General features: G+C 47.8%; 105 protein-coding genes, 1 rRNA gene, 2 riboswitches and 1 other annotated feature (1 of these 109 running past the window's edge). Of the genes, 77 read left to right on the top strand and 29 right to left on the bottom strand.

From position 1 onward, the window contains the following. From BMW94_RS14105 to BMW94_RS14060, 10 genes are all read left to right on the top strand, one after another. A protein-coding gene (locus tag BMW94_RS14105; RefSeq protein WP_090999266.1) for a class I SAM-dependent methyltransferase crosses the window boundary here: on the top strand, positions 1–524 show its 3' portion. 211 nt of this gene lie to the left of the window's left edge; only the last 524 of its 735 coding nucleotides appear in the window; its start codon lies beyond the left edge, outside the window; it ends in the stop codon at positions 522–524. 174 nt (positions 525–698) lie between these two features. Continuing rightward, on the top strand, positions 699–1,277 hold the full coding sequence (locus tag BMW94_RS14100; protein ID WP_090999264.1) for an RNA polymerase sigma factor: 579 nt from the start codon (positions 699–701) through the stop codon (positions 1,275–1,277). Next, a complete protein-coding gene (locus tag BMW94_RS14095; RefSeq protein WP_090999262.1) occupies positions 1,274–2,530 on the top strand; it encodes a hypothetical protein in 1,257 nt (418 codons plus the stop codon). Before BMW94_RS14100 ends, BMW94_RS14095 begins: the two co-directional genes overlap by 4 nt. Positions 2,531–2,590: 60 nt before the next feature. After that, entirely contained in the window at positions 2,591–3,049 is a 459-nt protein-coding gene (locus BMW94_RS14090; RefSeq protein ID WP_090999260.1) for a 2-thiouracil desulfurase family protein, read from the top strand. 263 nt (positions 3,050–3,312) lie between these two features. Further along, on the top strand, positions 3,313–3,990 hold the full coding sequence (locus BMW94_RS14085; protein WP_090999258.1) for an NAD(P)H-dependent oxidoreductase: 678 nt from the start codon (positions 3,313–3,315) through the stop codon (positions 3,988–3,990). Between the two features lie 102 nt (positions 3,991–4,092). Then, complete coding sequence (locus BMW94_RS14080; protein ID WP_368086913.1) at positions 4,093–4,536, top strand: MarR family winged helix-turn-helix transcriptional regulator; 444 nt, start codon at positions 4,093–4,095, stop codon at positions 4,534–4,536. Positions 4,537–4,715: 179 nt separating this feature from the next. Continuing rightward, a complete protein-coding gene (locus tag BMW94_RS14075) occupies positions 4,716–5,297 on the top strand; it encodes an NAD(P)H-dependent oxidoreductase (protein WP_090999256.1) in 582 nt (193 codons plus the stop codon). Between the two features lie 93 nt (positions 5,298–5,390). After that, complete coding sequence (locus tag BMW94_RS14070) at positions 5,391–5,702, top strand: ArsR/SmtB family transcription factor (protein WP_063567799.1); 312 nt, start codon at positions 5,391–5,393, stop codon at positions 5,700–5,702. 163 nt (positions 5,703–5,865) lie between these two features. Next, positions 5,866–6,900: an LLM class flavin-dependent oxidoreductase gene (locus BMW94_RS14065; protein ID WP_090999255.1), complete on the top strand. Its 1,035-nt coding sequence runs from the start codon at positions 5,866–5,868 to the stop codon at positions 6,898–6,900. 316 nt (positions 6,901–7,216) lie between these two features. Continuing rightward, on the top strand, positions 7,217–8,377 hold the full coding sequence (locus BMW94_RS14060; protein WP_090999254.1) for an AI-2E family transporter: 1,161 nt from the start codon (positions 7,217–7,219) through the stop codon (positions 8,375–8,377). A 140-nt stretch (positions 8,378–8,517) separates the two neighbouring features. On the opposite strand, the gene BMW94_RS14055 is transcribed toward BMW94_RS14060, so the two are convergent. Beyond that, entirely contained in the window at positions 8,518–8,889 is a 372-nt protein-coding gene (locus tag BMW94_RS14055) for an ArsR/SmtB family transcription factor (protein ID WP_090999252.1), read from the bottom strand. A 264-nt stretch (positions 8,890–9,153) separates the two neighbouring features. Here BMW94_RS14055 and BMW94_RS14050 point away from each other — a divergent pair, with 264 nt between their 5' ends. The 7 genes from BMW94_RS14050 to BMW94_RS14020 all read left to right on the top strand — a co-directional run bounded on the left by BMW94_RS14050 (position 9,154) and on the right by BMW94_RS14020 (position 17,175). Beyond that, entirely contained in the window at positions 9,154–11,523 is a 2,370-nt protein-coding gene (locus BMW94_RS14050; RefSeq protein WP_090999250.1) for a heavy metal translocating P-type ATPase, read from the top strand. A 100-nt stretch (positions 11,524–11,623) separates the two neighbouring features. Then, on the top strand, positions 11,624–11,983 hold the full coding sequence (locus BMW94_RS14045) for an SdpI family protein (protein WP_161490650.1): 360 nt from the start codon (positions 11,624–11,626) through the stop codon (positions 11,981–11,983). Positions 11,984–12,235: 252 nt separating this feature from the next. Continuing rightward, entirely contained in the window at positions 12,236–12,676 is a 441-nt protein-coding gene (locus BMW94_RS14040; protein WP_090999248.1) for a helix-turn-helix domain-containing protein, read from the top strand. Between the two features lie 142 nt (positions 12,677–12,818). After that, complete coding sequence (locus tag BMW94_RS14035; RefSeq protein WP_072734865.1) at positions 12,819–14,036, top strand: MFS transporter; 1,218 nt, start codon at positions 12,819–12,821, stop codon at positions 14,034–14,036. Positions 14,037–14,055: 19 nt separating this feature from the next. Beyond that, positions 14,056–14,478, top strand: a complete 423-nt coding sequence (locus BMW94_RS14030) for a universal stress protein (protein ID WP_090953955.1) — start codon at positions 14,056–14,058, stop codon at positions 14,476–14,478. Positions 14,479–14,568: 90 nt separating this feature from the next. Continuing rightward, positions 14,569–15,993 (top strand): aldehyde dehydrogenase family protein, encoded by a 1,425-nt coding sequence (locus BMW94_RS14025; protein ID WP_090999246.1) that lies wholly within the window; start codon positions 14,569–14,571, stop codon positions 15,991–15,993. A gap of 366 nt (positions 15,994–16,359) precedes the next feature. Beyond that, complete coding sequence (locus BMW94_RS14020) at positions 16,360–17,175, top strand: MerR family transcriptional regulator (RefSeq protein ID WP_175480691.1); 816 nt, start codon at positions 16,360–16,362, stop codon at positions 17,173–17,175. 155 nt (positions 17,176–17,330) lie between these two features. Here the strand turns inward: BMW94_RS14020 and BMW94_RS14015 are convergent, their stop codons facing one another. Continuing rightward, entirely contained in the window at positions 17,331–17,819 is a 489-nt protein-coding gene (locus BMW94_RS14015; RefSeq protein ID WP_090999242.1) for a GAF domain-containing protein, read from the bottom strand. A 186-nt stretch (positions 17,820–18,005) separates the two neighbouring features. Between BMW94_RS14015 and BMW94_RS14010 the strand changes: the two genes are divergently transcribed. The 5 genes from BMW94_RS14010 (at position 18,006) to BMW94_RS13990 (ending at position 21,537) form a co-directional block, all read left to right on the top strand. Next, positions 18,006–18,302 carry a hypothetical protein gene (locus BMW94_RS14010; protein ID WP_090999241.1) on the top strand — a complete coding sequence of 99 codons (297 nt, stop codon included), beginning with the start codon at positions 18,006–18,008 and terminating at the stop codon, positions 18,300–18,302. A 201-nt stretch (positions 18,303–18,503) separates the two neighbouring features. Continuing rightward, positions 18,504–19,076, top strand: a complete 573-nt coding sequence (locus tag BMW94_RS14005) for a GNAT family N-acetyltransferase (RefSeq protein WP_090999239.1) — start codon at positions 18,504–18,506, stop codon at positions 19,074–19,076. Positions 19,077–19,195: 119 nt separating this feature from the next. Beyond that, positions 19,196–20,704, top strand: a complete 1,509-nt coding sequence (locus BMW94_RS14000; protein ID WP_254790244.1) for an MDR family MFS transporter — start codon at positions 19,196–19,198, stop codon at positions 20,702–20,704. A gap of 127 nt (positions 20,705–20,831) precedes the next feature. Beyond that, the gene (locus BMW94_RS13995) at positions 20,832–21,320 is read left to right on the top strand and encodes a hypothetical protein (RefSeq protein ID WP_090999235.1); all 489 of its coding nucleotides are present in this window, start codon (positions 20,832–20,834) and stop codon (positions 21,318–21,320) included. 31 nt (positions 21,321–21,351) lie between these two features. After that, a complete protein-coding gene (locus tag BMW94_RS13990) occupies positions 21,352–21,537 on the top strand; it encodes a hypothetical protein (RefSeq protein ID WP_175480690.1) in 186 nt (61 codons plus the stop codon). Positions 21,538–21,617: 80 nt separating this feature from the next. On the opposite strand, the gene BMW94_RS13985 is transcribed toward BMW94_RS13990, so the two are convergent. After that, a complete protein-coding gene (locus BMW94_RS13985; protein ID WP_090999231.1) occupies positions 21,618–22,079 on the bottom strand; it encodes a MarR family winged helix-turn-helix transcriptional regulator in 462 nt (153 codons plus the stop codon). Positions 22,080–22,370: 291 nt separating this feature from the next. Between BMW94_RS13985 and BMW94_RS13980 the strand changes: the two genes are divergently transcribed. Continuing rightward, a complete protein-coding gene (locus BMW94_RS13980; protein WP_254790236.1) occupies positions 22,371–23,705 on the top strand; it encodes an MFS transporter in 1,335 nt (444 codons plus the stop codon). An 89-nt stretch (positions 23,706–23,794) separates the two neighbouring features. On the opposite strand, the gene BMW94_RS13975 is transcribed toward BMW94_RS13980, so the two are convergent. Then, positions 23,795–24,187: a type II toxin-antitoxin system death-on-curing family toxin gene (locus BMW94_RS13975; RefSeq protein ID WP_090999227.1), complete on the bottom strand. Its 393-nt coding sequence runs from the start codon at positions 24,185–24,187 to the stop codon at positions 23,795–23,797. Positions 24,188–24,189: 2 nt separating this feature from the next. Beyond that, positions 24,190–24,483: an AbrB/MazE/SpoVT family DNA-binding domain-containing protein gene (locus tag BMW94_RS13970; protein WP_090999225.1), complete on the bottom strand. Its 294-nt coding sequence runs from the start codon at positions 24,481–24,483 to the stop codon at positions 24,190–24,192. A gap of 206 nt (positions 24,484–24,689) precedes the next feature. Between BMW94_RS13970 and BMW94_RS13965 the strand changes: the two genes are divergently transcribed. The 3 genes from BMW94_RS13965 (at position 24,690) to BMW94_RS13955 (ending at position 27,189) form a co-directional block, all read left to right on the top strand. Further along, positions 24,690–25,421, top strand: coding sequence for an ABC transporter ATP-binding protein (locus BMW94_RS13965; protein ID WP_090999223.1), 732 nt, complete (start codon positions 24,690–24,692; stop codon positions 25,419–25,421). 18 nt (positions 25,422–25,439) lie between these two features. After that, positions 25,440–26,690 carry an ABC transporter permease gene (locus BMW94_RS13960; protein ID WP_090999221.1) on the top strand — a complete coding sequence of 417 codons (1,251 nt, stop codon included), beginning with the start codon at positions 25,440–25,442 and terminating at the stop codon, positions 26,688–26,690. 115 nt (positions 26,691–26,805) lie between these two features. Next, the gene (locus tag BMW94_RS13955) at positions 26,806–27,189 is read left to right on the top strand and encodes a hypothetical protein (protein WP_090999219.1); all 384 of its coding nucleotides are present in this window, start codon (positions 26,806–26,808) and stop codon (positions 27,187–27,189) included. 178 nt (positions 27,190–27,367) lie between these two features. Here the strand turns inward: BMW94_RS13955 and BMW94_RS13950 are convergent, their stop codons facing one another. Then, positions 27,368–28,633 carry a BaiN/RdsA family NAD(P)/FAD-dependent oxidoreductase gene (locus BMW94_RS13950; RefSeq protein ID WP_090999217.1) on the bottom strand — a complete coding sequence of 422 codons (1,266 nt, stop codon included), beginning with the start codon at positions 28,631–28,633 and terminating at the stop codon, positions 27,368–27,370. A gap of 169 nt (positions 28,634–28,802) precedes the next feature. On the opposite strand from BMW94_RS13950, the gene BMW94_RS13945 reads away from it, so the two are divergent. From BMW94_RS13945 to nadE, 3 genes are all read left to right on the top strand, one after another. Further along, positions 28,803–30,524, top strand: a complete 1,722-nt coding sequence (locus BMW94_RS13945; protein WP_090999214.1) for a two-component system sensor histidine kinase NtrB — start codon at positions 28,803–28,805, stop codon at positions 30,522–30,524. Between the two features lie 168 nt (positions 30,525–30,692). After that, positions 30,693–31,127 (top strand): BrxA/BrxB family bacilliredoxin, encoded by a 435-nt coding sequence (locus tag BMW94_RS13940; RefSeq protein ID WP_090904280.1) that lies wholly within the window; start codon positions 30,693–30,695, stop codon positions 31,125–31,127. Positions 31,128–31,254: 127 nt separating this feature from the next. Next, a complete protein-coding gene (gene nadE, locus BMW94_RS13935) occupies positions 31,255–32,064 on the top strand; it encodes an ammonia-dependent NAD(+) synthetase (RefSeq protein ID WP_063567821.1) in 810 nt (269 codons plus the stop codon). A gap of 94 nt (positions 32,065–32,158) precedes the next feature. On the opposite strand, the gene BMW94_RS13930 is transcribed toward nadE, so the two are convergent. Then, a complete protein-coding gene (locus BMW94_RS13930) occupies positions 32,159–32,974 on the bottom strand; it encodes an alpha/beta hydrolase family protein (RefSeq protein WP_090999211.1) in 816 nt (271 codons plus the stop codon). A 185-nt stretch (positions 32,975–33,159) separates the two neighbouring features. On the opposite strand from BMW94_RS13930, the gene acpS reads away from it, so the two are divergent. Beyond that, the gene (acpS, locus tag BMW94_RS13925) at positions 33,160–33,579 is read left to right on the top strand and encodes a holo-ACP synthase (RefSeq protein ID WP_090999209.1); all 420 of its coding nucleotides are present in this window, start codon (positions 33,160–33,162) and stop codon (positions 33,577–33,579) included. A 55-nt stretch (positions 33,580–33,634) separates the two neighbouring features. Continuing rightward, positions 33,635–34,999 carry an A/G-specific adenine glycosylase gene (gene mutY / locus BMW94_RS13920; protein WP_090999207.1) on the top strand — a complete coding sequence of 455 codons (1,365 nt, stop codon included), beginning with the start codon at positions 33,635–33,637 and terminating at the stop codon, positions 34,997–34,999. Between the two features lie 310 nt (positions 35,000–35,309). On the opposite strand, the gene BMW94_RS13915 is transcribed toward mutY, so the two are convergent. Continuing rightward, positions 35,310–35,921, bottom strand: a complete 612-nt coding sequence (locus tag BMW94_RS13915) for a superoxide dismutase (protein WP_024632995.1) — start codon at positions 35,919–35,921, stop codon at positions 35,310–35,312. Positions 35,922–36,456: 535 nt separating this feature from the next. Between BMW94_RS13915 and BMW94_RS13910 the strand changes: the two genes are divergently transcribed. The 9 genes from BMW94_RS13910 to BMW94_RS13870 all read left to right on the top strand — a co-directional run bounded on the left by BMW94_RS13910 (position 36,457) and on the right by BMW94_RS13870 (position 47,450). Further along, positions 36,457–36,882, top strand: a complete 426-nt coding sequence (locus BMW94_RS13910) for a GNAT family N-acetyltransferase (protein WP_024632996.1) — start codon at positions 36,457–36,459, stop codon at positions 36,880–36,882. Between the two features lie 480 nt (positions 36,883–37,362). Further along, entirely contained in the window at positions 37,363–37,908 is a 546-nt protein-coding gene (gene lepB, locus BMW94_RS13905) for a signal peptidase I (RefSeq protein WP_254790243.1), read from the top strand. Between the two features lie 178 nt (positions 37,909–38,086). Next, positions 38,087–39,928: a tRNA epoxyqueuosine(34) reductase QueG gene (queG, locus tag BMW94_RS13900; RefSeq protein ID WP_090999204.1), complete on the top strand. Its 1,842-nt coding sequence runs from the start codon at positions 38,087–38,089 to the stop codon at positions 39,926–39,928. 15 nt (positions 39,929–39,943) lie between these two features. Next, positions 39,944–40,975, top strand: a complete 1,032-nt coding sequence (locus BMW94_RS13895; RefSeq protein ID WP_090999203.1) for an HD-GYP domain-containing protein — start codon at positions 39,944–39,946, stop codon at positions 40,973–40,975. 224 nt (positions 40,976–41,199) lie between these two features. After that, a complete protein-coding gene (locus BMW94_RS13890; RefSeq protein ID WP_076290490.1) occupies positions 41,200–41,463 on the top strand; it encodes a YneF family protein in 264 nt (87 codons plus the stop codon). Between the two features lie 79 nt (positions 41,464–41,542). Beyond that, on the top strand, positions 41,543–42,136 hold the full coding sequence (gene folE / locus BMW94_RS13885; RefSeq protein WP_063568443.1) for a GTP cyclohydrolase I FolE: 594 nt from the start codon (positions 41,543–41,545) through the stop codon (positions 42,134–42,136). 253 nt (positions 42,137–42,389) lie between these two features. Further along, positions 42,390–43,244, top strand: coding sequence for a lipoate--protein ligase family protein (locus tag BMW94_RS13880; protein ID WP_090999201.1), 855 nt, complete (start codon positions 42,390–42,392; stop codon positions 43,242–43,244). 70 nt (positions 43,245–43,314) lie between these two features. Beyond that, positions 43,315–43,539, top strand: a complete 225-nt coding sequence (locus BMW94_RS13875; RefSeq protein WP_053779639.1) for a hypothetical protein — start codon at positions 43,315–43,317, stop codon at positions 43,537–43,539. A gap of 269 nt (positions 43,540–43,808) precedes the next feature. Beyond that, a complete protein-coding gene (locus tag BMW94_RS13870; protein ID WP_090999199.1) occupies positions 43,809–47,450 on the top strand; it encodes an S-layer homology domain-containing protein in 3,642 nt (1,213 codons plus the stop codon). Between the two features lie 136 nt (positions 47,451–47,586). Here BMW94_RS13870 and BMW94_RS13865 read toward each other — a convergent pair whose 3' ends face one another. Then, positions 47,587–48,909 (bottom strand): Fe-Mn family superoxide dismutase, encoded by a 1,323-nt coding sequence (locus BMW94_RS13865; RefSeq protein WP_090999197.1) that lies wholly within the window; start codon positions 48,907–48,909, stop codon positions 47,587–47,589. A 201-nt stretch (positions 48,910–49,110) separates the two neighbouring features. Next, positions 49,111–50,139: an alpha/beta hydrolase gene (locus BMW94_RS13860; protein ID WP_090999196.1), complete on the bottom strand. Its 1,029-nt coding sequence runs from the start codon at positions 50,137–50,139 to the stop codon at positions 49,111–49,113. Between the two features lie 358 nt (positions 50,140–50,497). Between BMW94_RS13860 and BMW94_RS13855 the strand changes: the two genes are divergently transcribed. Beyond that, entirely contained in the window at positions 50,498–51,241 is a 744-nt protein-coding gene (locus BMW94_RS13855; RefSeq protein ID WP_090999194.1) for an IclR family transcriptional regulator, read from the top strand. A 117-nt stretch (positions 51,242–51,358) separates the two neighbouring features. Then, positions 51,359–51,472: riboswitch (TPP riboswitch) on the top strand. A gap of 361 nt (positions 51,473–51,833) precedes the next feature. Further along, positions 51,834–53,621 carry a phosphomethylpyrimidine synthase ThiC gene (gene thiC / locus BMW94_RS13850; RefSeq protein WP_090999602.1) on the top strand — a complete coding sequence of 596 codons (1,788 nt, stop codon included), beginning with the start codon at positions 51,834–51,836 and terminating at the stop codon, positions 53,619–53,621. Between the two features lie 517 nt (positions 53,622–54,138). Here thiC and BMW94_RS13845 read toward each other — a convergent pair. The 4 genes from BMW94_RS13845 to BMW94_RS13835 all read right to left on the bottom strand — a co-directional run bounded on the left by BMW94_RS13845 (position 54,139) and on the right by BMW94_RS13835 (position 57,590). Beyond that, on the bottom strand, positions 54,139–54,831 hold the full coding sequence (locus BMW94_RS13845) for a hypothetical protein (RefSeq protein WP_175480688.1): 693 nt from the start codon (positions 54,829–54,831) through the stop codon (positions 54,139–54,141). Between the two features lie 204 nt (positions 54,832–55,035). Beyond that, positions 55,036–55,203, bottom strand: coding sequence for a hypothetical protein (locus BMW94_RS30500; RefSeq protein ID WP_161490662.1), 168 nt, complete (start codon positions 55,201–55,203; stop codon positions 55,036–55,038). A gap of 545 nt (positions 55,204–55,748) precedes the next feature. Beyond that, positions 55,749–56,570, bottom strand: coding sequence for a zinc ribbon domain-containing protein (locus BMW94_RS13840; protein WP_254790235.1), 822 nt, complete (start codon positions 56,568–56,570; stop codon positions 55,749–55,751). A gap of 69 nt (positions 56,571–56,639) precedes the next feature. Continuing rightward, entirely contained in the window at positions 56,640–57,590 is a 951-nt protein-coding gene (locus BMW94_RS13835; RefSeq protein ID WP_090999188.1) for a helix-turn-helix transcriptional regulator, read from the bottom strand. A gap of 83 nt (positions 57,591–57,673) precedes the next feature. Between BMW94_RS13835 and BMW94_RS13830 the strand changes: the two genes are divergently transcribed. The 4 genes from BMW94_RS13830 (at position 57,674) to BMW94_RS13815 (ending at position 60,992) form a co-directional block, all read left to right on the top strand. After that, positions 57,674–58,369 carry a response regulator transcription factor gene (locus BMW94_RS13830; protein ID WP_090999186.1) on the top strand — a complete coding sequence of 232 codons (696 nt, stop codon included), beginning with the start codon at positions 57,674–57,676 and terminating at the stop codon, positions 58,367–58,369. Beyond that, a complete protein-coding gene (locus BMW94_RS13825; RefSeq protein ID WP_090999184.1) occupies positions 58,362–59,450 on the top strand; it encodes a HAMP domain-containing sensor histidine kinase in 1,089 nt (362 codons plus the stop codon). Before BMW94_RS13830 ends, BMW94_RS13825 begins: the two co-directional genes overlap by 8 nt. Before the next feature lie 98 nt (positions 59,451–59,548). Further along, entirely contained in the window at positions 59,549–60,412 is an 864-nt protein-coding gene (locus BMW94_RS13820) for a M15 family metallopeptidase (RefSeq protein ID WP_090999181.1), read from the top strand. Between the two features lie 28 nt (positions 60,413–60,440). Further along, entirely contained in the window at positions 60,441–60,992 is a 552-nt protein-coding gene (locus tag BMW94_RS13815; RefSeq protein WP_090999179.1) for a VanZ family protein, read from the top strand. Between the two features lie 187 nt (positions 60,993–61,179). Here the strand turns inward: BMW94_RS13815 and acnA are convergent, their stop codons facing one another. Then, entirely contained in the window at positions 61,180–63,891 is a 2,712-nt protein-coding gene (gene acnA / locus BMW94_RS13810) for an aconitate hydratase AcnA (protein ID WP_090999177.1), read from the bottom strand. Between the two features lie 331 nt (positions 63,892–64,222). Between acnA and BMW94_RS13805 the strand changes: the two genes are divergently transcribed. From BMW94_RS13805 to BMW94_RS13775, 7 genes are all read left to right on the top strand, one after another. After that, positions 64,223–65,269, top strand: coding sequence for an amidase domain-containing protein (locus BMW94_RS13805; RefSeq protein ID WP_090999176.1), 1,047 nt, complete (start codon positions 64,223–64,225; stop codon positions 65,267–65,269). Between the two features lie 133 nt (positions 65,270–65,402). Next, positions 65,403–66,503, top strand: coding sequence for a D-alanine--D-alanine ligase (locus BMW94_RS13800; protein ID WP_090904304.1), 1,101 nt, complete (start codon positions 65,403–65,405; stop codon positions 66,501–66,503). 31 nt (positions 66,504–66,534) lie between these two features. Beyond that, positions 66,535–66,858, top strand: a complete 324-nt coding sequence (locus BMW94_RS13795) for a hypothetical protein (protein ID WP_053779624.1) — start codon at positions 66,535–66,537, stop codon at positions 66,856–66,858. Positions 66,859–67,012: 154 nt separating this feature from the next. Then, positions 67,013–68,014 carry a UV DNA damage repair endonuclease UvsE gene (uvsE, locus tag BMW94_RS13790; RefSeq protein WP_090999173.1) on the top strand — a complete coding sequence of 334 codons (1,002 nt, stop codon included), beginning with the start codon at positions 67,013–67,015 and terminating at the stop codon, positions 68,012–68,014. A 98-nt stretch (positions 68,015–68,112) separates the two neighbouring features. Continuing rightward, positions 68,113–68,985, top strand: a complete 873-nt coding sequence (locus BMW94_RS13785; RefSeq protein WP_090999172.1) for an inositol monophosphatase family protein — start codon at positions 68,113–68,115, stop codon at positions 68,983–68,985. A gap of 235 nt (positions 68,986–69,220) precedes the next feature. Further along, positions 69,221–69,511 carry a hypothetical protein gene (locus BMW94_RS13780; protein ID WP_090999171.1) on the top strand — a complete coding sequence of 97 codons (291 nt, stop codon included), beginning with the start codon at positions 69,221–69,223 and terminating at the stop codon, positions 69,509–69,511. Positions 69,512–69,717: 206 nt separating this feature from the next. Then, positions 69,718–71,034, top strand: a complete 1,317-nt coding sequence (locus tag BMW94_RS13775; RefSeq protein ID WP_090999169.1) for an SGNH/GDSL hydrolase family protein — start codon at positions 69,718–69,720, stop codon at positions 71,032–71,034. A gap of 120 nt (positions 71,035–71,154) precedes the next feature. Here the strand turns inward: BMW94_RS13775 and BMW94_RS13770 are convergent, their stop codons facing one another. Beyond that, on the bottom strand, positions 71,155–71,709 hold the full coding sequence (locus tag BMW94_RS13770) for a hypothetical protein (protein WP_090999167.1): 555 nt from the start codon (positions 71,707–71,709) through the stop codon (positions 71,155–71,157). Between the two features lie 204 nt (positions 71,710–71,913). On the opposite strand from BMW94_RS13770, the gene BMW94_RS13765 reads away from it, so the two are divergent. The 7 genes from BMW94_RS13765 (at position 71,914) to BMW94_RS13735 (ending at position 81,019) form a co-directional block, all read left to right on the top strand. Then, positions 71,914–73,701 carry a cache domain-containing sensor histidine kinase gene (locus BMW94_RS13765; RefSeq protein WP_090999165.1) on the top strand — a complete coding sequence of 596 codons (1,788 nt, stop codon included), beginning with the start codon at positions 71,914–71,916 and terminating at the stop codon, positions 73,699–73,701. Next, entirely contained in the window at positions 73,676–75,229 is a 1,554-nt protein-coding gene (locus BMW94_RS13760) for a response regulator (RefSeq protein WP_090999163.1), read from the top strand. The genes BMW94_RS13765 and BMW94_RS13760 overlap by 26 nt, the downstream gene beginning before the upstream one ends. A gap of 221 nt (positions 75,230–75,450) precedes the next feature. Further along, positions 75,451–76,734, top strand: coding sequence for an ABC transporter substrate-binding protein (locus BMW94_RS13755; RefSeq protein ID WP_090999161.1), 1,284 nt, complete (start codon positions 75,451–75,453; stop codon positions 76,732–76,734). Positions 76,735–76,875: 141 nt separating this feature from the next. After that, the gene (locus BMW94_RS13750) at positions 76,876–77,778 is read left to right on the top strand and encodes a carbohydrate ABC transporter permease (protein WP_024633027.1); all 903 of its coding nucleotides are present in this window, start codon (positions 76,876–76,878) and stop codon (positions 77,776–77,778) included. Between the two features lie 2 nt (positions 77,779–77,780). Continuing rightward, positions 77,781–78,620 (top strand): carbohydrate ABC transporter permease, encoded by an 840-nt coding sequence (locus BMW94_RS13745; protein ID WP_024633028.1) that lies wholly within the window; start codon positions 77,781–77,783, stop codon positions 78,618–78,620. Between the two features lie 57 nt (positions 78,621–78,677). Beyond that, a complete protein-coding gene (locus BMW94_RS13740; RefSeq protein ID WP_254790234.1) occupies positions 78,678–79,919 on the top strand; it encodes a rhamnogalacturonan acetylesterase in 1,242 nt (413 codons plus the stop codon). Positions 79,920–80,608: 689 nt separating this feature from the next. Beyond that, on the top strand, positions 80,609–81,019 hold the full coding sequence (locus tag BMW94_RS13735; protein ID WP_090999160.1) for a sensory rhodopsin transducer: 411 nt from the start codon (positions 80,609–80,611) through the stop codon (positions 81,017–81,019). A 73-nt stretch (positions 81,020–81,092) separates the two neighbouring features. Here the strand turns inward: BMW94_RS13735 and BMW94_RS13730 are convergent, their stop codons facing one another. From BMW94_RS13730 to BMW94_RS13710, 5 genes are all read right to left on the bottom strand, one after another. Then, positions 81,093–82,250 (bottom strand): Ger(x)C family spore germination protein, encoded by a 1,158-nt coding sequence (locus tag BMW94_RS13730; protein ID WP_090999158.1) that lies wholly within the window; start codon positions 82,248–82,250, stop codon positions 81,093–81,095. Then, on the bottom strand, positions 82,247–83,716 hold the full coding sequence (locus tag BMW94_RS13725) for a spore germination protein (protein WP_090999156.1): 1,470 nt from the start codon (positions 83,714–83,716) through the stop codon (positions 82,247–82,249). The genes BMW94_RS13730 and BMW94_RS13725 overlap by 4 nt, the downstream gene beginning before the upstream one ends. Beyond that, entirely contained in the window at positions 83,697–84,803 is a 1,107-nt protein-coding gene (locus tag BMW94_RS13720; RefSeq protein WP_090999154.1) for a GerAB/ArcD/ProY family transporter, read from the bottom strand. Before BMW94_RS13720 ends, BMW94_RS13725 begins: the two co-directional genes overlap by 20 nt. Positions 84,804–84,872: 69 nt before the next feature. After that, positions 84,873–85,865, bottom strand: a complete 993-nt coding sequence (gene trpS, locus BMW94_RS13715; protein WP_090999152.1) for a tryptophan--tRNA ligase — start codon at positions 85,863–85,865, stop codon at positions 84,873–84,875. Positions 85,866–86,247: 382 nt separating this feature from the next. Next, positions 86,248–86,551: a binding site (T-box leader), on the bottom strand. Positions 86,552–86,578: 27 nt separating this feature from the next. Continuing rightward, complete coding sequence (locus BMW94_RS13710; protein WP_090999150.1) at positions 86,579–87,514, bottom strand: DMT family transporter; 936 nt, start codon at positions 87,512–87,514, stop codon at positions 86,579–86,581. Positions 87,515–87,647: 133 nt separating this feature from the next. Between BMW94_RS13710 and BMW94_RS13705 the strand changes: the two genes are divergently transcribed. Beyond that, the gene (locus BMW94_RS13705; RefSeq protein WP_090999148.1) at positions 87,648–89,042 is read left to right on the top strand and encodes an aminotransferase-like domain-containing protein; all 1,395 of its coding nucleotides are present in this window, start codon (positions 87,648–87,650) and stop codon (positions 89,040–89,042) included. An 83-nt stretch (positions 89,043–89,125) separates the two neighbouring features. Here the strand turns inward: BMW94_RS13705 and BMW94_RS13700 are convergent, their stop codons facing one another. Continuing rightward, entirely contained in the window at positions 89,126–90,445 is a 1,320-nt protein-coding gene (locus BMW94_RS13700; RefSeq protein WP_090999146.1) for a glutamate-1-semialdehyde 2,1-aminomutase, read from the bottom strand. 128 nt (positions 90,446–90,573) lie between these two features. Then, complete coding sequence (locus BMW94_RS13695; RefSeq protein WP_090999144.1) at positions 90,574–91,617, bottom strand: LCP family protein; 1,044 nt, start codon at positions 91,615–91,617, stop codon at positions 90,574–90,576. 204 nt (positions 91,618–91,821) lie between these two features. Between BMW94_RS13695 and BMW94_RS13690 the strand changes: the two genes are divergently transcribed. Genes BMW94_RS13690 through bcp form a run of 4 tightly spaced genes read left to right on the top strand, consistent with a single transcriptional unit; the run spans position 91,822 to position 94,963 of the window. Beyond that, on the top strand, positions 91,822–92,868 hold the full coding sequence (locus BMW94_RS13690; RefSeq protein ID WP_090999142.1) for an ABC transporter ATP-binding protein: 1,047 nt from the start codon (positions 91,822–91,824) through the stop codon (positions 92,866–92,868). 1 nt (position 92,869) lies between these two features. Next, the gene (locus BMW94_RS13685) at positions 92,870–93,664 is read left to right on the top strand and encodes an ABC transporter permease (RefSeq protein ID WP_053779604.1); all 795 of its coding nucleotides are present in this window, start codon (positions 92,870–92,872) and stop codon (positions 93,662–93,664) included. Positions 93,665–93,677: 13 nt separating this feature from the next. After that, on the top strand, positions 93,678–94,454 hold the full coding sequence (locus tag BMW94_RS13680) for an ABC transporter permease (RefSeq protein WP_175480706.1): 777 nt from the start codon (positions 93,678–93,680) through the stop codon (positions 94,452–94,454). A 44-nt stretch (positions 94,455–94,498) separates the two neighbouring features. After that, positions 94,499–94,963 (top strand): thioredoxin-dependent thiol peroxidase, encoded by a 465-nt coding sequence (gene bcp, locus BMW94_RS13675; RefSeq protein ID WP_090999138.1) that lies wholly within the window; start codon positions 94,499–94,501, stop codon positions 94,961–94,963. A gap of 94 nt (positions 94,964–95,057) precedes the next feature. Here bcp and BMW94_RS13670 read toward each other — a convergent pair whose 3' ends face one another. Genes BMW94_RS13670 through BMW94_RS13650 form a run of 5 tightly spaced genes read right to left on the bottom strand, consistent with a single transcriptional unit; the run spans position 95,058 to position 100,331 of the window. Beyond that, positions 95,058–96,185 (bottom strand): GerAB/ArcD/ProY family transporter, encoded by a 1,128-nt coding sequence (locus BMW94_RS13670; RefSeq protein WP_090999136.1) that lies wholly within the window; start codon positions 96,183–96,185, stop codon positions 95,058–95,060. A gap of 43 nt (positions 96,186–96,228) precedes the next feature. Beyond that, positions 96,229–97,335, bottom strand: a complete 1,107-nt coding sequence (locus BMW94_RS13665) for a GerAB/ArcD/ProY family transporter (protein ID WP_090999134.1) — start codon at positions 97,333–97,335, stop codon at positions 96,229–96,231. 21 nt (positions 97,336–97,356) lie between these two features. After that, complete coding sequence (locus BMW94_RS13660) at positions 97,357–97,593, bottom strand: hypothetical protein (protein WP_090999132.1); 237 nt, start codon at positions 97,591–97,593, stop codon at positions 97,357–97,359. A gap of 5 nt (positions 97,594–97,598) precedes the next feature. Beyond that, positions 97,599–98,801, bottom strand: a complete 1,203-nt coding sequence (locus BMW94_RS13655; RefSeq protein ID WP_090999129.1) for a Ger(x)C family spore germination protein — start codon at positions 98,799–98,801, stop codon at positions 97,599–97,601. Positions 98,802–98,819: 18 nt separating this feature from the next. After that, positions 98,820–100,331, bottom strand: coding sequence for a spore germination protein (locus BMW94_RS13650; RefSeq protein ID WP_090999127.1), 1,512 nt, complete (start codon positions 100,329–100,331; stop codon positions 98,820–98,822). 176 nt (positions 100,332–100,507) lie between these two features. On the opposite strand from BMW94_RS13650, the gene BMW94_RS13645 reads away from it, so the two are divergent. Then, the gene (locus BMW94_RS13645) at positions 100,508–101,818 is read left to right on the top strand and encodes an MFS transporter (RefSeq protein ID WP_090999125.1); all 1,311 of its coding nucleotides are present in this window, start codon (positions 100,508–100,510) and stop codon (positions 101,816–101,818) included. 54 nt (positions 101,819–101,872) lie between these two features. Here BMW94_RS13645 and BMW94_RS13640 read toward each other — a convergent pair whose 3' ends face one another. Continuing rightward, positions 101,873–102,517: a DedA family protein gene (locus BMW94_RS13640; RefSeq protein WP_090999123.1), complete on the bottom strand. Its 645-nt coding sequence runs from the start codon at positions 102,515–102,517 to the stop codon at positions 101,873–101,875. Between the two features lie 245 nt (positions 102,518–102,762). On the opposite strand from BMW94_RS13640, the gene BMW94_RS13635 reads away from it, so the two are divergent. The 11 genes from BMW94_RS13635 to BMW94_RS13590 form a co-directional block, all read left to right on the top strand. Next, positions 102,763–104,031, top strand: a complete 1,269-nt coding sequence (locus BMW94_RS13635; protein WP_090999121.1) for a polysaccharide deacetylase family protein — start codon at positions 102,763–102,765, stop codon at positions 104,029–104,031. A gap of 103 nt (positions 104,032–104,134) precedes the next feature. Beyond that, a complete protein-coding gene (locus tag BMW94_RS13630; RefSeq protein WP_090999119.1) occupies positions 104,135–105,124 on the top strand; it encodes an AAA family ATPase in 990 nt (329 codons plus the stop codon). After that, positions 105,121–106,488: a DUF58 domain-containing protein gene (locus BMW94_RS13625; protein WP_175480687.1), complete on the top strand. Its 1,368-nt coding sequence runs from the start codon at positions 105,121–105,123 to the stop codon at positions 106,486–106,488. Before BMW94_RS13630 ends, BMW94_RS13625 begins: the two co-directional genes overlap by 4 nt. Next, positions 106,475–108,838 (top strand): transglutaminase TgpA family protein, encoded by a 2,364-nt coding sequence (locus BMW94_RS13620; protein ID WP_090999115.1) that lies wholly within the window; start codon positions 106,475–106,477, stop codon positions 108,836–108,838. The genes BMW94_RS13625 and BMW94_RS13620 overlap by 14 nt, the downstream gene beginning before the upstream one ends. Before the next feature lie 315 nt (positions 108,839–109,153). Then, positions 109,154–110,692, top strand: a complete 1,539-nt coding sequence (guaA, locus tag BMW94_RS13615) for a glutamine-hydrolyzing GMP synthase (protein WP_090999113.1) — start codon at positions 109,154–109,156, stop codon at positions 110,690–110,692. A 177-nt stretch (positions 110,693–110,869) separates the two neighbouring features. Beyond that, positions 110,870–111,412, top strand: coding sequence for a leucine-rich repeat domain-containing protein (locus BMW94_RS13610; protein WP_090999111.1), 543 nt, complete (start codon positions 110,870–110,872; stop codon positions 111,410–111,412). A gap of 20 nt (positions 111,413–111,432) precedes the next feature. Then, on the top strand, positions 111,433–111,609 hold the full coding sequence (locus BMW94_RS30495) for a hypothetical protein (protein ID WP_175480686.1): 177 nt from the start codon (positions 111,433–111,435) through the stop codon (positions 111,607–111,609). A 96-nt stretch (positions 111,610–111,705) separates the two neighbouring features. Further along, positions 111,706–111,957 carry a hypothetical protein gene (locus tag BMW94_RS13605; RefSeq protein ID WP_090999109.1) on the top strand — a complete coding sequence of 84 codons (252 nt, stop codon included), beginning with the start codon at positions 111,706–111,708 and terminating at the stop codon, positions 111,955–111,957. Positions 111,958–112,355: 398 nt separating this feature from the next. Next, positions 112,356–112,456: riboswitch (purine riboswitch) on the top strand. Between the two features lie 179 nt (positions 112,457–112,635). Further along, a complete protein-coding gene (locus BMW94_RS13600; RefSeq protein WP_064642315.1) occupies positions 112,636–114,012 on the top strand; it encodes an NCS2 family permease in 1,377 nt (458 codons plus the stop codon). Between the two features lie 233 nt (positions 114,013–114,245). Further along, positions 114,246–114,476: a hypothetical protein gene (locus tag BMW94_RS13595; protein WP_217648185.1), complete on the top strand. Its 231-nt coding sequence runs from the start codon at positions 114,246–114,248 to the stop codon at positions 114,474–114,476. Positions 114,477–115,044: 568 nt separating this feature from the next. After that, positions 115,045–115,343, top strand: a 16S ribosomal RNA gene (locus tag BMW94_RS13590); the annotation flags it as partial.

Here is a 115,343-nt window from a genome sequence, read left to right as displayed (position 1 = left end):
TGGATTTGTCTGAAAATATGTTGCAACGGGCACGCAAGATGACGGATGATCCTCAGATCGAGTACCAGCGTATGGCGATTGAGGATATTGATTTTGCACCCGGACAATTTGATGTGGTGATTAGCTCTCTGGCTTTGCATTATATCGAGCGTTTGGATCAGGTATACGCCAAAATCAATGCATGTCTTGTCCAAGGAGGCACATTTGTCTTGTCTGCGGAACATCCCATCTTCACGGCGCGGGCGGAGCAGGACTGGCATTATGGACCTCAGGGTGAAATACTGCATTGGCCTGTGGATCATTATCAAGAGGAGGGGCAGCGGGTAGCAAACTTTCTGAATCAGGACGTGGTGAAATATCATCGTACGATGGCGACTCATCTGAATGAATTGATTCAGGCTGGTTTTGTCATTCAACAGGTAGCCGAGTCCAAGCCATCTCCTGAGATGATGGAGCAGGTTCCCGGTATGCGAGACGAGAATCGTCGACCGATGTTTCTGATGATTACCGCGGTTAAGGCTTGAGCAGCAGCTTCGGCACCAGAATGAAGTTTATGGGCTTTATCATTGATAGACCAGCGAGTTCAGTACATCTGGACCTTGCTGGTTTATTTTATTTTGCAGGAGAGGGAGAAGAAATAAACCGTTTGGGAACCAAATCCGAATGGACGTAGTCTTATTAAGTGAGGTGAACATTAGTTGGACTATCAATATCTGGCACACGCTCAGACGATCGACAATTACACACTTAGCAGCATGATGGATGAGTACGGGAACGACGTATGGAACTACGCGTACTTTCTGACCAAAAGTACCGAGCAGGCGGATGAATTGTCACAGGAAGTGTTTATCCGGGCATATTCCGGGATCGCCCATTTTCGAGGAGAATGTTCATTGAAGACATGGCTGCTGACCATTACTAGGAACACGACATTTACATACCGAAAATCCAGATTTTTTCGCAGCAGTTTATGGGGAGAAACACTGCCAATCCCCACGGAACAGGTGAATACGAGCATGGGTGAGATGAAGCCTGAAAAATGGGTTCACCCCTCTGCCGAAGCCGAGGCGATCAGCAGGGAGCACGTTCATGAAATCTGGGACATCATCATGGCTATGCCGGACAAATTCCGGGAATTGCTTTTGCTGCATCTGAAGTATGAGCTTACGACGGGTGAAATTGCGGAAATGCTGGGCATCAGCGCGGGAACAGTCAAATCGCGACTGTCCAGAGCGAAGGCCAAAGTACGGAAACAGTGGGAGGAGCGAAGTGAATGAAACATATGGATGACGAATGGGAAAAAGTAGTCAGAAAGGAGCCGTTTGCGGCGTCTCCTTTTACCGAGGAGCATAAACAGAACGTACTTCGTCAGGTAGCCTGGCTCAAATCGGGATCTGCACATATAATGAGTGGTGCTGGGGATAAGTCCGCCGAGCAAAAAAAACTGCCTAATCCACACAGACGCCGTTTTCGCTCCCGCAGAGCTGTTATTGTGTGCACGACGATTGCAGCCGTGGCAGCGGCGGCCATTCTCTGGAACGGGCAGATTGTGGAGCCTGTAATTGAAAAAGTATATCCCACAGCAGCGCTGCAATTTACGGATGATGCCAGCATGAGCCTGCTCACTGACAAGATGAAAAGGAATGTAGCCGTCACGATGCGAGACTATCTTGGCAAACAATTACGTATAACCAAAGTGCAGGACCTGCCTGTCTCTGGAAGAGTCTCTGTCGAGGCTGGAAAAGAAGGCGATGCAGAATATGCGTTGATCTGGCTTGATAAGGCAACAGGCAATCTACGTGAGGTACAGATGAGACGGGAGATGTCGGCTAAGGAGCTGGAGCATCGTTATTTGCGCCAAGTACCGTCCTTGCTTCAAGGTATCGGTGGTGACCCCGCGCTTAAACCAGTCTCAGCCAAGCGATATGTGGGTATGAAGCAGGGCGAATTGGAACCGAAATCGTATACTACTTTAATGTTAGAGAATGAAAAAAGCTATGGAGAGATTATTTGGTTGCAGGATGAAGCGATCTCCGTTTCAGGTGATCTCGATCCTAAACAAGTTTCTCAAACAGCTTTGGCGTATGCAGAGGATTCCATTGAGGCGTTTACTGGCAACGCTGATCTTGATCTGATTAGCATACACCGGACAAAAGATGATGAGAATGGTAGAGATTTGATTACTTTTAGCTTTGAAAATCACTATTTTGTTCAGACGACCGAAGGTACTTTGGGTATAAATTATGCCGTTATTGATGCGAATTCTTATCAAAAAGACTATACTACCTGGGAAGAAGTGGAGGCATATCATGAGAAGCTTCTTCAAGTAAAGGAATCGACCCTCAGGAAGAAGGTAGAGCCTTTAATTAAAAAAATATTTAAAGTTGATCTTCAAGCATATAAACTCCATCGAAATACCGAAGCACCGGGAATCGTTACATTTGAACTGGAATCGACAAGGGATGTTTTTCAAGTTCGATATAATGAAGATGCTCGTATTACGATGATTACCAGGGATGCCAACCTCTAAAATTTGGATTCATATGGTACAATCAATTGAATAGAAGATTGGAGCATAAGGAGCATAACGATGAAATATTTGGTGAGTTCATGTCTTGCTGGCGTAGCCTGCCGTTACAACGGAACAGCGAGTCTGGATGCAAAGATTCAGGAGCTTGTGGAGCAGGAACAGGCAAAGATGGTCTGCCCGGAGCTGCTTGGAGGATTTTCCACCCCGCGGGAGCCAGCTGAAATTATCGGCGGTACGGGTAAGGATGTGCTGGCAGGTAAAGCCAAGGTAATGGAGAAGAGTGGCAAGGACGTCACGGATCTGTACATTAAAGGAGCCTATAAGACACTTGATTGGGCGCAAAAACTGGATGTCACCTGTGTGGTGCTCAAAGAATTCAGTCCTTCCTGCGGTACACAGATGATTTACGATGGCAACTTTGCCAACCACAAAGTCGTGGGCGAAGGGGTTACTTCTGCTTTGCTGCGGCAAGAGGGATTTACGGTTATGTCGGAAAATGAGTTCATGGAACAGTTGTAATTGTCGTAATCACAATAATCTCTGATACGAATTACAGGTAAGTCGCCTTGGGGAGCAGCAGGTCCATGGCGACTTGTTTTTGTTACAACAGGGTGCGCCCTTGACCGATGAAAAACCTTGTTAGAGAACAATAGTTACTTTTATATACTAAGAAACACCATTGTGCGTACTTTTATATTTTGATTATAAACTCTAAAATAATACTCAGGTATTCGGTTTACACCATAAACATGAACATAAACAAGAAAAGGATGTGCAGACATATGGAACCCTCAGCAAAAGCCATTACGAAAGAAAACATCTTGAACGCTTACTATTTTCGGCATGCAACCAAACAGTTTGATGCTTCACGTATCATTTCGGAAGAAGATTTTGAGTTTATTCTGGAAACGGGACGGTTGTCGCCAAGCTCAATTGGTTTGGAACCATGGAAATTTCTAATTGTGCAGAACCCGGACTTGCGCAAGCGTCTGTCTGAAGTTTCTTCCGGGGCTCAGAAACAATTGGCGAAGGCAAGCCATTTTATTGTCATTCTGGCGCGGTCTGATGCGAGTTATAACTCGCCTTACGCGGAATATATGCTGAAAGAAATCAAAGGCATGCCGGATGATGTATTTGAGTTGACTCGTGAAGCTTATGGCAAGTTCCAAAAGAACCAACGAATGCTTGAGAACCCGCGTACTTTATTTGACTGGGCGTCCAAACAGACCTATATTGCTCTCGGTAATATGATGACTGCGGCAGCGCTGATTGGTATCGATTCCTGTCCCATTGAAGGGTTTATCCATGAAGACGTACATCGTATTCTGGAAGAGGAAGGTCTGCTAGAGGATGGACTATGGGATGTTTCCGTCATGGCAGCCTTTGGTTATCGGGCGGAAGATCCGCCACGTGAGAAATCCCGTCAGCCTTTGGATAAAATTACGCAGTGGATTGATTAAAGCTTCCCGTAATCTGATGTTTATATATAAATATCACAATCCCTGTCTCTTCCTTTTTGGAGGGTCCAGGGATTGTGATATAAAAAGCTTGAAAATACATAGATGTCTATGTATAATGAACTCATGCCAAAATACAACGCAATTGCACTGATCGCAAGAATCAGAGATCACATTAACAAACAGATTGTTCAGGAGCTGGAGAAGCATAATGTTACAGGAATCGTCCCTTCCCACGGTGACATCCTGATGTTCCTCTACCGTGAAGATGTACTGTCCATCAAGATGCTGGCGGAGCGAGTCCATCGGACCCAACCAACCGTCACCGTACTGGTGAACAAGCTGGAAAAGCTGGGATATGTAGAACGCAGTAAGAGTGCCGAAGACAGCCGAGTGACGATGATTCGTTTAACAGAGCAGGGGCGGCAATTGGAACCTGTATTTCATGAAGTATCACAACAGATTAATGGGATGATGTATGGTCATTTGACGGACGATCAGGCGGATCAGCTGGAGAGTTTGTTGACCGGTATCGTTCGCAAGTTATAACCATAATTAACTAAAGCATTTTGCATAATCAACAAACCGAGGTGATCGGACGATCAAAAAAATGCAAAATGCTTCAACCCCTTTTTTTGTTTGTATATATAGATGTCTATGTATATTTCGGAGTATTATTCACGATTTTGGCAGTGAAAATGAATTTAAACCTGGAGGGATTATTTCTTATGAAACATCTTATCGTATATGCACACCCGCGTACAGACAGTTTGAACCATGCCATTTTAAACACGGCAGTGGAAACACTTAAGGCTCAAGGCCACGAAGTCGTTGTACGCGATCTGTACGCACTTGGATTCCAGCCCGTATTGAGCGCGGCGGACACAGCATCCATGCGTGCAGGACAGATTCCGCAGGATATCGCAACCGAGCAGCAATTTGTTGCTGAAGCAGAGGCCATTACCTTTATTTATCCCATCTGGTGGGCAGGCCTTCCTGCAATCATGAAAGGGTATGTCGATCGTGTATTTGCATATGGTTTCGCTTATGCTTCTGGTGAAGCTGGCATTGAGAAATTGCTGACAGGCAAAAAAGGTCTGATCATTAATACACACGGCACACCAAGTGAAATTTACGATCAAATCGGCATGGCTGCCAGCATAAAAATGACTTCCGATATCGGTATCTTCGAGTTTGTAGGTATTGAAGTGATAGATCACTTGCTCTTCGGCAGTATCGGATATTTGGAAACTACGGCTTATCAGTCCATGCTGGAACAAGTAAAAGAGACGGTAAGCACCAAGTTCTAAACGTATACACATGCATATATTGGCAGGCCGGTTCATTCGTCGAATCGGTCTGTTTGATTTGCAAAATGAAAGAAAGGCGGTATAATCATACCCATGGAACCTATACTCATATTCAAAGCGTTATCCAACGAGACACGTCGACAGATTCTGTTGTGGCTCAAAAACCCGGAGCAACACTTTCCACCGCTGGAGTTATCCCAGCATCCGGATGCAGGAAAGAGCGGCATATGTGTTGGAACGATTCAGGTGAAGGCCGGACTGGCTCAATCCGTCATATCCAGCTATCTGCTGACCATGCTCAAAGCCGGGTTGCTGATCTCCGAGCGTAGGGGACAGTGGACGTATTATCGCCGCAACGAAGAAACCATTCGTCAATTTGCCGAGTACGTACAGCATGAGCTATAAGCCGGACGCCGAGACGGAAGCAAGAATGCAGGTGCAGGCGGGTATTCCGTCCGGATGTAAACGGCTTGAGAAGCAGCTCTGCCACATCATTTTTTGCACTTTTACATCTATATATCTGGATATACAAAAATAAAAATATGCTCACAGAGGAGAACTTTCTATTATGTCTACCGAAAACGCAGCTTCATCCCATAAAAAACATATTAACGACGTTAAATTATCCATTCTGGATTTGGCTCCTGTCGTAGTAGGTGCCACACCTGCGGATGCGCTTCGCAACAGTCTGGATCTTGCTCAGCACGCGGAGCGTTGGGGATATCACCGTTACTGGGTAGCGGAACACCACAACATGCCGGGCATCGCTTCTTCCGCCACTTCGGTTGTCATTGGTTACCTTGCGGGTGGAACGAAGACCATTCGTCTCGGTTCAGGCGGAATCATGCTGCCTAACCATGCCCCACTTGTCATTGCCGAGCAGTTTGGCACATTGGAGTCTCTGTATCCAGGTCGTATTGATCTGGGACTGGGTCGCGCACCAGGAAGTGACCGTCGTACGTCGCTTGCTTTGCGCAAAGACCTGAACAGCGGTGAAGATTTCCCGGAATTGCTGGCTGAGCTTAGAGCATATTTCGATGCTTCTGCTACATCGTATCATGCACCTGTTCGCGCTGTACCCGGAGAAGGATTGAATATCCCGATTTACCTGCTCGGCTCCAGTGATTTCAGTGCTCGTCTCGCTGGACAGCTGGGATTGCCGTTTGCTTTTGCCAGCCACTTCTCGCCGGATTACACTCGGATTGCACTTGAAACGTATCGGAGCAGCTTCCAGCCATCCGATCACTTGAAGGAACCCCATGTTATTGTGGGTGTAAATGCTGTCGTGGCGGATACCGACGAAGAAGCCGCATGGCTTGGCACAACGATGCAGCAGCAGTTCCTGAACATTATTCGTGGCACAACCGGATTGGTGCAGCCACCAGCCGATATGGAAGGCAAATGGACAGATCGTGAGAAAGCTGGTGTAGAGCAGACGCTAAAAGCAGCTGTGAACGGTTCTCCAGAGACCGTGCGTGGTCAACTGGAATCATTTATTGCTCAAACCCAGGCGGATGAGCTGATTATCACGTCGATGATCTATGATCATCAGGCACGCCTGCACTCGTATGAGCTGATCGCTCAACTGGCGGGAAAAGCATAAACAAAAGCAGAAACGCAACAGCGAACATGAACATAAGGCTTGGATGCCGCTGACATATTAACGGTTTGTCTCTTCGGAGGCGAGCCGTTTTTTTGGTAGGGATATTTTTCAAAGGAATCGTATGGGGCAGAAGGTTCTTTTTAGGGTAAAATGAACTTACCGGTCTAATTTGAAACGGTTAAATAGCGCCATACGTATAAACTCAGTGTGTTATACATATGTTGGCTTGTACAAGCAACTTTATGCGCAGTCAAGAAACATGGAGTTTTACAGCTTATGCTTTGATAAAGGATACATAAGAGAGGAAGACACGCCTATGGAGCAGCCTGAGCAACCCCGCATGTGGCCGGATCGGTTTAAACGATTTTTTCTGAATAATAAGTTCGTGCTTTTTCTGTTAATTTTGCTGCTGGTAGGACTGAACGTGATGGTTCTTACCAAAGTATCTTTTGTTTTGCACCCGCTCGCGGTGCTGATCAAGACGATTGTGCTGCCGATTATTCTGTCGGGTATTCTCTATTACCTGCTGAATCCGATTGTGGATGTCATGGAGAAATGGAAAATCAAGCGTGGCTGGTCCATTCTGATCTTATATCTGGCTATCGGGGGTATCCTGACAGTCGTGGTGCTGGCGGTCATTCCGGTCGTACGTAACCAGATTACGAGTCTGATTGAAAATTTTCCAACGTACAGTGAGACGGTCAAACAGCAGTTTGAGCAGCTTACGGGCAGCAAGCTGTTCGGTCAGTTCCAGGAGACAGTGAATCTGAATTCTCAGGACTGGTGGGGCACGATTTCCCAGAAAGCCACGGACATTCTGAACTCGACCTGGAACAAATTGGGCGGATTCCTCGGAGCGTTCACCGAGACGGTGCTGTCCATTGTAACGGTTCCGTTTATCCTGTTCTATCTGTTGAAAGACGGAAAGAAGCTTCCGTCCAAAATTTTGTCTTTCCTGCCAATCAAGAGCCGTACAGGTGCAATGCATGTGCTGGAAGATATCAATCACCAGATCAGTTCGTTCATTCGTGGGCAGATTATCGTCAGCTTCTGTATCGGTATTCTGCTTTATATCGGTTATATGATTATTGGTCTGGACTATGCGCTGATTCTTGCGATTATCGCATCGTTCACGAGTGTTGTACCTTACCTGGGACCTGCAATCGCGATTACGCCTGCGTTGATCGTGGCTCTGGTCACTTCCCCGGTGATGCTGCTGAAGATGGTAGCGGTGTGGACGATCGTGCAATTAATTGAGGGTAAATTCATCTCACCTCAGATTATGGGCAAAACGCTCAAAATTCACCCCATCACGATTATCTTTGTCATTCTGACTTCAGGTAATCTGTTCGGTGTAGTGGGCATTCTGCTGGCCGTTCCGGGATACGCGGTGCTGAAAGTGTGTGTGTCGCATATCTTCAACTGGTTCAAGGAACGATCCGGCCTGTATGATCCGAAGAATAACAACCTACTGTAACCGGATGGGAATATTCGTGGCTAGATCCATGATAAACTCTTTTTTCTGGCAAAACGGTGCCCTTATTCAAACAGAACCCCCGTCCATCGGCTAACAGCCGAGAGGCGGGGGTTCTGTTGTGTGAACAGGCTGGCTGATGCCTAGCCATGTTTAATATGCTGAAGCGTCTGCAGGAAAATCTGCTCAATGTGTGCATCATCCAGAGAATAATACACGGTCTTGCCTTCTTTGCGCCGCTTGACAATCCGCATGTTGCGGAGTGATCGCAGCTGGTGCGAAATGGCCGACTGTCCCATATCGAGCAGCACCGTCAGATCGTGCACACATAATTCCTTCTGCAACAGCGCATCAATAATACGAAGCCGTGTCGGGTCGCTGAAAGCCTTGAACCAATCAGCCATCTCGGAAGAGGTATCGCGATCCATGAGAGAAGCACGAATGGTCTGCACGTCAGCCTCTGTTCCAGAGCAGGCCGCGTCGCATTCGGCTGGAGCTTTAACCGGTTGTTCCATTTCCTATCACCACCTATATTAACTCAACCTTTGATTTGATCAAATGTTCTTCGATAAGCCTATTATATCCAAAAAACGTCTAAAGCGAAATGATTACTATTAGCATATTCTGTATGAAAAATCAACCGGAATTGTTGACACTCATGTTTAAGCGTGCATATAATAGGGTTAACAAAACATATGAATGATTGCTCATATATTGATTTTAACGTAAAAATTACGAATAATAATATTGATTTACGTACTGCAAAGGGGAGAGTTCACATGGGAACCGGACAGGAACAGGTGAAAAGGGAACTGCTGCTGGATGGATTGGATTGCGCGAACTGCGCATTGAAGATTGAGAATGGCGTCAAAAAAATTAAAGGCATTTCCGATTGCTCGGTCAATTTTGTGACCAAAACCTTATCCATGCACACCACATCCGATATGGATGAGCAGGTGGTGGAAGAAGCGAAGCGCAAAGTACTTCGGCTGGAGCCGCATATTCGTATTTCGGAAAAAGGTAAATCATCACAAGGCAGTCGTGGTTCTGCTGATTCAATAAACCAAGCTAACGGCAATGTGCACGCACATGCAGGTAGCGGAGCTCACACGCATGAGCATACTCCGAGTAGGCACGATCATGCTGGTCACTCCCATGAACATGACCACGGTCATCATCACGGAGCCCAAGATCACACGCATGATCATGGAAGTCATGCCGGACATGATCACGGTCATGCAGAAGGTCATGATCATGACGCGCATGCAGGACACTCGCATGAACATGGCGCTGGGCAGACGAAGGTGCTGCTGGCACGACTGGCGGCAGGCTCCATTTTGGTAGCAGCCGCAATCTGGTCTCCGCTGGAAGGCTGGGCACAGCTTGCACTCTATGTTGTTGCTTATCTGATCGCAGGGGGAGATATCGTTCTTCAGGCGTTCAAAAATATTATTCGCGGTCAGGTATTCGATGAATACTTCCTGATGTCCGTGGCCACCATCGGTGCTTTTGCCATTGGTCAATACCCCGAAGGTGTTGCGGTTATGCTCTTCTATCAGCTTGGTGAGCTGTTTCAGGGGCTGGCGGTTAATCGGTCAAGGAAGTCGATTCAGTCGCTTATGGATATTCGCCCGGACTATGCCAATATGCTGATGGGAGCGGGAGAAGAGACCAAGCGAGTGTCGCCGGAAGAAGTACGCATTGGAGATCGCATCGTGGTTAAAGCGGGTGAGCGAGTACCTCTGGATGGCATCGTTAAGGCAGGTCGCTCCATGGTGGACACTTCCGCTCTGACAGGTGAGTCAGTTCCGCGTGAACTGGAACCCGGTAGTGATGTACTGAGTGGTTTCGTGAACAAAAACGGAATGTTAACTATCGAAGTAACAAAAACTTTTGGTGAATCCACGGTATCCAAAATTTTGGACCTAGTGCAGAATGCGAGTAGCCGCAAAGCCAAAACGGAACATTTTATTAGCAAATTCGCCCGTTATTACACGCCGGTTGTTGTCATTCTCGCCGCGTTGATTGCGCTCGTTCCACCACTGGTGCTCAGTGGTGCGACATTCGCCGATTGGATCTATCGTGCACTGGTCTTCCTCGTGATCTCTTGTCCGTGTGCGCTGGTCGTTTCCATTCCGCTTGGTTTTTTCGGTGGCATCGGAGCTGCCTCGCGTAACGGTATTCTCATCAAAGGAAGTAACTACCTTGAAGCCTTGAACGATGTCAAAGTCGTTGTTTTTGATAAAACGGGTACACTAACCAAAGGTGTTTTCAAAGTAACAGCTATTCGGCCTGATGGCGGGCGTACGGAAGATGAATTGATGGAGCTGGCTGCAATTGCCGAGGCTCATTCCAATCATCCGATTGCTGAATCCATTCGCACAGCTTGGGCAAAGGATATCCGGACCCAAGGTGTGGACGATTACGATGAGATAGCTGGCCATGGCATCAAGGTCAGTGTGGATGGACGTGAAGTGCTTGCGGGTAACGCCAAATTGATGGAGCAGTCAGGTATCTCCTACACGACTCCACAAACTGTGGGTACGGTGGTGCACGTTGCCGAATCGGGTTCTTACGTCGGTCATCTGATCATTGCCGATGAGGTGAAGGATGATGCAGCGGCAGCCATTCAGGCACTCAAGAAGCTCGGTATCCGCAAAACTGTCATGCTGACAGGGGATGCCAAGGCTGTTGGTGAAGCTGTAGGGCGTGAGTTGGGCGTCGATGAAGTATACGCTGAGCTGTTGCCACAGCATAAAGTCGAACAACTGGAGCGTCTCGAAGCTGCCAAATCGCCAAAAGAGAAAATGGTATTTGTCGGTGATGGCATTAACGATACACCTGTGCTCGCGCGTGCCGATGTAGGTGTAGCGATGGGTGGACTCGGTTCGGATGCCGCGATTGAAGCAGCAGATGTTGTCATCATGACGGATGAACCATCCAGACTGGCAAGCGCGATCCGGATTGCAAAACGGACACGAACCATTGTCTGGCAAAATATCGGTTTTGCATTGGGTGTCAAAGCGATCTTCCTGCTGCTGGGTGTATTCGGAATTGCCACCATGTGGGAAGCGGTATTCTCTGATGTAGGAGTGACCGTGCTGGCTGTCCTGAACGCTATGCGTGTACTGCGGGTGAAGGACATTTAAGTTTTACGAAACGATCTGGACGGCTCTTCGTATATACGTAGAGCCGTTTTTTTGTTTTAATATCTGTGGTGTATTTTTAATGGAGTTAGGGGAGAACATTGTGGCAGGAGCAGTAGTTGGGATTATATGTGGAGTGTGCTATTTCATTCTGGGATTAATGGTGTACAAAAAGCCGCCGAAAAGGATTAATGGCGTATATGGTTATCGTACTCCGCGAGCAATGAGTCATCCCGAGTTATGGGAAGAAGCGCAACGTTATAGCGCGAATCTGATGATGCAGTTTGGTGTGATTATTACGGTATTTGGCATAATCGGTTTTTGGCTTACCGATGTACGAGCTTTGGTTCTAAGTCTTGTGGCTATAGGATTCTATACATTCAGGCTATTTACCAGAGTCGAAGGCCGTTTGAAGCAAATGCAGCGTGTACAGCAGCAGGAACAGAAGGAGCAAGGTGCATAAAGGCATGCTGCGTCTTCGACACTCGTGAAAAGATCCGCGAAAGCGGATCTTTTTTGCATCTTATAGAGGCGAAGGATAACAGAGAACTGCTTTTAACAACATATTGTAAAAATTACCGCTACAATAATTTATCCTTGTTTGAGACATACTACCTATTCAAGTCCAAAATCTAACGTTGACGTTAACGTTAACAATATATATATAATTATGTACATAACATTATATACATATAATGAAAGTGAGGTGAAGGAAATGAGTTTATATAAAATCGATGATGTAGCCAAGGAATGTGGTTTGACCAAACGTACCATTCGGTATTACGAAGAGATCGGTGTTATGCCTTCACCTCAGCGGACGGACGGTGGCACACGATTATACACCCGGGAAGATATCGATTATCTCAAAAAGGTGGTTCGGGCGAAGGAAGTGCTTGGTTTCTCGCTTCAGGAGCTGCATACCTATGTGGCAACGGCGGATGCGCTGAATGAACAGCGTTTTGACTACCAGCAGACCACTGAGGTGAGGGAGCGGATCGAAAAACTCACCAAGATGGAAACGACGTTGGATGACCAGCTGCAACTGATCGAGCAGAAACTTCAGAGTATTCACGCCGTTCAGGAGGAACTTGAGGAATTACGTGAACGGGTTCAGAACGGCATTCGACGATTAGAAGGGCACGAGAATGACACATAATTAGTATTTCACGATAAGCACCGGGAGATCCGGTGTCATTTGTGCCGTTTTCTTTCCTATATTTCTGAAAATAAAAATGAGCATTTCATTGTTTTTCACAATTTATTTCACAACATAAATCATGAACCAGGAGGAATTACGTATGAAAAGAGAACCCTCATTACCTGACGAATTGCCGTCATCCCGTGGAGGTCTGTTATCCCAGCCCAGAGCAGTATGGGCAGTAGCCTTCGCCTGTATTATCTCCTTTATGGGTCTGGGATTGGTTGACCCGATTCTGCCTGCGATTGCCGATCAGCTGCATGCATCCAAAAGCCAGGTATCTTTATTGTTTACAAGTTATAACGCGGTTACCGGGGTAGCCATGCTGATTACAGGTGTTGTATCCAGCCGGATTGGTGTGAAGTGGACACTGCTCAGCGGGATTTTGCTGATCATTGTTTTCTCTTTCCTCGGCGGGACCTCTGACACTGTAGGTGCGCTCGTCGGATACCGTGGTGGTTGGGGACTGGGGAATGCGCTGTTCATCGCAACTGCATTATCCGCTATTGTAGGACTGTCCACTTCGGGGACAGCCAAAGCGATTATTTTATACGAAGCAGCGCTTGGTCTGGGGATTGCCGTTGGTCCATTGCTCGGTGGTGAACTGGGTTCCATCTCATGGCGCGGCCCGTTCTATGGTGTTGCTGTTCTGATGGCGATTGCTTTTATCAGTATTACGTTTATGCTGCCTAAGATGGCTAAACCCAAAACGCGCAGTTCCTTGTCCGATCCGTTCAAGGCTCTGGGTTATCCTTCACTGAAAACATTGGCGATCACGGCCTTCCTGTATAACTTTGGTTTCTTTACCTTGATGGCTTATTCACCTTATGTCATGAATCTGGATGAACACGGACTTGGTTATGTATTCTTCGGTTGGGGTCTGATGCTGGCGATCACGTCTGTCTTTGTAGCACCAAGACTGCAACGTCGATTCGGATCCGTTCCCTCCATGAGCGTTATGCTGACCCTGTTCGCCATAGATCTGCTGGTAATGGCGGTGGGTACGGTAATGGGATCATCCACAACCGTTATTGTAGCCGTTATCGTTGCCGGGATTTTCCTCGGGATCAACAACACATTAATTACGACGGCAGTTATGGAAGCTGCACCTGTGGAACGTTCGGTGGCATCGGCTGCATACAGCTTTGTCCGGTTCCTTGGGGGTGCGCTGGCACCTTGGCTTGCTGGTAAATTGTCCGAGTGGTTCCTGCCGGAGACACCGTTTTATTTTGGCGCATTGATGGTTCTGATCGGGGTCGTTGTGCTTCTGGTACGCCGCAGACATCTGCGCGATATCGATGCTGCCATTACGCATTAATGAACAGGAGGTATGGAACATGCTGAAACGAATATTGGTTGCTGTCGATGGGTCGGATCATGCACACAAGGCTTTGGAGCAAGCCGTTGTTCTGGCAGAAAGTATGAAACAACCGGCTTCCTTGATGATCGTGCACGTTAATCCTTCGATCTCGCTGAATGAGCCCGCACTGGGTGTGGATCTGGAAGCACGGATCGCAGAAGAAGGACAGCATATTATACAACCTGTTAATGAATTGTTAGCTGCGCGTTCTGTTCATTATGAAACGTTGCTGATAGCTGGTGATCCCGTGAATGAGATCTGCCGTGTAGCGAAGGATAGAGACTGTGATCTCATTGTGATGGGGACAGCGGGGAAAAGCATGCTCGCTGAAATCGTCGTGGGCAGTGTCAGCCACGGTGTCTTGAAACATGCAGGATGTCCCGTGATGACTGTGAAATAGTGGTATGACTTTCTTGTGTTGCTGATGCTAAAGTGGTGTATAGATAGGTATGGGATAACGCTGCGTTAAACATGAATGGAGGATACAACCATGAAAAAACAACATCTGTTCATCGGGGGCAAGCCCACCGAATCAGTAGACTATATAGCACTTCAGGCACCATACTCGAAAGAAACACTGGCAGACGTATCCTCGGCGTCAGCTGAGGAAGTGGAAGCCGCGATTGCCGCCGCAGTTCAGGCGGGCAAAGAGATGCGCAGAATGCCTGCCCATCAGCGTGCAGACATCCTTTACAAGCTGTCCACCCTGCTGGAAGAACGGAAAGAAGAAGCAGCACGGATCATTGCGCTGGAGGCAGCAAAGCCGATTACTGCGGCACTCGCCGAGGTTGACCGTACGGTGGAAACGTATCGTTTCGCCGCAGAAGAAGCCAAGCGGCTCACCGGAGAGACGGTTCCCATGGACGCAGCCAAAGGCGGTGAAGGACGCGTAGGCTACACGATGCGGCAGCCTTTGGGTGTTATTGGAGCCATTACGCCGTTTAATTTTCCGATGAACCTGGTGGCTCACAAAGTAGGACCGGCACTGGCAGCAGGCAATACGATTGTGTTGAAACCTGCGGAGCAGACACCGCTGTCCTCGTATTATATTGCCAATTTGCTTCAGGAAGCGGGATTACCGGATGGAGCATTGAATGTAGTGAGCGGTGACGGCAAAACGATTGGTGATGTACTTGTAGAGCATCCTGACGTGGCCCATATTACGTTTACAGGCAGCCCGGCTGTAGGCACCAGCATTCGCAGCAAAGCCGGACTGAAACGTGTCACATTGGAGCTAGGGTCAAATGCAGCTGTCATTATTGACGCGGATGCCAATTTGGACAAGGTGGTACCGAGATGTGTGACCGGAGCTTTTACTTACCAAGGTCAGGTATGTATCTCGCTGCAGCGGATCTATGTGCACAGCGCTATCGCGGATGAGTTCATTCGTCGTTTTGCTGAAGCGGCCCAAAAAGTCGTGGTTGGAGACCCGTTGAATCCAGATACCGTTGTGTCTGCGCTCATCACATCCAAAGATGTACAGCGTACGCTGGATTGGATCGATGAAGCGAAGCAGGCAGGCGCTGAGGTGGCAACAGGCGGCGAAGCCGAGGGCGGCGTATTACGTCCAACCGTGCTTGTTAACGTTCCGCGGGATGCCAAGGTGTCTTGTCAGGAGGTCTTTGCCCCGATCGTTGTCATTAATACGGTGGATTCGGTTGAAGAAGGCATCGAGCAAGTGAATGATTCCATCTACGGGCTTCAGGCGGGTGTGTTCACCAATGATATTCATACTGCATTGCATGCAGCGGACCACATTGAAGCTGGGGGCGTGATGATTAACGATATTCCTACTTTCCGTGTGGATCATATGCCTTATGGTGGTGTGAAGCAGAGCGGGATGGGACGTGAAGGTGTTAAATATGCCGTAGAGGAAATGACGGAATTGAAGTTTGTCATGTTTAACAAGAATTAAATATCCACTCCTAGGACGAGCGGATATTCGAGAAAAATAGAACAAGATGATCCTGTGTCCGAGTTAGGGGTGCGGGATTTTTTTCTTTTCTACATTCAGCCCTTACCGTAAAAAATACATAGCCTTTCTTTATTAACCCCGGGTTCACATCTGATGAGAAGGGTATAAATACTTATCATACCGCAAATCTACCAATGACATGCCGTTCATATCACCGAAGCGTTGTGTATCCATCCAGAGAATTGAACGGATTACTGGGGTACAGAATTGTTGGAAGTCTTATAATATCTCACTTAAATTCAAATAAAATGCAGTATGAACAATCCTGAACCTAGGAGTTACAGGACAGACAGGAGGTGTATTCAAATGGCTTATTCCATGGTTGATGTATCCGGGATGTCCGGTGTAAGTCTGAGTGAATTGGGACAGTACGCGGAGACAGGTCTGCTGAATCCAGCCTTCGTAGGTCAAGATGAGGATATCTACTATGAGAAGCCCGAGCTGCTGAGACTACAGCAGATTCTGTTCTGTAAAGAAGTAGGCATGGAGGAGGAAGAGATTGGCCCCATGCTCAGGGATACTCCCCGGGATATGATCCGTATTATGCAGCAGCATCGGATCGAGATGCTGGAGAAGGCACTTCATCTGCACGGAATGATTCAGACACTGGACAAAACCATCTCCTACTTGCGTGGAGAGCAGGAACTGGATGAGTACGAACTGTACGCTGGGTTTTCCAATAAGGGGCGTCACCCGCTTCTGAATGAACCGACCTCTGAGCATGCGACAAAGAATGACTATGCTGAACGAATGCAGACAGAGGGCAGCCAGAAACACGACGCCAATTCACCAGAGCAAAACACAATGCCTGATGGCCAGGAGATGAAGACGAAGGAAGATTTTCTCGATTCACAGGCGAAGATTGACCGCATTCACTTGGACTTGCAGGGCGCTATTGAGGATGGGTTAGAACCCGGCAGCTCGGAAGTACAGCAGATTATTGACAGACACCTGGATTGGATCAAGGATTATTACACCCCAACAGCAGAGATTTACCGGGATTTGGCCAATCTGTACGTCGAGCACAAAAATTTTCGTCAGATGTATGATGGCTACCACCCCAAGCTGGCCGAGTTTTTGCGAGATGGGATGATGATTAAAGCGGAACAGGATTTATCCTAGATGCATAAAGTATCTTGGGCGAGCAGAGCATGGGTGTGATGAAAAATAATCATAACAAAGAGCGCAGATCCTCTAGGAGGAGTGCGCTCTTTGTTATTGCAGTTCATCGTAAGGCCGATGAACTCTCCATCGGCTTAAGACGGTACTTCAGGCAGTTAGGATAATTCCAGCTGCTCTGTAATCAGGCTTACCGCCTTTTCCAGGAAGACACGGTCTTCATCGTCAAAACGGTTTTTGAGCGGGCTGTCAATGTCGAGCACCCCGTACAATTCGCCGTTTTTGATAATGGGTACAACGATTTCGCTGTTCGATGCGGCATCACAGGCGATATGGCCCGGAAAGGCATGAACATCTTCAACGACCATCGTACGTCGTTCCGCAGCAGAAGTGCCGCATACACCGCGTCCAAGTGGAATACGGATGCAGGCAGGCAATCCCTGGAATGGACCGAGTACAAGTTCTTTTCCATCATACAGATAGAATCCGACCCAATTGGTGTCGGTCATAAATACATTGAGCAACGCCGCAGCGTTTGCCAGATTGGCAATATCGCTAGGTTCATCGCGGATCAGAGCACTTAACTGTCCCAGGACGGCGGTTTGCTGCTCGCTTCGTGTTCCTTCATAAGAAACAGCTTGAAACATGATGAATCACCCTCCCGAGCAAAAATGGTACTTATTTTCAAGATAGTGCAGAGCCTGCGGTTAGTCAAGCGGAGGATTTCGGAAAGGGCAGGTCAGGCATGAATATTCCTCCTGTTTCTCATCTTCCTGGGTGGGGTAAATACTTAGCAACCACGGCGGGCTACAACCCGGGAAGGAGCTTGGCTTATGCATGCAGAGGTACAGAATCTTTTTGTACGAATTCATCTTCTATATTTAGCTCAAAATCAGGATTTAACTGTTAGCGACGCATTGCCTCTATTGGAAGAACGGGGGTATCGCGTTGGAGAACGGGAGATCAAGCAGGAGCTTGAGCATCTGACACAGGAAAACTTCCTGACCGCCCATGGAGATGGGTGGAGCCTTACCGGGACTGGCATTGAGGAATTTAAGGAAATCATAGCCGTGTTCGGCCGGGTTAGTGAGGAATTGCTGGGGACGGGCAAGAAGACGTCTACAGCCTGAACTTAAATTTGGATAAGGTATGTATCCCGAAATAGGATGCAAACTTGAGTTGATCCATATGTACAACAAGACCGGGAGCGGAAGTGGCCCGGTTTTTTGACGTGATCATGATGACTGAACAGTTGCCATTCGGTGCAGGTTATGGTTAGATGGCTATTGAATATGAGGTCTTTGGAATAGATCGGATCGGAGAGTCTTTACATGTATAAATGCAAAGGGAGAATTCCCGAACTAGAGACAGGGCGGTTGCGTCTGCGCAAAATGCGCCGCCGGGATGCGGCTCAGATGTTCGCTTGCTGGTCAGACCGGGAAGTGACCCGTTATATGAATTTGGCGCCCATGATCGGGACAAGTGAGGCTGCGGATATGATTGGGCTGTTGAACCATATGGCAGGAGAAGAGGAGGCGATTCGCTGGGGGATTGAGCTCAAGGAAACGGGCCAGCTCATCGGAAGTTGCGGATATAACACTTGGCAACTTGAAGGCGCATTCCGTGGGGAGATCGGTTATGAACTGGGACGCGACTACTGGCGACACGGTTATATGACGGAGGCTTTCTCGGCATTGCTGCCCTTCGGTTATGAAACCATGGGGCTCAATCGGATTGAAGCGCTGGTTGATCCGCGTAATCTCGCTTCGGGAGAGTTTCTGACGAACCGCGGCTTCACGCGGGAAGGCCTGCTGCGTCAGGTGCAGCATACGTCTACAGGATATAAGGATATGGTGATGTATTCCCTGTTGTACGATGAGTTTTTGCGTAAGAGAGATAAATAAAAATCTGGGGATAACAGCGATCGAAAGGTTGTTCTGGTTCGTAGTGGGCTGTGTAAATCAATGTTCCAATTATATAGAGAATTGAAGAGAGAAGGGTTTGTGTGAATACAACCGGAGGTTTGAACCGCAGTTTCATCCTGACGGGATTGCTGCTGGCGACTTTTTTGTCTGCAATCGAAGGTACCGTCATTGGTCCCGCAGGGCCGACCATTGTCAGTGAGCTGGGAAGTGTACAGCTGTTGAGCTGGATTTTTACTGCTTATCTGTTAACGATGGCTGTGAGCACGCCGATTTTTGGCAAAATCAGTGATCTATACGGACGAAAGCCAGTATTTCTGATTGGCTGTGCCTTATTCTTACTGGGTTCGCTTCTTTGCTGCCTTTCGCAGAACATGGAGCAACTGATTATTTTTCGAGCGATTCAAGGGATTGGTGCAGGTGCGGTTGTGCCTGTTACGTTTACAATTATTGGTGACATCTACCGCATTGAAGAACGAGGCGAAATACAGGGCTGGATCAGCTCTGTGTGGGGCATTTCATCTCTGGCCGGACCGCTGCTTGGCGGGTATTTCGTAGACAATCTGGGCTGGCAGTGGATCTTTGGGTTCAATTTGCCGTTCGGACTGCTGGCGATGTGGTTTGTATTCCGTTATTTGAAGGAAGAAATGTCTCCGCGTACCGCGAAAATTGACTATATGGGTGCGTTGACCTTTACCGTCGGTATCACAGCATTGCTCTTTGTATTGTCCGCGGGTGGACAGTATTATGCCTGGAGTTCTCCTATTATTGTGGGACTGAGTATCGTAGCTGTTTTGTTTATGATTTTATTTTTTGTGGTGGAAAAAAGAGCCCAGGCCCCGATGGTCCCTCTCCATCTATTCCGTATTCGGGACATCCGGGTGGCGAACATCGCCGGACTACTGACCAGTACCCTGATGATTGGCTTAACCAGTTATTTGCCACTATGGGTGCAGGGGGTTCGGGGCGGTAACGCGACTGAATCGGGATTGCTGCTTGCACCGATGTCTGTTGGCTGGCTGATCGGTAGTGTACTTGCTGGCCGTCTACTAATGAAAATTGGATCACGCTTAACAGCGGTGATTGGATTAACCGGGATTGCCATTGGATCGGGAGGACTCTTTCTGGTCGGTGGAACATCACCCCAAGCCGTACTGTTTATTTTGACCTTTATTTACGGACTCGGCTTCGGATTCGCTTTTACAATATTCACGATCATTTCACAGTCGTCGGTTGGGTATAAAGAGCGTGGATCTTCCACGGCGCTACATACCTTTATGCGTACGCTTGGACAAACCATTGGTGCAGCAGCCTTCGGCACATGGTTAAATTACCGAATTTCAACGTTGTCGAGCGAACAGCATCTGGCAGAGGCGGGCATCTCGGATGGGGACCTGAATCAACTGCTTGCTCCGCATACGGATGCCGCTCTGTCAGATGACAAATGGGCGCTACTGCGTAACGTGTTGGAAGGAAGTCTGCATTCCTTGTTTGTCATCATGTTTGTCATTGCCATTATCTCATGGGTGACGACACTGGCCTTGCGCAAACGGCTAATCGTTCCCGAAGATGCAGATGCTCCGCCGCAAGCACAAGCTTCAGGGAATTAAACGAATTAAACGAAGTGAAAAGAACAATCATTGGATTAAGGCAGCTGTTTCTCAGCTGCTTTTTTGTTATTATTTTCTAGAACGGATTATCTATAATTTACAATAGTGGAATGGGAGGCGAGTTAAGATGAGTAAGCAATCCCTGCAATCGTACTGGTATGTGCCCTTTCCAATCAAGCTGCTGGCAGTCCTTATGACTTGCACTTCACTTTCCATCGTTGTCGGACTCATGCAATATGTTCCTTTGGCAGAACGAGCAGAAGATACATATTACTATCCCTTCTGGTATACATTGATCATAAGCACTCTTATCAATTTGGCTGTTCTTCTGTTTCTGATCCTGCCTTTATCGCTATTTGTGGACGGTGTGCTTGCCTCTCTGAAAATGAACAGGCCTGTATCCAAGGTAATATGTACGATCGTAGCTTATTTTCTTCTTGGTGCAGGAATTGCGTTGTTGTTCTCCATCTTTGTGTACAGAATGCATGCCTTTCAGACTGCTGGCCCTTATCAATACGTAATCATAACAACGTTTGTTTTTTTACTGTGGCAATCAGGTCTGGGATGGATCTTGAATAGATCACGTAAGCAGAAGCAGCAGACCAGCACAGGATAATATAGATATCTCATTTGGAGTAGGGGTGAGGATGATGTTTCCCAATAATCTCAATTCGTCCAAGGAAGATGAAGCCAAGAGCAAGTACGAAGAGACTCAGAGGGAGATTGAGGGTCACAGCCGCTCAGGTCTGTCCAGTTACATTGTGGATTTGCTCATTGCAGGTGGATTGGTTGTCGCTGCCCTCACGGTGTTGATGTGGATTCTGTACCTTTGATTAACAATATGAATAACCGGTACCGCCTATTCAGGCGAACCGGTTATTTTTAGTTCGGATTAGGTGATATGGGGCTGGCCTTAGCCGTTTGCGGACAAACGATCCGCACCGAGTGCAAGCCTTTCCAACAGATCAGAGAGCAATGTCTTATCATCCTCGCTCAGACCGCTGACAGCACGATCTATTTTGTGTGCGTAGCCTGGATAGATGTCATCCATCGTACGCTGGCCTTCCTCGGTCAATTCCACGAAAATGATGCGTCTGTCCTGCGGACAGTGTTTTCGATGCAAAAGTCCCTTTTGCTCCAGCTTGTCAATGACATAAGTGACATTTCCGCTCTGCAGCAGAAGCTGTGCACCGACTTGTTGAATGGGCTGTGCTCCTTTCATGTATAACACTTCGAGCACCCCGTAAGCGGTTGGGTTGAAGCCATGCATTTTACTTCCGGATACAGCGTGTTCATTCACGCTCTTAAATGTCTGGGCCAAGGTGCGGTACAGATGAAGAGAACGTTCGGTTCCGATTTCCTGTAATTCCAGCATACTGATCCCGCCTTTTCAGATTTATTGGAGTTGATGAATTTACATTTGACGATTCAAAGGTTCGCCATATTTCTATTGTAAGCATCTGTTTGCACGAAAAACATGCGATATGTCACAAGATTTGCATTTTTAGCAATTAAAATTTAATCATTTTTCGTATTGTCAGCATTCAGTACTGGAAAAATCATCCTGAAGGCGCCGCGGCTTCTCCGTCTCTGGCAGGAGGTGAAGGCACAGCCTGCTCTCTATAATAAATTCATATCATGAATGGGTTGAGGGCGGAGGAGAAAAATGATGACAAGTGGATTAGCGATGAAGGAACGAAGACCCCTGAAGCACAATCGATCTTTTATCACTTTGATGGCTGCGCAGGCCATCTCCAATTTGGGAGACTGGCTGCACCTGCTGGCGATCCTTACGCTGGTGGGCATTCGCTGGAATGCTACACCGTGGGAGATTACGTTTACCACGCTCTGTGCAGCGTTGCCTGTCTTGCTTACAGGTCCGTTTGCGGGGGCGCTGGCGGACCGGGTCAATCGCAAGTGGCTGATGATTGGCGCAGACGGTGCGCGAATTGTGATCGTTGGAGGGCTTGTTTTTGCGGATCAAATCTGGCATGTGTATGTATTGCTTGTTCTCAAGTCTTTGTTCGATGTGGTATTCTCACCAGCCAAGAACGGCAAGCTTAAGGAAATTGTGCCGCAGGAGCAATTAAGGCAGGCGGTGTCCATCAGCTCGGTGATTGAACAGATGTCCAAAATCATCGGTCCGGCTCTTGGCGGGTTGTTGGTTGCCGCTTTTGGGATCACCTGGTGCTTCGTGTTGGATTCCGCGTCTTTTCTGATCTCAGGCATTATTTTGCTATGGATTCCTGGAGCGCGGGTGATTCAATCTGTGAATCAGAACGTAGAACAAGTAAGGGAAGAGACAGCAGGCGTTGCTCAAGCGGGTAAAAAAGCTACGTTTTTGAAAGATACAATGGAAGGCATCCGCATGCTCGCATCTCTTCCTCATGTAGGTACTTCTCTAGTCCTGCTTGCCTCAGCCCTTCTGTTTCTGCAATTTGCCGATTCCCAGACGGTAGTCCTGTTCAGACAGCTTCCTGGTATTTCAAGTGATCTGCTCGGATGGTGCGTTGCGGCTAGCGGTGTTGGAACGTTGATTGCAGCAATGAGTGTTCAGAAGTGGAAAAAGGCGGGGCATGTAATCAAGATGGGTCTTGGAACATCATTGATGGGTCTTGTCATTGGTGGAGTAGGAATGATCGTAGGAGTATGGCCGCATGCAGGGCTTGGCGCCAATTTGCTGCTGATATCGTTATTTGCCCTGGCAGGTGTGGGGGTTGGGTTTGCCATTGTTCCGTTCCAAATTCTACTTCAGGAGCAAACGCCTGAATCCATGACGGGGCGTGTGTTTGGAACGGTTGGCAGCATCATGACGGCCAGTAACATCATGGGTCCGGTGGTAGGTGGGTTTCTGGTGACCTCATTCGGAGTTATTCCGGCTTTTATCAGTTCAGGCATTTTGCTGACGCTGCTTGGCGTGATTTATGTAGTGATTCGCAGGCAAAAAAAGAACGTTATGGACGGGAGTCTTACAGCAAACTCCATGGTTACAGGTGATTGAAACAAGTATACAAATATGAGATTTTCACTGTAATATAAAGGAGCAGGGGTTCCGGAACCCCTGCTTTTTTTGTTTATTATAAGATTATGTTACCGCACGACTGAATGGTCCTTTAATATAGTTGCGATGCTTTCAAATGAGTGCGTGCCCTCTGCAATATTGACCATGAACTCTACTGCAAATTGACGTTCCATTTGGAGATGGTAACCATTCAACATCAAAAACGATTTGGTCACGAGATAAGCTGTCCGTTTATTCCCATCATGAAAGCAGTAAATTTTAACTAAGGACTCTAATAAAGCACTAGCCTTATCAAATATAGTAGGATAGGCATCTTCTCCAAACAAAGTTTGTTGGGGTCTATTTACAGCAGAGTCCAACAAAGAATAGTTCTTCACTCCAGCTTGTGCTGTGTCATCCATTCTCTTCATCATAAAATAATGAGCGGCTACAACTTCTTCTATTGAAAGGAATATGATCATGATTAACGATCTCTTAAATCTTGGAGGATGCCCTCATCCTCTTCAAAAACATCAAAAAAAGCTTCAAGTACTTCAGGTCTTACATTTTCAGGTATTTTCAACTGTCTAACTTTTTTGAGTATAATCTCACCTTGACCGTTCTCAATAAATTCAATCTCATCACCTTGTGATACATCGAGCTTATCGATCAAAACCTTTGGCAAGCTAACGCCTAAGCTATTACCCATTTTACCGATCTTACGAGATAAAATTTTCTTCTTAAAATTGTCCTCTTTCATTTGGGCCCCACCATTCATAGTATGTTCCTCCTATAGTATGATCCAACTTAAAAAATGAATACGTAAGTAAGTATAAATGTTAGTACGTTATAACATTATAACATGAATTGCAAATGTAAAATCATTATACAAAAGCTCAAAATGATCAAACAATTCCTCACGAACTCGATTACAATATCAATAAAGAAACGAACAAGCACCTGACAGGACAGGGAGTGAATGATATGGAAATCGCAAACGAAGATACATCCGCACAGGAGTCCATATTGGACGTACATATTACGGAAGCAGGATATGAGGCGGGTCAATCCACGATTAGGAACATCCGATTACACGTGGCGCCGGGGGAACTGGTGGGTATTATCGGACCGAATGGGGCTGGCAAAAGCACGACCATCAAAACATTGCTTGGCCTGCTTGAGCATGCAAAGTATGAAGTAACCATTGGGGGAGATGGGCGCTATGCCTATATCCCGGAACAACCTGTATTTTATGAATACATGACCCTGTGGGAACATCTCGATTTGGCAGCGGCGGCCTATGAGATGGAGGAAGAGGTCTTTGTTGCTAGGGCGGAGGAGATGTTGGTTCGTTTCGGCATGGACCACGTCCGCAATGATCTTCCGGCCAGTTTCTCCAAGGGGATGCGGCAGAAAATGATGCTGATGATCGGCTTCCTGTCCTCGCCGGATGTATATATTGTGGACGAGCCTTTCATCGGACTGGACCCACGCGCAACCAAGGATTTTCTAAAATTGCTGGACGATGAGCGCCGCCGTGGTGCGGGTGTTCTTATGTCAACGCATGTACTGGATACCGCTGAGCGAATCTGTGATCGTTTTATTCTTATTCATTCCGGGCGCTCTGCTGCCGAAGGAACATTGGACGAAATTCGTGCAGCCGCAGATTTGCCGGATGCCTCGTTGTTTGATTGTTTTGACACACTGACATCCTAACCGGGAAGGGGGAGAAAGATGGAGACCTTTCGAGCATACACGCCACTTGGTTTATTTAGACGCAGACGCAAGGAGCACTTCAATGAACAGTTAAAAAACCTGAAACTGGTAGTAGACTGGACGGTATGGGTATACCTGCTTATTCCGGGTCTGCTGTATTTCAGCGGATGGTACGTGAGTTTATGGTCCAAACCACTGCCCTCCTGGGCGACCGGATTAACGCTGCCTACACTGACAGGGCTGATCGACATCATTATGCTTACAGGTGGAATTCTTATATTTGTAGAGGAAGCGGATGTGTTATTCCTGAAGTCGCGGTCGCTATGGATGCGTAATTTGATGAGACAGGGGATCTACCGGGCTTGCTTGCAGCATCTGGGCAAAATGATTGCAATTACGGCGTTGACCTCACCACTATGGTCCCGTGTGTATAACATGTCATTTATCCATATCGCGCTAATAGCGATTTGGTTTGGCGCAGTAGCTTCATTCCAGGTCATTGTACTTCATATGACGAAAGTGCGTTATACCGGATGGAGACGCTGGATTCGCTTGATTCCCTTGGCAGTTGCGATGGGCATAATCACGATTGGGGTAACATCGTGGCTGCATGGACACATCTGGACACTGCTTGCAGGCATCGTGGCTGCAATCCTTCTTCTAATTATGGTTGGCCGAATGAGGCTAGAGATGAAGGGAACCTTTGAGGGTGATGTGCGTGAAGATTTACGAGAACGGCTAAAGTTTACCGCCCTTTTACTGAGTCGATCTGTGACCAAGCCGAAAGCGCCACTCACCCGCACGATCATATTCCGCAAGCAGCGCAAAATGCTGCGTCATCGAACGATCTCTAATCGGACAGCTGAGACGGCATTCAAAGCATTTTTCCGTAACTCCTCGACGATGAAATTGTACTTGCAGCTTGGCGGCCTTTCGATCGCTGCCGTTGCTTTGCCACCTTTTCCGGTCAATGTAATCGTATGTGGCTTATTAGTTATCATGTTGAGCGTACTCTTTTATCGCTCCTGGGAGGTATTTGCAACCTCGGAGTATGTTCAGCTCGTATCCTACGATTCGGAGGCGTTAAATCGCGCAGGTCTGACCATGGTACGAATGTTATTCGTTCCGCTGGGGATTTTAATAGGATTTTCACTGGGAGCAGCCTGGCTAGGCTGGCTGGAAGGGATCGTGACGGCTGCCGCTGTCGTGGCATTCGGGCTGTTCGTCCTGTCTATAACAGGCTGGATTCGTTACATTCGATCCGGTTAGTTGATATTCTTCCTTGCACAGTAGCATATCAGATGAATTAACTGACCATGCTATAGGAGACGGATCTTACCATTTTGAAAGTAAGGGATCAGCTCTCGCAAGGAGGAAAAAAATCATGATGGATGATAGTGAACTTCAAGTGCATTTCGCAGACAATGCAGCGCTGCTGGCGGCGCAGGCCACACTGGAGGAACTGGGGTATAAGCCATACCAGTCAGGCCCGCTTGAGTTATACGTTCCTACAGATCGCCAGGATACGCAGTCTGCTGTGGAGATCGTACAGTCACACGGTGGAAGTGCGGTGTTTCTTTCCGAAACGGATGGATTGGATCAGTTTCAGAATATATCCATTCCGGCTCATCTTGTGAATGAGGATTGGAATGCAGGTTATGCGAGCGGTGGCCAAGGGAGCAATCCCGAACAGGAGATGTCTAACCGGGATGAAGATCCGACATTCGATGACTCGGTCGATGGTTTCTCGGGCAGTGTGAAGGCGTAAATATAACATGGTCAACGATGCTGCTTGCCATGTAGGTAGCAGTGATTCTGAAATGGCATACATCACAAAAAACCTCGATACCCCACAGAGAGCGGGATGTCGAGGTTTTTTCATGGTCTTAATAACCTTGCGTGATGTGGAACGTGAATCTGTCCATGAACATCATATGTTCAGGTCATTAGCGAGCGTTTTTATACTCTGCAGCATGCATACCAGCCGTGTACCCCGTAGAGAAGGCAGCTGTAATATTATAGCCACCCGTATAGCCATGAATATCCAAAACTTCTCCGCAAAAGAATAGTCCCGGCAGCAGCTTGGATTCCATAGTTTTTGGGTAAATCTCCTTTAAGTGGATTCCCCCGCCAGTAACAAAGGCTTCTTTGAGAGAACGAGTTCCGTCAACGCGGAAGGTAAAATCCTTCATTAACCCCACTAATGTATTTAACATGCCTTTGGGGAAATGGTGGAACGTGAGGTCTTCGCTGATCTCTGCACGCTTCATCATCAATGGAATCATGCGCTCAGGAACCCATGTTTTGAGAATATTTTTGACGGCCTTGCGGGATTCCTGCTCCAGCACCTGCTGAACCTGAGCTTCCAGAGCACCGGGGGACAAATCCGGGAACAGATCAATACTCATCGTGACCTGGGGGTTCCCCGATTTCATTTGCACCTTGCGAATGAACTGGCTGCAACGAAGCGCGATCGGTCCTGATACGCCGAAATGGGTGAAGATCATATCTCCGCGATGAGAGATGACCGATTTTCCTTTGGCATCTAGAACAGATAATCCAACATCGCGCAGGGACAAGCCCTGTAGTTCTTTGGATTGAATCCAGCTCTCACCAGACACAATCGGCACTTCCGTCGGATACAGCTCTGTAATCGTATGTCCAGCCGCTTCAGCCCAAGGATAGCCATCCCCGGTTGATCCGGTTTGGGGGACTGATTTGCCTCCGGTAGCGATAATAACAGAGCGTGCAAGTACCGTTGTGCCAGAAGCCAGCTTCACGCCCTGCACGTGTTGACCGTTCTGAATTAATTCCTTAACCGGCTGTTTGGTGCGAATCTCTACCCCAAGGGAAACGATTTTGCCTACCAACGCATCAACGACCGTTTTGGCTTTATCGGTTACCGGGAACATTCTCCCGTTATCCTCCTCTTTCAGGGCAATACCGAGATTTTCAAAAAAACGCATAATTCCCTGATTGTCCAGATTCTGAAATGAACTATATAAAAAGCGTCCATTGCCCGGAATATGCCGGATCAGTTCATCCGTTTCTTTGGCATTGGTCACATTGCAGCGACCGCCGCCAGAGATCCCGAGTTTGCGGCCGAGTTGATCTCCTTTATCCAGCAGAAGCACCGAGGCTCCATGCTCGGCAGCAGCAACACAGGCCATGAGGCCCGCAGATCCACCACCAATTACAATGACATCATACATGCGTTTTTACCCTCTTTTTTCATTGATTTTGTCTGTTTTCCGAAAAAGCTGTCTACTCTTGCCTGATTATGAAACAATACAAATGTATTAGCAGTTCTTTTATGCAGTCTTAAGGGATATATTGTAATATACTGTCGCCTATGTTTTAATCAGAAATACATGAGGGAATGTGCAGGCAGAGGAGGGAGATGGCATTGTGGTTGCGTTGAAGGACATTCTTTTACAAATACTGCTTGCAGGAGCTGCGGTATTCCTGATTCCATTATTGCACTTGGGGCTGTCCAAGCAAGCGGTCGCCAAGGCAGGATATCATAGGATGGTACAGACCAGTTTTGCCGCAACCAGTGTGGTGAGCATGTTGCTATGTCTGCTTTTTGCCCACTATGGGAGTCCGGTGTCAGTTCCCATCTCCTTGGGCATTGTGCCCCTGACGCTAGTCATATTGTATTGCAGGCCTCGCATTGGTCTAACGCTGTCTCTTCTCCAGATAGTCTTCTATTTTCTGTTTGCGCATCCCTATAATCTGTACGGATTTCTACTTCAAACAGGCATCCTTCTCTATCCTATTGTATGGTTGTCAGCCAAACGATTCAAGCATTATACACGTTCACGCAAAATAGGAACAGTTATCGCCTTAATAACGGCAGAGCTGGTTGTTGCCAGTATACTGTATATTCCATCCATGGAAAGCCAACCAACCTTCTCAATAGTACAGTGGGGATTGATAGCTTTTGGATATACGATCGGTGCAGTCCTTGCCGGAAGTCTTAGTATGCTCTGGATTGAACAGATGCAGCATCACCGGGGGCTTGAGCAACATTTGTCCGAAGTTCATCATAGATACATAGCCGAAACGGAAAAGCTTAACCAAATTCTGAATGCCGTTCCTTTATCCATCGCAACCGTAGATAAGGAAGGGACTGTGCAGTTCGTCAATGATACGATGGAGCAAACGGCGCGGGATCAACTGCCTTGTACAACCACACCGGATTTGATTGGGCAACCTGCAAGTCAGTTTGTTGAACAAGCCCAGGCAGACAAGATGGAGAGCAGTATACGTAAAGCCATTGTTCATGGAGAAGTGAGTGGACTGACGGTGCGTTACGGTTCAAACGTATTCCAATCCCGGACCGTTCCCATCTACGCGTACTCAGCAGAACTGCCAAGAGAGGCTATCGGAGCCATGTTGATCATTCAGGATATCACTGAACTAGAAATGCTGCGAAGCGAGCTGGATAATGTGGATCGCCTCAGTCTTGTCGGCCAGATGGCTGCAAGTATTACCCATGAAGTACGGAATCCGATGGCGGTTGTGCGTGGGTTTCTTCAATTAATGCAGGAAAAGAGTCCGGAGTCCCTGGATCACTATTACCGGATCGTTCTGGAGGAGCTTGACCGGGCGAATAGCATTATTAATGATTTTCTGTCATTGGCTCAGAATCGAATTGCTGAGAAAGAAGAATCCCAGCTGCATGATATCATCCATGAACTAAGTCCTTTGTTATGGGCGGATGCGAATTTGCGAGGTCAGAGTATTGAATTTATGCTGGATCACAATGTGCCGAAGCTGCATCTGAATTCAAAGGAAATCAAACAAGTGGTGCTTAATCTGGCTCGTAACGGGATGGAAGCCATGAATGAAAAAGGGGTACTTACACTTGAGACCCGGTTGGTGGATGACACTGTAGAGCTGTGTGTGCGAGATACAGGCCCAGGCATTCCTAGAGTGAAGCAGGAGAAGCTGTTCGAACCTTTTTTTACGACTAAGGCCAAAGGAACCGGATTGGGATTATCCATGTGTCTGAGCATTGTCGAACGACATAACGGAACCATCACCATCGAATCGGAGGAAGGCCAGGGTACAACGTTCAAAGTTGCATTTCAACGCTGAACTTCAAGCATGTTTTGCCAAGGAATGAGACATAATATTGAAGGAGAAGCCTTTCCGCAGGCGGTGTTTGAACCTTGCTTTCATTGATTAGGGATGTATAATAGGAATAGCACAAAAGCATTTAATTTTTGAAATAATAGAACTTACATGTTTAAGGAGTGAAACCGAATGTCTATGTCATTTGATCAATACATGAAAGATATGGTTCAACCGATGCGGGATGATCTGACTCGTTTGGGAATTCAGGAGCTGCGTACTCCAGAAGAAGTTGAAGCAAGTTTGCCGGATGCCAAAGGTACCGCTCTGGTTGTCATTAACTCGGTTTGCGGATGTGCCGCAGGTCAATGCCGCCCAGGTGTATCCCAAGCACTCCAGCATGATATTACACCAGACCACCTGTACACGGTATTTGCCGGTCAGGACAAAGAAGCTACAGCGAAAGCTCGTGAATACTTTGCACCGTATCCTCCATCCTCACCTTCCATCGCTCTGATGAAAGACGGAGAACTCGTTCACTTTATTGAGCGTCATCAAGTGGAAGACCGTTCTGCGGAGGAAATTGCGGCTGAGCTCACAAGTGCGTTTGACCGTTTCTGCCGTTAATTAGCTCAAAGTGCGCCCCGCCCTTCGGATGACCGATGCCGGGGCGTTTCATTTTGGTTATTGAACCATTCGGACCTTTCAAAGTGGACATCAAATTTCATTAATTTAGAAACGGGGTGTGTGTACGATGAGTTTGCAACAACAGATCATCGCTGAATTGAAGGTTAAACCAAGTATTAATGAAGAAGAGGAAGTGCGCAAGCGCGTTGACTTTCTCAAAACCTATGTGAAAAATGCCAATTCCAAAGGATTGCTAATTGCAATCAGTGGCGGGATTGACAGTGCTGTAGCTACGGCGCTTTGCAAAAAAGCAACGGATGAGCTTACAGCAGAAGAGAATAAGGAATACAAAACGCTGGGTGTATTCCAACCTTACGGTGAACAATCGGACATTGACCACAGCTATGCTGTGGCAAAAGCCTATGACCTGAAGCATGTAGTAGAAACCAACATCGAAGATGCAGTTAACGAGATCGCACTGGAAGTGGAGCAAGGATTCAAATCCATGGGCAGCCCGCGTCATATGACTCACCAAGGCAAAGGGAACGTGAAAGCGAGAACCCGTATGGTGATGCAATATGCTCTGTCCTTTGAGGAAAACCTGCTGGTTGTCGGAACTGACCATGCCTCTGAAGCCATCACGGGCTTTTACACCAAATGGGGTGACGGCGCCGTGGATATTACACCACTGAGCAGCCTGAACAAACGTCAAGTGCGTCAGCTGGCTGCGTATTTGAACGTGCCACAGGCCATTTTGGACAAGGCCCCATCAGCAGGACTCTGGGAAGGCCAGACCGATGAAGATGAACTGGGCATTTCGTATGAAGCGAACAGTGACTATCTGGAAGGCAAACAGATTGATCCAGCTGCACAGGAACGTCTGGAAGCATTCTACACGCGTACCCATCACAAACGCAATGCCATTCCTGGCATCTAATATGGTTTGCAAGCATGCTATGATATGGGCAATGCAAGCATCTGAACAGCAAAGAGTCACTGCATAAGGCAGCGACTCTTTTTGTTATGCAGGACTAGATAGTCCATATTTCAATCTGGCGAAGTGTTTCGGCGATCGCCTGCTCAAGCTGCGGTGTCGATTCTTTGAATGGATGCACAGTGTTAAAAGTATGATTTCCCCCGGGGATCTGGTGCCACGGGATATCCGGGCGAGCTTGGACCAGTGCGGCCGAGCCGTCACGCAGCCGTGTGCCATCCTCTGTTCCTTGAATAAGTGCCACACGCAGAGGGGAAGAAGCCAAGCGATCAATGATGGCGTAACGCTCCTTATGCTTGTCCAGGTCTTCCAGAATGGACATGTCCAGAGGCATCTGCTGACCGGTTCGCCCGTTCGTGACATGGCTGCGGCCCTGTGTGCGCATTTCTTCTTTTTGCTCCGGGGTAAAGAGATCCAGGTTCGTTACACCGTTCCAGGAGAGTACGCCTGCAATCTGTTCGGGGTGATCCAGCGCGTACACGAGGCTTACGCCTGCACCTCGGCTATGTCCAAGTAGAAATACCGGCAGTTCGTTAAGTTCACGCTGTGTGGACACATAATCAAGCAGTGTTGCCAAGTCGGCAAGCTCCCGGCTGTACGTATTGACTGCAAACTTTTCAAGTTCAGAAAATTGCTCCAGATCTTCTCCAACTCCGTTGTGAGAGAAATTGAAGGTCAGGACGTGATAGTTCTCGCTTAGCTGCGATGCAGCGTAGGGGAACATGCCCCAGTCTTTGAAGCCTTTGTAACCGTGAGCCAGGATAATGATTCCTTGGGCGGGTCGCCGTGCGGTGAATATATTTCCGCGAATGACGGCATCTCCGCCAGCAGGCAGTTCAAATGCTGTAGACATATCTATTCCTCCTAAAGTTTCATCTATTCCTGATTCATATTTTAACATAAATGGTAATGTGGACGAAGGTACTCGCATCCGTGCGCGCCTCCTGCTACAATAGAATACGTGTTCGGATAAGATACGGATCAGATGACCGAATGGAGATCGTTAACAGCATAAAAGGTTAAGCGGGTGAAGCGTTGATGATATATGGCATTGGAAACGACATACTGGAGATTGGGCGTATGCGCAGGCTGTTGTCAGGTCAACATGCCGAAGCGTTTATGAAGCGGATTTTGACGCATGCAGAGCGGGAGATTGCGGATCATCGGGGAAAACGGATGGTAGAGTTTGTATCCGGCCGATTCGCAGCAAAGGAAGCGGTATCCAAGGCATTTGGCAGCGGCATTGGGAGCATGATGAGTTTTACCGACATTGAAGTGCTGCCTGATGCGAAAGGACGTCCCGTTGCCACACTGTCTGATGAAGCATGGGAACGACTGCAATTGCCATACGGCAAGCAGTATGATATTCATTTGAGTATTACGCACCAGACGGAGCTGGCTGCGGCCTTTGCTATTGTAGAGCAGATGGGGAAGACATTGCCTGAATCTGAACAGTAACAATGTGGGAGAACGTGTGAAGAATGTAAGCATGGTAACAGGAGAGGACGGGAATATGGGTTTATTGGAACAGAAACTACATTTCAGCGTGAATTTGCTGGATTGGTATATGGTCAACAGACGGGATTTGCCGTGGCGTCGCCACAACAATCCTTATTTCACGTGGGTATCGGAAATTATGCTGCAACAGACTCGGGTGGATACGGTGATCCCGTATTTCAACCGTTTTATTGGGAATTTTCCGACTGTACAGGCTCTGGCTGAAGCACCGGAAGAAGAGGTCTTGAAAAATTGGGAGGGACTCGGATATTATTCGCGTGCCCGCAATCTTCAGGCAGCAGCCAGACAAGTCATGGAGCTGCACGGTGGGGAGATGCCGCAGGACAAGCAGGCAGTCTTTGCGTTAAAAGGGGTGGGCCCGTATACAGCCGGGGCCATTCTCAGCATTGCCTTCAACCAGCCGCAGCCAGCGGTGGATGGCAATGTGATGCGGGTCCTGTCCCGATACTTCCTCATTGATGAGGACATTATGAAGGGCAGCACCCGGGTGTTGATGGAAGAGCTCGCAGGAGAGCTCATTCCGGAAGGGCGTGCGCGTGATTTCAATCAGGCGCTGATGGAGCTTGGCGCGCTGGTGTGCACGCCCAAAGCGCCGCACTGCCTAACTTGCCCGGTCATGGAGCGATGTTCCGGCCGCATCGCCGGACGAGAGCTTACGCTGCCGGTCAAGACCAAGGCGAAGCCGCCGCGCCCTGAGCAGCGGCTGGTCGCCATTGTGGAGGGCCGCGGTGCTCATCGCGGCCGTGTGCTTGTGCGCCAGCGCCCAGCGACGGGCCTATTGGCCCGTATGTGGGAGCTGCCGCATGTGCTGGCGGCGCCCGCCGCAGCCGGCAAGGCGGCGGGGCCGCTGGCAGATGAGCCGGCCATGGCTTTGCTGGCCGGCAGTCTGTGGGCGGAAGGCTTCGCTGCCCGCCCGGAAGGGCTGGCTACCCATGCGGAGCATGTGTTCAGCCACATTGTCTGGAGCCTGCAGGTGTACAAGTGTACCGAGCAGGACCAGAGTAACGAGCTTCCGCTGATCGCTGCGGAAGCCAGAGCCGCCTACGATGCACAGGCGGCAACAAGGGAGGGCACAGCCGCATCATCAGCTGTGTCACCTGAGTCAGCCACATCGCATTCATCGGAGCTGGGCACTCCTCATGCACAGAACATCTCAACATCGCTTAACGATGGAGAGCTGCTCGCACCATCTGACGTTAGTGACCAGGCGCTGAGCACGCTGACACTGATAGGTAAAGGCGATGGCCTGACTTATCGCTGGATTGGTCCGGAAGATATGGACAAGATGGCATTCCCGAACATATTCCTGAAGCTGATCAGCAGTTATTTTGCCGGTGCGTATAATCAAGTGAATGATTAAATGGGGAGCTAACGAACTCCAGAAGTTTTATCATGTGGATAAACCACAATTGTTAAATTCTAACGAACCTGAGTGACGTTATCATAGCCAAATCAATCCAAAAGTGCGTATCAAAGCCCGTATTTGGGGAAATAGCTACTCTGAGATTCATTAGGTTTGCGATACGATGAAATATGGATCAATAGCGTGTCCTTGATTCGTTAGAAACAAAACACCCATTAACTATAACTATAGCAAAAAGAGAGCCTGATCACGGTCACGATGACCGAATCAGGCTCTCTTTTATGTTAACTGTTGCATGCCAGCAGTCTTATTTCGCTGCAGCGTAACGTTTGTTTACTTCGTCCCAGTTGATTACATTCCAGAAAGCACCGATGTAGTCAGGGCGTTTGTTTTGATATTTCAGGTAGTAAGCGTGCTCCCATACATCCAGACCCAGAACCGGAGTCAGACCTTCGAAGAGAGGGCTGTCTTGGTTAGGTGTGCTAGTGATGGACAATTTGCCATCTTTACCAACTACGAGCCAAGCCCAACCGGAACCGAAACGAGTTGTAGCTGCTTTTGCAAAATCTTCTTTGAATTTGTCAAAGCCACCCAGTTCGCTATCGATTGCTGCTGCGATGTCGCCAGTAGGTGCGCCGCCGCCGTTAGGTCCGATGATTTCCCAGAACAGGCTGTGGTTAGCATGTCCGCCACCATTGTTGCGAACCGCTGTGCGGATACCTTCAGGTACGCTGTCGAGGTTAGCAATCAGATCTTCCAAGCTTTTACCTTGCAGTTCAGGAGCGCTTTCCAGAGCTGCGTTCAGGTTCGTTACGTAAGTATTGTGATGGCGATCGTGGTGGATTTCCATCGTTTGCGCATCGATATGTGGTTCCAGTGCGTCGTTAGCGTAAGGAAGTGCTGGTAATTGAAAAGTCATAGTGAAATACCTCCTGAGATTTTTGAATTTTTGTAGGTCAGCATTTTGCATAATTCAATTCGAATCGCTTCCGGGACAAGTTCTAGACGAATAGGTTTACTTCGATCTATATCTTGCTGAGTGAAAGTCGCTCACAGGATTTATGCAAATTGCCCAGGTACCTATGTAATAATACCCTTGTCACTAATATTAAACCGCATTCGGGCTAATTAAGCAACATTTTTGTTTATTAAGTCCCCCCAGATGTTAATCCATTCATGGGTCAGAGATAACAAACATATTTTACCCATTATGAAACTATTTATGTGATTTTAGGTGTTTAAATAGACGAAAAGTTTAATGTTCGGATGTAAACGGTTACAATTAAGCGCTTTCAAAAGAAAATGCGTGTTTTATGGCGTAAAGTATGGTTTAATTGACGAAGAAGCGGTATTTTCTCGTTTTTTGTCATTATATGAACATTGGGTTTTTGGTAAAAAGGGGAGCCCCTTTTTGTAAAACCTCATCTAAGCTAACGAAAAGGGAGATTTAAGACATGCACGTTCGTTCCTTTCAGTTGAGTGATGCAAGCCAGATGACAGAGCTTCTCCAGGTTGCACTATCGGAAGAGTGTTATGAGAACACGATGGGCCCGTTTGCCCGTCAATTGTCATGGGATTCTGACCTGATCATGGTTGCGGAAGAAGAGGGAGACCTCGTCGGCGCTTTGATTGGTACGATTGACCACAACCAGGGATGCATCTATCGTATTGCGGTCCATCCAGACTATCGTCGCCGCGGAGTCGGCAAAAAACTTGTCGAGGCCATGGAACAAAGGTTCCAGCAGCGTAAAGTCAGTCAAATATGGGTGGCGGGTGATGAGCACAACAAAGTGGCCATGCCTCTTTATGAAGCAATGGGTTACGGTGCCAATCAGATTATGAGCGCTTTCCAGAAACTTAGTATCTTGTCCAAAGCTTAGTTTGCATGGTTAAAAAGAAATATAAACAGATTTTCATTTTATATTAGGCGTATCTTTCAGCGTGTAACAACGTGAGGGATATGCCTTTCTATTTATATGGGTGCTATTCACCGATTATTCCCCTTTTTTCGCCACTTCTGAACGCCATTTCATTTAACTTAATCCCTGGTTTAACTGTTTTAATCCCGTTGTTATTCACCCTTCAAGTTGTGTTGGTGCTCATAACCAATTGTTTCACCCTTGCAAATGAAGTAGAATTAAAGGATTATGATCACTCGATTTTGGTAATATCAGAACATATATGCACGGAAAGCCAGCTTCTTAATATTTCAAGAAAAACGTTCACTATACACGGTCTGTCATCCTTGAAAGTATGTCGATCGACGTTTTTCTTTACAATTTTGTAAATGAGGTGTCTTTTTGAACTCCAACAATCTTTCAACGGAGCATGTGGCTTCCAAGGAACGAAACAGTCCGGGAGTGCCTGATCAACCGGGAAAATCCTGGGGTGCAGAGCTTTGGGACTGGGTGAAAACGATAGTGATTGCTTTTGTAATCATGATGCTGTTGAACCTGTTTGTATTTAATCTTTCGATGGTCAAAGGTCAATCGATGCAGCCCACGCTGGTTGAGCAGGACCGTTTGTTTGTGAATAAAATTGTATACGACTTTGGGACACCGTCCCGATCGGATGTTATTGTACTTCGTGATCCAAGCGAAGGTGTGGAGAAAAAAGATTTTCTGGTCAAACGGATTGTCGGACTTCCCGGTGATACGGTTGAAGTACGGGATCATCATCTGTTCGTGAATGGGGAGCAGCAAGCGGAAACGTACACGGATACGGAGGTTCAGGACCCTGATTTTGGACCGATTACGCTGGAAGCGGATCATTACTTTGTGATGGGAGATAACCGTCATGAAGGCAAGAGCAAGGATAGCCGTGTGTTTGGCAGCATTACATCCAGTGAAATTGTAGGCAGGGCGGAGTTTATTTTTTGGCCGTTCTCGGAAATTAAAAAACTGTAAAATGTTAGCAGGACAAGGACAACAACTTCACGCTGCATTTTGCGTTAAACGATATAGACTCGGTTTCTTTCTAGCTCCGGTATGTCCGACTTGTATATCGAAATCAGCGCCTGTCCTCCCACCTGAGGCGGGCGTTCACTATTTACGGAATTAGCGTGGAAGAAGAGAGGGAATAGATATGACGAGTGTACAGACCGGAGCAGCAAAGGCAGCAGCTGTATGGGAGAAGTTAAAACAAGAGATTAAGGCAGCTGCTCCCGAGATGGGTATTGATGATATAGGATTCGCTTCGGCAGAACCATTCGTGACCTTGAAATCCATTCTGGAGCAACATCGGGCGAAAGGATTCGAGTCCGGATTTGAGGAGCCTGATATTGAGAAAAGGGTGCGTCCCGAACTAAAAGATGGAGAGCCTGCTTCGCTCATTGCCATTGCCGTGGCTTATCCATCGAAGATGGTCAATCCGCCAAAGTCGGAGCCCGGTGCATACCGTGGTATTCTGGCTCGTTCCGCCTGGGGGCAGGATTATCACCAAGTCCTGCGTGCAGCGATGGACAAGCTGGTTAACTTTATACGTGAGCGCGTACCTGAAGCCATGATTGAGAGTATGGTAGACACGGGGGCGTTGGTGGACCGTGCTGTTTCCCAGCGTGCGGGGATAGGATTCAGTGCCAAGAACTGTGCCATTATATCGCCCAAATTCGGTTCATGGATCTTTCTCGGCGAACTGGTCACGAATATTCCGTTTCAGCCAGATAACCCGGTGACCGAGGATTGTGGTGAATGTACGAAGTGTATTGATGCCTGTCCAACAGGAGCATTAGTGGGGCCGGGACAACTGAATGCACAGCGCTGCATTTCATTTGTGACCCAGACGAAAGGCTTCGTGGATGAAGAGTTTATGCTGAAAATTGGCAACCGTCTGTACGGTTGTGATACCTGTCAGATTGTCTGTCCGAAGAATCGGGGTAAAAACTGGGACCACCATCCTGAGTTCCATCCCGATCCGGAGATAGTAAAACCTTTGCTGATACCGCTGCTTGACATCGGTAACCGTGAATTCAAAGAGCGATTTGGCCAAAGCTCCGCCGCTTGGCGGGGCAAGAAGCCAATCCAGCGCAACGCCGTAATTGCCCTCGGCAATTTCAAAGACAAAACCGCTGTACCGAAACTAACGGAGGTACTGAAGCGTGATCCGCGTCCCGAGCTGCGGGGAACTGCAGCTTGGGCGCTGAGCAGAATTGGAGGAGAAGACGCAATGAGAGCCATTGGGGAAGCTGCCGCTAACGAACAAGATGGGAACGTGCTAAGCATGCTGCAGAAGGCCAAGGAACGACTGAGTTCGTCCGAGACCTTACCCGATAAGCCTCAGGCAGAGCTAAAGAGCAACGATAAGCCTGAGGATCAGAAGGAACAGAATAAGGCACCCGAACAGGAAAGTGGGCAGACGACAGAGCCTGCCAAACCGGAAGCTGCAGCATGGAAACCATCAGCCGTAACAGGTCTTCATGGTACGCCGGTATATTACGATGAGGTGCTGACACCGATCGGCACACTAACGCTCTGTGCCACGGATAAGGGCCTGTGTCACATTGATTTCGGTGCATTCCATGTGCGCGAGGCGCATCTGCAACAATGGGCCCGTACATGGATTGGCGAATATCGATATGAGAAAAATGAAGAGAAGCTGAGTGAAGCTGCACAGCAGTTGAAGCAGTATTTTGCAGGAGAACGAAAAGCGTTTGAACTGAAGCTCGATTTGTTTGGAACACCATTCCAGCTACAAGTATGGCAAGTTCTGTCCGATATATCTTATGGAGAGGCCTCAACACACCAACAGGTTGCGGAAATCATCGGCAGACCCAAAGCTGTTCGAGCAGTTCTGGATGCCATTAGTAAAAATCCGATTCCGATTATTATTCCCTGTCACCGCATCAGCGGTAAAGACGGAACCCTGGTGGGTTATGTAGGCGGGCTGCAAACCAAAGAGCAATTGCTCACATTGGAACAGCAAGCGTAAGAGCGGGGGACGTTCATGAAGTATGTTAACGTGGAGAGTGTGGAGGCGGGGGAGCTTCTGGGGAAAACCATATATTCCGGCAATGGCACGGTATTGCTGTCTGCCGGAGTCCAGCTCACCGTATTTATGGTCAATACGCTGAAGCGTATTGGCGTGACCATGCTGTACATCCAGGATGAAGCGTATAAAGATGTGGATACAGAAGACATTCTGGATGAAGCCACGAAAAAGGCAGTAATTAATGAAATGAGTGTTACACTCGATTCTATTCGTTCCGGGAAGGACTGGAGCCCGAAGAAGGTCGCCATCAGCATAGATAAATTGTTGAACGATGTTCTGAATGGGCGTGAACTGCTTGTCCAGCTCACAGATATTCGGACCAAAGATAACGCACAGTATGTTCACGCCATGAATGTATGTTTGCTGTCTTCTGTCATTGGTCTGAATCTGGGGCTTAACTATGTGCAGCTCAAGGATCTGGCCGTCGGAGCCCTATTACATGACATCGGCAAAGTGGGGGAGCCGCCCGGCAGCGGTTCAGCAGCGAATTCCTCCCTGCATCACACGTGGAGAGGGTTTGAGTTGATCAAGTCCAAACGGGAGTTCAATCTGCTTGTGGCACATACGGCTCTGCAGCATCATGAGCATGTGGATGGTACGGGACTGCCGAGAGGGATCAAGGGAAAAGACATTCATCTGTTCGCCAGAATCGTCAGTGCAGCTAACACGTATGATAATCTGATCAATGGCCTGTCGGGTCGAAGGTTGCTGCCACATGAAGCCTGTGAAGAGATGATGGCGATGTCAGGCACGAAGCTGGATCGTGACATTCTGATCGAATTCAACCGGAGTGTATCCGTTTATCCGAATGGAACAGCAGTTCGATTGTCTACCAGAGAGACCGGAGTCATTGTACGTCAGCATCGGGGTTTGCCCGGCAGGCCGGTCATTCGGGTAGCACGTGGCAGTACACGTTATGATCTGGATGTGATCGAAGTGGATCTGGCTCAACATACAACCGTTTTCATAGAGGCGGTGTTGATGTAACGTATACGGATGTCTCCTGAGAGATTTACTGAATGTTTTCGATCTGTTTTCTGGATGTTAAATTCAGTAGATAGCTGGAAAATCCGTTTGCTCAAGGCGTGCGGAAATGCTATGATAACTTTCAGGAAATCCGGTGCGTGTCATGTTTGCATCGTGAGCGTTTAACATCATGTGCTGACACGGATCATCAGGCTTTTTAGATTGCATACAGAGGTGTCTAAGAGATGGAAATAGCAATACCGATTATTACATTGATTGTTGGTCTGGTCGGAGGATTTTTCATTGGGGTATACTACTTGCGGAAACAGCTTGAGAAAATGCAAAGCGATCCCGACATGCTCCAGAAGATGGCGAAGCAAATGGGGTATAACCTGAATGGCAAGCAAATGCAGCGCGCTCAGCAGATGATGAAGAACCAGCAGCCTGGTGCGAAGATGCCTCAGCCGCAACAACATCCTGCGCGTAAAAACTCGGGCCGCCGAAAATAATAGCAGTGAGCGAGCATTTTGCAAAATGCTGGAGCGAATGACTGCTTAGAGTATGTGGTTCGAAAGGAGGCGTTCGGCAGTGGCTGGCGTTAAAGATTATTTGAATTCAAAAGTATCCGACAATCGGGAGAAGATCGAGTATCACATTGAACAGATCTTGCAATTGATCGGTGAGGATAGTACGCGGGAAGGGCTGCTTGAAACGCCTGCACGCGTAACCCGGATGTATGAAGAGATTTTTGGCGGGTATGAAGTGGACCCGCGCGATGTACTTGGAGTGACGTTTGACGAGAATCATGAAGAACTGGTCATTGTGAAGGACATTGTCTATTACAGCCAATGTGAACACCATATGGCGCCTTTCTTCGGCAAGGTGCACATTGGTTATGTACCGAGTGGCAAGATTGTGGGATTGAGCAAAATGGCCCGTCTGGTGGAGGCAGTTACCCGCCGCCTGCAGGTTCAGGAGCGCATTACCTCACAGATTGCCGATATTCTGACTGAAGCGGTAGAGCCGAACGGTGTCATGGTTGTCGTGGAAGGCGAGCACTTGTGCATGTGTTCCCGCGGCGTGAAGAAGCCGGGCAGTAAGACGGTTACATCTGCGGTACGTGGTTCTTTCCGTGACAATCCGGCACAGCGTGCCGAGTTCCTGTCTCTGATGAAAGATTAAGATCGGCTCATTCCACTCGATGGACAAGCCAGAAGCATTGAATCCTTTGGCACCATCATGTTGTTTCCATTCGGCAATTTGCTGGATCTGAAATGGCAGTATAGATGCTTGTGCCAATGGAAGCTTTCATAAATAAGCCGTGTTCCCTGGGGAACCGGCTTATTTATATATTACTTTTGCATTCATGGGGATACATAAGGATCACGTAATTATTTCAATTCATCCAGATTAGTTTAGTCGGAGGCTATCTTATATGAGTGTACCGTCCAATTCAGATCAACCCGGATCCCCGGGAATAAAGCAGCAGATGCAGCTGGATCATTCATTGCGTCTACAGATTTGGGAGACACCGCTGCTGCGGCACGGGAGCAGTGTGCTTGAAGCATTTGCTTGGGAAGAAGTCATGTGCCGCCGGGTGGGAGAGGGTCAGTTGCCCGTTGCTCATATATGGCGGCATCCAGATGCCTTTGTAGCAGGGCTGCGGGATCGGAGGCTGCCACAGGCGGTAGAAGCGATGGAACGCATTAGAAGCCAGGGAACAGCGGTCTGCGTTCGTCCATCCGGTGGTGCAGCAGTTCCCTTGAATCCAGGGGTGGTTAACGTTTCTTTAATTTTGCCCAACCCTGGACGAGCCATCAATATACACGATGATTTTCGGGAGATGGCCTCACTGATTGCTGAATCGCTAACACCGTGGTCGAGTCAGGCACGCACGGGGGAGATTGAAGGCGCCTTCTGTCCTGGCGATTATGATGTCAGCGTGGGTGGACTGAAATTCTGTGGTATTGCCCAGCGCAGGCAGGCTAAGGCTTATATCATTACGGCCTTTATCATCGTGGAAGGACAAGGGGACCAACTGGCAGCAGACGTGCGTAAGTTCTATCAGGACGCAGCAGACGGTGCCAGCGAAGGGTATCCGGATGTTCGACCCGGAACGATGGCGAGTTTGCAGGAACTGGCAGGTGTCCCTTCTGCCGCGGCGTATACAGCCTCGCTGGTACGTACACTGCGTCAGCGTTTTACCCAAGCGGAGACGAGCCGTGTGTTGACCGTGGATCGGGAAGCCGTCATACGGACGGCTGAGCAGATGAAACTGCGTTACGATTAGGCTCACAAGCTTGGACTTGGAATTGGGTAATAGAGATGATATGATTTGATTTCGGAAGGAGAGTGCCTACATGGAAACTTTAAGATATACGTACTTATATGAGGTCATTTCAACAGGCGAAAAGTCTGAATTCAGCCAAATGGCTACAAGCAAGGAAGAAGCAGCTGCCCTGATCGTTGCACGTATCGCTGATCTTGAATTTACAGGTGAAGAAGATATCAAGCTGGGCGATCTGATCGCAATTAGCAAACAGGTTGGCGACAACTATGTTGCCTGTGAGGGCTGCGCGTCTTAAGGTAAACGCTCTGCACAGTGGTTCTCAAATGATAAGTAAGTCTCTAGTATAGAGGCTTGCTTTTTTTGTATCTGCATTTGGATTATTCGATTCAGGCGTGCCTCGCTGAACAATAATTGCACGGAAAGAAATATGTTCATTTGAAAGTGGTTTTGCGAAAACGCGAGAAAAGGCATATTTTCACGAAAAATGCCGATAAATGTTCAGAATCCGTTCAGAGCTGATAGGTATAATCTTCCTACAACAGAAAGAGAAGGGAAGATTCGAACATGCGAAAAAAGGATCACCAGAAGCGCGTCAGGCTCCTGAGACGAATAGGGGTCGTGATATTATCGTTCCTTATGGTCTTCGGTATGGTGCCAGTTGTATTTCAACTAGGCGTCGTTCAGGCCAAGAGTTGCTATGAAATAACGGAAACGGATTCTGATGATGTTGAATGGAAGCTCATTCGTACGCCTGAAGAGCTCTATTGCGTAAGAGAAGACTTAAACGGTAATTACAAGCTGAAGAATGATATTTCTGAAGCAGCCATGAGCACGTTTTTGAACGGAGGATCTTGGACTCCAATTGCTGACATGATAGAAGATGAGCTTATGCCTTTTACAGGCAGGTTCGATGGGAATGGTTATTCAATCTCCGGTTTGAAAACGACGGATGAAAGTCAGAATTCTGTGGGGTTATTCTACGGATTACAAGGTGCTGAGGTTAAAAATCTTATATTAAATAATGTATCCTTTACAGGTGATGCGATGGTAGGTGGGCTTGCAGGAGGTATTAGAGAGTCACGCATTGAAGGCGTGCATATCAGCGGAAATATACAAGGGAATATGAGAGTAGGCGGTATTTCAGGTTTATCGGACGAAAGTGAGTATATAAATAACAGCACTAATGTTGCGGTAATTGCCTTAGGTGAGGAGGGCGACTCACTCGGGGGACTTTTTGGAGAAAGTAATAAGGGCACAATCATTGCAAATGCTGCTGAAGGTACAGTGAATGGTTATGAGGTTATAGGTGGACTGATCGGAGAGTCGAATGATAATTTCATTCATCAGAGCTACGCTTCAGGACAGGTGACGGGTAACTACCAGGTAGGCGGCTTGATTGGCCAACTTAATTATGAACTTAGCCATACCATTGCAGACAATTATGTGGTTGGTTCAGTGAGATCTCATGCTACAGGGAATAATGATTTTTCTGCTGAAGCCATTGGCGGACTGATTGGTGAAGTGAAAAAATATGATGAATCAGCCTCCGCAAAAATAGATATTCAAAATAATTATGTAGCTGCGTCTATGGATATCACTGATCCTGATAATTCATCCTCACCGATTGATGAGCAGACCATAGGGTCATTCATAGGTTCTTTCGATGATCCAGAAGGTGAAGTAAGCTTCTCCAGTAATTATTATGATTTGAACAAAAGTAATACTAGCCAGCAGAGCAATTCGATCTACGCAGTGGGAGTTCTTACCGAACAGATGAAACAACAATCCAATTACAGCGGATGGGATTTCGCTGAAGTTTGGACAACTCGTAACAGGATCAATGATGGGTATCCGATCTTGCGTTCATCCAAGCTTATGACTGCGCCGACTCCACCTCTGCCTGATCGGACAATAGATTATTTGTATCCATATCCTACAAGCGGAACAATTACTCAGTCCACATCTAAAGTTATAGTGAAGCTTAATGAAGCTGGTAGATTTTATTTTGACAATCAATTGTTTGATGAAGAAATTGGGTGGCAGTCGGATGAAGATACTAAATTACATGCCTTAGCTAATCTATCTTATGTTGATCTAGAAGCTAATGAAGTAAGATCGTTCTTGTTTACAGGACTGGAAGAGAACACCTTGTACCGAATGTTCCTGGCGGTAGAAGATACGAATGGTCAGCTCTGGGAAATGGGAAGTCGGGGATATGAAACACTTGCAAACTCAACGCCTCTTCCACAAAACGTAGTGGCTACACCTGGTGATGGTCAGGCTGCCATTGAATGGATTACAGAGCCAGAATTAGAATATCGCGTGTATATGTACCAAGGTACGGAGGCACCAAAGGATCCGGATCTGTGGACAAATGTGACGGACAGTTACATCGATGGACATATCGGTGGGCTGACGAATGGTGAATCTTATGTGTTTGCAGTTAGATCATATGCTTCCGATGAAGAAAATTCAGATTATGTTGCATCTAACGTGGTGATCCCGCAAGAGGAGAATAATAATGGTGGTGGATCTAATCCAGATCCAGACCCAGACCCGAACTTTCCTGCACCACAGCATGTAGTGGCAACAAAAGGTGAGAAAAAGGTTACGTTAACTTGGGATCTAATCATGAACGGATCAGCTTCGGTCTATATGTACGAAGGTTCGTCAGCACCAGTAGATCCTTCACAATGGGTACTTGTTACTTCTAATATTTTGAATAATAGTTGGGAAATTAATGATCTTAGAGAAGGCGAAAAATATATATTCGCTGTTAGAGCTGTATATGAAGATGGCGTATCCGAATATGGAATTTCTAATTCAGTGAAGATTAACATAACTCCATCCAATCCAGAAACGCCAGGTAATGGGGGAGGTGGGGGAGTTATTACTCCTACTCCTGTAACGCCAACAACTCCACAAGCTCCACAGAAAGAAGTAATCAAAGTGGATGTAGCGAATGGGGATCAATCTTCAACGATCGCTTCCTTGGAGATTCAACGTACTCGAGGAACAGATGGTACGATTAAGGATGAACTTCTTCTTGATCAGAGTAGAACGCAAACCATTATCAACCAATTGAAACAGACAGGCTCCCGCACAGCGGTTGTCTTGATTCCAGACGCAAAAGATGAAGTATCGCAGTGGGATCTGAACCTCTCTCCACAATCGTCAGCAATGCTGGCTGAGCAAGGAGTGGATCTGGTTATTTCCAATCCTAATGTGAAGATTATCATTCCGGCGAGTTCCTTGAACGGACGCACAGATAATATTTATTTCCGTCTAGTACCGGTGAAGAAGGAAACCCAACGTTTAGAGATCCAAACGAGAGCACAGGCGAATGAATCGATCATCCAATCTGTAGGTACAACGGATATCCAGATCATCGGACGTCCAATGACAATCGAAACGAATCTCCAGAGCAGACCTGTTACACTCATATTGCCTTTGGATGCTAATCAGGTTGTAGGTGTGAAATCTGAGGAGCTAGGTGTATATATTGAGCATAGTGATGGGACGAAGGAGCTTGTGCACGGCAAAAAGGTTACCCTAAACGGTGATCATCAGCAAGGCGTCGAGATTGAAGTAAACAAATTCAGTACATTCTCCATTGTTAAGGTCAAAGACTGGACAGACAGCACCTTGAAAGCACAACCTTATATTCAGGGGTACACGGATAGCAGTTTCCGACCAGAGCGTAACGTAACTCGTGCGGAAATGGCAACATTAATCACGCGTATTCTGGGAACATCTACTCTTAAGGGAAGTCATGAATTTACAGATGTTACATCCAGCCACTGGGCACAGGCGGCTATATCAGCAGCAGCCCAATCCGGTTCTTTTCAAGGCTATACAGATGGCAGCTTTAAGCCGGATCAAGCGATTACCCGCGCGGAAATGGCTGTCGTGTTACAGCCGTTATTAACATCTGCTCAGATGACTACTGCGCCGACAGCATTTACCGATGTGAACGAGCATTGGGCGCAACAAGCAGTAGAACAATTAAGTTCGGCGGGAGTAGTTACCGGATACACGGATGGCACGTTCCGTCCAAGTCAGCCGATAACCCGCGCTGAAGCTGTTACAATGCTGAATAAGCTGATTGGTCTTCAAGCTGAAACGAATGCGGCAGGACAGTGGTCGGATGTACCTGCCACACATTGGGCTTATGAAGCGATTGAGGCAGCTTCTATCCGCAAGTAAATAGGTTGTATTCAAACTCAAAGAGATATCTTTCAGTCATTCGGCTGGAGATATCTCTTTTTTTACATCAACATATAGCACCATGGATTCAATGCGCTCCAGAGTACTCCCGGATGCTATGCCTAGCCCGAGAATCCTAATAAGGCGGCCATAACAGCTTGCGTGCAGTTTCGTAACGTTCCGCCACAGCTGGCCAGTATACAACTTTCCACCAGTCCTCGATATATTTTTTGCGTTCATTCTGGTGTTTCAGATAGTAGGCGTGTTCCCATACATCAAGCGGCAGGAGAGGCACGATGTCGGACTGGGATAAGTTCTGGTGTTTTTCCGCCTGCAAAATTTCCAATCTGTGCGCCCGCGGGCTCCAGACCAGCATGGTCCAGCCGCTGCCCTCCACTTTGTTGGCCGCTTCAGTGAATTGATTCTTGAATGCTTCATAGCTGCCAAAATCCCGCTTAATTTGCTCTGCGAGCATACCGGAAGGCTTACCTCCACCTTTAGGATTCATGATTGTCCAGAAGATCGTATGCAGGTAATGGCCTGCACCGTTAAATGCGAGTTCGCGTTCCCAATGTTTGACGAGTTCAAAATTATTCTTTTTCCGCGATTCTGCCAGCTTCTTCTCCGCGGTGTTCAGTCCGTCCACGTAGGATTGATGGTGTTTGTCATGGTGTATGCGCATCGTCATCTCGTCGATATGTGGTTCCAGCGCATTGTAGGCATAGGGTAGGGGGGGCAGTGTGTGTCCACCAATAGGTACAGGTTTCTCTTTGACTGGTGCTGCTGAAGAGCTGGTTGTACCCTCGGCATTTGCATTGGGGGACGGTACAGCCGCCGAAGATTGTGTCTGTACCGCTGGAGTGGAGTTATTGATTTTTCCCGCAGCATTGGACGATTCTTCTAGAGCTTCACGATAGGGCTGATCAGACACGGGCGTTGAAGCCACTTGTACGTTGGCATCAGCCGGTCGTCCCGAGGTTTGAAGAATATGTTCCAGTGAAAAAGAGGGATCAGACTCCAGCTCCCGCAAAGCTCCAGATTGTTTCAACGTTTCAAGTACCCCCAGGAAATACTCGGATTCACGTATGAAATGCAGAATAACTACTTTGGCAATCGGCACCTGCTGAACAGCAGTACATTGCTCCAGCAGGACGTACAGCTGTCTAATGAACTCTCGCGATTGTGTGCAGGCCGCAGCCACGAGCTGTTCAATACAGCGGATGATGTAGGGAGCAGGCGGCTGGGTTCCCGGCAGTATTTGCTTCAACAGCTGATTTGCGACTCGTTCGCTATTCTCAAAGATCGCTTCCCATTCCGCAAGCCATTTGACATAAAAGGGTTCAAGATCAGGAACCAAGGCACGAATGACAATCGTATGTTCCTTCTCTTGCTCTTTCCAGAAACGGACTTCTTCGAGTACCCGCAGAGGCAGCGGATGCCCATATCCATACCAATTCATAAGCGGTATACCTCCGTTCAGATGAATTTGAATTCAGATCCAGTAGCAGATATAAAAAAAATGTGATCGCCCGGTTCGCTCAATTTGTGATAAACAAGCTAGAGCTGTCTTTAATTACGTCCCAAAAGTATATTCTCCAGGCATGTTGTCCTATGTGTACACAAAAAAGAGCCCCATATGGGCTCTTGAATTACTGGATTTTCACGATTCTCCGGTATTGGTATTTTCCACATCATCGCTGCTCGTCTTGGTCACATGACTCAGGAATGTGGAGACACGGCGCAGATACTCCTTCGGATGCTCCCGGAAAATCAGCTCATGATGCGCACCGTCCACAATCCATTCATCGGAATTGGGATTGGTCTGGTTGGCGGCAAGCAGCTCCGCAATCGGGTAAGGAGCTTTCTCATCCTCGGTACCATGGATGAAGAAAATCGGGAAAGGATAATCTTCTTTTTTCACTTCTTGATACGGAATTTGCTGCAATCCGGTCCCGTTCAGAATCGGGAACAGCAGGTTCATAATCTCCAGCGTAGGCTGGCGCGGAAGATCAATCTGATTATGGATGTTGTGATACAGCGTATCCGGCTCAAGCAGGAACGTGCTGTCCAGAATCATAGCATCCACATCTTTGGTAATCAGCCCAGTCTGCAGGGCTGTACCTGCACCCATGGAGAATCCCCATACGACAAGCTCCTGAGCTCCGCGCTGCTTCGCAAACTGGATTGCACCAAGCAGCTGCTGGGACTCGGCTTTGCCGCCTGTGGCGACAGCTTTGTTCACCTGTGAAGCGAAACCGTAATCGAACATCACCACATTGAAGCCGAGTTGGTGTGCATAATGGGCCAGGTCATACATCGGTACCCAGGTCTCTTCACGATTCGCACCATATCCATGGCTGAATATGATGGTTTTGTTTGCATTATAATCAGCCGGAATATACCAACCCTGCATCGTTCGACTGCCGTCTGCTGCCGGGAACGTGATGTCTTGATACTTCATGTTCTTCGCCTGCATGGGATTGGAGAATACAGGCGCTACAGTTGGATTGGATAATACCCAAGCGATATAACCGTGTAGTGCGATGAAACAAAAGAGCAGAAAAAATACAACGGAGAGCAACAACGCCACGACAATATGTTTGAACCGGATCAGCCTCGGTGATAACGAAGAAGGCAGATCTGACACTTTCGTTTGCAGCGGGGCTTCGCTCTGGGATGTCGGATACATGATTGCCCCTCCTTTAAAAATCAAATGAAGATAACAACGAGACGAACAGAGCGGATAGATGATTTTTCTGACTACTTATGAAGCAAAATCTCAATTTAATATATCTTTATCGTATGTTCCAATATAGTCAAAGTCAATTGATTGGAGGCATTTGTTACGCAATTGTTATATAGTTCTGAAGATATATGGGTAACATTTCCTAATGGTGAAAATTGCAGGGGGTTTTCATTTATAAAAAGAAAATATTTACAAATATTCCTATTCCAAATGGCGCTTTTTGGTTTACAGATGAGACCGTTTCTCATATAATTTATGTAACTAAGTTTCATGTGATGAAACATGAGGAGGGCAACTTGCCATGGAAGACCGAAAGTTAACCGTCCGTGCTGTAGAACGGGCGCTGGATATATTATTGTGTTTTACAACCCGCAGTGATCTGGGACTCACGGAGATTGCCAGCCAGATTGGCCTGCACAAAAGTACAGTCCATCGTCTGATGGCTACTTTGGAGGACAAGGGGTTCGTGATCCGGGATGCAGCCACCGAGAAGTATCGACTTGGCATACGTATCTGGGAACTGTCTGCCCATATGTCTCGCAGCGATGATCCTGCCATTTTGCTCCTTCCTGCAATGGAGCGGCTGAGAGACCGATTGGGTGAAACCGTGAGTTTATATCTGCGTGATGGCAGTGAGCGGATTCGTATTCAAGCTGTGCAGAGTGATCAGGCGATTCGTCGTGTAGCTCCGGTGGGCGTCAGACTTCCGTTATCCGTGGGAGCCTCCAGCAAAGTGTTGATGGCTTTTGCCACCGAAGAGGACCGCGAAGATCTGATGAATGGACCGGAATGGCCGGTATTTATCGATCCCAAAGTATATTTGGCACAGATGAAAGACATTCTGGAATACGGCTACGCAACAAGTTATGAGGAGCGTGAACCAGGAGCCGCCGCAGTATCTGTACCGATCTTGGATCGGAAAGGCAACATCGCTGCTGCTCTTTCGGTATCCGGGCCTGTTAGTCGTCTCTCGCAGGAGACGTTGCATGAATACGCACCTGTGCTGAAGGAAGCTGCTACACAGATGGGATTGATGTTATCCTGATTTTATGTTCTGGAATATAAAGGTTGTTTTTATGATTCGGTTGCGCTACTCTGTAATGGACGGCCCAACGGGGTCAGCAATTGAATTTGAATCTGCGGCTGAGATGCTGCAACTTGTTAACGTTACTGGGGGAGTCCGAATTGTCCGGACTGAGACGGAATCGCATGAGATTCCGGACCCTTTGCACCTGATCTGGATCATACCAGCGTAGGGAAGTAATCGGCGATACGACCACGAACACCATATAATGTGACCTGTGGATGGACTCCGTTATGGAGCCTGAATGAGGTGCGTTATTGGTGATGGACATAAGCCGGTTCCCTTGGGAACCGGCTTTTTTTATACAGTAAACAGGCGAAAGCCGGTGTCAGAGCTGCTTTTGGATAAAGAGCCGGGTGCCATTGGTGAGCGGTGGGATCGATTTATTTTTCCTCGACTGTCTGTATTACTTGAACTGTATGTCTCTATTTTGTGTGGTATGGTCGCTCTTTCTTTTTCTATGTTGTGGATGATTTTGGACCCGTGCGCAAGCATCACAATCCAGGCAATCACCAATGAGGAGGAGACAAGAGCGATGAGTACAGGAAACCGAATGATGGGACAGGACAAGCAGGATCAGGTGTTGGAAAAGAGTGCAGGTGCGGCCGGACGGGTTAAGCCCTTCCCGGGCAGCCGCAAAGTGTACATTCATGGCTCACGACCGGACATTGCAGTACCGGAGCGTGAAATTGCCCTTCATGACACGAATACTCCCCAAGGAGTGGAGCATAACGAACCGCTGCGTGTCTACGATACGAGCGGGCCGATGACCGATCCCGGATTTCATGCCGATATCCGGGCAGGTCTGCCAGCGCTGCGCACCCGCTGGATTACGGAGCGTGAAGATGTTGAAGCCTACCAGGGACGAACGGTAAAACCGGAGGATAATGGATTGAAACCGGGAGGGAAGCGAACTGGAGCTGAGAAGTATCCAGGCTTGCGTGGCAAACCATTGAGGGCAAAGGCAGGGCGCTGCGTGACCCAGATGCATTATGCACGGCAGGGAATCATCACACCGGAGATGGAGTTCGCCGCCATTCGTGAGGGTGTGGAGCCGGAGTTTGTGCGGCAGGAGCTGGCGAGTGGCAGGGCCATCCTGCCGTCGAACATCAATCACCCGGAGAGTGAGCCGATGCTGATCGGGCGTCATTTTCATGTGAAGATCAATGCAAACATCGGGAACTCTGCGGTATCCTCCTCCATCGAGGAAGAGGTGGAGAAGATGACTTGGGCGGTACGCTGGGGATCGGATACGGTGATGGATCTTTCCACAGGCAAGGACATTCATACGACCCGCGAATGGATCATCCGCAATTCACCTGTGCCGATTGGAACAGTTCCGCTCTATCAGGCGCTGGAGAAGGTCAATGGAGAAGCCGAAGCGCTGACCTGGGAGTTGTATCGTGACACGCTCATAGAGCAGGCAGAGCAGGGTGTGGACTACTTTACGATCCATGCAGGCGTGCTGCTGCGATATATTCCGCTTACCGCCAAACGTATGACGGGCATTGTGTCACGGGGCGGGTCCATCATGGCAGCATGGTGCCTTGCGCATCATGAGGAGAATTTTTTGTATACCCATTTTGAAGACATCTGCGAGATTATGAAAAGGTATGACGTGGCGTTCTCGCTCGGAGACGGACTGCGCCCAGGAAGCATCTATGATGCCAATGATGAAGCCCAGATGGCGGAACTGGCTACGCTTGGAGAACTAACACAAATCGCTTGGAAGCATGATGTGCAGGTGATGATTGAAGGTCCGGGGCATGTGCCGATGCACAAGATCAAGGAGAATGTTGATCTGCAAATGGAGATTTGCAAGGAGGCGCCGTTCTATACGCTGGGACCGCTGACGACCGATATTGCACCAGGATATGACCATATTACCTCGGCCATTGGGGCAGCGATGATCGGCTGGTTCGGTACGTCGATGCTCTGTTATGTTACGCCAAAAGAACATCTGGGCCTGCCCAATAAGGATGATGTGCGGGAAGGGGTAATCGCCTACAAGATCGCTGCTCATGCCGCTGATCTGGCGAAAGGTCACCCACGTGCCCAGCGGCGGGACGATGCGCTGTCCAAAGCACGCTTTGAGTTCCGCTGGCGCGATCAGTTCAACCTATCGCTGGACCCGGAACGTGCGCTATCCTACCATGATGAGACGCTGCCGGCAGAAGGGGCTAAGGAAGCCCATTTCTGCTCCATGTGCGGCCCTAAGTTCTGTAGCATGCGTATTACGCAGGATATTCGTGCTTTTGCGGCAGACAAAGGCTTGTCCGAGAATGAGGCCGTGGCAGCGGGTATGCAGGAAAAGGCTGAGGAATACCGGACACGCTCTTAGGCGCCGTTACAGCGTAATCTGGGCAGCCTGATATAGTAAGAGGCCGTTCCTCTCCGTGATTGCGGAGAAGAGCGGCCTCTTACTTGGTATGTGGTGCGCACACTTAACTTTGAAGGACAAGGATAACGACACAACATATTTTATCAGTTATAGGTTGATTGTCTGCCAGATGTTTAATAAAATGAATATAAGTAAAGACAAATAAGAGTAGCCAGGCCAATGGCTACTCCTGCACAGCATTTGCGGTAGGTATTCCTCCAAGTGCAGCATAATTCAGACGAAGTGACCCGTCAGGCCGTCAACCTGTGGCGGGTCACTTCTTTTTTCGGTCGATGTATGTCAGGAGCGCAATAATTAACATTGCGAACACGATTACGTCGTTGAAAGAGAAGTTCATAGGATCACCTCCCACCGGAGGCAACCTATTTCCCACCACAAATTGGCTGTACAAAATAATTATACCATTCGAAAGTCTCTCATTCGAGAGTCTTTTTATTTTGCTTCATGAGTTCAACACTCAACACCGCTTCAAGCTCAACTTCTTCTCCAAATATGCCGCAAGCGATGCCAGCGGGCTATAGATCGCCATGCCTGTATCTGATGTGACCCGTGCTGATGCGGGAGCCATGGACAGTTGAGCGGCTACAACCGTGCTATCCGGATACTGCTCAGCAAGTTGCTGTAATCCGGTGCTCACGGCTGCAAGATAACCTTCCTTATTGCCTCGCATAATTAATTCGAATGTGCCCGGGATCAGTACTGAATCAGTCTTTACGGTCACGGCCTCGTGTCGCTGCTCATTCTTATTATCTTGCTGCAAAGCCTGATTCACCCGCGCCATCGTTCCTTCAATCGTTGCGGGGTTGGTGAACGCTAGAATGTACTCACCAGGATTCTGCTGCATTTCCTGAAGTAATGGATCATCAATTCCAACCACGAGTACGGGAACATGTTGTGCCTCCTGCTCAAGTACGGCTGCAAACAGGGTACAGGTGACGAGGATGGCGTCTGCATGACAGTGTGCGATCCATTGCAGCGTCTGTGATACTTTCTCATGCGTAACTGCCTCGGTAAAATTCGCATCATGTTTGAGGCGATCCAGACCCGGATCGACATAATGTACAAGTTCAACCTCATAAAGAGTGAGTGCTTCTTCAATCAGTGCAATATTGGAATAGTGAGCGTGAAAACAGCCAATGGTCATCATCATACTTTCCCCCTGAAATGGATTATGTCTCATATAAGTGCCGCAGATATTTAACCCATTATAGAGATTGTGACAATAGACTGTACATATTTAAAATAATTGAGGTAGCAACATTTATCGTGAAAACGCGAATAACCGTTCATCCACAACTTCGCAGAGGAACGGTGCAAATCACGTAAGCGATTCTCAATTCGCTCGTCAATTCATTTATCTCATAGAAGGGGCAGCATTCTTTTTAGCCATTTTTTGTTGCAAAATTTCATGAAAGGATAGACCTTGAGTGTTCTCATTCTCCTTTTTGGGAGCAGTGGTCGCCGTGTTGCGCGGATATTGGTGGTGGTACGGGATCATTTGCTGAATAGGCATGCGGATCATCTTGGTTCCTCCTTTAATGCATTTTCGAATATGCATATGTGATTATGAATAGGTTATGTATTCCGACGGATTATCGTCTCTATTACGCAAATAGGTATATGTGACTTGTTAGACGAAACAGGCAACTTTAAGGTGTAATTCCAATTGGATTGTAGTGATTTTACCCCGTATTCAGGAGATGTAAACGTTTTTAAGTAAATTCAGGAGGAAAGGACCGCATATGTGAGGTTTCGTATGGGAGGATAGAAGCGGTTGTTAAGTGAATAGACCCAGTTTTGAGAATACCAATTGTGTCGAAATTAAGACATATTGTCTGGTTGTATAGGTACGACACAAGCTAGCTAACTTGGTACCATGGTCGGTTGTCGGGTGCATATTAGGGCAATTTTAGACGGACAGACAAAGGGGGGAACGCCAAAAAGCCGCCAGGAAAACCTGACAGCCTAACAGCATTGTGCATAAATCCCGCGAGTGGTATTCCATTGCTGAGATATAAATCGAAACGCTCCAATGGGAATTAAGAAATGACCATAATCACTTTTTTCTTATTTTTCTTGGCGAACAGCGATATACAAGTCCACTTGTACGTTCTCAGGATCGAGGCTTCGTTCATCATACAATTCGAAATCTCCGGTAAACGTGCGTTCCCCCTGATTGCTCCAGGCCCACACCGCACCCCATGCTTCACTCACGACCTCGCCCATGGGGCCCTTTCTGGAGGTAAACACCGCATATGTTGCAGGTGGCAGCTCAACGGAACTCACTCCCTCAGGCAACGCTTCATCCGGCCCCACCTCATGCCCCACCAGTATGGTGTATTCTCCATTGATGCCATCCGTATAATCAGCGTAACAGCCATAGCGGGCGGCTTCAGGGGCAGGCTGATGATCTGAGGCGAAGTAGCTGTTCCAGAGTCCCTGAATACAGCCTTTGCCACTCATCTCCATGGCATTGGTTGTTCTCGCGGACACACCTGCAAGGCGCTTTCCTGGCAGTGTGACGTACCGAATGGGCTCTGTGGAAAGCCGATTGTCGCGAGTTCCTTGATTAAATTCAATGGACTCATCCGAAAGTTCTGCCCCAAATGTCACGTTCTGTTCTGAGCCAGATGCATTCCATCTTTTCAAATAAGGAAGCTGGTTGCGCAGCATCGCCCTTGCTGATTCCTCGTCCATACCTTCCTGGTTCAGAATGGCAGTGCACATTTCAATCATGCCCTCCAGTGTAATATCGGGCTGCTCGAACTGGCCTTCTTTATAACAATAGATACAGTATTCGCGGGTTGTAGTACCATCCGCTTCTGTGCCGAATTGGGCAGGGGTAGTAAGTGGCATTCCGCAGCTCTGGCATACAGTGACGTTCATCATCAATTCCTCCTCGTTATGTACAGCTTGAATATAGTAGAAGTATAACGGGAGGAACTGGACACCTGTCTGTCAGGTTAGGGGTGGGGCTTTATAATTTTGTACAATTTGTTCGGCAATTCTATGAATCTCCTCGCGAATATGCAGAGGCTCCAGCACTTCGACATCCGCGCCAAATCCAAGAATGAATCCATACAACCAGTTATCCTCTGGAAATGCGACTTGGCTGATATAATACCCCTCACCATCTGAAACGACGTTCTCTACGCCAAACCATTCCTCTGCGATGTGACGGATACGAGCATGGAATCTCAGGCTCAGGGCCACTTTATTATCCGGAGTTGCCCATTCTTGCTGCCAGGGCCTGTCCTGCAGGTTGATCGGCTTGCGTTCGAAGCTTCCTTGGGCAAGGACGACGTCTCGCATACGGACCAGCTTGAACATGCGGAAATCGTTGCGTTCCTGACAGAATGCATAGAGGTACCAGGAATGCTTTTTGAGCACAAGAGTATGTGGATCGGTCGTTCTATGAGTTTGAGTACCTTCTGCACTACAATAGGTAAATGTAATGGGCCGCAGTTGATCCATGCCCTGTTCAATGAGTTGAAGTTTAATTTGCAGCTCTTCGGGATGCGTCCACATCGAATAATCCACAATGAAGCGGCTGGTATTGGCCTGGAAATCCTCATTTTTGGCTTCAGGCACGATGCTGCTGAGTTTCTCCATCAAAAGATCCCGTGCAACGTTCGTATGAGAGGTGGAGACACTGCGCAGCGCAGTGACGATGGAGGCCAGATCCTTGTCGGTCAGTACATTTCGGTCAAGACGATAGCCCTCTGCCAGGCCAATACCACCGCTTGCACCCTGATAGGTGACGACAGGAATACCCGCCTGACCCAGCGTGTCTATATCCCTGTAGATGGTGCGGATGGATACTTCAAACGTATCCGCCAGATCCTTGGCCTGCACCCGGCTACGATTGATTAACAGCACAACAATGGCTAATAAACGGTCCAGTTTCATATATTGGATTCCCTTCAATCATTTATAAGTTGGATTCAGATATGTTATATTGTTGAGCATCACATATAGGAGTGGAATAAGCAATGAAGCGTATTACGATTTTGATCGCAGATGATGAAGTTGAGATCGCTGATCTGGTTGCATTGCACTTGCAAAAAGAAGGATATCACATCATCAAGGCATTCGATGGGAAAGCGGCGGTTCAAGCCGTTCAGACACAAGCAATAGATTTGGCCATTTTGGATATTATGATGCCTGGTATGGATGGATATGAGGTGACCCGCAAAATTCGGGAGCAGTATCACCTGCCTATCATTTTTCTGAGTGCCAAAACCTCGGATATGGATAAAATCACCGGGCTCGTGATGGGCGCAGACGATTACATGACAAAACCATTTAACCCGATGGAACTAGTCGCCCGGGTCAATTCCCAACTGCGCCGTTCCCTTCAATTCAGCCAGTCTGTACCGGTCCAGCGCTCCATTCTGGAGAAAGGCGGGCTCATTATCTCGCCAGATCAACATAGCGTTACCCTATACGGCAAGCCAGTAGAGTTAACACCGAAGGAGTTTGACATCCTGTATCTGCTCGCAAGTCATCCCAAACAGGTGTTCAGTGCGGAGAGCATCTTTGAACAAGTGTGGGGAGAGGCTTATTATGAGAGTGGCAATACCGTGATGGTTCATATTCGGACCCTGCGCAAAAAGCTGGGGGAAGATGTGAACAAGAACAAGTTTATCAAAACGATCTGGGGTGTGGGGTACACGTTCAATGAATAAACGCAGAAGTTTTCGAACGACCATGATTCTGTTGCTTGGTTTAAGCATGCTGGCATCTGGCGCGATTACCTTTGGGGTATATAAAGTGATGCAATACTATTATACTGGTGTGCGTGCGGAGGATCAGTTAGCGGAATATCGTCATTTTATGAGAAGTATAGGGGATATTTACTTTTTCCTCATCTTGTTCATACCGCTTGCCATCCTGTTTTTCTTCTGGTTTACCAAGCCGTATGTTACCTACTTCAAAAATATCTCCACAGGTATCCGGCAACTCGCGAGTGGTGATTTCCAGCACCGTGTGCAGATTTCGACGAAGGACGAGCTGGGCGCGATTGCCGAGGATATCAATCTCGCGAGTCTGAAACTGAGGGAAGCGGTAGAACGGGGGGATTTTGCGGAGAGCAGCAAGGACCAGCTGGTTGTAAACCTGGCGCATGATTTGCGTACCCCGCTAACGTCAGTATTGGGTTATCTGGATCTGTTGATGAAGGATGATCAGCTGACGGAGGAGCAGGTCAGGCACTTTACAGCGATTGCTTTTACCAAATCTCAGCGTCTCGAGAAACTGATCGATGATTTGTTTGAGATTACACGAATGAACTATGGCATGTTGCCGATTGAGAAAAAGAGGCTTGATCTTAGTGAACTGCTAAGGCAGATGAACGAAGAGCTGTACCCTGTTTTTGAAAAGAACCGCCTGGTCACCCGACTGCATATCGATTCTGAGTTAACCATTTCCGGCGATGGTGAGGTGCTTGCACGTGTGTTTGAGAACCTGTTGATTAATGCAGCGCGTCACGGTACAGATGGTCTTTATGTGGATATCTATGGGCACCGTGATGCAGGACAGGTGATCATTCAGATCATGAATTATGGGGGACATATTCATCCGGATGATCTGCCTCATATTTTCGATATGTACTATACCGGAGATCGTGCGCGGACACCGCAGGAAGGTGGAACAGGTCTGGGCCTGTTTATCGCCAAAAATATTGTGGAGCAGCATGATGGGTCCATTTCGGCCCAAAGTGATATCGTACGGACCGTATTTGAAGTGCGGTTGCCAGCACTAGAATGAAGTAACAGGCTGAATTTAAGAAAAACTTTAGAATTGCCCTGCTTTTTTTTAACTAGTTTTCTCTATCCTTGAATGACGAGGTAAAGGAGGAGCATGGAATGAAAAAGTGGGGATTTTTGATATGTATCATTGTACTGGGATATATCTTTTCCAAGTCACCCGCCCTGTTTGAGCAGAAGGAAGAGGCGAATCTGGAAGTTCAGGATACGGGTGAAGTTCGTGCAGGATATACCAAAATAATTAACGTGGATATGCAGAATCAAGTACATAAAGGGAATTTATTGCTCGTCAATTCGGAGTATCCCGTTCATGCGGAGGGGATTAGAACCGATATTATCAATCTGGCTGAACAACAAGAACTGATCCGTGGATACGGATTGCTGGATAATAACATTATGTTGTCAAAGTATGTAGCGCAAGCATTCCAGAAGATGGTTGAAGCTGCTGGGAAAGATGACGTACGATACTTCATCATTAGCAGTGGTTATCGGGACTTTACGAAACAGGAGCAGCTTTATGAGGAAAAGGGATCGGACTATGCGCTTCCCGCCGGTCATAGTGAACATAACCTGGGCTTGTCCATGGATATCGGCTCTACGCTGGCTGCTATGAGTGAAGCGCCAGAAGGAGACTGGCTTGAAAAGAATGCCTGGAAATTCGGATTCATCTTGCGTTATCCGAAGGATAAAGTGGACATCACCGGCATCCAATTCGAACCATGGCATTTCCGGTATGTGGGATTGCCGCACAGCGCCATCATGTATCATAATCATCTGGTGCTGGAGCAATATTTGGAGCTGCTGCAGCAGAAAAAGAGTATTTCCGCTGAAGTCGGGGGCGAGCACTATCTTATACGTTATTACGATGCATCCAAAGATGAGACCATTAATATTCCTGAGCACGGTCAATATGAGATATCGGGAGACAACATGAAGGGAGTTGTCGTGACGGTGGAGGAATAAACAACAAGAAATACGTGGAGGTTCATATATGAAACCTAAGGAGTTCAACCTGAAGATGATATGGGTCGCGGCATTAATCGTCTATCTGTATCTGCTAACCAAGCTGATATTATTCAAGGGGCATACGGTGGATTGGGACTTTGTGAGAGTTCAACTTATGGCGATCGCGCAACAGCCGGATCTGATTCATACGCGAACCGTTAACCTGACGCCATTTCAGGAAATCTCAAGAGATTGGCATAGCCTTTCGTTACATCGTCCGGGTACCGCGATTCATCTGTTAGGCAATGTAATGGCCTTTATCCCACTGGGGATTTTCATTCCAGTGCTGATGGGGAATAAGCTGTTGTCAGGGGCAAAGGTATTCGTACTTTCCTTACTTTTAAGTTTTGCTTTTGAAGCGACACAGCTATTGACGGGCATGGGCATATTCGACGTGGATGATCTTATGTTGAACACTTTTGGTGGAATGGTTGGTTATGTTTGGTATACCATGCTTATCAGCATAAAACGAATGATTGCGGGAGGAACAGCTCGCACTGCGAAAAAAGAGTATAATTCCAATCAGAGTCGGGGGTAAGGAGGGGAGCGCACATGCAATCCCTGGGATCAAGCATCTCATTACATTGGACATTAAAAGGAAGTGTAGAGGCGTTACACAGCCTTCGTCATATTAATCAAAAAAAGCTCCCCGTCACCGTGCAGAGCGCACGTGGCGGGGAGCTTTCTGTATAACTTAATTGCATTAAATATCAATGCGATTAAGATTATTTTTTCATCATTTGACGCAATACGGTTTGCAGGATACCACCGTTATGATAGTAGTCCACATCAACCATGCTGTCCAGACGAGCGATTACAGGGAAGTCGAACTTGGTGCCGTCCTCACGCGTTACGGTAACCGTCAGTTCTTGTCCTGGTTTCACATCATTGCTCAGACCTGTGATGTCATACGTTTCACGACCGTTCAGACCGAGGCTGGACCAGCCATGACCTTCCTGGAATTGCAATGGCATTACGCCCATGCCTACCAGGTTACTGCGGTGAATACGCTCGAAGCTTTCTGCGATAACGGCTTTGACGCCAAGCAGGAATGTTCCTTTTGCCGCCCAGTCACGCGAGCTTCCTGTACCATACTCTTTACCTGCGATAACGATCAGGTTCTGTCCTTCATCCTGATACTTCATGGAAGCATCGTAGATGGACATCTCTTCGTCCGTTGGCAGGTATTTCGTAATACCACCCTCAGTACCTGGAGCCACTTGGTTACGGATACGAATGTTGGCAAACGTACCACGCATCATAACTTCATGGTTACCACGACGGGAGCCGTAAGAGTTAAAGTCTTTGCGTTCTACGCCATGTTCTTTCAGGTACAGTCCAGCCGGACTGGATGGTGCGATATTACCCGCTGGCGAGATGTGATCCGTTGTTACGGAGTCAGCAAGCAATGCCATAACACGTGCGGAACGAATGTCTTTGATATCCGTCAACTTGTCGCCAAGCTCCTGGAAGAATGGTGGATTCTGAATGTATGTGGAGTTTGGATCCCACTCATACAATTCGCCTTCCGGTACAGGGATCGTATTCCAACGTTCGTTAGCTGTAAATACGTTCTCGTATTTGTTGCGGAACATTTGTGCGTTCAGCGAGCTAGCGATGGTATCCTTGATTTCCTCGGAGCTAGGCCAGAGGTCTTTCAGGAATACAGGTTCGTTGTTGGTATCATAACCGATTGGATCGGTTGCAAAATCAATATTAACGGTACCCGCGAGAGCGTACGCCACAACGAGTGGCGGAGAAGCCAGATAGTTGGCTTTGACCTGCGCATGCACACGACCTTCAAAGTTACGGTTACCGGACAATACAGCCGCAACCGTCAAATCGTTCTCGGCAATTGCTTCGCTTACTTCGTCTGGCAGTGGGCCAGAGTTACCGATGCAAGTTGCGCAACCATAGCCGGCAACGTTGAATCCGAGTTTGTCGAGATATTCGATCAGACCTGCTTTTTCCAGATACTCGGTAACAACGAGGGAACCAGGAGTCAAGCTGCTTTTCACGTAGCCAGGTTTAGTCAGACCGCGTTCAACAGCTTTTTTCGCAAGCAGACCCGCTCCGACCATAACGCTAGGGTTGGATGTGTTGGTGCAGCTTGTGATTGCCGCGATAACGACAGCACCAGCAGTCAGTTCACTAGAGGAACCGTCAGAGTGTTTCACGGGCACTTTCTCAGCGATTTTCTCGTCGCTCAGACCATAACCGCCTTTGTCGATCGGCGTGCGGATAATGCTGTTGAAGCTATCCTTCATTTGAGTCAACTCGATGCGATCCTGTGGACGCTTAGGTCCCGCTAGACTTGGTACAACGGATGCCAGGTCAAGCTCGATCACATCTGTAAACTCAGGGTCAACCGTATCAGCGGTACGGAACATGTTCTGAGCTTTGTAATAAGCTTCAACCAGATCCACCTGTTCGTCTGTACGGCCAGTATTACGCATGTAGTTCAGTGTTTCACTATCTACAGGGAAGAAACCGATCGTTGCGCCGTACTCTGGTGCCATGTTGGCTACTGTTGCACGGTCAGCCAGACTGATGTTGGCAAGGCCCGGTCCGTAGAACTCAACAAATTTACCGACTACGCCTTTTTTACGCAGCATTTGGGTCACTGTGAGTGCCAGATCCGTTGCCGTTGCGCCTTCGCTCAGGCTGCCTGTCAATTTGAAACCGATAACGTCCGGTGTAACAAAATAAAGCGGTTGGCCCAGCATGCCTGCTTCAGCCTCGATCCCGCCAACACCCCAACCAACAACGCCGAGTCCGTTGATCATGGTGGTGTGGGAGTCCGTTCCTACGAGGGAATCCGGGAATACAACGGTTTCGCCGTCAATGGTTTTGGTTGCAGCCACGGAAGCCAGGTACTCCAAGTTAACTTGGTGAACAATCCCTGTGGATGGTGGAACTGCACGGAAGTTGTTGAATGCCGTTTGCGCCCAGCGCAAGAAGCGGTAACGCTCTTCGTTACGCTCGAACTCAACCTTGATGTTGTAGTCGAGTGCATCGTTCGTTCCGAACGCATCAACCATAACGGAGTGGTCGATAACGAGATCGACGGGTACGAGTGGGTTGATCTGTTTTGGATCGCCGCCTGCTTTTTTCACGGTATCGCGCATTGCTGCAAGGTCAACGACCACGGGTACACCAGTGAAATCCTGCAGAACGATACGTGCAGGGATAAATGGGATTTCTTTGTTATTGTCACGGCCTTCTGCCCAGCCGGTCAGTTGTTTTACATGTTCTTCGGTAATAGCACGTCCGTCGAATTGACGAATAGCTGCTTCCAGCAGCACTTTAATGGAGAAAGGAAGCTTGGAAAGGTCGCCGTAGCCGCCTTCCTGAAGAGCATCTAGACTGTAGTAGCGATAAGACTTGCCTCCGACCTCAAGACTGCGGGCCGCGGAGAAATGATTCTTGGTTGACATACATGTACCTCCTTAAAATGTGTCGGTGAGATGAAGAAAACGTCCATTTAGGTGAAGAACAGGCCTTCATCGTTCCGTGTCCTTGTTCGTTAGTTTCATTAGGTGAAACGTAATTTCATAATCGTAACTTTAGTTTTAAGTATACCGTTTTCAGCTCCGTACGTAAAGGGCTTTTTGCCCGTCCAGCCAAGCCATTAAGAGATTGAATGCGTTCTCACGTAAAGGGAATGGATGCGGTCTCTTCCATACGCATTATCCCTGGTAAAAGGCTTCAAAACAGAACCAGACACATACAAATGAAATTCTCTCATATAAATAAAAGGAGATTTTCATGCAATGGATCATTCCGGACAGAACTCATGCAAAGGGGGACACAGGCTTGGAACGCGAATGGAAGAGTGCCTTATATACCTACGTGAACCAGTATAATCGCTGTGAGATCGATTACCGTCCACAGACAAGCGAACGGATTGTCACCGATCCGGAATTTGTGCTGGAACGGGGGGAGCGGATGGCCAGACTGGACCAATGGTACCGCAAGCGGCGGGCCGTGCCTCTTCGCAGTGAGACCAGCGCCAAGCTTGTGCGGACACTTATGGATGGGGCAGATGAATCGGTGGTGGATGTGCAATTGTACAACAGGCTGTTCTATGAGAAGAATGGTTTGACCCATCGGGAAGACCGGATTGAGCGGGAACGCCTGACCTTTCTTAGGCAAGGTGGAGCTTGGACCATTGCACGTGTAGAACGTGAAGTGCCGGAGCGTCGCCCGGTAGGAGAGGGCCGTCCTTTTCAACAAGCTGATTTTGTACAGGCGATGAATCGGCCGCTGCTTAACCGAGAAGTACTGGGACAGGGTAGGAGATCGAAGCAGCAGCTGTATCGCAGGGATCTGGCTGTCGCCTATGCGGACCGGTGGTGGAATGCGGGAAACCCGGCATTTGAGGAATTCGAAGTGGACTGCACCAATTATGTGTCCCAATGTCTCTTTGCAGGGGGAGCACCCATCCACTATACTGGTAAAAGAGAAGCAGGATGGTGGTACAAAGGCTATGTCAATGGCTCTGAAATGTGGAGTTACAGCTGGGCGGTTTCCAATAGCCTGGAGCGTTATTTATCCGGCAGCAGTTGGGGGCTATCCGCCACAGAAGTGGAGCGTCCCGAGCAGTTGATGCTTGGAGATGTTATTCTCTACGACTGGGATGGGGATGGCAGGTTTCAGCACAGTACGGTTGTGACCGCTTTTGATGCGGGAGGCATGCCGCTTGTGAACGCACATACGGTCAGCAGCCGTCACCGTTTTTGGGATTACCGGAATTCTTACGCTTGGAACGAGCGGACGGTGTACCGGCTTTTTCACATTGCAGATGAGTTTTGATGGTCAAAGATTTTACGGGATTCGGTGACGTGGACATCCGGTTCCGTGTAAAATAAGTCCAGATAACAGAATAAAAGTGGTGCTGAACATGCAGACATGGCAGCATCATTGCACAGATAATCGGAGGTTACGCATGAGTATGGATAAATTAACAGTAGGCGTCGTTTACGGCGGAAAGTCAGGCGAGCATGAGGTGTCGCTGCAAACGGCGTTTGCTGTAACGAACGCATTTGATTATGAGAAGTATGAACTGGTTCCTTTTTATATCTCCAAGCAGGGTACGTGGAAAAAAGGATCTGTCATGCACGCGCCATTCGCGCAGATTGAAGATTTGAAGCTGGAGCAGGCGGCGGGCGGAACCCAGGAAGCGCTGAACGCGCTGTTCGGCCGTTTATATGGCGGAGAAGAGGCGCTGGACGTCATGTTCCCGCTGCTGCACGGTACGTTCGGTGAGGATGGCACGATTCAAGGAATGTTCGAGATGGCGGATATGCCTTATGTTGGCGCAGGTGTACTCGCTTCGGCAGGCGGCATGGACAAAGTGGTCATGAAGAAGCTGTTCGCGCAGGCCGGAATTGATCAATGTGCCTTTACGTATTTTAACGCTACTCAATGGAAGCAGACTGAATATGAAATGATCTTGCAGGTGGAGGATCAGCTGGGATATCCGTGTTTCATTAAACCAGCCAATCTCGGTTCCAGTGTAGGCATCTCGAAGGCGCGTAACCGGGATGAACTGAAGAAAGCCGTGGAGTTCGCTCTCCGTTACGATACGAAAGTTGTCATAGAGGAGTTTGTAGAGGCGCGAGAAGTTGAAGTCAGTGTGCTTGGAAATGACGAACCGATGGCTTCCGTACCAGGAGAAATCGTATCTTCCGGTGAATATTATGACTATGCAGCCAAATACATCGATGGACAGTCTCAGATGCTGATCCCTGCTCCGCTCGACCCGGAAGCCGCAGATCGCATCCGTGAGGCCGCCTTGCAGGCATTCCGTGCAATTGAAGGCAATGGCATTTCCCGTGCTGACTTCTTCATTCGCAAATCGGATGGGGCATTGCTTATTAATGAAGTGAACACCATGCCTGGTTTCACACCATACAGCATGTACCCGCTCTTGTGGCGTGAGACGGGCGTATCGTATGCCGAACTGCTGGATCGCATGATTGAGCTGGCTTTGGAGCGCTACAACCGCAAGCAGGCGCTGAACTACGAGAACGGCGTACAGGCGTAGCCTGAGGACGACATTATAAGGAGGGGTATGAATGGGATTTCAGACCGAATTCAATTCCGTGTGCAAATTTAAGAATGAACAAGAGCTGTTCGAATTGCTTGAATACGGCCGTGGCAAAATGGTCAAACAAGGCTTTCGTGTATTTCCTACCGGACAGAAAGTCATAGCTTACACACCGGATAACGTGGCCGTAGCCATCGTAAAAATCGTCGTCTCCATTGCGGAGATTAACTTCCAGGGTCAGGAAGTGACCGAAGTGGAGATGCAATTGATCCGTAAACTGAATGAGGAAGAATCACGCATTCAGACGGCTCTCGCGGATGAGATGTTCTTTGGTGAACAGGCACAGGGATAGTTTGTTGCACGTGGACCTGAACGAATGGACAGATTTGTCCCAATCACGATTATGCTCACTCTTTTAGGGTAAAACTTGGTTATATAAAGTGAAGGGAAGGCTGCCGGCTTCATATCCGGGAAGCAATCCCGCCCTAATAGAGAGGAAGAAATTCATGCTTGTACGTTTTGGCTATGTGGCGATGTCCGTGCTTGTGGAGAATGCTTCTCCTTCCCGGACGATGACCATGTCCAGCTTTAAGAAAATTGATGATAGGGAAGCGGCAATTCGCAAGCTGGAACGGATAGCAGCCGAGAATTTGCATAATACATTACGTTTGCTCAGACACAACAAAGGAAGCCATATTCATGTATATCGTTTCTCTTCCAAATTAATTCCGCTGGCAACGCATGAGGATCTGAGCGATTGGGACCCGTTTCCTGCGCTCAAGCAGGACTTTGCCGTGATTGGCGATTTTGTGAAGGAGAACGAGATGCGTGTGTCTTTCCACCCGGACCATTTTACGGTACTTAGTACGCCTCGTGAGGAAGTGCTGCGCAACTCCATGCGCGACCTTCGTCATCATGTACGCATGCTGGATGCTATGGGGCTGAATGCTACTGCCAAGAACAATATACATATTGGTGGTGCATACGGTGACAAGCCTAGTGCAGCGCTGCGTTTTGAAGAAAATTTTCTGAAGCTGGATCGGGATATTCAGGAACGGATGACGCTCGAAAATGATGACAAAACGTTCAATGCTCCCGAGACACTTGCAGTATGTCAACGTGTGGGGCTGCCCATGGTGCTGGATATCCACCATCAATGGGTGAACAATGAAGGCGAACAGCCGTGGGATCTTTGGCCGGATATATTGAAGACATGGGAGTCCCCGCTTGCTCAAGCGGATTCACCAGCAGACAAGCCGTTACCGCCCAAAATTCACGTCTCCAGTCCAAAGAGTGAGAAGGACCTGCGTGGTCATGCTGACGGTGTTGAGGTGGAGCCGCTGCTCACTTTTTTACGTCATATTGCAGCCGATACACCCGCCCTTGATGTGATGATTGAGGCCAAGCGCAAGGATGAAGCTCTGGTGCAGTTGATGCAGAAACTAGCATTCTATCACGAAGAGGGTGTGGAATGGGTGGACGAGTCGACGGTTATCATTCATCCTTAGCGCCAAAAGGGGCCTGGGCAACGAGAAACTTTACGACCCTTGGGGCGTATACTTTTAACAAGTATTTTAATTTTTCGTAGATTGATATAGAAAGTAGAGTGAACGCTTTGAATGAGAAGGAAAAAACACCTTATGTCGTGACAAGCAAAAGCTATACTGCCGTCGCCATTAATGCAGCTTCCAAAGCTGGAGAGTGGATCAAGAGCCGTCTCGGTACTGTGGGGGAGCCCGGAACCAAGTATTCGCCGCAGGATCTCGTTACTGAAGTCGATAAAGGTGCGGAGCAGATGATCCGCCGCCTGATTCTGACGCATTTTCCCCATCATGCCATTCTGGGTGAAGAAGGCGTGGAACCGGGACCGGAAGCATCAGCGAAGGCACTGAAAGAAGCTGAGGAAGAAGAGTTTCTCTGGATTGTGGACCCGGTGGACGGAACGACGAACTTTGTACACGGTTTTCCGTTCTATTCGGTATCCATCGCTTTGGCTCATAACGGTGAGGTGATTGTAGGGGTAATCTACGATCCTTCCCGTGACGAGATGTTTGTTGCAGAAAAAGGAAAAGGCGCTTACGTGCACGGAAACCGGATGCTTGTATCGGGTGAACAGGAACTGGCACAGAGCCTGATCGCGGTTGGTTTCCCAGCGGATACAACCTACGCGCTGCCGATCAATATGGCCGCTGTTCAGGCGCTTGCACCGCAAGTACGCAATCTGCGTGCGGGTGGTTCTGCCGCCCTGCATTTGGCATATGTTGCAGCGGGGCGCCTTAGCGCTTATACCGAAGTTGGTCTGAAGCCTTGGGATATCGCCGCAGGTGCACTGATGGTTGAGGAATCCGGCGGCAAGGTTACCGATACGGTAGGGACGCCTTACCAACTGTCCGTGAGCCATGTGGTTGCCAGCAATGGCAAAATTCATGATGCACTGACGGGTGTGCTGAAGGAAGCAAACGCAACAGGTCTAGAGTGAGTGAGTTTATTCAACTCATCATTGCTTGAAAAAATTGAAATTGCTCATTAAACGGAGGGGACTGAACAAATCTGAAGAAGCGTAGCGCTCGCCTTTATCACCGGATTTCTCCCTTGGACAAGGAAATCATAGAAATCTGGGGATAACAGCGATCGAAAGATTGTTCTGTCAACGAAGTGAAAGTGCAATAACAAGGTAAGCGCATATGTGAGTTTAATTTAAGGAGCGAACAACAATGGATGAATCCAAAGAACTGGAACGACGTTTGAGTGATATGCTGACTGAAGGGGAGATGGAGGAGTCCGGCGATGCTGACAAACGTGAACGTCAGCTGATTCCTCCCAAGTACGAGGTGCGCATTCAGACAGAACGTGACCCGATTGTTGAAGAAACGTTGAAGTACCGCGACATGGCACGTGAGGTGGACGATCGCTACGATCGATATCTAGATCGGTCTGTCGGAAATAAACCCGCGGCTGATGCTCATGATTCACATTCCGGAGATTCGGACAAATCAGGGTCTTAACGAGTGAACATCTTGCCTATGCTTAACTAAAAACAGACTTCCCTAATTAGGGGAGTCTGTTTTTAGTGCGGATATGGAGTGCAGACGACAGCGCCCCTTTAATCATGTTAGAATAGAGTTACACGAACTTCTGTCATCGGAGTGAACAGTGTAATATGTAATTATTTTTTTATTTTATAGATACGGGAAAAAGGAGTGTTCTAAGAATGAAGCGTAAACGCATATGGAGAAGTACCGCCGCGGGATTAACGGCAAGTATGCTGGCAGGCATGCTGATTTTGGCATCATCCGCACAGTCCGCTCATGCTGCGGATAGCAATGCGTTACCCGCAGGAAGCGTAACATCATCATTGCCTGTACAGAAAGATGCGATATCAGTAACCAAGGAATTCCGCCTCGTCACATTGGGGGACTCCATCACCGTAGGATATGAGCCGAACCTGAAAGAACTGCCATATGGTTATGTAGAACGGTTGCAGGAACAAGGTCTGCTTCACGGACGTACTCAGGTGGACAACTATGGTATTGCCGGATTGAAGAGCAGTGGTTTGAAAAACTTTACAGATGCGATTAAAGAAGGGAAAGCGCTCACTTCCGAAGCCATTCAACCGAGCCTCCCTGATCCAAGAGCGGCACAAGTTGGAGCCAATATTGCTGCCATCCGGGAGAGTGTAGCTGGGGCTAATCTGGTTGCCATCACAATCGGAGGGAACGATGTGTCCGAGTTGCTCGGTTCAGCAGATAAGCTAAGTGATGCGGAATTGGAAGCAAAAGTGAAGGAATTGCTATCTTCCTATACAGCTAATGTTAGCGCAGTTATCAATGATATTCATGAGATTAATCCTAATGCCAAAATCGTAATCGCTGACCAGTACCAACCCATGCCTGAAGTAGCTGGCAAAGCGCTCTATGCGAAACTGATGGAGGCTTCCCAAGGGTTTACTGCGACCATTGATGGCATTGCGACTGAATTTTCCGCTAAAGGCATTGATGTAAAAGTGGCTCATGTCGCCAAGGAGTTTATTGGCGGTGAAGGCACGATGACTCACATGATTAAAGACCGCGATTTCCACCCGAATCAGTTCGGATATGAAGCGATTGCCAAAGTATTCGCAGAAACGATCTGGGGCGATTACACCAAGCTGACGGCTCCTGCTGCAGGCCAACCGATGAATATCATTGTCAGTGGTAAAACGCTGGACACGCCGTACAAACCAATCAACCGCAATGGTAAAAACTTTGTGGCGATCCAGGATATCGTGAATGCCGTTGGCGCAACCACGGTATGGGATAACAAAACCTCAACCGCAACGATTACATACGGAGATCGCAAGGTTGCCGTGAAGATTGGTGCAACGGCCGTTCAGGTGAATGGTGCATCCGTAGCCGTGGATACACCTGCATTCTTGAACAAGGTGGGCACAGAGTCCAAAACATATGTGCCGGTTGCTATGGTAGCTGAGGGTCTTGGCTTTGATGTGCAGTATGTCGCCAAGTTAAAAACCGTTTTTGTGAATCCATAACACGTATATAAGAATTTATTAAATAAAGTTTGTGAACTTAAAATGATTTAAATAAAAATGCTAAAGCCTTCCAACGAATTAGGATGGCTTTAGCATTTTTGCTTGGCAGACTGAATGAAATTATAAATTCATATTAGTTTTCTTCTTTTGATAAAGATGGTGAATCCAAGTGAATATCCATTCTATAATATGATATAAAACTGAAATGGATAGAGCTGACCAGAAATCTTGGATATATACCCCTTCAAAGATAGAGCCCAAAAAATAAATAATGATACCATCGATTATTATTGTGACAGAATTTCTGGTGAAAACTGAAACCCGTCTTTTTACACCATAGTTCAAGACAGCAATGATAATAGGATGGATAAGGGTCTCAAATAATATAAATCCAACTAAAATAAATACAGAAAATATAATCACATCACCAATCTGTTCAAAGTATAACGAATGACTCATTCCACCAAAAGTATAGAAAAATAAACTATATAGTACTGTGAAAAAAGCAACAGGAACAATGATAAATAGGGATAACAATGGGATAAGCCAAAGTCTTACGTTCACTGGCGGGGGCGATTCTTGATCTTTGCGTGCTATAAACTTAATGATTTCATTTAGTGATAGGAAAAGAAAAAGTAGCAAAATAAAGAGAATTGCTATATGAGTGGAGTTCATATTTCCTCCTTTGCGATTATTAATATATAAATTACTATAATTTTCATGAAAATAAAACCTATTACCCTGCTGAAATAACCTAAAATGTTGCATAAATATGACTTGTCATCTGACCATGGATGTGTAAATATGAAAATAACTTACAGCTAGATCGAAAACAGTTTGGAATGACAGCACCCTTCGCGAGCCAAAGGAGCGCTTTGAATGATTAGAATTAAAAACGCTCTCACGACATTGCCGATTCATCACAAAACCATTCTTCTCATCGGATTACTGATGCTGATCAGCTTCACGTTCTATGTATCTGTCCTGGGCTATGTGTTCGGCATTTATGATCGACAAATCTATGAGAAATCCTCACAGGTGCTTAATATGTCTTCGGTGGGCATCGAGAACCAACTGCGTGAGATCTCCAATCTATCCTTCAAGGTCATGTCCGACGAGCCTCTTCAGCAATATCTTCTTCAGTTGGATAAGGCTGAATCGGGGTATGAGCAAAATGGCCTGCGCAAAAAAATTACCAACCGATTGGTCGCATATGCAGGTTCGGAGAAATACGTCTATTCCATGATCTTTATCGATAATGATAATAATATTATGGCAGCTGGAAACCGGGAGGGAATCTCGGAGAAGAAGCAAAGAGAATTGGTTGCTTTGGGACAGCAATATTCGGGCTCTAATGCTTGGTACACAGGCGGGGACCAACAAGCCAGATTACTGTCGGTTAGACAGGTAAAGTCTTTTACCGGTGGAGCATTTACGCTGGAGAAGTTGGGCACCCTGGTTATTCGTGTACGATTGGATCGGATTGTCCAAGACCAGATGCAACACCCGGCAGAGGATTCACAGCTATTAATTACAGATGGCCGGGAAGTAATCTACCCAACAGAGTCGACTGTCAGTAAATCTGAAATCGAGTCTGAACTGAAGCGCACTCAGCCCTATGGGATAGCCATGTTTGAGCAGGGAAGGAATTTTGTCGCTCGTGCGAATTCCCCATATACAGATTGGGTGTATCTGTATATGACGCCCTTTGACCAGATGTTTAAGCAGATCCAGTTTGTTAAACAGCTGGTGACTGTCATTTTTATCATGATATTCCTAGCGGCGCTTATATTCGGAGCCAAGTTTTCTCGCAGCATTACACAGCCCATCGCCCAGTTGATCAAGAAAATGCGCAATATCGAAAAAGGCGATTTGGATAAGCTGGAGGAAGCTGCGCTGGGCAATGTCCCGATATCTTCACAAAATGAGGTCGGATTGCTGCACCGCACGTTCAAGATGATGGTACAGCGTATACGCGAACTCATTGACGAGAATTATGCGAAGCAATTGGTGATCCGAGAGACTGAATTGAAAGCGCTTCAGGCGCAGATTAATCCACATTTTCTATATAACACACTGGAATCCATCAACTGGCTTGCCAAAGTGCAGAAGCAGCATCAAATCTCCGAAATGGTTGAAGCCCTCGGATTTCTGCTGCGAAGCTCAGTGAACATGTCCGAGAAGTGGATTACTTTGGAAAGGGAACTGGACATCGTCCGCAGTTATGTAACGATTCAGCACACGCGATTCGAGGAGAGACTTGATTTTGACATGGACATTGCGCCCGAAGTGGGAACTGCACGCATTCCGAAGTTAACCCTGCAGCCATTGGTGGAGAACGCCATTCATTATGCATTGGAGCCAAGCATAGAACCTTGCCGAATTCGGATTAGGGCGAGAGCGGATGAAGACCATGTTGTAATTGAGGTGGAGGACGACGGCCCGGGCATGACTCCCGAATTTCTGGAGCAATTGCAGGAGGGACGCATACAGACGAGGGGACAGGGGATCGGACTGTCGAACATCAAAGAACGGATCAGGTTGACCTTCGGCGACGAAGGCGAAATGATCATGAGCAGCAATCCCGGATCAGGGACCGTAGTATCGATCAGAATACCTTGGATCAGAGAGGACGATGACGATGTACAAAGTGATGCTCGTAGATGATGAACGTGTCATTCTGGAGGGGATTTCGCAAGTCGTGGATTGGGCTGCAGCGGGAACGGAACTGGTGGATACCGCGAGAAACGGGATTGAAGCGCTGGATAAAATCGGTCATTCCAGACCGGATATTATCATTACGGATATTTCGATGCCGGGCCTGGATGGTCTTGGACTCATTGAAAAAGCATCAGAGGCTTACCCTGGACTCCGCTTTATCATGTTGTCTGGCTACAAAGAGTTCGAATACGCTCGTCGGGCCATGCAATATGGAGTGAAGCATTATCTGCTCAAACCGTGTAACGAGAACCAGATTCACGATGCCTTGTCCGAGTTGCTTCAGGAACACCAGGATGCCCAGATAAAGGAACATGTGGCCGGAGAGATGAAACAGCGTCTGCAGCGGGTGCTGCCACATGTGAAGGAGCAGTTCCTGCTGGAGTTTATGACAAATCAAACCTATGGTCCGGTCGATTTGGAGTATTATCAGGAGCTGTTTGACCTGGAGCTGGAGGATACTGAAGTTCGGCTGCTGCTGTTCCGAATCGCAGATGAACATGATTATAGTCATTTATTTGCGATCAAAAATATTGCCAGTGATCTGCTGCCCCATGTTCTGTTAAGCACTACCATTGAAGGTAAACTATTAATTTTGCTGGGGGACTCTGCCGACCCAACGGGTCTGAAGGAGAGCATTGAGGAAGTTCGGGCTGCTTTCACGAGACTATATAAACTGGAAGTTACGGCTGCCCTCAGTGAAGCAGATCGAATGATCCAGTCCCGACGTCTGTTCCGTGAGGCGCTGCAATGCCTGAACCACCGCTTCTTTATCGGCGAAGGCAAGCTGATTACCAAAAGTGATCTGGAGCTGGCCGGGGAATGTGATGGGTTACATGTTGAACAAGATGCAGAGCAATTGTGCCAGTTGATTAAGTCAGGCAATACCGAAGAAGCTGCAGCTGAAGTGGATCGCCTGTTCGAGCTTTTGTCCGGTCAGCAGCTGGAAATTGGGATTACTCGTTCGTATGTGGTGCAGTTGTATTCTGCAATGATTCATGTCTGTCCTCCTGAGGAGGCGACGGAATTTACCCAGCGTATGGCAGAGCTGCCCCATATCGACACATTGTCTGGCTTAAAATCCTTTGTTGCCAGCAGTGCAGCCAGGTTAACCTCCGGTTATTATAAAAATCATATTAGTCGTCAGTCTTCTGCCGTGGAGAAGATGATGGATATTGTAGATCGCCATTATGGCGAGGCTGATCTCTCGCTTAACGGGGTTGCCCATCAGATGTTATATATGAATCCGGATTATCTCGGCAAGATATTCAAAAAAGTGACGGGAGAAAACTTCTCCAATTATGTGAATCGTTTGCGCATTGAGCGTGCCTGCGACCATATTCGCAGAGGCGGAGATGTGAAGGTCTTTGAGCTTGCCGAATTGTTTGGCTTCGGGGGGAACTCGCAATATTTCAGTCAGGTGTTCAAAAAGTGGACCGGTATGACACCTACCGAATTCCGCAGAACTGGCTTATAACAATTGACTGACGATCATATATTCGATATATGAGGGGGACGAACAGCGCCGATAGAGGTGCAGTTGTCCTCCTCTGTTTTTTGAACCAACAAGACGGTTTTGTGTATTCAACTATGGTCCGACATTTGCGAAAATGACAATATAAAGTTCGTGAAAGCGTTATCAGAAAGTGAAAGGTAACTCGTTCACACAACCATTTCAACATAAAAGGGGAGATTGGCATGGTGAAAAAGGCGATATTCCTGATGATGGCGGCATTGCTGGTATTAACAACGGCATGCAGCAGCAGCGGAGGATCGGGCGAATCATCTGGGGATGGTTCGGTGACACTTCGTATCGCATGGTGGGGATCAGATGCACGTCATGAATACACACAGAAGGTCATTGACCTGTACAAAACGAAAAACCCGAACGTCAAAATTGATGTGGAATACGCTTCATTTGATGACTATTGGAAAAAGCTCGCTCCACAAGCTGCAGCGAATCAACTGCCAGACATTGTTCAGATGGATATTTCCTACATCAGCCAATATGCACAGAATGGACAGCTCGAAGATCTGTCCCCGTATCTCGGAAACCAGATTAAAGTGGACGATGTATCCGAGAACGTAATCAGCACAGGCGTTATCAACAGCAAACAATATGGGGTACCTGCTGGTGTTAACGTACTGGGTTTCCAGTATGATCCGGCTCTGCTCAAAAAAGCGGGTGTGGATGCCATTCCCGAAGACATGACTTGGGAATCGTATGAAGAGCTTGGCAAACAAACGGCTGCCAAAGGACTCTTTTTGGATGGGGGCGTAGCGCCGGATATCTTTTTCCACTATTTCCTGCGTACCAAAGGATTGTCCCTCTACAATGCTGAAGGAACCGGTCTTGGCTATGATGACGACAAACTATTCGTTGAGTTCTTCGGACTCATGCGCCGGATGATCGAACAGGGCGCAGCGCCTTCACCGGATGTGGCTAACCAGACAAAAGGGATTATCGAGGAATCCGATCTGGTCAAGGAAAAAGGAATTGGCGTATGGCAATGGTCCAACCAGTTTGTGGCCTTGCAGCAGGTAGCCAACCGTCCGTTAGCGTTTGCACCAATGCCTGGTCCTGACATGGAAAAAGGACTTTATATGCAGCCAAGTATGTATTGGGCTGTAACATCGAACTCAAAAGTGAAGGAAGAAGCGGCCAAATTCATCGATTTCTGGGTGAATGACGTGGAAGCGAACAAACTGATCAAAGGCGAGCGCGGTGTGCCGATCTCCGGCAAAATCAAGGAAGCAATCGCTCCTGAGTTGAGTGATGCAACGAAACAGGTATTTGATTTCGTAGCGTCCATGGAGCCTAAGGCTTCACCAATGAGTCCACCACCACCGGTAGGTTCACCGGAAGTCATTGCTTCTCTGGCGGACGTTGTGGAGGAACTGAACTTTGGTAAGGTGACACCGGAACAAGCAGCAGCGACCTTCCGCAAAAATGCCGAGGCGGTTCTTGCCAACAATAAATAACAGTTGAATGATCGCTTGCTCATCCCAATATCGGGATGGACGGGAACTGGGCTACTCGCGTAAAGCGAGGGCCTTTCCCCGTCCAGTAGCTCGAAGCAAGGGTGCGGGAAGCAAGCAGATCAATAAAGGAGGTTCGTTCCGTTGAGGCAATATTCGTCGTTGCGCAGAAACCTAACCGGGTATGCTTTTATTAGTCCTTTTATCATCGGTTTTCTGGGCTTTACGCTTATTCCGATGTTTGTATCCCTATACATGTCGTTTACGAGTTATAACCTGTTCACCTCCCCACGGTGGATCGGGATGGACAACTACACCAAAATGTTCTTTGATGATCCGAAGTATTGGAATTCGGTTAAAGTAACGTTCCTGTATGTGTTTATTGGTGTTCCTCTAAGGTTGGTCTTCGCGCTTTTCGTAGCCATGATTCTGAATACGGGATCTCGTATGGTCGGAACGTATCGTACCTTGTACTACCTGCCGTCCATTATCGGTGGTAGTGTGGCCGTATCGATTATGTGGCGTAACCTTTTCAGTAATGAGGGTGTCATCAACAGTGCATTAACGGCAATCGGAATCGGGCCTATCAGCTGGTTTGGTGATCCGAATGCGTCTCTGGTTATGCTGATCTCGTTATCTGTTTGGCAGTTTGGATCTTCCATGCTCATCTTCCTGGCCGGTCTGAAAAATATCTCTCCCGAGATGTACGAAGCAGCAGGTGTGGATGGTGCCAACCCGGTACGTAAATTTTTTGGTATCACCTTACCGCTACTCAGTCCAATCATTCTGTTCAACCTGATTATGCAAACGATCGGTGCATTTATGACGTTCGTACCTGCATATATCATCTCTAAAGGCGAGGGCGGTCCCATGGACGGTACGATGCTTTACTCGCTGTATCTGTTCCGTCAGGCCTTTATGTTTAACAACATGGGTTATGCTTCGGCCATGGCCTGGATCATGCTTATTATGATCGGTATACTCACAGTCGCGGTGTTCCTGACATCCAAGTTCTGGGTGTTTTATGAATCCGAAGGAGGGAAGTAACGATGGTTTGGAGAAATGTGAAATGGCCCATCTATCACCTGTTCGTTGCAGCTTTGGCCCTCCTGATGCTTTATCCCGTTCTGTGGATGCTTTTCAGCTCATTCAAAGAAAGTCGTACCATCTTCGTAACTGCTGAGTCCTTGTTCCCTACGGAATGGATCTGGAGTAACTACGCGGATGGCTGGAAAGGCGCAGGCGGAAGACCGTTTATGGATTACATCACCAACTCGCTCGTTATTGTGGTCATCTCTACGATTGGTGCCGTGTTATCCTCATCGCTGATTGCCTTTGGTTTTGCCAGACTTAACTTCAAAGGACGTAATTTTTGGTTCTCCCTGATGATGTTGACTCTGATGTTGCCGCATGACGTTGTACTTGTACCCCAATATATTATCTTCACGAAGCTTGGCTGGTTGAATACCATTCTGCCGATCGTTGTACCTACGTTCTTCGGGATGCCGTTCTTTATCTTCCTGATGGTTCAGTTCATTCGTACAATTCCGAAAGAGCTGGATGAGGCCGCTACCATTGATGGATGTAATAAGTTTAGACTGTATGTACAGATTATTATGCCGCTCATCAAGTCATCACTCGCAACGGCTGCGATCTTCTCCTTCTACTGGAGATGGGAGGATCTGCTCGGTCCAGTCCTGTATCTGAACTCGCCGGATAAATATACGGTCTCCATGGCGCTGAAAATGTTCCTGGACAGTGAGTCTGCCTCCAACTGGGGAGCGATGTTCGCGATGTCCATTGTGAGTCTCGTACCCGTTGTAGCCGTGTTCTTTATTTTCCAGAAACAAATTGTACAGGGCATGAGCACCAGCGGACTGAAAGGATAAACGATATTCACTGGATCCAAACCTGGATTAGCATGTTGAATAAGGAGGTTGTTCCTATTGAATAAGGCCCAGGGTAGTCAGGCCGTTGCCACGGAGGCAATGGCAGAGGGCGGTAAAGAGGCCGTTACCGACTGGAAGTTCAATTTTGGACCGGACTCTGGCAGTGCAGGTGAGATTGAGGGTTATTTGAAAGTGTCTGCCAGCACCGCATATGAAGAACAGGGGGAATACGGTTTTGAATCCGGCTCCCTTGTGTATGAGAAACAACGGATAAGTGAAGAGGAAGGATCGGATTCCAATAGGGCAAACAACGGCAAACAAGGGCAGGCCAATGTCTCTGCCCGATTGCGTTCAAGCTTCTGTATTCCGCTCAAGGCTTCTTTCATCGTTAATGTACCCGATGGAACCTATCAGGTCTTGTTAATTGCAGGGGATGAATTGGCGGAGACGATCACCCGTGTTAAAGCCGGAGAGGGCAGAATGATGCTGCCAACCATTCATACACTCTCTGGGCAATGTGCAGAGGTTCGATTCTCGGTTGTGGTTCGTGGCGGGAAGCTCCGACTATCCTTCTCCGGTCCCGCGCCACGGATTAATGCATTAGAGATTACGCTTGCCAATCAGACGATGACAGTATTTCTCGCTGGTGATTCTACCGTGACAGATCAGCCGGAAAGTGGATATCCATACTGCGGCTGGGGCCAGCTGTTACCCGCACAGTTCAAACATGATGTTGCTGTGGATAATCATGCCCAGTCTGGGCGCAGCTCCCGCAGCTTCATCAAGGAAGGCAGATTGGATGCCATTCTGGAGAAGATTAAGCCAGAAGATTTTCTGTTTATTCAATTTGGACATAACGATGAGAAGCCGGGCCCTGATCGGGGAACGGAGCCTTTCACAACATATAAGGAATATCTGAAAAAGTATATTGATGCCGCCCGCGAAGCTAAGGCTCGTCCTGTGCTCGTGACACCGGTGCACCGGCGCTATTTCGCTGATGACGGCACATTGACCGACACCCATGGCGATTATATCGTCGCCGTGCGTGAACTGGCGGAAGAGGAAGGGGTGCCGCTGATCGACCTGGCAGAGCGAAGCCGCATCCTGTTCGAGCAAGCGGGTATTGAAGGCAGCAAGGAGGATTTCATGTGGGTGCTGCCGGGTGAGTACGTGAACTTCCCAACAGGCGTGGAGGATAACACGCATTTTCAGGAGCGCGGTGCCCGTCGCCTCGCGATGCAGGTGGCGGAAGCCATCCGCGAGCTGCGATTGCAGCCGCTGCAAATGTATTTGAGGTGAGCAGCGAAGGAGGGCGGAATCGGAGCAGAGGGAGCGAAGCGTCCGCCTTTGGAGCGGGATTTCCCCTGCTGAGGGGGAATGAAAAAGAAATCCCGAGCCAACAGCGGCCCACAGCCCGATCCGCCCACCGAAGCGCCTGCCCCGCGAGTTAGCTTTGTTTTTATTCAGCGAGTTAACAAAGTAACGAGCCTCCCGAAAAGTTGCCCAGCGAACATAGCGAAGGCAATAAGCCTTTAAAAAGCTATGGCGAGCGTTGCAGCGAAGGAGGGCGGAATCGGAGCAGAGGGAGCGAAGCGTCCGCCTTTGGAGCGGGATTTCCCCTGCTGAGGGGGAATGAAAAAGAAATCCCGAGCCAACAGCGGCCCACAGCCCGATCCGCCCACCGAAGCGCCTGCCCCGCGATCCGCCTTTTTATTCAGCGAGTTAACGAAGTAACGAGCATCACCAAAAGTTGCCCAGCGAATATAGCGAAGGCAATAAGCCTTTAAAAAGCCAAGGCGAGCGTTGCAGCGGAGGAGGGCGGAATCGGAGCAGAGGGAGCGAAGCGTCCGCCTTTGGAGCGGGATTTCCCCTGCTGAGGGGGAATGAAAGAAATCCCGAGCCAACAGCGGCCCACAGCCCGATCCGCCCACCGAAGCGCCTGCCCCGCGCGTTTAACTAATTATTGCCTTAGCAAAGGAGAAATTATTATGGCACAGGATCAGACGAACACTTCAGCACATAAAACATCTTCCACTGCGACAGGTCACACCTACTGGGTGATCCCTGATGGTTATATTCCACCGGACAGCTCGGGCTCACTGGAGAGTCACGAGAGCATCTGTGTGCTAAATACAGGCACAGTGGATGCACAGCTGCAAATAACGATTTATTTTGAAGATAGAGAACCGCTCGAAGATATCGTGGCCGAGGTGCCTGCGCGGAGAACAAAGCATATCCGAACAGCGTCGCTGAGATCGGGTGAACAGCTTATCCCTCCGGGAGTACCCTATGCCATTACCGTCTCCAGCAACGTTCCTGTTATCGTCCAGTACAGTCGTCTGGATACAACACAGCCGGAACTGGCACTTATGAGTGTTATGGCGTTTCCACTGGGATAACATGTTAATCATAAAATGAAAAGACGATCCGTAACCTTGCATGAACTGCAGGGCAGGTGATCGTCTTTTTGCATTACTCATCGTATTTATACGTACTGGCATTGAGGATTTTCACATGAACCTCCACCTTACCGAGTTTAAACTGCTCAAGTGGATTAGCCCGTTTATTTACCGCCTGTCTCCATAAGGGGAGATCATGGCGATACAAATATTCCACAAAACCGTAGGAATCAATCTTGCGTGCTTTGGTTTTCTCAAACGTATTGCGAATTTCGGACTCAATCTGTTTCTCCGCCTCCTTTTCCATAACATGGGGAGGCCGGTGAGAGTTATGATCCTCGACGATGGCGCTTATAACCGACGTAACCAGGTCGAAGGTTACACCGTTTCCTTCTTTCCTCGCCTTAATCGTGGTCTTTGGGTGATTAAGCCTAAGCGTCAGCTCCGGCGTTTTGCTCCCGTTGCTGTATACATACAACGGATATTGAAAGACACGGTCATAATTCACGAATCGTGTGCCATCAGCGTCCTTGCCCGTTACCCTGCCTTGATTTTTACCGTTTGTAATGACGTAAAACCCATCCATTCTAATAAGCGGGGGGGCTTTGTCCCCGATATACCAGGTCTCGTTCTGATTGGTAATGGAAGGCAAAAGAACAACTGAAGCAGGCTCCCGAAATCCGTCAAGGAGCTGATGAAGCCGGATGGGTTCATAACCGGAATGTTGCTTATACAGCTTCATCGGTTCAAACAGCTCGATGGTCTGGGCGGATTGGTTCAGCAGGGCAGAGGGAGCGAGTACATCTGTAATGTTACGCTCTGTACCGTAGAGCCAGGGGGTATATCTCAGTTGGCCTGAATGCAACAGTGTATTAAAGACATCCTCCAGCCGTCCATTCAACACATTTTTGGATAAAACAATCGCTTTTACATGGGTCCACAGCGTTTGTTGCTGAGAAGTTTGATATAGGTTATCAATAGCCATACTCAGTGTAGAACCCTCACCCCGTCCGATCCAGATATCACTTGCTTGCCGTGAAGTGGGCCCTTCCTGCTTGGCAATACTGGAGAAATCAATGAGTTGAGCGTAAGCAATATAGTGGTTGTCCACATAGTCTATCCCAACAGCCGTGATAAAGTTAATGCTCTGAACCTCTTTGGAATCCCAGCACCCGGTCAACAGGATAAAGCAGCTTATGAACAAGCTAACCTTAGCCATCCATCTTGTCACGAGCGTTTCCTCCGGCGAGTGGAATCCTGGGTATGGAGTACGGCCGGGCGTTTGGTACGTTTCATGGAAGGGGGCATGGATACGGCTTGGGTGAAGTCGCCCGGAATATACGGAGAGACGGGTGACAGGTATGAGACACCATAACACTCCAAGGATACGAGGTGCACCAGCAGACCAAGTAGTCCAATGATAAAACCGAATAACCCGAGAATGGAAGAAATGACTAGCATCCCAATCCGAACATGGGCAGTAGCCCCACTGAGCACGGTATTTACCAATATATAGCTGGAGATCACCGAGATCGCCACCGTGACAATGATCGTGGGGGACGTAATTCCTGCTCGAATAGCTGCATCTCCGATAATAAGCCCGCCGACCACGCTGACGGTCTGTCCCAAGGCTCGTGGGAGTCGGCGGCCGGCTTCATTAAATAGCTCAAACATAAATATCATTAAAAATGCTTCCAGCGTTACTGGCATAGGTAGACCCATTCGGGTACCTGAAATGGTTGCGAGCAGAGGTAATGGGATTTGCTCCACATTAAAGCTGGTCAGCCCGATATAAAATGCAGGAAAGAAGCAGGCAATCAGTAATCCCGAAATGCGTAAAATTCGCTCAAAAGTAACGATGAAAAAAGGGGTACTCTCGTCTTCCGGCGATTTTAGCTGGTTAAACAGAGTGGTTGGAGCGATAATGGCTACCGGTGAACCTTCAATGAGAACCGCAAATCGCCCATTTAAAAGGGAGTCCACGACATAATCCGGTCGCTCCGTATTATCCGTGAGCGGAAAGATGCTGCGAATTCCCCCCATAATGGCACGTTCCATAATAGAGGTACCAAGAAGGCCATCGATTTCAATTTGGTCGAGATTCTGGCGTGCTTCTTTTAGAATATCCGGGTTAATGATGTCTTTGACATATAACAGAGCAATAGAGGTCTGGGTACGACCACCTTTAACATATTTTTCATAACACATGGAAGAGGTTTTCATTCGTTTGCGAATGAGGCCGATATTCACGGACAGCTCTTCAGTGAACCCATCCCGAGGCCCTTTAATCGATGACTCGATCGCCGACTCCTCAGGGGTTCTTCCTGGTATACTCGCGATATCTAGACTGCAGGATTGATCACCATTTCCGAAAATGAGCAGTAATTGTCCGCTGAAAATCAACAGATTTAGATTCTCTGTATCTGTGAGATCATCTACCGGATTCAAGGTTAACCCCAATTCTTTGGGATGTGCTTCTTCTACATGTAGAGAATGCTGTTCCAGCCGTGGGATAATAAACTGATTGATTTGTTTGCCATCGACCAAACCGTCGCAGTATATCATAATCACCGACATATCGGTTTCATCTTTGGCAGGAAAGGTCTGAATAACAACATCTGCACAGGGATTGAACTGCTCTTCGAAAGAGGCAAGCAGTGTTTCATGGGACGTGGTGTCAATCGTTTGGTTCTCCATGATGTTTCCTCCTCTGGTAGCGTGAACTGATGTATGCAACGGCTGTTGCAACCACCGCTAGTCCGCTCAGATACATGAGATTGAACGGGAATATGTATTGGACAAGCAGCTTTTCGAATGTCATATCATCCAGAGGATACAGCATGGAAAGAATAAATAGGACGCCAAGAGTGGCACAACATATGATCCTTCTGGAGGCGCTCTTAATATTCCAAATTTCTACTACAATATACATGGCCAGACTAATCCGGGTAAAAGAACCGGCGAGCCATTGGTAGATGGAAAAGAAATCAGTCTGGGCAATATATTTGCCCAAGGAGGCAATTCTCCATTCTTCAAAGGCGGGATAGCGCATTTTGGCAGCTTCAAAAGGGTCGAATTCCACGATCGCCCCAATGAGCGGGCCAAGGGTCAGTCCAAGAATAATGAACGCGAGCATCAGGTACTGCCATACACGTATCCGCTTGGAGAGGTGGGGCTGCAAGTACCAGATGAACAGCAGCTCAAACATGCCTGAAAGGCTGTAGACCGTGCCATGAAGTACGGGATGCCAGCCATGTTCTAGCACAGGCAGCAGACGACTGTAATCTTTGTATTGTGTATTAACGATAGCGACATAAAAGCCAAGCAGCACAACCAGGGGCAGGATCAATCCTGCTGTAAATGCCAGAGAACGTATACCTTTATAGGCTGCGTAGGCGCAAAGAGTCATCAGGGCAATGCTTGTAACCAATACGGGTGTCTCCGTCAGGTAATTGGTTTTGGCCCAAGTGGTGGTATCATGCAGAGTGAAGTAGATCACGGACAGAAAAAAGAGGCTGTTTCCCACCCGAAACAGCATGCCCAGAGGCTTGCCAAGATGGGAAGTCAGCCATTCATGCAGGGTTTGGTGCTGGAGAAAACGAGAGACATAGGCAAGCATTAGAGTGAATATAAGATAAGGCCCTGCTGACACCAGAACGGATATCCATGCATCTCTTTTGGCCGAGGACAATAGGGCAGGGATAATCAGGACATGGCTGATCAGGCCGACAGATAACATCATTAACATCATGGCTTGTAAAAAAGAAGGCTGTGTTGGTTTCATGCTGAGGGGACCTCTTTTCCCAATGTACTGTTCTCAGCAGTGTTAACGTGAACAAGCCTTCTCATACCGTCAGTCGAAATAACGTATCCCCATCGCTTCACGAACCTCAAGCATCGTCTCCCGTGCAGCCCGACGGGCCTGACGTGTGCCTTCCACGAGGATTTCTTTTACTTCATGTCCACGTTGTTCATAATAATTTCGCCGTTCACGGAAAGGAGAGAGCAGTTCGTTAATTGCAGTGCCTGCCATCTTCTTGCAATCCTTGCATCCAATGGTGCCGTCACTGCAGCTCGCATGAATCTCAGCGGCCTCATCTTTTCGAAACAGCTGGTGATAGGCAAATACCGGACAAATATCCGGATGCCCCGGGTCAGAACGATGAATGCGGGCAGGATCGGTTTTTGCCTTGGACAGCTTGGCATACACATCATCAGGATGGGCATTCAACGAGATGGCGTTGCCCATACTTTTGCTCATTTTGCCCACGCCATCCAGTCCACCCAGCCGTTCTCCGATCAGAATACGTGGTTCAGGCAGAACTGGGGCATATAATTCATTGAACCTGCGGACCAGCTTCCGCGCTGTTTCGATATGTGGGATCTGGTCTTCTCCCGCCGGAACAAGGGTTGCTTTGCAGAACGCAATATCCGCAGCCTGACTGACAGGATAACCGAGAAATCCGTAATAGAGATCCGTATAGCCACGGTCACGCGCTTCGTTTTTAATCGTGGGATTATGCCGAAGGCTGTTCACCGTGATAAACATGGAGAAAATGACCGTCAGCTCGGCAATTTCCGGAATCATCGACTGGATGAACAGAGTCGCTTTATTGGGGTCTATACCTACGGCAAGATAATCAAGTGTCACTTGATGCACGCTGTCTGCAATCAGCCCAGGTTGATCATAGTGGGTCGTAAGCGCCTGTACATCAGCCAGTAAAATATACGTTTTGTACTCATCCTGCAATTGCACCCGACTGCGCAGGCTGCCCACGTAATGGCCGAGATGAAGCTGTCCGGTTGTCCGGTCTCCGGTTAAAATAATATCTTTGTTCTTGTTCATGGTTCATTCTCCTTTGATGTTGTGATTTGTCGATCCTTAATTGCTGACGCCACCAGCCGTCTTCCACGACCATCACCTCCTTTCAGCCTGCATCTTTCTCAGTCGAACTAAAGATTATTTACACTTGTCACTTGGATGACAGAACAACCTTCCGATCGCTGTTATCCCCTGATTTTTTGATACACTTTTACAAAGGTGAAAATCTGGGGATAAGCGTATGCTCCCGATGTAGCTTTCTTACAGAAAGCTTTTAGGCGAACACTCCGCTTCTTCAGGTTATTTCTGTCCTCTCCGTTCTTGTGTAAATGTTGAGTTGTACTAATAAAGAAATTAAATCAAAAAAAGCCTCGTCCTTCATCCTGTTTCCCAGACGGGAACAGAATAGAAGGACGAAGCTTATGCTTCGCGGTGCCACCTTAATTGGCCGCTGGTTGCGGCCCACTTGAGGAATACGGATAAAATATATGCGGGAAGCCCACATATGCCTTATCGATATCCTGTTCATGGATAACGGCTGAACATGCCGCCTTGCCTACTGACGATCCGCGCTCCTGAGTCAGGTGGCAGAACGGGTTCAACTCGGAACTCCGAAGCCCATTTCCACATGACCGATACACCTGCTCACACCATCCGCCGGCTCTCTGAGGTATCTAATCCTGTGTACTTCTCTTCATCATGGTTGATAACGTCCGTTTACAATTTTTCACATTGTATCACGCCTGATCTGGTTTGACCAGCCCACGTTTTCTTCCGCTCATATTGGTGCCAAGTACACCAGCGATGATCAGCAGGGCTCCAACAAAGTGGTATCCATGAATGGGTTCATGCAATATCCACGCTCCGCCAGCAATCGAAATGAGTGTGGACAAATTACTGAATACACTCATTTTGGAAGCTTCCAGATGAGTCAGGGCATAACTCGCCAGCAGCGTGGAGATCATGGTGGAGAGGACGGCCAGATAGGCCAGTGCCCCCAGGTAAGATGCATCTCCAAGTGGCTTCACATAATCCATCATGGTTCCGCTGGACGCATGACGAATCAGGGAAGCTGCATTGAAGACGATAAATCCAACCATCAGGGTCACCCAGGTCAATTCCATCGGTTTATATTTCTGCGCCAAGGGTCTTGCCAACACACCATAACCTGCAAAACACACCGTGGAGAGCAGCAGTAAAGCAATACCTTTAAAGTTTCCTGCCGACATCCCGCTCCCTTTCATCATAAAAATAAAGATTACACCCGCCACGGACAACAGCAGGAACAGTTTTTGCAACATGGATGTGCGTTCCTTTAAAAAGATAGAGGCTAATACAAGTGTGAATACAGGGGCCATCGCCTGAATAATCCCTGCTTCCGATGAGTTGGACGTGACTAGTCCGAATGCCTGAAAGGCAAAGAACAAAACAGGAGAGAGCAGTCCTAACGGAATGATCCGCCACAGATCACGAAGGGTTAGCTTGATCTTGATCCATCCAAAAATGACAGGGATGCTGACTACAAGTAACGACAAGGCAAAACGGTGTGCCAATACATCAATTGGATGTGCAACACTCACCGTCATTTTGACAAATAAAAAGGATAAACCAATAATGGATGCATATAACACAGCTGCTACATATGCGTATGTTCTAGTTTGAGTATTGTTCATAAGGTTTCCTCCAATGTGTGCGATCTGACCTTATTCAATATACTGCCAGACCAATAGTGGTACAATAGACAAAAACATTTACTGTACCGGTACACTTAAGGCAATACTGAAGTCGGAGGAGAGGCAGAATCCAATGAGAAAATACGAAATTATCGCCGAATCACTGAAGCAATGGATTCAGGACCAATTGCGGCAGCAGAACAGTGGACAATGGCAGGATAAAGGCATCAAACTGCCGGCTGTACGTGTTCTCGCTGAGCAATATCAATGTAGTGTGAGTACAGCCATACGTGCGTATGAGTGGCTGGAAGAGCGGCATCTGGTCTACGCGGTGCCTCAGTCCGGGTATTATGCGGTACAGAATGGAGCCGAAGTGGAGGATGGGGAGTGGCAGGGACCGCTGGATTTTGCCTCCGCAGCTCCTGATCCGCGAGTATTCCCATATTCCGATTTTCGCCATTGTGTGGATCAGGCAATGGAGAAGAAACAGGCGGACTTGTTTTTGTATGGAACCGAGAGAGGTTTGCCATCATTAATTGAATTGTTGCAGAAGCAATTCGTCGATTATCAGGTGTTTGCCCGGAAGGAGCAGTTCTTTATTACGTCAGGGGTACAGCAGGCCCTTGCTGTGCTGGCGCTAATGCCTTTTCCGAATGGGAAAAAACAGGTGATGCTGGAACTGCCGGGTTATCATAATATGCCTTCGCTTCTACAAGGGCTGAATGTACCCATTGCAGGTGTCAGACGCTCTCTGGAGGGCCTGGATTGGGAAGCCCTCGAACGACAGTTCCGCGAAGGAGATATCAAATTTTTTTATGTCATGCCGCGTTTTCACAACCCGATTGGCACTTCCCTGACGGCAGCTGAGAAGAAAAAATTAATCCGCCTGGCGCAGCGTTACGATGTCTATCTGGTAGAGGATGATTTCTTGGCTGATCTGGAAGAGAACACGAAGCAGGACCCGTTATGGTCGTATGATACGGAAGGTCGAGTCATTTATCTGAAAAGTTACTCCAAAATCCTGTTTCCCGGCCTGCGGATTGGCGTAGCTATTCTGCCTGCAAGTCTTACTGCATCGTTTAGTAAATACAAAAAAATGCTCGACATTGACACTGCCGTACTATCTCAGGCAGCACTTGAGGTCTACATCCGTAACGGGATGTTTGCTCACCATGGCAAAGTCATCCGCAGCCGCTATGCTGCCCGGATGAACAAGTTGTATAAACAGCTCAATGCCTATCCGGACTTTGCTCCATTTGTGAATGCACCGCGCACTGGAGGGGAGCATACGGTTCTGCCACTGCCTAAGGATATGCCGCTCAGGGTCTTGCTGTCCCGGTTGGATCAACGGGGAGTCATTGCCGATACAACAGAACGATATTATCCGGAAGGTGCGCAGGAGATGCATCAGGATAAAATGCTGCGGTTAAACATATCCAATGTACCGAAGCAACGGATCAAGGAAGGGCTGTGGATTATCCGTGAGGAGATAGCGAAACTGCAAAAGGCGTCCACACAAGCGGATTAATCGCTTGTGGGACGCCTTTATTTCATGTGAAGGTGATTAATTTCAGTAACATGCTATGCTGCGACGTGTGAATTGTTAGAGGTTTACGCCTGAGCCATAGCTTTGAAGGAAGCTTCTGCGGCTTCGAGTGTTTCCGCAACATCCTTGTCCGTATGTGCAGTAGTCAGGAACCAGGCTTCATATTTGGAAGGAGCCAGATTAATGCCACGATTCAGCATATGACGGAAGAAGGAAGCGAACAGTTCCCCATCGGTATCCTGCGCTTGATCATAGTTCGTAATTGGATGGTCACAGAAGTGGGTGGAGAAGGCGCCACGAATTCGGTTAATGGTTAACGCAATGCCATGACGATCCGCAGAAGCCTGAAGGCCTGTTGTCAGATCAATCGCAAGACGTTCCATCTCTTCATATACACCTTCGCCTTGCAGAACTTCCAGACAAGCGATACCCGCAGAGATAGACGCAGGGTTACCAGCCATCGTTCCGGCTTGATAGGCAGGGCCGAGTGGAGCAACCTGCTCCATAACCTGTTTACGACCGCCGTAAGCACCGATGGGAAGACCGCCGCCGATAATTTTGCCAAGTGCAGTCAGATCCGGTTCGATCTCCGCATGATTGTCCAGTCCAGCGTACGTCTGTGTGGAGCCATAGTGGAAACGGAAGGCTGTAATTACTTCGTCATAAATGACGAGTGAGCCGTTGTCCCGAGTCATGGCACAGAGTCCTTCCAGGAAGCCTGGTTCCGGCATAACCATACCGAAGTTGCCGACAATTGGTTCAACCATGACTGCGGCGACATCATCCCCCCAACGCTCCAGAGCCGCTTTCAGGCTGTCCAGATCGTTGAAAGGTACCGTGATAACTTCGTGTGCAATACTCGTTGGAATGCCTGCACTATCAGGAATACCCAGCGTGGAAGGCCCCGAACCTGCTGCCACAAGGACCAGGTCAGAGTGACCATGGTAACATCCGGCGAATTTCACGATTTTATTACGTTTGGTGTAAGCGCGGGCAACCCGGATGGTGGTCATGACCGCTTCTGTACCGGAGTTTACAAAACGCACCTTGTCCATTGAAGGAATGGCTTCTTTTAGCATTTTGGCGAGCTTGATCTCAAGTTCTGTAGGCGTGCCGTACAGCACACCATTGGCTGCTGCCTCGGTAATCGCCTGGGTAATATGAGGGTGAGCATGTCCTGTAACAATCGGGCCGTACGCTGCGAGATAATCGATATAACGGTTGTCATCGACATCCCAGAAGTGCGCACCTTGCGCCTTTTTCATAAATACAGGTGCACCGCCACCAACGGCTTTGAACGAGCGTGAAGGGCTGTTAACACCCCCTACAATATGTTCAAGTGCTTCTGCGTATAGGAGTTCGGAACGGGAACGTGATGGTTTCATAAGCTAACTTCCTTTCATAATTCAAAAATAATAAAGTAACAAGCTAAAGAAAGATATGATGATCTTCGCATAATGATATAGCCGGGCACAAGGAGAGGGCAGCGTAATGGCTGCCCTCTGCGTTTACATTACTGAGCCGGTTGCTCTGACTTTTGATCGTCACCACTGGCTGTTTTATCTTCGGTGCTGGTTGTACTATCATCCGTTGTAGCAGGGGGATGAATAATATCCTGAATATGCTGCTTCAGTTTCTCTTCATTCGTAACCGTCAATACTTGTGCTCCGCCTGCTGTACGTTCTTCTTTCAACAGGTTCATTGGCGGAATCTGCTCACTGCCGTTCATGCTGCTCTGGTATCCGAGTCCACCCAGCTTCCACATATCGGAAAGCGTCAGATTCGTATCTACGTAAGGATTAACCTGTTCCAGAATGGCAGGCAGCTTGGCAATCGTTGTCGTTGACTGCATTTTTGCTGTTACGGCTTTCAGTAATTCACGCTGACGCTCGGAACGAGCGAAATCCGACATCGCATCATGACGGAAACGAACGTACATGAGAGCTGTCTCGCCATCCAGATGCTGATATCCTTTTTTGAGATCAATATCGTATTCGTTTTTGTCCGCTTTACTTGTATAGTGCATGTCCTTCTCTACGTCAAAATCCACACCGCCAACGGCATCCACCAATTTGATGAATCCTTGGAAATCGGTATACACATAATACTGGACAGGGATACCCAGCAGGTCTCCAGCAGCTTTCATTGCCACGTTGGGACCATGGGTAATGGCAGTATTGATTCTTTCCTTTCCATACCCGTCAATATTGACGTATGTGTCGCGCAGAATGGAGAATAGATTGATTTTTTTGGTGAGTGGGTCAAGCGAAACGACCATCATGCTGTCAGAACGAGGAACTTCCCCCTTCTCCAGCCCTCGGGCATCAACACCCATAACGAGAATATTTACCGTTTCGGTGCCTTCCCATTTCGGAGGATCCGGTGTACTTACTTTTTCAACATTTTCGATACCGGCAAACGGCGAATCATCGCCTTCCTTTTGCAAGCCATTCAACTGATTGAGAATAGAACCGAAATAAAATGCCGCAGTGCCTCCAACAATTAGCACGAAGGCGGCAAGAGAAATCCATATGGTTCTCTTCGTCTTTCTGGTCATGCTAGCTCTCCTTTGTATTCAAAATAAATGAAGATGAGTCCAATTTGATCTAGCCCGGGCTTTCCGCACACGACTTATCTGTGAGATGCAACAGAGGACGCGGCCTCAGACTATTTTTTAAAGCTTGCTGAATTTTGACTGATACTATTATAATTTCTTTTTGGGCTACAAGCAATTTCAACAAAATCCAAGTGAGGTATAATCATGCTGGCGATTGATGTCAAAGATTTACGCAAGTCGTTTAGCGTCCAGAAAAGTCGAGGAGGGCTTAAGGGCGCATTCCAGGATCTGTTTGCACGTCAATACCAGGAGGTCTTGGCTGTAAATGATATTTCATTTCAAATTCCGCAAGGCGAAATATGCGGATATATTGGGGAGAACGGTGCCGGTAAATCAACAACGATTAAGATGTTGACCGGCATTTTGGTGCCTACTTCAGGGCAAATATCGGTTGGTGGATATGTTCCGTATCAGGAACGTGAGAAGTTTGTGCAGAATATTGGTGTCGTATTTGGTCAACGCAGCCAATTATGGTGGGATATCGGTGTTATTGAGTCTTTCCATCTGCTGCGCAAGGTGTATCGAGTAGGTGAGGTCGATTTTCGCAAACGTCTGGATGAACTGGTTGAGCGGTTGCAGCTTCAGGATCTGCTGAACCGTCCTGTTCGTAAGCTCAGTCTTGGACAGCGTATGCGCTGTGAATTGGTCGCTGCGCTGCTGCACAATCCGGATATCGTTTTCCTGGATGAGCCGACCATTGGTCTGGATATTGTGGTGAAGTCGGAAATCCGTGAATTCCTGAAGGACATGAATAAGGAACACGGAACAACCATTTTGCTGACAACCCACGATCTGCAGGACATCGAAGCTTTATGCTCAAGAGTTATTATGCTCGATGCGGGCAATATCATCTATGATGGCGGGTTGGATCATCTGAAGTCCCAGTGGGGCAAGGAACGGGAAATCCGGTTCAAGTTTGGCACGGGTCATCCCATGGAACAAATGCTGGAATGGACGGCTGCTCTCCCTGTTCGCTGGACGGTGGAGAACGAACTGTCCGCATCGGTCTGGATTCCACTTGAACTCAACGTGTCGGATGTGCTGGGACGTGTCGTAGGACAGGCAGATATTACCGATATTCAGATTATTGAGATTAACACCGATGAGATTGTGCGCAGTATTTACCAATCCGGTTCAGCTGAGCGTCCCGAGATTGTGGGCGCAAAGAACGAAGCGGTGGGTGTATCCTAACATGAATAGTGCTTTTTTTGATTTTATGCGCATCCGGTTCCTGACGATGCTTGCATACCGGGTGAATTATTATTCCGGCATTTTGATATATACGCTGAATATCGGCGTGTATTACTTTACGTGGCAAGCCATTTACGGCAGTAGTGGTGAACTGGGCGGTTTTACGGCAGCTCAGATGACGACATATGTGGCCGTATCGTGGATGGCGCGTGCATTTTATTTTAACAACCTGGACCGGGAAATAGCCGCGGACATTCGGGATGGCTCCATTGCCATTCAATTCATAAGACCGATCAACTATGTCATGGTCAAAATGATGCAGGGTCTGGGCGAAGGTATTTTCCGTTTCCTGCTGCTCATGATTCCTGGCATGCTCATTGCCATTCTGTTGTTCCCGGTTGAACTGCCCACGGCGCCGTCTGCGTGGATTGGCTTTCTGGTCATGCTGTTCTTCAGTTTCCTCATTAACTCCCAGATTAATGTCATTACGGGATTGGCGGCATTCTTTGTGGAAAACAATGAAGGCATGATGCGCATGAAACGCGTCGTGGTTGATCTGTTCTCCGGTCTGATCATTCCAATCAGCCTCTATCCCGGCTGGATGTCCGCAGTGATGAAGGTATTGCCTTTTCAGGCCATTACGTATCTGCCTGGCTCGGTTTTCACCGGCAGAGTGGAAGGCACAGGCATCTGGAGCGTACTCGGCATTCAGGTGTTCTGGTTTGTCATACTGCTCATTCCGATGATGCTGATCTGGCGTCAGGCGCGCAAGCGTCTGTTCGTGCAAGGAGGATAACAGAGTGTACTATATGGGTCTGATCTGGGAATATTTAAAAAATTACATGAAAACACGTCTCACGTACCGCGCCGATTTTTGGGTTGAAATCCTTTCGGATTTGCTGTTCCAGGCAACCAATCTGATCTTTATCTTTGTGGTTTTCCGACATACGGATAATTTGGGCGGCTGGAGTGAGAGTGAAGTCCTTTTTGTTTATGGATATTTTATGGTGCCTTACGGCATCTTCAGTTGCTTTATCAATCTGTGGGGGTTCAGTGAACGGTATATTGTCAAAGGCGAGATGGATCGCATATTAACACGACCTGCGCATAACCTGTTCCAGATTTTACTTGAAAATGTGGACCCGCCTGCACTCGTTGGTTCGTTTATCGGTCTGATCATTATGGTCATCAGCGGTGCGGAGATGGGACTTGTGCTGGAGTGGTGGCATATTCCGGCCCTGATTATTCTTACTATTAGTTCAGTGCTAATCTATGCAGGAATCTATATCACCTTGACGTCGTTATCATTTTATTCGGACGCGCCTACAGGTATCCTGCCATTAATGTACAACATTCAGGGATATGGACGTTATCCGGTAACCATCTATAACCGTGCCATTCAGGTCCTGTTAACGTGGGTGATTCCGTTTGCTTTTGTAGGCATTTATCCGGCAGCCCTGTTCCTGGAACGATCCGAGATGCATCGTATGGCGATGCTGACACCTGTAGTGGGATTGGTGTTTGGCTCCATCGGTCTTCTGCTATGGAATTATGGCGTGAAGAAGTATCGCGGAGCAGGATCATAAGAGAAGCCCATTGAAAGTATAGAGGAGACAAAGGAGGAAATGAGATGACATTAACCGAAGGCAAGCTGGCACCAGACTTTGAACTTCCATCCAGTACGGGAGAGACGGTGAAGCTCTCCGATTATCGCGGACAGCGGGTGCTCATATATTTTTACCCGAAGGATATGACCTCTTCTTGCACACAGCAGGCATGTGATTTCCGTGATCGTCATGAGGAGTTCAAGGGGTTAAATACTGTTATTCTGGGAATTAGTACTGATCCGATGAAGCAGCATGACAAATTCATTGCGAAATACGGCTTGCCATTCATCCTGTTATCCGACGAAGAACATCAGGTTGCCGAGCAATACGGCGTATGGCAGCTCAAAAAGATGTATGGCAAGGAATACATGGGCATGGTACGCTCCACGTTTCTCATTGACGAAGAGGGTATTCTGCTGAAGTCGTGGTTGAAGGTGCGAGTGAAAGGACATATTGAGGCAGCGTTGGAGGCTTTACAGCAACTTTAGGAAGGTAAACGTGTCTGTTCCCTATACCACACGAAAAATGTTTACTTAACAATAAAGGCTGTGTTCGCGGATATTACCGTGAAGCACAGCCTTTTTATGTGGGTAAGCGTTCCGGATGGGTCTGAATTTTCTTATTCTTGCGAAAGCGGATGCGATGAACAAGTAAGAGCAACAGAGGGATAATAAAACTGCAAGTAATGTCCCAATCCACCCATACAGGCATGATGGTTTCAATATAAAAAATGACATTGGGGGAAATCAGGATAGACAGTGCAAACATGAGCAAGGATGAAGGAAGAATGAGTGGTTTGTATGTTTTCATCCGAAACAACTGAGCTAGTCCGATAACAAAAGCGAACATATACAGCAAGCTTTTGAAATAGGTCGCAATTAACCAGGCAGTAGCCATGAAGGCTTCAATACGCTCAAAAAAGTTGCCGATATTAATTTTTTGAGACAGGGTATAGGAAATGAAAATATTATGTTGGGTTAGGAAAGGCCCCACAACCATAAGGGAAATCAATAGAAGCACACATAGAAGCAAACCTCCGCATAAAGTTGCAAGCAACAGGTCTCGTTTAAGGTGCGGCCCTCGCATTACATAAGGAAGAATCATGGTAAGCACGAGCAGCTCTCCGAAGGAGGTAAATGATCCGCGAATGACGGTTTCAACTAGATGGACCCAGCCAATGCTCAAGAATGGTTGCAAATGTGAGGCGTCTAATTTAGGCAGCAACCCCACGAACAGGAGAGCCATAAAGACAACAACAATAGGGGTTAATAGTTCACTGGTTGCTCCCATGGTCTGCAAGCCTTTCATTAAACCCCAGATCAGGGAACACATGAGCATAATCAAAATGACGCGGATGGGGGTCTGGAGGTAGATTTGAGTCGTCATGAAGTCTCCAACCTCACGGATACAGATGGCAGCGCCTATTGCGAAATAGAACAGATAACCAGCAGACAAGACCGATCCAATCCATGGACCAAGCAATTTCTTGCAAATTTCGATTAAAGATAGCTCAGGGAAGGTTTGGTGCAGTTTGTACAAAATCCAAATGATAAATAGTCCGATAGGCTGGCTGAGGAAAGAGCATATCCATGCATCCTGTTTACCCAAGGTTGTGACCAACGAAGGATAGATCAGAATCATATCCCCAACCATGACAAGAAAGGTAAGCAGGGCAAATTGCCGAATGGTTATTTTTTCTTTGATGGGCATGGGTTCCATACTCCTTCCGACTTAGTTGACTTCAGCCATTCCCTTATCCCGAAGGCTTGTTTTTCCAGCGCTTTTTGAACATGTGCACTAACAGTAACAGCCCTGGCAATATAATGCTCAATGTGGTATCCCAATCTACCCAATAGGGAACGACCGTAATGACGATGAAGGTCAAATTGGGCGAGACCAGATTGGCAAGGCCAAATATAAGAAATGTTGCAGGCAGGATGAGTATCCGATACTGCTTGAGCTTAAATAGCTCGGCACATCCCACAATAAATGCGTACATATACACCATCGCTTTAACATACGTGGAGATGAGCCAGGAAGAAGCCATAATGGCCTCAATACGCTCAAAGAAACCACCGATGCTAATCTTCTGAGATAAAATAAAGGAAGCATAGATGTTGTGCTGTGTTAGGAAAGCACCCAGAACAAGCAGCGAGATCGTAACCAATACAGCCAGCAACAAGTTGCCAAGTCCTGCCGCAACAAGCACATCCCGAGTTCGGTGAGCTTGTTTTAGCGTATAGGGAACAATCATCATAATGGGCACCAGTTCACCTACCGGATATATGATACTGATGAGAATACCCTGTAGGATGGGAACGACGCCGGTATCTGTTGCAGGCTTCAAATTGCTGGGATCAACCTGAGGGAGCAGACAGAATGCAAGCACGAGAATAAACACGATCAGGATAGGCATCAGCAATTCACTGCTTCTCCCCATCGTTTCGAGTCCATGGTATAACCCCCAGCCAACCGTAATGACAAACATCAGAATGATGACGCGAATCGGGGTGTACTGAAAGATTTGGGAGGTGAGGAAATCTCCGACCTCTCGGGTGTGCGTTGAGGCACCTATCACAAAAAAGAAAAGATAAAATAAGGATACAAGACTGCCTGGCCAAAATCCCAGAATGCTTCGTGAAATCTGTACCAGATTTTCCTCGGGATATAGACTGCACAGCTTTAAAAACATGAGCGTAAGTGCCATTCCCAATGGCACCCCGATAAGAGCACATATCCAGGCATCCTGTTTGGCATAGGAAGTGATGACCGAGGGATAGATGAGCATCATATCCCCGACCACCATCATGAAAATGAGAGTGGACAATTGTCTTGTTCCGATGCGACCCTGCTCAAGCATAATGTCCCCTCCTTCTTTATCCTAAGTTCCAGTCAAGTGTGCCAGAAATTGATTTACAGGTTCATAGATCCATATGATGAGATAAAGTGGACTGGGGATCTCCCACAGGTTTGCCGCAAATACACCTAGAAAAGTAGCCAGGATCAGCAAGACACTGTAAACAGCGGTTTCTTTCCATTCCTTGCGACGTATGAGCCCAGGCAGATCGAACCACCCAATGAGCCCTGCGGTCACAATGACACTAAGTGTAAGTAACACCTGTCTCACTCCCTAATTTGATCTTTGAACGAATCATCCAGCGTCCCTACACGTTTGATTTGTACATTGATATCGTAATGGACATCTATATTTTCCAAATAACGATCCCAATCCTTCTCCACCTTTTTAAAGAACTTAGGATCGGCGTGATAGACCTCTTGCCCGAATCCAAAAATATCGACGTGAAACTTGCGCTGTACCGACTTGATGGATTCTTGCATCAGATCTACAAGCCGTTCTTCACTGTCCCGTTCCAGTTCCTTGAGTACTTTCATTGAGCCGATTTTGACTCCACATTCCACGGCCCCTATGGATCCTACATTTTTGATGTCGATGTTGATTACAGGGCGCCCTGCAACAACTTTTGCTTTTCTTTTTGTCGTAGTACGAAGTGTTTTAAATGTCACGTAACCTCCTTTTCGGCAAGGAAGATGACCAATGGTGGATACCACATTGTTTCGAATATAGTTATATCCTTTGGATTCATCCTCCGTTAGCCAGCCAACCAGCTTGTCTCCCTTGAATACGGACAATCCGGTTGAGTTGAGACTGGCAGGAGCCTTAATCGTCCCAATGTTAGCTTGACTTCCACTTTTCTCAGATTGACCAACAACCTCCACACCGGTAATTACAGGCTGTATTCCTGGAGCCAAAATATACTCCATTAATTGATCTCCGGTTACGGTTGTTGTAGGTGACCACGTTTTGGTGGAGACATCCAGTGAATTAAACATCTTCTCGGCAGGTATGTTCTCGAGAGGTGTTAACACGTCAAGTACTTTGGACGCCGTTGTATTTCGTGCAACCATGACGTAATAGTCAGGACGAACCGTAGGTTCGCGCATTAATGCTTCTGTGATATCATAAATGCCCACTTTGCGGGCATACTCCTCGCCAATGACCATCACCCGGATATGCGCCATGAAAATGCGCCGGGGGCTTGACTCTGTCAGCTTCTGAATAGCTTCAAACAGTGTCGGGGCAGAAGCCTGATATTGAGTCACAGGCGTCCCTTTACCTCCCCCTGACTTGGAAGATACTTCATTGGGAACAACAACCTGGGCACTCACCTTGATCATGTCGCCATCCTTGTCCACACCCAGTCCCAGCATAATGCCGAGTTCATTGAGTTCCTGGCGATCCCAGCATCCGGTAAGGAGAGGGAGCAGAACGGCAAAAGATAGTATTAATTGGATCCATTTGTTCATACGCGTTCTCCTTACCGATTATCGCTTCGTTTTTTTGTTCGCCTGTCTGGTTTCGTTCGCAGTTCCAGTAGAGAGCGGACGAGTTTTCATCCGGGTCCAAGGCAAGCGGAAAATGGTATCTTTGAGATCCTTCCCGATGTAAGGTGCGAACGGGGACATGTAAGACACACCAAAAGATCTTAAACTGCATAGATGGGTGACCGTAATCAGTAGAACCATCAGAATCCCGTAGAAACCGAAGGCAGCAGCCAGAATCATCAAAACAAATCGCAGAATACGTACAGAAATGGAGAGTCCATTTTCCGGAATAACATAACTGGATATCGCTGTAATGGATACGATAATAACCATGGCAGCCGATACAACGCCTGCATCTACTGCAGCCTGACCAATAACAAGGGTACCTACGATGGAGACGGCCTGACCGACGGTCTTTGGAATCCGGATGCCGGCTTCCCGCAAAATTTCATAGGTCAGCTCCATTAAGATGGCTTCAATGAATGCCGGGAATGGAACACCTTCACGCTGTGCTGCCAAACTGATAAGCAGGTTGGTAGGCAGCATCTCCTGGTGAAAGGTAGTAATGGCAATATAGAAGGATGGAGCGAGCAGCGCGATAAAGAAAGCCAGATAACGAATCATTCGAATCAATGAGCTAATATCGGCTCGTTGGTAGTAATCCTCGGGAGACTGAAAGAAATGGACAAACAAGGCTGGGACAAGCAGTACGAAAGGCGTGCCGTCTACAATGATCGCAACCCTACCCTCTAGCAGTGCAGCGCATACGGTGTCTGGTCGCTCACTGTTATACACCGTAGGGAAGATCGTACCTGTTTTGTCCTGTACGAGCTCCTCGATATATCCGCTTTCCAGAATAGCGTCAATGTCAATCTCATCAAGCCTGCGCCGCAGTTCTTTGACAACCTCTTGATCGACAATATGCTCCAGGTATACCACGGCTATCCTGGTGTTCGTGACTCGGCCAATCTCCCTTTCCTCAATCCAGAGATGAGGGTCTCGAATTCGTTTGCGGATTAACCCTGTATTTGTACGCAAATTTTCATTAAAGCCTTCCATGGGTCCTCGAACAACCGTCTGGGAGATCGGTTCACCGACAGCACGATCTTCCCATCCTGCTGCTGCAATTTTCAGGCCCTGATTGGAACCTTCTAGGAGCACTACGGCAAAGCCCGCCAGAAGGGCATCAAGAACGTCTTTCATCTCATTGATTAATATCACATTGCTGGCCGTCAGCACGTCATTCTGGAGGTAGATCAGATGTTCATTATCTTCCGAAAATTCAGGTATCTCTCGGGTTTGTAACAAGGATTCCAGGATGGAATGATTGATGATCTGTACATCCACCATTCCATCGATGTACAACATGACAGAAGGCCATTTGTGCAGACATTGCAGTGGACGAACCATCAAGTCTTTGCTATTCCCCATCACTTTGTTGCAGTAATCTATATTTTCCTTAAGATTCGGAGATATTCTCTGATCCTGACTGCTCTGCGATGCTGTACTCATTCCTTCACCCCTTATACACCCTATATTTGCAAATTAGTATGACCTGGATGAATCAGGATTATCACAAAAGTGTTATTGAATATCCCACAAAATAAAAAAAAGATCATTGTCATTCCTTTTATATTAGAATATTATCTAATTAGATTTATATCTAATATTAGAGAAGAGGATTTGTCATGTTGTTTAGTTCTTCCATTCTGATTCTGCTACAAAAAGAATCGGAGTACCGCAAGTTCTTTGTCGCGGGATTAGTGAACGGCATAGGTGACCGTTTTTGCCAGGTAGCCATGCTTTCGTTAATTCTCAGCACAACAGGATCAGGGGTTGCCGTAGGACTAGCCCTTGGTCTTCGTGTACTACCATTCCTGTTGCTTGCCCCGGCAGGTGGTATGTTAACCATGCGCTTCTCACGGCGAAAGATTATGCTGCTTACCAATCTGATCAGGGTGCCTCTTGCTCTGAGCTATTTACTCATAAACAGTGCAGATGATTTGTGGATTCTATATACAGCGAGTACTTTACTAGCCTGCGCTGAGGCTCTCTATGCGCCGGTCCGCAAATCAGGCATACCAGTGCTTGTTCAGCCGGAACATTTGCTCCAAATTAACGGACTTGAACAGGTCATGAACGGTACGGTGCTGATCGTAGGTGCCTTTCTTGGAGGGATCACCTCATCATTGATGGGGCCGCAGGCTGCGTTTATTACCAATGCACTGTGTTTTCTGATGGCTGCTGTTTTGATTCGAAAAGTCTCGTTTCCATCGGGAGTAGGTACTGAATCAAATGGGAGATCGCTTGAAAATGTGGAGAGCTCAGCCGTTTCAGCTTCTGGTAATCCTTCAGTGTTTACTCGCGCTAATGGTGCAGTTTATGTTCCTTCGGTAATATGGAGGCTGGTTCGATCCTCTGTAGCATTACAGATCATCATCCTGTTCGAGTTATGGGTACCAGTCATCAACGGGATCGACAATGTATTGATCAGCGTATATGCAATTGAAGTGTTTGCCCTTGGGGATTGGGGTGTAGGTCTGTTCTATGCGGCGCTTGGGACGGGACTGGTATTAAGCAACTGGTGCTCTCGTTATTTTCAGCATTGGCTGCTTCCAGGAATAGTAATATGTCTGCTCGTGGAAGGGGGATTGCTTATGCTGCTTAGTATGGCGACTCTGCCAGTGATCGCAGTGCTGATCTATATTCTGTTGGCCCTTATGTCAGGGGTAGGAAATGCTTGTCTGGATACACTTCTAATGCGTGAAACACCTGAGAAATATCGAGGGCTCATCTATGGTTTGGTAACGGCTTGTAGTAGCAGCATGCTGGGGTTGTCCATGTTTGGCGCGGGTTTGTTATTGGAAGTAGTGGAACCACGGAAACTTGGTTTCGCAGGTGGTTTGGGTTTTGCGGGTATTGCTGTTTTGCTTACAACCTATGGATGGCTAAGGGCGCGTGAGGCTTTTAGGATTAGACGTACCAGCAAAAGAACATGAAAAAAAGGAGCCACAATATGCAGCTCCTTACTATGATATGTGAGTAATTATCGTTTATTTTTGTCTTTGCCGAATCGCGGCAGGCTTGCGTAACGATCGGGCTGCCCACGCTTTTCGATATCGGTACAGGACGGCTGCAATTAACAGTAGTCCAATACCCGCCACGATATAAGGTGCATATTGATGAGCAAGCTGGAACACTGCGTTCCATTGAGGTCCAAATATTTTACCGATGCCCAGGAACAGCATGACCCAGAACAGTGCGCCTGAATAGGCATAGAGAGCGAATTTGCGAAAGGGAACAGCGGCTATACCCGCGAAATATCCGGTGAAATGTCTCACTCCCGGAATGAAATAACCGATGAAAATCAGGGCATTGCCGTACTTGGCAAACCACTTTTGCGTTTTATCCAGCTTGTCCTGTTTCATCAGAAACCATTTGCCATATCGTGTAATGAACGGCAGACCTGCTTTGGCCCCTATAAAATAAGTAATCGTCATGCCGATCGTTGTTCCCAGAAAAGCAAGGATGGCCAGTATTCCGAAGTCCAGATGTCCCTTGTAGGACAGAAACCCTGCATAGGCCATCGTCGTTTCTCCCGGGAAGGGAAGGGCGATGAATTCCAGCAATAAGCCAAAAAACAAAACGCTGTATCCGTAGGATCCAAACAGATGCTGGACCTTCTCAAGCAATTCCAATAGACTTCACTCTCCTGCAGACAGGGTGGGAGGAGATACGTACTCTCCAAGGCGTTTTGTTCACGATCCTACCTGTCCATTATGCTACCTAATCCGAAGCGAAGAATCAATCACGAGCCATCCCAAATTGTGAAAAATTATAAAACAAAATCGCGTCTTTTTTCAGCGCTTCCTCCATATAATTCTAACAAATCTGCTGAAGTCTATCAGCAAATTCACTAGAGACGTTGGAGGTTGATTCGTACATGGTAACACCAATACATACATTTTTATCTGGAAAATGGTCTGTGCTTATCCTTCGCATTGTGATACTGCTGTGTGTATTTGCTGCATATGCAGGCACAACTCACGCATCTTCTATATCGGGCTCTAATGCGCCGGCCTCCAAAAATGAGAATCTCCAAAACAAGGTAGTCTATTTGAGTTTTGACGATGGACCGGGTAAGCATACCCGTGAAGTATTGGATATTTTGCGCAAGGAGCAGGTTTTGGCTACATTTTTTGTGCTTGGTGAGCAGGCAGAACGTTATCCTGAGATGATCCGTGCGGTTGTGGAAGATGGACATGCTTTGGGCAATCATACGTTTAATCATAATTATGAACAGCTGTACAGTGATTTCAAAGTGTTCTGGAAGCAGATCAAACAGACAGAAGCAATAGTCGAGCGAATTACCGGATTTCGGCCGAATCTGGTCCGGGCACCGGGCGGTACCTACGGACATTTTGACCAGAGTTATTTTGATCTGCTGAAATTGGGCGGGTACACCGTCATGGACTGGAACGTAGATAGTGGTGATTCCAAACGGAAGGGTGTTCCGGCCAAAGAAATCTTACGCAATGCGACCAAGGCGCCTGCCGGGGCAAGTTCGGTCATTGTACTGATGCATGATGGAGGCGCTCATGCCGAGACGGTAAAAGCACTATCTGGCATTATCAAGTATTACCGCGATCAGGGTTTTCGTTTTGACACGATGAAGGCCTCGGATGAGCCTGTTCAATTCCGAATTGAGTCCAATGGTAAAACCAAGTCTCGCAAAGCCCCGGGTAAGGAATGGGTCGCAGAAAATGTACAGGAGAACAGCAACCTGTGGTTGGCTGGCAAGGAACTGAAGGTGGAAATTGGCTTGGCAGCAGCCACATTGAAGCAAGGGGAGTTTCGCGTGGAAGATCAGCGGATCATGGTGCCTTTGCGGACCTTTATGAAAAAGTTCGGTGGCAGCGCTCGCTGGAATGCAGAGACCCGGACAGCTACAGCCATATGGAAAGACCGAACCATCCATGCAGACAGCATCAGTGGAGAACTGACAACGAAACGTGCAGACCAGATGAATGACAGGACGACAGAGGGAGTCGTGCAGAGCCAGGGAGGAACGATCTGGGTTCCGCTGCGTGAATTGATCGAGCATATGGGAGTAACCGTTGATTCATTAAAGTCGAATGAAAAGGAATGGGTGGTTAAAGCCAGCATTCCTCTGGCAGCAGCGAACAGCATGTATTTGGATAAATTGATTTGAATAAAGTCGTTCGTGCAGGACTATTCTCTCTACTTCCGGGCAACACTGAATCATAGATTAGTATGGTTCAGGAATGCCGATGGATGGAAGGAGATCAGGAGAAATGTCTTATATCCGAATGGAACATGAACATGCCGTAGAATTGCTGAATAGAGTGATGAAGCGAGTTGAAAGTGTGATCATTGGCAAAAAACAAGAGATTCGTTATGTGTTAACTGCAATGCTGAGTGGAGGTCATGTACTTCTGGAAGATGTACCGGGTACAGGAAAAACGATGCTGGTTCGCGCCGTCGCTTCTGCACTGGATTGCTCCATGGGACGAATTCAGTTCACGTCGGACGTGATGCCGGCAGATGTGACGGGCACATCGATGTATCATCCACATACGGGAGAATTCAAGTTTCGGCCAGGACCCGTCATGTCCAATATTGTTCTGGCGGATGAAATCAATCGCGCTTCCCCCCGTACCCAATCGGCACTTCTGGAAGCGATGGAGGAACGACGCATTACGGTGGATGGCACAACCTATGCTTTGCCGCGCCCATTCTTTTTACTGGCGACGCAGAATCCGTTGCAGTTTGAGGGCACCTATCGTCTGCCTGAAGCGCAGTTGGATCGTTTTCTCATGAAGATTGGACTGGGGTACCCTGATCCGGAGCAGGAAGTCGAACTGTTAACCCGGATGCAAAGCAGAGAACTGCTTGATGAGCTTCGCCCTGTCATGCTTGCTGAAGAAGTTGTAGCCATGCAGCGTGAAGTAAAACATGTACATGTGGATCCTGTTGTCAAACAGTATCTGGTTGCTGTAGCCGTTGCCTCAAGAAGTCACCCATCGGTAAGACTGGGAATCAGCCCGCGCGGAACATTGGCCTGGATGGCTGCTGCACAATCGTTTGCTTACCTCCAAGGACGCAGTTATGTCATTCCCGATGATGTAAAAGAGATGGCTATACCGGTCCTTTCCCATCGCGTTCAATTGAAAGCCCCGAACAGAGCCGAAATATGGGCACAGGCGCAATTGATTCAGGAAGCTCTGTCATCGGTTCCTGTACCTGTACAGATGGCGGCACAGGGAAGGGGACGCCGTCAATGACTGCGCTCGGTCAACGGATGTTGGGTGCTGTCCTGGTCCTGGCGTTTGCCTCTTTGTATGTATGGCATGGCGGCAAAGCCGCGCTATTTCTGTCCATTATGGCCGCCTTGATGCTCGCAAGCTCACTGATTATCCATGCTTTCGGTCCGCGCAATATTAACATTCGGCGGCAAATGCATGCGAATCGGATTGTGGCAGGCGAAAGAACGAGGGTTGCAGTGGAATTGACATTCGACTGCCGGATTCCTCTGTTGTGGATCATTCTGTGTGAGAATACACCTGCTGGCGTACATCGTAAATTACTATTTCCGGGAACACGTCGCCAGTTTACGTATCAATATGAATTATCGGGTTTGCGCAGAGGTGTATACAGATGGGAATCAGGCAGAGTGTACTGGGGTGATGTTTTCGGATGGAATACGGCCTCCGCAGAGACAGTGAATCATACCCCGTTAATTGTTGTTCCTCAAGCAGTGGACTGGGGAGAGAATGATCACGGAGAGAACTCGGCAATGGGTGAAGATGCACTGTCTGAGCGAAGAAGCAGTCAGGGAAATCGCAGTCCTGAGTTCCGGGAATATCAGCAAGGAGACCCCCTTGGGCGCGTTCATTGGAAAAGCACAGCCAAGACGGGTAAGCTTCAGACTTTTTTGCCTGAAACCTCCGATTCTGTCTCGCTGGGCATACTGGTGTATGAAGGTGCATCCGGTTATGAAGTGCGGCAGTCAGAGAAGAGGGATATACCTGCTTTTGAACGTGCGGTCCGTGCTGCTGCCCGTTGGATTCAGACTGCTGAACGTGACAACATTCCTTATCATCTGTGGACGGAAGGCGGTGGGTCAGGATCTGCTCATCAGGAGAAATGGCAGCAAGAACTCCTGCATTCTCCTGAAAACCATGCGTTAGACAAGCTGGCGCAGGCACGAATTGCCACGGCTCAAGCTGTACCTCCGTCGCTTCGCACAGAGATGTTGGATGGAATGGCGATCGGGTCACGAATTGTGGTTCTCACCGGTAAAATGGACGACGCTTTGGTGGACTGGGTACTGTGTGCAATGGGGTTGGGTTACAGGGTAGAGGTTCAGTTAACGGAGTTCATGGCTGGAGAAGACCCATCGCCTATATCGCGAGCGGAATCCCTCAGCAGCAATATGGCTCAGAATCGAGGAACTCAAGGTGATGTGACTTCTGATACCACTGTAGTTTCAGAAGCAGCACAGTCCATTGCAACAGATCAAACCATTCGTGACATGGGCAATGAAAGACTGGAACAGCTCAATCAACGAGGAGTGCAAATCCATTGGATCACAGACAGCTCTTTACCTTTAATGAGAAAGGTGGGGGTAACGGATGTGGGAGCATAATGGAAACCCTCAAACGAATCCCATTGTGGCTGACAGGGGGCATACCGCCAGTTTGGGATTAGAGTCTGTGCATTCTATATATAAAGCGGAAACCAGAACATCTGGAGTAGATTTGAAGAGTCATGGCCAAAGTTCGGAGCCTCTCCTTTACAGAATCGGTCTTTCTGCCATTTTGCTAATCTTGTCCCTGGAGTGGATATATCCGGTTACGTCAACGGGTCAGCAGGGCAGCGAACGATTCTTGTCCGTGATGGCAGGATTAACGGGTGCCTTGCTGCTCGCGGGGTTGCTTCGTACTGGCTGGATTACGGGAATACTGATTAGGCTCTTCATTGCTCTAGCCGCATTATGTTGCATGTATGGAGGTAATGACCCTGTCGGTTGGGCAGCTACATATCCGGCCACTCTTTCTGAGGATATGGGCAGTTTCATGATTACCTGGCGCGTTCACTCGATTAGTGTGGAGACAAGAGGTCTGCTCATGATGTGTGGTTGGAGCATGCTGATGGCTTCTGTACAATCGCTTGTACTGCTGCGACGAAGTGTGATGCTGTTTGGCAGTGCAACATTGGTCTATTTACTGCTGCTTGAATCCTTTGCCGGGTTGGATGTATATGCTTCGGTGATACGTTCTGTGCTGTGGATTCTACTCATTCAGGCCATGTTACAGCTGCTTCACCTTAATAGCGGGGTCACGACCCCGATCTTTAAACAAAGCCCTTATGGCCGTTGGTGTACGGTAACGCTTGCGGTGTCGGCAGGTATGGTACTTTTCTCAGCGATCCCTGGGCAGCTTGCTTCCATTCCTCCACCGGAACGTATATCCCTTGAGCAGATGGGTGAGCGATTGGCCCGCTGGGCAGGCTACACACAGCACGGAAGTATTCCTGCCACAACCGCCGTCACAGGATATAGTACAGCGGATGCACCCATGGGCGCACCTTTGGTGCAGGGAGACACGATCTTTTTCACGGCGAAAAGTCCGGAAGCTACGTATTGGCGGGGCGAGACCCGTTCATATTATAACGGAAGCACCTGGAGTGATCCTGTGCAGAGCTTTGAGACGGCAAGTCCATCCGGTTTGGTGCGTGCCGATGGCTGGGAGTACCCGACCTATTGGCAACGTATTCGTCAAACGGTGACGATGAAGCGAGAGTGGAGAGGACCCAATCCCCTTTTTACAGGTGGAATGCCGCTCAATCTGTCGTTTCAGGATAAGAACAGGGATAATCAGAAGAATAAACGTTTACTGCTATCAAATGAAGATTCCGCCACATTATGGCTCGCGGCTACCTATGACAATCAAACTGTCAAAAGTTATACGGCAGATGTCATGATCCCTGTAGCAACACCTGAGCAATTACGCCTTCTGGGGAAGAAGTCCAACATGAAAGATCCGGCGGCAATTCGCAGAACGTATCTGCAGCTCCCCACTACGCTTCCCGGACGTGTGCAGGCGCTTGCCAAGGAAATCATTCAGGGAAGTGAGACCCGTTATGATGCCGTGCAAGCTGTAAAGTCGTACCTTGCGGACCACGCCGAATATACACTGGATACCCGTATGCCACCGCGCGGAACGGATTTTGTGGACGATTTTCTATTCGTTACACGGGAGGGGTATTGCAATCATTTCTCAACAGCTATGATTGTGCTGCTGCGTGCAGAGGGTATTCCGGCACGCTGGGTTAAGGGATTCGGGCCCGGGGAAGCGGATGCGGACGTCTCCGGGCAATACATTGTGACCCAAGGAGATGCACACTCCTGGGTAGAAGTGTATTTTCCAGGTGCGGGCTGGATGCCGTTTGAGGCTACGCCGGGCTTCACCATGACGCAGGGTGAAGGCCAAGATGCCGCTGCGCTCAGCGGGCAGCAGCCCGTTGCCGTAACCCCGCCGCAGACGGACGGCGGGGTGGCTCACGCGGGCGCATGGCTGCTCGCCCGCGCACGGGCCATTGCCGCGCACCCATGGCTCGCGGCAGCCCTTGCGGCAGCGGCGTTGCTGTGCGCCGCCGGGGCCATCCGCATGCGGCGGCTTCGCCCCGCGCTGCGGCTAAGGCTGCTGCTGGCGTGGCCGCGCAGCAGCTTTCCGGACCGCGAGCGGCTGCTCAGCGCCGCAGCTCCGGTCTGGACCGCGCTCGCGCGCCGCTACGGCCCGCGGCCGCCGGGAATGACGCTGCGTGAATATGCAGCGTCACCCGCCGTGGCCGCAGGCGCGGACGGCGCGGACATCGCGCGGTTCGCAGCCGACTGGGAACGGCTGCTGTACGGGCCGGACCGTCCGCTGCGCGCGGACAGTCTGGACTTCCTGCGCCGGGCACTTCAACTGGCCCGGCGCATGCAGGCGCTGTAACAGGAAGTACAGCGCAGCGCCAAACATAGGACGCCTTTCTCGCCCCTAAAGCGAATGAGGCGTCTTTCCGCGATCATACACCGTGAGCTTTATGCGGAAGATCTCTTTTATGATGAAAATAGTGCATTAATCATTTTCTTATATTTCCGATCGGAAATATATAGAATGGAGGCAAGAATATTCGACTAAATATTGTAATCTCAGGCGTTGAATATGCCATGTTTTGAGATGTCGAAAAAAGGAGTTTCGCCTTTCCTTGACGGTATGTTTTGTCGTTGCGTATAATTAGTTTCATTAATTGAGGGAGGCTCGGTAATGAATAAGCAAAATGAAATAGTGGTTGTCCTTGACTTTGGGGGCCAATACAACCAATTAATCGCCAGAAGAATCCGGGATCTGGGCGTATACAGCGAGCTTTTGCCGTATAACACACCGGCGGAGAAAATCGCAGAAATGTCACCAAAAGGAATTGTGTTCTCGGGCGGACCATCTAGCGTTTACGCAGAAAATGCACCACACGTAGATCCGGCCGTTTATGATCTGGGAGTGCCAATCTTCGGAATTTGTTACGGCATGCAGCTTATGGCGCAACAGCTTGATGGTAAAGTGGAGCGTTCTGAGAAGCGTGAGTACGGTAAAGCGGATATTGAGTTTGCACCAGGTGCTGCTCTCGCACAAGGTATCGAAGGTGAACATACGGTATGGATGAGTCATGGTGACCATGTGGTTGCTCTTCCTGCTGGATTCAAACTGGATGCAGGCACGGAAAGTGCGCCAATCGCAGCAATGAGTAACGATGAGCGCAAATTGTATGCTGTTCAGTTCCATCCAGAAGTACGCCACTCTGTTCGCGGTAATGAAATGATCAAAAACTTCCTGTACGAAATCTGTGGTTGCGAAGGCAACTGGAGCATGGAGACGTTTATCGAAGATACGATCAAGGATATTCGTGAAAAAGTGGGCGATGGTAAAGTATTGTGCGCACTTAGCGGCGGTGTAGATTCTTCTGTTGTTGCTGCATTGCTTCACAAAGCCATCGGTGACCAACTGACATGTATGTTTATCGACCATGGTCTGCTGCGCAAAGGCGAAGCGGAGAGCGTAATGGAGACGTTCGTCGGCAAATTCGACATGAAAGTTGTCAAAATTGATGCACAAGAGCGTTTCCTGTCCAAACTGGCAGGCGTGGATGATCCGGAACAAAAACGTAAAATCATCGGTAACGAGTTTATTTACGTATTTGACGAAGAGTCCAAGCAGTTTGATGATTTTGAATTCCTGGCGCAAGGAACACTATACACGGATATCGTGGAAAGTGGCACAGCGACAGCTCAAACCATCAAATCCCACCACAATGTGGGCGGGTTGCCTGAGGACATGAACTTCAAGCTGATCGAACCACTGAGTGCCTTGTTCAAAGACGAAGTGCGTAAAGTCGGCGAAGAGTGTGGTTTGCCAGAAGCAATTGTATGGCGTCAGCCATTCCCAGGTCCGGGTCTTGCTATCCGTGTACTGGGCGAAGTAACGGAGGACAAGCTCAAAATCGTTCGTGATTCGGACTACATCCTGCGCGAGGAGATTGCCAAAGCCGGTCTTGACCGCGAGATCTGGCAATACTTCACAGCCCTGCCTAACATGAAGAGTGTTGGGGTTATGGGTGATGCGCGTACGTATTCCTACACTGTAGGTATCCGTGCCGTAACGTCCATCGATGGTATGACAGCTGACTGGGCACGTATTCCTTGGGACGTATTGGAGAAAATTTCCGTGCGGATCGTTAATGAAGTGGATAACGTAAACCGTATCGTGTATGACGTAACTTCCAAACCACCAGCAACGATTGAGTGGGAATAGAAGTTATCTATACAGATTTAATAACAAGAGATCGGAGTTTCCGTCAAAGGAGCTTCGGTCTCTTTTTTCTTTTCATTTTGTGTTTGCACCAGACGTTATTTATACTGTGGTTTACGATAATCAATGGCCGTCCAATAGTTATGAAGAATAACACTCTGTAAGGAGGAACTACGGCAAATGATGCAAAGAATCGAACTCAACCCCGGGTGGACTCGGGAAGAGGTTGCTGCACTTACGGCTAATTCTGAGCTAAAGATTGTCCAATACAGCGAGCACAATATCCCCGGTGTGGATTTGATGCAGATATTGAATGAGGAGCTGTTTGCCAACAGACCCGATGTTACTTTTCGTATATATGGCTTTCATTCGCAATCTGGCGACTTGTCTGTTCTAAAATATATGAACCATGTAGAACTCGAAACGATCAGAACATTGTCTTCACTCCGGTCCCTCTATGTTTCGGGAATGCCATTAAAGGAATTGGGATACTTAAAAGATTTAACGGGTTTGCGCGAACTTCATCTCAGTTTTGGTGGAGCAGAGAATCTGGATAGCCTTGCGGGAATGGAATCCTTACAATTATTGAAGCTCCTAAGAGTGAAAGGTTTATCGGACCTATCCGTATTGCCTGAACTGAAAAATCTGACTGAATTACAGCGTGTTTTCCTGAACAATGTGAATGTGGAGAGTACGATTGGGCAAAGACTTCCAAAAGCCTGAAAGAGCTCGCTCTTCTGCAAATGAAACATATTACCGCCGCAGATATCGAATCCCTGATTCATCATAAATCATTGGAAAGAATGATTGTTCATATGAAAAGTGCCAAACAGCAAAAAGTGGCGAAGCAGGCGATAATGGCAGCAGGCATGTGGGATGAGAGCGGATGGTGGTATAACGATGAGTCTCTGAATATTTAATTTCTTTTTTAAGTTAGTTTCATATTATTTTCATGTCGGGCTTGTACACTAAGTACAGAATACGGCTATATGGCAACTGAAAGGAGAATTGAATGTATGCGTAAAACCGACAATATGAGCAAATGGAAGATGGGCATTGGAAGTGCGTTTCTGATGGTGATGCTGGCAGGATGCGGCTCGGGTATGCAGGACTTGGCTCTTGGTGCGGGGGAATCTTCATTTGTGAATTTAGAGGCAGCAGATTCATCTTCCGATCAAGCCCAGAATCAGGAATTGTCTGAGGGATCGACCGATAATACAGGTCAGGAACAACAGCAGGCTCATGACGCGCAGCAGACAGAGATTTAGCATATATGGCATAGGACCTACCATGTAAAAAAATGAATTAGTGACCGTGGCAGCTTGCTCTCTATACCTAAGCTTTTTGAATATCCAAATACATGATTCTTCTCACATAACCACCTTCTCGGTAATGGTAACCCATAAAGCTATCGCAATCAAAGTGTGCGTGCCACCTTTGATTGCGGTAGCTTTTTTATTTTTTGCAGAAGAGGGAAACACCCTTTGCCAGGATCGACATATACACGAAAAACTCGCCGGAAACCTCAGTTTAATTTGGGTTGTAAACCGCTGAACTGGTTCATTTTGTTAAATAATACGAACGATTTATATGATGAGTGATAATAATATTCGTTTTTCTCATTGACAAACTAGAGGTAACCCTCCTAAAATAGTGATTGGAAACACACAAATAGCGCATATTACTTCGTATAATCCCGGGGATTTGGCCTGGGAGTCTCTACGAGATCACCCTAATGATCTGGCTACGAAGAGGAGAAGGCTGAGCACATGAATTCTACATGATTGCGTCGGGCATGACATCACGCACATTAGAATTTTTTTTGTTCTCCCTCATTGGCACCGTGCCACTCCTCATCAGTTAAAACCCTGGGTGATGCATTCATCTCAGGGGTATTTGTCGTTTTTCAAAAGGCTTCAACATCTCTAAGGGGGAATTATTTAATTATGGATCGTTTCTTTAAATTAAAAGAAAACGGAACGAACGTTAGAACGGAGATCGTTGCGGGTCTTACTACCTTTATGACAATGGCGTACATTCTTTTCGTAAACACGTTGTTCTTGGGATCGGCCGGAGCCGGTATGTCGGACAATGCAGTATTTTTTGCAACAGCTGTAGGTGCTGGTTTGATGACCATCATTATGGGATTGTTCGTTAACATTCCGATCGCTCTTGCACCAGGTATGGGTTTGAACGCTTACTTCATGACCGTGGTTCTGAGTTCCAACGGTGCGATTTCCTGGCAGGCAGCTCTCGGAGCCGTATTTATCTCGGGTATCGTGTTTATTATTTTGACAGTGACCAAAATCCGTCAAATGCTGCTCGTTGCAGTTCCAGACTCATTAAAAATGGCAATCACAGTGGGTATTGGTCTCTTTATTACCATTGTAGGTTTCAAACTGGCTAATCTGGTCGCTGTAACGGTCAATGTTGCACCTGATGCAGATCTGAGCCAACCGATTCCGGGCAGCAGTTTTAATCTGTCTTTGGGTAATTTTATCACGCATCATGATGCATTACTCGCACTGATTGGACTGCTCATTATTGCTGTACTGATGGTTATGCGCGTCAAAGGTGCACTGCTAATCGGTATCATTGCCACAACGTTGATTGGTATCCCAATGGGCGTTACGAATCTCAGCGGATTGTCTGGTGCAAGCTGGTTGCCTAACTTCAGTGATCTGGCGGTTGGACAACTGGACTTGAAAGGTGCCATTAGCCTTGGGTTGTTTGAAATCATCTTCATCTTCACCTTTGTAGAGCTGTTTGACACATTCGGAACAATGGTGGGTACAGCAACAAGAATGGGGATTATGAAGGATAAGAAAAAAGGCGAGAAAACAATTGGTAAAGCAATGCTCGTTGATGCAGTGGGTGTAAGTGCAGGGGCTGCACTGGGTACAAGTACAATTACCGCTTTTGTTGAAAGTGCCTCTGGCGTCGAAGCTGGTGGACGTACAGGTCTGACCTCTGTAACGACAGGTATTCTGTTCATCCTGGCTTTGTTTATTGCTCCACTGGCATTGGTTGTTCCGTCCGCTGCAACAGCTCCGGCGTTGATCATCGTGGGTGTCTTGATGATGAATCAGGTTCGCAGCATTGAGTGGGATGACTTCCTGCAAGCTTTCCCGGCGTTTCTTACCATCGTATTGATGCCTTTCACTGGAGGAATTGCAAACGGGATTTCCGCAGGGATTGTCTCCTATGTAATCCTGGCGGTATTCAGTAACCTGGTTACGGATCGCAAAGTGAAGATACACTGGCTTATGTGGATATTAGCTATCATTGTTATATGCCGGTATGTATTTATCGGTGGAGAATAAAAGTTTGACTGAATGAATTGGATCAGATACTTATGATGTATTTATTATTGTGCAAATGAAAAGAAGCGGAAGCCTTGGTACATTAACGGGGCTTTCGCTTTTTTCTTTCTTCTATATATGTAGCATGAACTTTGACTTTCTTCTATATAAAGGAGGAACATACATGAGTTATGATTTGATGATATTTGACCCAGCCAAGGCTCCAGTTGATAAAGCGTCGTTTAAGAGATGGTATGATGAGCAGACAAAGTGGTCGAAAGTGGTCGGAGATCCATTCCTATTCAGGCATTTCCTTCTATGAATGTGGATTAACAGAATACTCACTTGGAAAAGAAATGATTTATGCTGCATTTGCGTGGTCTGTTGCGGAAGACGCCTATAAAATGATGCATGAGTTGGCTAGGCAACATAACGTTGGTTTCTTTGATGTAAACGGCTCTGATGGTAAGATCATCAGGCTCTAATGTGTATACTAAAATAGCAAACTTGAAAAACAGCAAGACAAGAATTAAATAGCAGCTGGATATAGCCAGTTTGAAAGACACTCTACTATATATAATAGAAACTAGTGTAATGTGAGAGAGTCGCTATTCTTCCGAGTTTGAAAAGATAGTTGCTGCTGCGGGATGAGTATCGTATAAAGTATAATAGAAGTAGAGAACCGCTCATAAATTAATTGAAAATAAAGCTTGCATTCGAAATCTGTACATGGTATATTCTAATTCCGGCCAAGAAAACATGAGAAACACGGTGCGGCAAGCGAATGACATAAGCTTCGAAAGAAACTTAAAAAAAGAGCTTGCAAAGTTGGTTCGGACGTGATAAGATATAAGAGTTGCTGAAGAGAACGACGACGGCAACGAAAATAAGTTTGATCTTTGAAAACTGAACAACGAGTGAGTAACGATCTTGCTTGCAAGATCGACGCTGAGAAATCGGTACACGTCTTCGGACTGTATGATTTCAAAGCAAAATAAATGAGATTTTTAATCTCGTCAGTTTCAAAATGAGCTTATCGCTCTTTTCAATACTTTATTGGAGAGTTTGATCCTGGCTCAGGACGAACGCTGGCGGCATGCCTAATACATGCAAGTCGAGCGAACTTAAAGAGAAGCTTGCTTCTCTGATGGTTAGCGGCGGACGGGTGAGTAACACGTAGGCAACCTGCCCTCAAGCTTGGGACAACTACCGGAAACGGTAGCTAATACCGAATAGTTGTTTTCTTCGCCTGAAGAAAACTGGAAAGACGGAGCAATCTGTCACTTGGGGATGGGCCTGCGGCGCATTAGCTAGTTGGTGGGGTAACGGCTCACCAAGGCGACGATGCGTAG

The organism is Paenibacillus sp. OK003 (assembly GCF_900109515.1).
GTDB classification, from domain to species: domain Bacteria; phylum Bacillota; class Bacilli; order Paenibacillales; family Paenibacillaceae; genus Paenibacillus; species Paenibacillus marchantiae.
Note: the sequence above shows the minus strand (reverse complement) of the source record. Positions and strands in the feature narration are given on the sequence as shown.

What these genes read in the sequence shown, in the direction of transcription:
- BMW94_RS13845 (WP_175480688.1), bottom strand. Translation starts at nt 54,831, where the DNA reads ATGATGATGACCATTGGCTGTTTTCACGCTCACTATTCCAATATTGCA.
- BMW94_RS13760 (WP_090999163.1), top strand. Translation starts at nt 73,676, where the DNA reads ATGTACAAAGTGATGCTCGTAGATGATGAACGTGTCATTCTGGAGGGG.
- BMW94_RS13895 (WP_090999203.1), top strand. Translation starts at nt 39,944, where the DNA reads ATGAAGTATGTTAACGTGGAGAGTGTGGAGGCGGGGGAGCTTCTGGGG.
- BMW94_RS13950 (WP_090999217.1), bottom strand. Translation starts at nt 28,633, where the DNA reads ATGTATGATGTCATTGTAATTGGTGGTGGATCTGCGGGCCTCATGGCC.
- BMW94_RS13765 (WP_090999165.1), top strand. Translation starts at nt 71,914, where the DNA reads ATGATTAGAATTAAAAACGCTCTCACGACATTGCCGATTCATCACAAA.
- BMW94_RS13870 (WP_090999199.1), top strand. Translation starts at nt 43,809, where the DNA reads ATGCGAAAAAAGGATCACCAGAAGCGCGTCAGGCTCCTGAGACGAATA.
- BMW94_RS13645 (WP_090999125.1), top strand. Translation starts at nt 100,508, where the DNA reads ATGTTGTTTAGTTCTTCCATTCTGATTCTGCTACAAAAAGAATCGGAG.
- BMW94_RS13800 (WP_090904304.1), top strand. Translation starts at nt 65,403, where the DNA reads ATGAGTATGGATAAATTAACAGTAGGCGTCGTTTACGGCGGAAAGTCA.
- BMW94_RS13915 (WP_024632995.1), bottom strand. Translation starts at nt 35,921, where the DNA reads ATGACTTTTCAATTACCAGCACTTCCTTACGCTAACGACGCACTGGAA.
- BMW94_RS13600 (WP_064642315.1), top strand. Translation starts at nt 112,636, where the DNA reads ATGGATCGTTTCTTTAAATTAAAAGAAAACGGAACGAACGTTAGAACG.
- trpS (WP_090999152.1), bottom strand. Translation starts at nt 85,865, where the DNA reads ATGAACAAGAACAAAGATATTATTTTAACCGGAGACCGGACAACCGGA.
- BMW94_RS30500 (WP_161490662.1), bottom strand. Translation starts at nt 55,203, where the DNA reads ATGATCCGCATGCCTATTCAGCAAATGATCCCGTACCACCACCAATAT.
- BMW94_RS13690 (WP_090999142.1), top strand. Translation starts at nt 91,822, where the DNA reads ATGCTGGCGATTGATGTCAAAGATTTACGCAAGTCGTTTAGCGTCCAG.
- BMW94_RS13840 (WP_254790235.1), bottom strand. Translation starts at nt 56,570, where the DNA reads ATGATGAACGTCACTGTATGCCAGAGCTGCGGAATGCCACTTACTACC.
- BMW94_RS13930 (WP_090999211.1), bottom strand. Translation starts at nt 32,974, where the DNA reads ATGTCTACAGCATTTGAACTGCCTGCTGGCGGAGATGCCGTCATTCGC.
- BMW94_RS13960 (WP_090999221.1), top strand. Translation starts at nt 25,440, where the DNA reads ATGGAGACCTTTCGAGCATACACGCCACTTGGTTTATTTAGACGCAGA.
- thiC (WP_090999602.1), top strand. Translation starts at nt 51,834, where the DNA reads ATGATGGGACAGGACAAGCAGGATCAGGTGTTGGAAAAGAGTGCAGGT.
- BMW94_RS30495 (WP_175480686.1), top strand. Translation starts at nt 111,433, where the DNA reads ATGAAACATATTACCGCCGCAGATATCGAATCCCTGATTCATCATAAA.
- BMW94_RS13795 (WP_053779624.1), top strand. Translation starts at nt 66,535, where the DNA reads ATGGGATTTCAGACCGAATTCAATTCCGTGTGCAAATTTAAGAATGAA.
- uvsE (WP_090999173.1), top strand. Translation starts at nt 67,013, where the DNA reads ATGCTTGTACGTTTTGGCTATGTGGCGATGTCCGTGCTTGTGGAGAAT.
- guaA (WP_090999113.1), top strand. Translation starts at nt 109,154, where the DNA reads ATGAATAAGCAAAATGAAATAGTGGTTGTCCTTGACTTTGGGGGCCAA.
- BMW94_RS13995 (WP_090999235.1), top strand. Translation starts at nt 20,832, where the DNA reads ATGAGTAAGCAATCCCTGCAATCGTACTGGTATGTGCCCTTTCCAATC.
- BMW94_RS13665 (WP_090999134.1), bottom strand. Translation starts at nt 97,335, where the DNA reads ATGCTTGAGCAGGGTCGCATCGGAACAAGACAATTGTCCACTCTCATT.
- BMW94_RS13625 (WP_175480687.1), top strand. Translation starts at nt 105,121, where the DNA reads ATGACTGCGCTCGGTCAACGGATGTTGGGTGCTGTCCTGGTCCTGGCG.
- acpS (WP_090999209.1), top strand. Translation starts at nt 33,160, where the DNA reads ATGATATATGGCATTGGAAACGACATACTGGAGATTGGGCGTATGCGC.
- BMW94_RS13680 (WP_175480706.1), top strand. Translation starts at nt 93,678, where the DNA reads ATGGGTCTGATCTGGGAATATTTAAAAAATTACATGAAAACACGTCTC.
- BMW94_RS13975 (WP_090999227.1), bottom strand. Translation starts at nt 24,187, where the DNA reads ATGATCATATTCCTTTCAATAGAAGAAGTTGTAGCCGCTCATTATTTT.
- BMW94_RS13635 (WP_090999121.1), top strand. Translation starts at nt 102,763, where the DNA reads ATGGTAACACCAATACATACATTTTTATCTGGAAAATGGTCTGTGCTT.
- BMW94_RS14065 (WP_090999255.1), top strand. Translation starts at nt 5,866, where the DNA reads ATGTCTACCGAAAACGCAGCTTCATCCCATAAAAAACATATTAACGAC.
- BMW94_RS13965 (WP_090999223.1), top strand. Translation starts at nt 24,690, where the DNA reads ATGGAAATCGCAAACGAAGATACATCCGCACAGGAGTCCATATTGGAC.
- BMW94_RS13985 (WP_090999231.1), bottom strand. Translation starts at nt 22,079, where the DNA reads ATGCTGGAATTACAGGAAATCGGAACCGAACGTTCTCTTCATCTGTAC.
- BMW94_RS14040 (WP_090999248.1), top strand. Translation starts at nt 12,236, where the DNA reads ATGAGTTTATATAAAATCGATGATGTAGCCAAGGAATGTGGTTTGACC.
- BMW94_RS13710 (WP_090999150.1), bottom strand. Translation starts at nt 87,514, where the DNA reads ATGAACAATACTCAAACTAGAACATACGCATATGTAGCAGCTGTGTTA.
- BMW94_RS13630 (WP_090999119.1), top strand. Translation starts at nt 104,135, where the DNA reads ATGTCTTATATCCGAATGGAACATGAACATGCCGTAGAATTGCTGAAT.
- queG (WP_090999204.1), top strand. Translation starts at nt 38,087, where the DNA reads ATGACGAGTGTACAGACCGGAGCAGCAAAGGCAGCAGCTGTATGGGAG.
- BMW94_RS13855 (WP_090999194.1), top strand. Translation starts at nt 50,498, where the DNA reads ATGGAAGACCGAAAGTTAACCGTCCGTGCTGTAGAACGGGCGCTGGAT.
- BMW94_RS13875 (WP_053779639.1), top strand. Translation starts at nt 43,315, where the DNA reads ATGGAAACTTTAAGATATACGTACTTATATGAGGTCATTTCAACAGGC.
- BMW94_RS14020 (WP_175480691.1), top strand. Translation starts at nt 16,360, where the DNA reads ATGGCTTATTCCATGGTTGATGTATCCGGGATGTCCGGTGTAAGTCTG.
- BMW94_RS14085 (WP_090999258.1), top strand. Translation starts at nt 3,313, where the DNA reads ATGGAACCCTCAGCAAAAGCCATTACGAAAGAAAACATCTTGAACGCT.
- BMW94_RS14050 (WP_090999250.1), top strand. Translation starts at nt 9,154, where the DNA reads ATGGGAACCGGACAGGAACAGGTGAAAAGGGAACTGCTGCTGGATGGA.
- BMW94_RS13830 (WP_090999186.1), top strand. Translation starts at nt 57,674, where the DNA reads ATGAAGCGTATTACGATTTTGATCGCAGATGATGAAGTTGAGATCGCT.
- BMW94_RS14055 (WP_090999252.1), bottom strand. Translation starts at nt 8,889, where the DNA reads ATGGAACAACCGGTTAAAGCTCCAGCCGAATGCGACGCGGCCTGCTCT.
- BMW94_RS14075 (WP_090999256.1), top strand. Translation starts at nt 4,716, where the DNA reads ATGAAACATCTTATCGTATATGCACACCCGCGTACAGACAGTTTGAAC.
- BMW94_RS13865 (WP_090999197.1), bottom strand. Translation starts at nt 48,909, where the DNA reads ATGAATTGGTATGGATATGGGCATCCGCTGCCTCTGCGGGTACTCGAA.
- bcp (WP_090999138.1), top strand. Translation starts at nt 94,499, where the DNA reads ATGACATTAACCGAAGGCAAGCTGGCACCAGACTTTGAACTTCCATCC.
- BMW94_RS13990 (WP_175480690.1), top strand. Translation starts at nt 21,352, where the DNA reads ATGATGTTTCCCAATAATCTCAATTCGTCCAAGGAAGATGAAGCCAAG.
- BMW94_RS13700 (WP_090999146.1), bottom strand. Translation starts at nt 90,445, where the DNA reads ATGAAACCATCACGTTCCCGTTCCGAACTCCTATACGCAGAAGCACTT.
- nadE (WP_063567821.1), top strand. Translation starts at nt 31,255, where the DNA reads ATGAGTTTGCAACAACAGATCATCGCTGAATTGAAGGTTAAACCAAGT.
- BMW94_RS14090 (WP_090999260.1), top strand. Translation starts at nt 2,591, where the DNA reads ATGAAATATTTGGTGAGTTCATGTCTTGCTGGCGTAGCCTGCCGTTAC.
- BMW94_RS13775 (WP_090999169.1), top strand. Translation starts at nt 69,718, where the DNA reads ATGAAGCGTAAACGCATATGGAGAAGTACCGCCGCGGGATTAACGGCA.
- BMW94_RS13735 (WP_090999160.1), top strand. Translation starts at nt 80,609, where the DNA reads ATGGCACAGGATCAGACGAACACTTCAGCACATAAAACATCTTCCACT.
- BMW94_RS13805 (WP_090999176.1), top strand. Translation starts at nt 64,223, where the DNA reads ATGCAATGGATCATTCCGGACAGAACTCATGCAAAGGGGGACACAGGC.
- BMW94_RS13880 (WP_090999201.1), top strand. Translation starts at nt 42,390, where the DNA reads ATGAGTGTACCGTCCAATTCAGATCAACCCGGATCCCCGGGAATAAAG.
- BMW94_RS13780 (WP_090999171.1), top strand. Translation starts at nt 69,221, where the DNA reads ATGGATGAATCCAAAGAACTGGAACGACGTTTGAGTGATATGCTGACT.
- BMW94_RS13820 (WP_090999181.1), top strand. Translation starts at nt 59,549, where the DNA reads ATGAAAAAGTGGGGATTTTTGATATGTATCATTGTACTGGGATATATC.
- mutY (WP_090999207.1), top strand. Translation starts at nt 33,635, where the DNA reads ATGGGTTTATTGGAACAGAAACTACATTTCAGCGTGAATTTGCTGGAT.
- BMW94_RS13745 (WP_024633028.1), top strand. Translation starts at nt 77,781, where the DNA reads ATGGTTTGGAGAAATGTGAAATGGCCCATCTATCACCTGTTCGTTGCA.
- BMW94_RS13770 (WP_090999167.1), bottom strand. Translation starts at nt 71,709, where the DNA reads ATGAACTCCACTCATATAGCAATTCTCTTTATTTTGCTACTTTTTCTT.
- BMW94_RS13860 (WP_090999196.1), bottom strand. Translation starts at nt 50,139, where the DNA reads ATGTATCCGACATCCCAGAGCGAAGCCCCGCTGCAAACGAAAGTGTCA.
- BMW94_RS13655 (WP_090999129.1), bottom strand. Translation starts at nt 98,801, where the DNA reads ATGAACAAATGGATCCAATTAATACTATCTTTTGCCGTTCTGCTCCCT.
- BMW94_RS14015 (WP_090999242.1), bottom strand. Translation starts at nt 17,819, where the DNA reads ATGTTTCAAGCTGTTTCTTATGAAGGAACACGAAGCGAGCAGCAAACC.
- BMW94_RS13610 (WP_090999111.1), top strand. Translation starts at nt 110,870, where the DNA reads ATGATGCAAAGAATCGAACTCAACCCCGGGTGGACTCGGGAAGAGGTT.
- BMW94_RS14070 (WP_063567799.1), top strand. Translation starts at nt 5,391, where the DNA reads ATGGAACCTATACTCATATTCAAAGCGTTATCCAACGAGACACGTCGA.
- BMW94_RS13670 (WP_090999136.1), bottom strand. Translation starts at nt 96,185, where the DNA reads ATGCCCATCAAAGAAAAAATAACCATTCGGCAATTTGCCCTGCTTACC.
- BMW94_RS14025 (WP_090999246.1), top strand. Translation starts at nt 14,569, where the DNA reads ATGAAAAAACAACATCTGTTCATCGGGGGCAAGCCCACCGAATCAGTA.
- BMW94_RS13825 (WP_090999184.1), top strand. Translation starts at nt 58,362, where the DNA reads ATGAATAAACGCAGAAGTTTTCGAACGACCATGATTCTGTTGCTTGGT.
- BMW94_RS13890 (WP_076290490.1), top strand. Translation starts at nt 41,200, where the DNA reads ATGGAAATAGCAATACCGATTATTACATTGATTGTTGGTCTGGTCGGA.
- BMW94_RS14005 (WP_090999239.1), top strand. Translation starts at nt 18,504, where the DNA reads ATGTATAAATGCAAAGGGAGAATTCCCGAACTAGAGACAGGGCGGTTG.
- BMW94_RS13910 (WP_024632996.1), top strand. Translation starts at nt 36,457, where the DNA reads ATGCACGTTCGTTCCTTTCAGTTGAGTGATGCAAGCCAGATGACAGAG.
- BMW94_RS13725 (WP_090999156.1), bottom strand. Translation starts at nt 83,716, where the DNA reads ATGGAGAACCAAACGATTGACACCACGTCCCATGAAACACTGCTTGCC.
- BMW94_RS13650 (WP_090999127.1), bottom strand. Translation starts at nt 100,331, where the DNA reads ATGAGTACAGCATCGCAGAGCAGTCAGGATCAGAGAATATCTCCGAAT.
- BMW94_RS14080 (WP_368086913.1), top strand. Translation starts at nt 4,093, where the DNA reads ATGTCTATGTATAATGAACTCATGCCAAAATACAACGCAATTGCACTG.
- acnA (WP_090999177.1), bottom strand. Translation starts at nt 63,891, where the DNA reads ATGTCAACCAAGAATCATTTCTCCGCGGCCCGCAGTCTTGAGGTCGGA.
- BMW94_RS13705 (WP_090999148.1), top strand. Translation starts at nt 87,648, where the DNA reads ATGAGAAAATACGAAATTATCGCCGAATCACTGAAGCAATGGATTCAG.
- BMW94_RS13955 (WP_090999219.1), top strand. Translation starts at nt 26,806, where the DNA reads ATGATGGATGATAGTGAACTTCAAGTGCATTTCGCAGACAATGCAGCG.
- BMW94_RS13970 (WP_090999225.1), bottom strand. Translation starts at nt 24,483, where the DNA reads ATGAATGGTGGGGCCCAAATGAAAGAGGACAATTTTAAGAAGAAAATT.
- BMW94_RS13685 (WP_053779604.1), top strand. Translation starts at nt 92,870, where the DNA reads ATGAATAGTGCTTTTTTTGATTTTATGCGCATCCGGTTCCTGACGATG.
- BMW94_RS14060 (WP_090999254.1), top strand. Translation starts at nt 7,217, where the DNA reads ATGGAGCAGCCTGAGCAACCCCGCATGTGGCCGGATCGGTTTAAACGA.
- BMW94_RS13815 (WP_090999179.1), top strand. Translation starts at nt 60,441, where the DNA reads ATGAAACCTAAGGAGTTCAACCTGAAGATGATATGGGTCGCGGCATTA.
- BMW94_RS13940 (WP_090904280.1), top strand. Translation starts at nt 30,693, where the DNA reads ATGTCTATGTCATTTGATCAATACATGAAAGATATGGTTCAACCGATG.
- BMW94_RS13980 (WP_254790236.1), top strand. Translation starts at nt 22,371, where the DNA reads ATGATGACAAGTGGATTAGCGATGAAGGAACGAAGACCCCTGAAGCAC.
- BMW94_RS13695 (WP_090999144.1), bottom strand. Translation starts at nt 91,617, where the DNA reads ATGACCAGAAAGACGAAGAGAACCATATGGATTTCTCTTGCCGCCTTC.
- BMW94_RS14010 (WP_090999241.1), top strand. Translation starts at nt 18,006, where the DNA reads ATGCATGCAGAGGTACAGAATCTTTTTGTACGAATTCATCTTCTATAT.
- BMW94_RS14030 (WP_090953955.1), top strand. Translation starts at nt 14,056, where the DNA reads ATGCTGAAACGAATATTGGTTGCTGTCGATGGGTCGGATCATGCACAC.
- BMW94_RS14035 (WP_072734865.1), top strand. Translation starts at nt 12,819, where the DNA reads ATGAAAAGAGAACCCTCATTACCTGACGAATTGCCGTCATCCCGTGGA.
- BMW94_RS13835 (WP_090999188.1), bottom strand. Translation starts at nt 57,590, where the DNA reads ATGAAACTGGACCGTTTATTAGCCATTGTTGTGCTGTTAATCAATCGT.
- BMW94_RS13595 (WP_217648185.1), top strand. Translation starts at nt 114,246, where the DNA reads ATGATGAGCAGACAAAGTGGTCGAAAGTGGTCGGAGATCCATTCCTAT.
- BMW94_RS14095 (WP_090999262.1), top strand. Translation starts at nt 1,274, where the DNA reads ATGAAACATATGGATGACGAATGGGAAAAAGTAGTCAGAAAGGAGCCG.
- BMW94_RS13720 (WP_090999154.1), bottom strand. Translation starts at nt 84,803, where the DNA reads ATGAAACCAACACAGCCTTCTTTTTTACAAGCCATGATGTTAATGATG.
- BMW94_RS13605 (WP_090999109.1), top strand. Translation starts at nt 111,706, where the DNA reads ATGCGTAAAACCGACAATATGAGCAAATGGAAGATGGGCATTGGAAGT.
- BMW94_RS13755 (WP_090999161.1), top strand. Translation starts at nt 75,451, where the DNA reads ATGGTGAAAAAGGCGATATTCCTGATGATGGCGGCATTGCTGGTATTA.
- BMW94_RS13620 (WP_090999115.1), top strand. Translation starts at nt 106,475, where the DNA reads ATGTGGGAGCATAATGGAAACCCTCAAACGAATCCCATTGTGGCTGAC.